Source organism: Delftia sp. S65 (genome assembly GCF_016516495.1).
Taxonomy (GTDB): domain Bacteria; phylum Pseudomonadota; class Gammaproteobacteria; order Burkholderiales; family Burkholderiaceae_C; genus Comamonas; species Comamonas acidovorans.
In genome coordinates this window covers 1-113,176 of the sequence record NZ_JACVUR010000008.1, presented here as the reverse complement: position 1 = coordinate 113,176, position 113,176 = coordinate 1, and the positions used below count along the sequence as shown (strand labels likewise).

101 protein-coding genes and 1 tRNA gene (1 of these 102 cut by a window edge) are annotated in these 113,176 nt (G+C 67.8%); 57 read left to right on the top strand and 45 right to left on the bottom strand.

Features of this window, described 5'->3' with window-relative positions; all coding sequences use genetic code 11:
- The 7 genes from murC to IAE24_RS09940 form a co-directional block, all read left to right on the top strand.
- Nucleotides 1-791 carry the 3' portion of a UDP-N-acetylmuramate--L-alanine ligase gene (gene murC, locus IAE24_RS09970; RefSeq protein ID WP_034390494.1) on the top strand. Its footprint begins 643 nt before the window's first position, so only the last 791 of its 1,434 coding nucleotides appear in the window; its start codon lies beyond the left edge, outside the window; it ends in the stop codon at nt 789-791.
- On the top strand, nt 788-1,768 hold the full coding sequence (locus tag IAE24_RS09965; protein WP_043822039.1) for a D-alanine--D-alanine ligase: 981 nt from the start codon (nt 788-790) through the stop codon (nt 1,766-1,768). Before murC ends, IAE24_RS09965 begins: the two co-directional genes overlap by 4 nt.
- Nucleotides 1,765-2,565 carry a cell division protein FtsQ/DivIB gene (locus IAE24_RS09960; protein WP_013804104.1) on the top strand — a complete coding sequence of 267 codons (801 nt, stop codon included), beginning with the start codon at nt 1,765-1,767 and terminating at the stop codon, nt 2,563-2,565. The genes IAE24_RS09965 and IAE24_RS09960 overlap by 4 nt, the downstream gene beginning before the upstream one ends.
- An 84-nt stretch (nt 2,566-2,649) precedes the next feature.
- The gene (gene ftsA / locus IAE24_RS09955) at nt 2,650-3,879 is read left to right on the top strand and encodes a cell division protein FtsA (RefSeq protein WP_012203404.1); all 1,230 of its coding nucleotides are present in this window, start codon (nt 2,650-2,652) and stop codon (nt 3,877-3,879) included.
- A 119-nt stretch (nt 3,880-3,998) separates the two neighbouring features.
- Nucleotides 3,999-5,237 (top strand): cell division protein FtsZ, encoded by a 1,239-nt coding sequence (gene ftsZ / locus IAE24_RS09950; RefSeq protein ID WP_012203405.1) that lies wholly within the window; start codon nt 3,999-4,001, stop codon nt 5,235-5,237.
- 93 nt (nt 5,238-5,330) lie between these two features.
- On the top strand, nt 5,331-6,254 hold the full coding sequence (lpxC, locus tag IAE24_RS09945) for a UDP-3-O-acyl-N-acetylglucosamine deacetylase (protein WP_012203406.1): 924 nt from the start codon (nt 5,331-5,333) through the stop codon (nt 6,252-6,254).
- A gap of 13 nt (nt 6,255-6,267) precedes the next feature.
- Nucleotides 6,268-6,444 carry a hypothetical protein gene (locus IAE24_RS09940; RefSeq protein WP_012203407.1) on the top strand — a complete coding sequence of 59 codons (177 nt, stop codon included), beginning with the start codon at nt 6,268-6,270 and terminating at the stop codon, nt 6,442-6,444.
- A gap of 164 nt (nt 6,445-6,608) precedes the next feature.
- Here the strand turns inward: IAE24_RS09940 and ruvC are convergent, their stop codons facing one another.
- Genes ruvC through IAE24_RS09910 form a run of 6 tightly spaced genes read right to left on the bottom strand, consistent with a single transcriptional unit; the run spans nt 6,609 to nt 12,413 of the window.
- Nucleotides 6,609-7,157: a crossover junction endodeoxyribonuclease RuvC gene (ruvC, locus tag IAE24_RS09935; RefSeq protein ID WP_012203410.1), complete on the bottom strand. Its 549-nt coding sequence runs from the start codon at nt 7,155-7,157 to the stop codon at nt 6,609-6,611.
- 17 nt (nt 7,158-7,174) lie between these two features.
- A complete protein-coding gene (gene mtgA / locus IAE24_RS09930) occupies nt 7,175-7,891 on the bottom strand; it encodes a monofunctional biosynthetic peptidoglycan transglycosylase (protein ID WP_012203411.1) in 717 nt (238 codons plus the stop codon).
- A 7-nt stretch (nt 7,892-7,898) separates the two neighbouring features.
- On the bottom strand, nt 7,899-8,756 hold the full coding sequence (aroE, locus tag IAE24_RS09925) for a shikimate dehydrogenase (protein WP_063327217.1): 858 nt from the start codon (nt 8,754-8,756) through the stop codon (nt 7,899-7,901).
- Nucleotides 8,757-8,794: 38 nt separating this feature from the next.
- The gene (locus IAE24_RS09920; protein ID WP_012203413.1) at nt 8,795-9,658 is read right to left on the bottom strand and encodes an energy transducer TonB; all 864 of its coding nucleotides are present in this window, start codon (nt 9,656-9,658) and stop codon (nt 8,795-8,797) included.
- A 36-nt stretch (nt 9,659-9,694) separates the two neighbouring features.
- The gene (locus tag IAE24_RS09915; protein WP_199960713.1) at nt 9,695-11,773 is read right to left on the bottom strand and encodes a ribonuclease catalytic domain-containing protein; all 2,079 of its coding nucleotides are present in this window, start codon (nt 11,771-11,773) and stop codon (nt 9,695-9,697) included.
- Nucleotides 11,774-11,828: 55 nt separating this feature from the next.
- Nucleotides 11,829-12,413, bottom strand: coding sequence for a YqiA/YcfP family alpha/beta fold hydrolase (locus tag IAE24_RS09910; RefSeq protein WP_012203415.1), 585 nt, complete (start codon nt 12,411-12,413; stop codon nt 11,829-11,831).
- Nucleotides 12,414-12,625: 212 nt separating this feature from the next.
- Between IAE24_RS09910 and rodA the strand changes: the two genes are divergently transcribed.
- From rodA to IAE24_RS09890, 4 genes are all read left to right on the top strand, one after another.
- Entirely contained in the window at nt 12,626-13,795 is a 1,170-nt protein-coding gene (gene rodA, locus IAE24_RS09905; RefSeq protein WP_013804102.1) for a rod shape-determining protein RodA, read from the top strand.
- 352 nt (nt 13,796-14,147) lie between these two features.
- Complete coding sequence (gene tldD, locus IAE24_RS09900; protein WP_012203417.1) at nt 14,148-15,608, top strand: metalloprotease TldD; 1,461 nt, start codon at nt 14,148-14,150, stop codon at nt 15,606-15,608.
- A 93-nt stretch (nt 15,609-15,701) separates the two neighbouring features.
- On the top strand, nt 15,702-16,322 hold the full coding sequence (locus IAE24_RS09895) for a hypothetical protein (RefSeq protein ID WP_013804100.1): 621 nt from the start codon (nt 15,702-15,704) through the stop codon (nt 16,320-16,322).
- A gap of 440 nt (nt 16,323-16,762) precedes the next feature.
- A complete protein-coding gene (locus IAE24_RS09890) occupies nt 16,763-17,920 on the top strand; it encodes a 3-deoxy-7-phosphoheptulonate synthase (RefSeq protein ID WP_012203418.1) in 1,158 nt (385 codons plus the stop codon).
- A gap of 58 nt (nt 17,921-17,978) precedes the next feature.
- Here the strand turns inward: IAE24_RS09890 and IAE24_RS09885 are convergent, their stop codons facing one another.
- Entirely contained in the window at nt 17,979-18,347 is a 369-nt protein-coding gene (locus IAE24_RS09885) for a YqcC family protein (RefSeq protein WP_013804098.1), read from the bottom strand.
- 259 nt (nt 18,348-18,606) lie between these two features.
- On the opposite strand from IAE24_RS09885, the gene IAE24_RS09880 reads away from it, so the two are divergent.
- A complete protein-coding gene (locus tag IAE24_RS09880) occupies nt 18,607-18,924 on the top strand; it encodes a hypothetical protein (RefSeq protein ID WP_012203420.1) in 318 nt (105 codons plus the stop codon).
- A gap of 74 nt (nt 18,925-18,998) precedes the next feature.
- Here IAE24_RS09880 and mpl read toward each other — a convergent pair whose 3' ends face one another.
- Entirely contained in the window at nt 18,999-20,438 is a 1,440-nt protein-coding gene (gene mpl / locus IAE24_RS09875) for a UDP-N-acetylmuramate:L-alanyl-gamma-D-glutamyl-meso-diaminopimelate ligase (protein WP_199960712.1), read from the bottom strand.
- Nucleotides 20,439-20,682: 244 nt separating this feature from the next.
- Between mpl and IAE24_RS09870 the strand changes: the two genes are divergently transcribed.
- The 7 genes from IAE24_RS09870 to IAE24_RS09840 all read left to right on the top strand — a co-directional run bounded on the left by IAE24_RS09870 (nt 20,683) and on the right by IAE24_RS09840 (nt 27,328).
- Nucleotides 20,683-21,291, top strand: coding sequence for a hypothetical protein (locus IAE24_RS09870; protein ID WP_013804096.1), 609 nt, complete (start codon nt 20,683-20,685; stop codon nt 21,289-21,291).
- A 46-nt stretch (nt 21,292-21,337) separates the two neighbouring features.
- Nucleotides 21,338-21,838 (top strand): TlpA family protein disulfide reductase, encoded by a 501-nt coding sequence (locus tag IAE24_RS09865; protein ID WP_034390512.1) that lies wholly within the window; start codon nt 21,338-21,340, stop codon nt 21,836-21,838.
- 145 nt (nt 21,839-21,983) lie between these two features.
- On the top strand, nt 21,984-22,448 hold the full coding sequence (gene accB / locus IAE24_RS09860) for an acetyl-CoA carboxylase biotin carboxyl carrier protein (RefSeq protein ID WP_012203424.1): 465 nt from the start codon (nt 21,984-21,986) through the stop codon (nt 22,446-22,448).
- 132 nt (nt 22,449-22,580) lie between these two features.
- A complete protein-coding gene (accC, locus tag IAE24_RS09855) occupies nt 22,581-23,945 on the top strand; it encodes an acetyl-CoA carboxylase biotin carboxylase subunit (RefSeq protein ID WP_012203425.1) in 1,365 nt (454 codons plus the stop codon).
- Nucleotides 23,946-24,029: 84 nt separating this feature from the next.
- On the top strand, nt 24,030-24,920 hold the full coding sequence (gene prmA / locus IAE24_RS09850; RefSeq protein WP_012203426.1) for a 50S ribosomal protein L11 methyltransferase: 891 nt from the start codon (nt 24,030-24,032) through the stop codon (nt 24,918-24,920).
- A 75-nt stretch (nt 24,921-24,995) separates the two neighbouring features.
- Nucleotides 24,996-26,390: a zinc-ribbon and DUF3426 domain-containing protein gene (locus IAE24_RS09845; RefSeq protein WP_199960710.1), complete on the top strand. Its 1,395-nt coding sequence runs from the start codon at nt 24,996-24,998 to the stop codon at nt 26,388-26,390.
- Nucleotides 26,391-26,425: 35 nt separating this feature from the next.
- On the top strand, nt 26,426-27,328 hold the full coding sequence (locus IAE24_RS09840) for a carbohydrate kinase family protein (protein ID WP_012203428.1): 903 nt from the start codon (nt 26,426-26,428) through the stop codon (nt 27,326-27,328).
- A gap of 182 nt (nt 27,329-27,510) precedes the next feature.
- Here the strand turns inward: IAE24_RS09840 and IAE24_RS09835 are convergent, their stop codons facing one another.
- The 10 genes from IAE24_RS09835 to IAE24_RS09790 form a co-directional block, all read right to left on the bottom strand.
- Nucleotides 27,511-28,356 (bottom strand): hypothetical protein, encoded by an 846-nt coding sequence (locus IAE24_RS09835; protein WP_199960708.1) that lies wholly within the window; start codon nt 28,354-28,356, stop codon nt 27,511-27,513.
- A gap of 177 nt (nt 28,357-28,533) precedes the next feature.
- Nucleotides 28,534-29,625, bottom strand: a complete 1,092-nt coding sequence (locus IAE24_RS09830) for a ribonucleotide-diphosphate reductase subunit beta (protein WP_012203430.1) — start codon at nt 29,623-29,625, stop codon at nt 28,534-28,536.
- Nucleotides 29,626-29,831: 206 nt separating this feature from the next.
- Complete coding sequence (locus IAE24_RS09825; protein WP_013804092.1) at nt 29,832-32,753, bottom strand: ribonucleoside-diphosphate reductase subunit alpha; 2,922 nt, start codon at nt 32,751-32,753, stop codon at nt 29,832-29,834.
- Nucleotides 32,754-33,282: 529 nt separating this feature from the next.
- Nucleotides 33,283-33,918 carry a 1,6-anhydro-N-acetylmuramyl-L-alanine amidase AmpD gene (gene ampD / locus IAE24_RS09820; RefSeq protein ID WP_199960706.1) on the bottom strand — a complete coding sequence of 212 codons (636 nt, stop codon included), beginning with the start codon at nt 33,916-33,918 and terminating at the stop codon, nt 33,283-33,285.
- Complete coding sequence (locus IAE24_RS09815) at nt 33,905-35,452, bottom strand: sigma-54-dependent transcriptional regulator (RefSeq protein WP_199960705.1); 1,548 nt, start codon at nt 35,450-35,452, stop codon at nt 33,905-33,907. Before IAE24_RS09815 ends, ampD begins: the two co-directional genes overlap by 14 nt.
- Nucleotides 35,452-37,215 (bottom strand): sensor histidine kinase, encoded by a 1,764-nt coding sequence (locus tag IAE24_RS09810; protein WP_063327208.1) that lies wholly within the window; start codon nt 37,213-37,215, stop codon nt 35,452-35,454. Before IAE24_RS09810 ends, IAE24_RS09815 begins: the two co-directional genes overlap by 1 nt.
- A 2-nt stretch (nt 37,216-37,217) precedes the next feature.
- The gene (locus IAE24_RS09805) at nt 37,218-37,469 is read right to left on the bottom strand and encodes a PP0621 family protein (protein ID WP_199960703.1); all 252 of its coding nucleotides are present in this window, start codon (nt 37,467-37,469) and stop codon (nt 37,218-37,220) included.
- A complete protein-coding gene (locus IAE24_RS09800; RefSeq protein WP_012203436.1) occupies nt 37,466-38,281 on the bottom strand; it encodes a cytochrome C assembly family protein in 816 nt (271 codons plus the stop codon). Before IAE24_RS09800 ends, IAE24_RS09805 begins: the two co-directional genes overlap by 4 nt.
- 83 nt (nt 38,282-38,364) lie before the next feature.
- Nucleotides 38,365-39,291 carry a GGDEF domain-containing response regulator gene (locus tag IAE24_RS09795; RefSeq protein ID WP_013804086.1) on the bottom strand — a complete coding sequence of 309 codons (927 nt, stop codon included), beginning with the start codon at nt 39,289-39,291 and terminating at the stop codon, nt 38,365-38,367.
- The gene (locus IAE24_RS09790; protein ID WP_199960701.1) at nt 39,284-43,180 is read right to left on the bottom strand and encodes a response regulator; all 3,897 of its coding nucleotides are present in this window, start codon (nt 43,178-43,180) and stop codon (nt 39,284-39,286) included. The genes IAE24_RS09795 and IAE24_RS09790 overlap by 8 nt, the downstream gene beginning before the upstream one ends.
- Before the next feature lie 257 nt (nt 43,181-43,437).
- Between IAE24_RS09790 and ffh the strand changes: the two genes are divergently transcribed.
- From ffh to IAE24_RS09775, 3 genes are all read left to right on the top strand, one after another.
- Nucleotides 43,438-44,832, top strand: a complete 1,395-nt coding sequence (ffh, locus tag IAE24_RS09785) for a signal recognition particle protein (RefSeq protein ID WP_012203439.1) — start codon at nt 43,438-43,440, stop codon at nt 44,830-44,832.
- A 106-nt stretch (nt 44,833-44,938) separates the two neighbouring features.
- A complete protein-coding gene (locus tag IAE24_RS09780) occupies nt 44,939-45,493 on the top strand; it encodes a C40 family peptidase (protein ID WP_013804083.1) in 555 nt (184 codons plus the stop codon).
- 80 nt (nt 45,494-45,573) lie between these two features.
- Nucleotides 45,574-45,978 (top strand): helix-turn-helix domain-containing protein, encoded by a 405-nt coding sequence (locus IAE24_RS09775; RefSeq protein ID WP_199960699.1) that lies wholly within the window; start codon nt 45,574-45,576, stop codon nt 45,976-45,978.
- 48 nt (nt 45,979-46,026) lie between these two features.
- Here the strand turns inward: IAE24_RS09775 and IAE24_RS09770 are convergent, their stop codons facing one another.
- The 9 genes from IAE24_RS09770 to modA all read right to left on the bottom strand — a co-directional run bounded on the left by IAE24_RS09770 (nt 46,027) and on the right by modA (nt 56,097).
- Nucleotides 46,027-46,701, bottom strand: a complete 675-nt coding sequence (locus IAE24_RS09770) for a DUF1266 domain-containing protein (protein WP_199960697.1) — start codon at nt 46,699-46,701, stop codon at nt 46,027-46,029.
- On the bottom strand, nt 46,698-47,918 hold the full coding sequence (locus IAE24_RS09765; RefSeq protein ID WP_199960754.1) for a hypothetical protein: 1,221 nt from the start codon (nt 47,916-47,918) through the stop codon (nt 46,698-46,700). Before IAE24_RS09765 ends, IAE24_RS09770 begins: the two co-directional genes overlap by 4 nt.
- Nucleotides 47,915-50,203 carry a tetratricopeptide repeat protein gene (locus tag IAE24_RS09760; protein WP_199960696.1) on the bottom strand — a complete coding sequence of 763 codons (2,289 nt, stop codon included), beginning with the start codon at nt 50,201-50,203 and terminating at the stop codon, nt 47,915-47,917. Before IAE24_RS09760 ends, IAE24_RS09765 begins: the two co-directional genes overlap by 4 nt.
- A gap of 220 nt (nt 50,204-50,423) precedes the next feature.
- Nucleotides 50,424-51,752, bottom strand: a complete 1,329-nt coding sequence (gene miaB / locus IAE24_RS09755; protein WP_012203445.1) for a tRNA (N6-isopentenyl adenosine(37)-C2)-methylthiotransferase MiaB — start codon at nt 51,750-51,752, stop codon at nt 50,424-50,426.
- Between the two features lie 167 nt (nt 51,753-51,919).
- Nucleotides 51,920-52,318 carry a hypothetical protein gene (locus IAE24_RS09750; RefSeq protein WP_043783237.1) on the bottom strand — a complete coding sequence of 133 codons (399 nt, stop codon included), beginning with the start codon at nt 52,316-52,318 and terminating at the stop codon, nt 51,920-51,922.
- A 73-nt stretch (nt 52,319-52,391) separates the two neighbouring features.
- Nucleotides 52,392-53,324, bottom strand: coding sequence for a formate dehydrogenase accessory sulfurtransferase FdhD (fdhD, locus tag IAE24_RS09745; protein WP_199960695.1), 933 nt, complete (start codon nt 53,322-53,324; stop codon nt 52,392-52,394).
- A gap of 52 nt (nt 53,325-53,376) precedes the next feature.
- Nucleotides 53,377-54,507 (bottom strand): molybdenum ABC transporter ATP-binding protein, encoded by a 1,131-nt coding sequence (modC, locus tag IAE24_RS09740; protein ID WP_199960694.1) that lies wholly within the window; start codon nt 54,505-54,507, stop codon nt 53,377-53,379.
- Entirely contained in the window at nt 54,504-55,184 is a 681-nt protein-coding gene (gene modB / locus IAE24_RS09735) for a molybdate ABC transporter permease subunit (RefSeq protein WP_013804076.1), read from the bottom strand. Before modB ends, modC begins: the two co-directional genes overlap by 4 nt.
- 151 nt (nt 55,185-55,335) lie before the next feature.
- The gene (gene modA, locus IAE24_RS09730) at nt 55,336-56,097 is read right to left on the bottom strand and encodes a molybdate ABC transporter substrate-binding protein (RefSeq protein WP_099734614.1); all 762 of its coding nucleotides are present in this window, start codon (nt 56,095-56,097) and stop codon (nt 55,336-55,338) included.
- A gap of 103 nt (nt 56,098-56,200) precedes the next feature.
- Between modA and IAE24_RS09725 the strand changes: the two genes are divergently transcribed.
- The 3 genes from IAE24_RS09725 to IAE24_RS09715 all read left to right on the top strand — a co-directional run bounded on the left by IAE24_RS09725 (nt 56,201) and on the right by IAE24_RS09715 (nt 58,010).
- Nucleotides 56,201-57,028 (top strand): TOBE domain-containing protein, encoded by an 828-nt coding sequence (locus IAE24_RS09725; RefSeq protein WP_199960693.1) that lies wholly within the window; start codon nt 56,201-56,203, stop codon nt 57,026-57,028.
- A 190-nt stretch (nt 57,029-57,218) separates the two neighbouring features.
- A complete protein-coding gene (locus IAE24_RS09720; protein WP_013804073.1) occupies nt 57,219-57,494 on the top strand; it encodes a hypothetical protein in 276 nt (91 codons plus the stop codon).
- 105 nt (nt 57,495-57,599) lie between these two features.
- Entirely contained in the window at nt 57,600-58,010 is a 411-nt protein-coding gene (locus IAE24_RS09715; RefSeq protein WP_199960692.1) for a hypothetical protein, read from the top strand.
- 94 nt (nt 58,011-58,104) lie between these two features.
- On the opposite strand, the gene IAE24_RS09710 is transcribed toward IAE24_RS09715, so the two are convergent.
- Nucleotides 58,105-59,262, bottom strand: coding sequence for an MFS transporter (locus IAE24_RS09710; protein WP_224986381.1), 1,158 nt, complete (start codon nt 59,260-59,262; stop codon nt 58,105-58,107).
- Nucleotides 59,263-59,990: 728 nt separating this feature from the next.
- Here IAE24_RS09710 and IAE24_RS09705 point away from each other — a divergent pair.
- The 4 genes from IAE24_RS09705 (at nt 59,991) to IAE24_RS09690 (ending at nt 65,083) form a co-directional block, all read left to right on the top strand.
- Entirely contained in the window at nt 59,991-61,187 is a 1,197-nt protein-coding gene (locus IAE24_RS09705; RefSeq protein WP_071954426.1) for an imelysin family protein, read from the top strand.
- Between the two features lie 104 nt (nt 61,188-61,291).
- Nucleotides 61,292-62,803, top strand: coding sequence for a di-heme oxidoreductase family protein (locus tag IAE24_RS09700; protein ID WP_199960691.1), 1,512 nt, complete (start codon nt 61,292-61,294; stop codon nt 62,801-62,803).
- The gene (locus IAE24_RS09695) at nt 62,803-63,897 is read left to right on the top strand and encodes an imelysin family protein (protein WP_199960690.1); all 1,095 of its coding nucleotides are present in this window, start codon (nt 62,803-62,805) and stop codon (nt 63,895-63,897) included. Before IAE24_RS09700 ends, IAE24_RS09695 begins: the two co-directional genes overlap by 1 nt.
- Entirely contained in the window at nt 63,881-65,083 is a 1,203-nt protein-coding gene (locus IAE24_RS09690; protein ID WP_123692979.1) for a DUF1513 domain-containing protein, read from the top strand. The genes IAE24_RS09695 and IAE24_RS09690 overlap by 17 nt, the downstream gene beginning before the upstream one ends.
- A 94-nt stretch (nt 65,084-65,177) precedes the next feature.
- On the opposite strand, the gene IAE24_RS09685 is transcribed toward IAE24_RS09690, so the two are convergent.
- From IAE24_RS09685 to IAE24_RS09665, 5 genes are all read right to left on the bottom strand, one after another.
- Nucleotides 65,178-65,254, bottom strand: a tRNA-Met gene (locus IAE24_RS09685).
- A 129-nt stretch (nt 65,255-65,383) separates the two neighbouring features.
- Nucleotides 65,384-66,163, bottom strand: a complete 780-nt coding sequence (locus IAE24_RS09680; RefSeq protein ID WP_012203459.1) for an enoyl-CoA hydratase — start codon at nt 66,161-66,163, stop codon at nt 65,384-65,386.
- Nucleotides 66,164-66,237: 74 nt separating this feature from the next.
- A complete protein-coding gene (locus IAE24_RS09675) occupies nt 66,238-68,163 on the bottom strand; it encodes a M61 family metallopeptidase (protein ID WP_199960689.1) in 1,926 nt (641 codons plus the stop codon).
- Nucleotides 68,164-68,313: 150 nt separating this feature from the next.
- Nucleotides 68,314-69,030, bottom strand: a complete 717-nt coding sequence (locus IAE24_RS09670) for a DsbC family protein (RefSeq protein ID WP_034390564.1) — start codon at nt 69,028-69,030, stop codon at nt 68,314-68,316.
- Nucleotides 69,031-69,176: 146 nt separating this feature from the next.
- On the bottom strand, nt 69,177-70,322 hold the full coding sequence (locus IAE24_RS09665; protein ID WP_199962481.1) for an FAD-dependent monooxygenase: 1,146 nt from the start codon (nt 70,320-70,322) through the stop codon (nt 69,177-69,179).
- A gap of 174 nt (nt 70,323-70,496) precedes the next feature.
- On the opposite strand from IAE24_RS09665, the gene IAE24_RS09660 reads away from it, so the two are divergent.
- The 4 genes from IAE24_RS09660 (at nt 70,497) to IAE24_RS09645 (ending at nt 74,110) form a co-directional block, all read left to right on the top strand.
- Nucleotides 70,497-71,363 (top strand): MOSC domain-containing protein, encoded by an 867-nt coding sequence (locus IAE24_RS09660; protein ID WP_199962480.1) that lies wholly within the window; start codon nt 70,497-70,499, stop codon nt 71,361-71,363.
- Nucleotides 71,364-71,432: 69 nt separating this feature from the next.
- Nucleotides 71,433-72,527, top strand: coding sequence for a redox-regulated ATPase YchF (ychF, locus tag IAE24_RS09655; protein WP_012203464.1), 1,095 nt, complete (start codon nt 71,433-71,435; stop codon nt 72,525-72,527).
- A gap of 159 nt (nt 72,528-72,686) precedes the next feature.
- Nucleotides 72,687-73,229, top strand: a complete 543-nt coding sequence (locus IAE24_RS09650) for a CbrC family protein (RefSeq protein ID WP_063327191.1) — start codon at nt 72,687-72,689, stop codon at nt 73,227-73,229.
- A 5-nt stretch (nt 73,230-73,234) separates the two neighbouring features.
- Nucleotides 73,235-74,110 carry an SMI1/KNR4 family protein gene (locus IAE24_RS09645; protein WP_233626427.1) on the top strand — a complete coding sequence of 292 codons (876 nt, stop codon included), beginning with the start codon at nt 73,235-73,237 and terminating at the stop codon, nt 74,108-74,110.
- 142 nt (nt 74,111-74,252) lie between these two features.
- Here the strand turns inward: IAE24_RS09645 and IAE24_RS09640 are convergent, their stop codons facing one another.
- The 3 genes from IAE24_RS09640 to IAE24_RS09630 form a co-directional block, all read right to left on the bottom strand.
- Entirely contained in the window at nt 74,253-75,023 is a 771-nt protein-coding gene (locus tag IAE24_RS09640; RefSeq protein ID WP_065347416.1) for an IclR family transcriptional regulator, read from the bottom strand.
- Between the two features lie 97 nt (nt 75,024-75,120).
- Complete coding sequence (locus IAE24_RS09635) at nt 75,121-76,653, bottom strand: FAD/NAD(P)-binding protein (protein ID WP_233626426.1); 1,533 nt, start codon at nt 76,651-76,653, stop codon at nt 75,121-75,123.
- Nucleotides 76,654-76,678: 25 nt separating this feature from the next.
- On the bottom strand, nt 76,679-77,644 hold the full coding sequence (locus IAE24_RS09630) for a Bug family tripartite tricarboxylate transporter substrate binding protein (RefSeq protein WP_199962478.1): 966 nt from the start codon (nt 77,642-77,644) through the stop codon (nt 76,679-76,681).
- A gap of 212 nt (nt 77,645-77,856) precedes the next feature.
- Between IAE24_RS09630 and IAE24_RS09625 the strand changes: the two genes are divergently transcribed.
- From IAE24_RS09625 to IAE24_RS09590, 8 genes are all read left to right on the top strand, one after another.
- Nucleotides 77,857-79,023, top strand: a complete 1,167-nt coding sequence (locus tag IAE24_RS09625; protein ID WP_199962477.1) for a CaiB/BaiF CoA transferase family protein — start codon at nt 77,857-77,859, stop codon at nt 79,021-79,023.
- Nucleotides 79,020-79,739, top strand: coding sequence for an enoyl-CoA hydratase/isomerase family protein (locus IAE24_RS09620; protein ID WP_063327185.1), 720 nt, complete (start codon nt 79,020-79,022; stop codon nt 79,737-79,739). The genes IAE24_RS09625 and IAE24_RS09620 overlap by 4 nt, the downstream gene beginning before the upstream one ends.
- A 27-nt stretch (nt 79,740-79,766) precedes the next feature.
- Nucleotides 79,767-80,606, top strand: a complete 840-nt coding sequence (locus IAE24_RS09615; RefSeq protein ID WP_065347412.1) for a CoA transferase subunit A — start codon at nt 79,767-79,769, stop codon at nt 80,604-80,606.
- Nucleotides 80,603-81,337, top strand: coding sequence for a CoA-transferase subunit beta (locus IAE24_RS09610; protein ID WP_063327183.1), 735 nt, complete (start codon nt 80,603-80,605; stop codon nt 81,335-81,337). Before IAE24_RS09615 ends, IAE24_RS09610 begins: the two co-directional genes overlap by 4 nt.
- 23 nt (nt 81,338-81,360) lie before the next feature.
- On the top strand, nt 81,361-82,854 hold the full coding sequence (locus IAE24_RS09605) for a class I adenylate-forming enzyme family protein (RefSeq protein ID WP_199962476.1): 1,494 nt from the start codon (nt 81,361-81,363) through the stop codon (nt 82,852-82,854).
- 87 nt (nt 82,855-82,941) lie between these two features.
- Nucleotides 82,942-83,892 carry an NUDIX hydrolase gene (locus IAE24_RS09600; RefSeq protein WP_013804059.1) on the top strand — a complete coding sequence of 317 codons (951 nt, stop codon included), beginning with the start codon at nt 82,942-82,944 and terminating at the stop codon, nt 83,890-83,892.
- Nucleotides 83,893-84,016: 124 nt separating this feature from the next.
- On the top strand, nt 84,017-84,898 hold the full coding sequence (gene nadC, locus IAE24_RS09595; RefSeq protein WP_034390574.1) for a carboxylating nicotinate-nucleotide diphosphorylase: 882 nt from the start codon (nt 84,017-84,019) through the stop codon (nt 84,896-84,898).
- A 10-nt stretch (nt 84,899-84,908) separates the two neighbouring features.
- Nucleotides 84,909-85,904 (top strand): tripartite tricarboxylate transporter substrate-binding protein, encoded by a 996-nt coding sequence (locus tag IAE24_RS09590; RefSeq protein WP_154835610.1) that lies wholly within the window; start codon nt 84,909-84,911, stop codon nt 85,902-85,904.
- Between the two features lie 38 nt (nt 85,905-85,942).
- Here the strand turns inward: IAE24_RS09590 and IAE24_RS09585 are convergent, their stop codons facing one another.
- Nucleotides 85,943-86,725 carry a 3-hydroxybutyrate dehydrogenase gene (locus tag IAE24_RS09585; protein ID WP_012203473.1) on the bottom strand — a complete coding sequence of 261 codons (783 nt, stop codon included), beginning with the start codon at nt 86,723-86,725 and terminating at the stop codon, nt 85,943-85,945.
- Between the two features lie 179 nt (nt 86,726-86,904).
- Nucleotides 86,905-87,834, bottom strand: coding sequence for a LysR family transcriptional regulator (locus tag IAE24_RS09580; protein WP_071954433.1), 930 nt, complete (start codon nt 87,832-87,834; stop codon nt 86,905-86,907).
- Between the two features lie 208 nt (nt 87,835-88,042).
- Here IAE24_RS09580 and mdlC point away from each other — a divergent pair, with 208 nt between their 5' ends.
- From mdlC to IAE24_RS09535, 9 genes are all read left to right on the top strand, one after another.
- Nucleotides 88,043-89,611: a benzoylformate decarboxylase gene (gene mdlC / locus IAE24_RS09575; protein WP_325100523.1), complete on the top strand. Its 1,569-nt coding sequence runs from the start codon at nt 88,043-88,045 to the stop codon at nt 89,609-89,611.
- 29 nt (nt 89,612-89,640) lie between these two features.
- Complete coding sequence (locus IAE24_RS09570; RefSeq protein WP_199962278.1) at nt 89,641-90,579, top strand: ketopantoate reductase family protein; 939 nt, start codon at nt 89,641-89,643, stop codon at nt 90,577-90,579.
- A 42-nt stretch (nt 90,580-90,621) separates the two neighbouring features.
- Complete coding sequence (locus tag IAE24_RS09565; protein WP_199962279.1) at nt 90,622-91,596, top strand: Bug family tripartite tricarboxylate transporter substrate binding protein; 975 nt, start codon at nt 90,622-90,624, stop codon at nt 91,594-91,596.
- 78 nt (nt 91,597-91,674) lie between these two features.
- Entirely contained in the window at nt 91,675-92,673 is a 999-nt protein-coding gene (locus IAE24_RS09560) for a Bug family tripartite tricarboxylate transporter substrate binding protein (protein ID WP_013804051.1), read from the top strand.
- Between the two features lie 438 nt (nt 92,674-93,111).
- Nucleotides 93,112-94,347, top strand: coding sequence for an efflux RND transporter periplasmic adaptor subunit (locus IAE24_RS09555; protein ID WP_199962280.1), 1,236 nt, complete (start codon nt 93,112-93,114; stop codon nt 94,345-94,347).
- Nucleotides 94,344-97,517 (top strand): efflux RND transporter permease subunit, encoded by a 3,174-nt coding sequence (locus IAE24_RS09550; RefSeq protein WP_199962281.1) that lies wholly within the window; start codon nt 94,344-94,346, stop codon nt 97,515-97,517. The genes IAE24_RS09555 and IAE24_RS09550 overlap by 4 nt, the downstream gene beginning before the upstream one ends.
- An 11-nt stretch (nt 97,518-97,528) precedes the next feature.
- The gene (locus IAE24_RS09545) at nt 97,529-98,848 is read left to right on the top strand and encodes a TolC family protein (protein WP_199962282.1); all 1,320 of its coding nucleotides are present in this window, start codon (nt 97,529-97,531) and stop codon (nt 98,846-98,848) included.
- Nucleotides 98,849-98,910: 62 nt separating this feature from the next.
- Complete coding sequence (locus tag IAE24_RS09540; protein ID WP_199962283.1) at nt 98,911-100,011, top strand: sensor histidine kinase; 1,101 nt, start codon at nt 98,911-98,913, stop codon at nt 100,009-100,011.
- The gene (locus IAE24_RS09535) at nt 100,004-100,642 is read left to right on the top strand and encodes a response regulator transcription factor (RefSeq protein WP_013804046.1); all 639 of its coding nucleotides are present in this window, start codon (nt 100,004-100,006) and stop codon (nt 100,640-100,642) included. Before IAE24_RS09540 ends, IAE24_RS09535 begins: the two co-directional genes overlap by 8 nt.
- Nucleotides 100,643-100,692: 50 nt before the next feature.
- Here IAE24_RS09535 and IAE24_RS09530 read toward each other — a convergent pair whose 3' ends face one another.
- The 6 genes from IAE24_RS09530 to IAE24_RS09505 form a co-directional block, all read right to left on the bottom strand.
- Nucleotides 100,693-102,354, bottom strand: coding sequence for an MFS transporter (locus IAE24_RS09530; protein ID WP_199962284.1), 1,662 nt, complete (start codon nt 102,352-102,354; stop codon nt 100,693-100,695).
- Nucleotides 102,344-102,787: a DoxX family protein gene (locus tag IAE24_RS09525; RefSeq protein ID WP_174549386.1), complete on the bottom strand. Its 444-nt coding sequence runs from the start codon at nt 102,785-102,787 to the stop codon at nt 102,344-102,346. The genes IAE24_RS09530 and IAE24_RS09525 overlap by 11 nt, the downstream gene beginning before the upstream one ends.
- A gap of 23 nt (nt 102,788-102,810) precedes the next feature.
- On the bottom strand, nt 102,811-104,709 hold the full coding sequence (locus IAE24_RS09520) for an amidohydrolase (protein WP_199962285.1): 1,899 nt from the start codon (nt 104,707-104,709) through the stop codon (nt 102,811-102,813).
- A 124-nt stretch (nt 104,710-104,833) separates the two neighbouring features.
- Nucleotides 104,834-105,106, bottom strand: a complete 273-nt coding sequence (locus tag IAE24_RS09515; protein ID WP_012203487.1) for a XapX domain-containing protein — start codon at nt 105,104-105,106, stop codon at nt 104,834-104,836.
- Between the two features lie 40 nt (nt 105,107-105,146).
- Nucleotides 105,147-105,845 (bottom strand): hydrolase, encoded by a 699-nt coding sequence (locus IAE24_RS09510; RefSeq protein WP_043824894.1) that lies wholly within the window; start codon nt 105,843-105,845, stop codon nt 105,147-105,149.
- 69 nt (nt 105,846-105,914) lie between these two features.
- Complete coding sequence (locus tag IAE24_RS09505) at nt 105,915-106,619, bottom strand: pirin family protein (protein ID WP_012203489.1); 705 nt, start codon at nt 106,617-106,619, stop codon at nt 105,915-105,917.
- A gap of 102 nt (nt 106,620-106,721) precedes the next feature.
- On the opposite strand from IAE24_RS09505, the gene IAE24_RS09500 reads away from it, so the two are divergent.
- A complete protein-coding gene (locus tag IAE24_RS09500) occupies nt 106,722-107,645 on the top strand; it encodes a LysR family transcriptional regulator (protein ID WP_199962286.1) in 924 nt (307 codons plus the stop codon).
- Nucleotides 107,646-107,671: 26 nt separating this feature from the next.
- Here the strand turns inward: IAE24_RS09500 and IAE24_RS09495 are convergent, their stop codons facing one another.
- On the bottom strand, nt 107,672-108,196 hold the full coding sequence (locus IAE24_RS09495) for a YqaA family protein (protein WP_013804040.1): 525 nt from the start codon (nt 108,194-108,196) through the stop codon (nt 107,672-107,674).
- Between the two features lie 106 nt (nt 108,197-108,302).
- Between IAE24_RS09495 and IAE24_RS09490 the strand changes: the two genes are divergently transcribed.
- From IAE24_RS09490 to IAE24_RS09465, 6 genes are all read left to right on the top strand, one after another.
- Nucleotides 108,303-108,902: a hypothetical protein gene (locus IAE24_RS09490; protein ID WP_199962287.1), complete on the top strand. Its 600-nt coding sequence runs from the start codon at nt 108,303-108,305 to the stop codon at nt 108,900-108,902.
- Between the two features lie 143 nt (nt 108,903-109,045).
- Nucleotides 109,046-110,116: a tRNA dihydrouridine synthase DusB gene (gene dusB / locus IAE24_RS09485; protein ID WP_013804038.1), complete on the top strand. Its 1,071-nt coding sequence runs from the start codon at nt 109,046-109,048 to the stop codon at nt 110,114-110,116.
- Nucleotides 110,113-110,346 (top strand): Fis family transcriptional regulator, encoded by a 234-nt coding sequence (locus IAE24_RS09480; RefSeq protein ID WP_013804037.1) that lies wholly within the window; start codon nt 110,113-110,115, stop codon nt 110,344-110,346. Before dusB ends, IAE24_RS09480 begins: the two co-directional genes overlap by 4 nt.
- A gap of 44 nt (nt 110,347-110,390) precedes the next feature.
- The gene (gene purH / locus IAE24_RS09475; protein ID WP_043824897.1) at nt 110,391-111,989 is read left to right on the top strand and encodes a bifunctional phosphoribosylaminoimidazolecarboxamide formyltransferase/IMP cyclohydrolase; all 1,599 of its coding nucleotides are present in this window, start codon (nt 110,391-110,393) and stop codon (nt 111,987-111,989) included.
- Complete coding sequence (locus IAE24_RS09470; protein ID WP_199962288.1) at nt 111,989-112,498, top strand: c-type cytochrome; 510 nt, start codon at nt 111,989-111,991, stop codon at nt 112,496-112,498. Before purH ends, IAE24_RS09470 begins: the two co-directional genes overlap by 1 nt.
- 2 nt (nt 112,499-112,500) lie before the next feature.
- Nucleotides 112,501-113,106 carry a DNA-3-methyladenine glycosylase I gene (locus IAE24_RS09465; protein WP_199962289.1) on the top strand — a complete coding sequence of 202 codons (606 nt, stop codon included), beginning with the start codon at nt 112,501-112,503 and terminating at the stop codon, nt 113,104-113,106.
- The last annotated feature ends 70 nt before the right edge of the window (nt 113,107-113,176 follow it).

Sequence of the window (113,176 nt, the reverse complement as noted above, 5' to 3'; positions counted from 1 at the left end):
TCTGCGTGGACAGCCCGGCCGTGCGCGAGATCCTGCCCCAGGTGGCCCGCCCCGTGACCACCTACGGCTTTGCCGAGGACGCACAGGTGCGCGCCCTCAACGTGCGCGCCGAAGCTGGCAGCATGCATTTCACGGTGCGCCGCAGCAACGGCCAGAGCTATCCCGACCTGGACGTGGTGCTGAGCCTGCCGGGCGAGCACAACGTGCTCAACGCGCTGTCGGCCGTGGCCGTGGCCATGGAGCTGGAGATCTCCGATGACGCGCTGCTGCGTGCCTTCGAAAGCTTCAAGGGCGTGGGCCGGCGCTTCCAGCGCTATGGCGAACTGGCGACTGCCGACGGCGGCAGCTTCACCGTCATCGACGACTATGGCCACCACCCCGTCGAGATGGCGGCCACGCTGGCCGCCGCGCGCGGCGCCTTCCCGGGCCGTCGCCTGGTGCTGGCATTCCAGCCGCACCGCTACAGCCGCACGCGCGACTGCTTCGAGGATTTCGTCAAGGTCATCGGCCTGGCCGACGCCGTGCTGCTGACCGAGGTCTATGCGGCCGGCGAGGCGCCCGTGGTGGCGGCCGACGGCCGCTCGCTGACTCGCGCCCTGCGCGTGGCCGGCCGTGTCGAGCCGGTGTTTGTGGAAAACGTTGCCGAGCTGCCGGCGGCCATTGCCGTCAATGCCCGCGATGGCGACGTGTTGTTGTGCATGGGGGCAGGCTCGATTGGCGCCGTGCCCGGAAAGTTGGTTGAAATGCTTCAGAAACAAGAGCTGCAGGCGCAGCAGGGAGCTGCGCAATGAGCAGCTTCGGCACCCAGATCGATGTCAAGGCCCTGGGCAAGGTGGCTGTGCTGTTGGGCGGCCGCTCGGCCGAGCGCGAAGTCTCGCTGATGTCGGGCACGGGCGTGCTCAAGGCCCTGCTGTCGCATGGCGTGGACGCCCATGCCTTCGACCCCGCCGAGCGTGACCTGGGCGAGTTGAAGAAGGAAGGGTTCGACCGCTGCTTCATCGCGCTGCACGGCCGCTACGGCGAAGACGGCACGGTGCAGGGTGCGCTGGAGCTGCTGGGCATCCCGTACACGGGCCCCGGCGTGATGGCCTCGAGCATCGCCATGGACAAGATCATGACCAAGCGCATCTGGCGCTTCGAGGGCCTGCCCACGCCGGACTGGCGTCTGGTCGCCAGCGCAGGCGAGACGCGCGCCGCGCTGCAGGCGCTGGGCGCGCCCATGATCGTCAAGCCCTCGCGCGAGGGCTCGACCATCGGCCTGACCAAGGTCTGGACGGCCGAGGAATGCGAGCAGGCCTATGTGCTGGCCTCCCGCTATGACCCCGAAGTGCTCTGCGAAGAGTTCATCGAGGGCGACGAGACCACCTGCCCCGTGCTCGGCACGGGCGAGGGCGCCCATGCGCTGCCCGTGATCCGCATCGTCGCCCCCGAAGGCAACTACGACTACCAGAACAAGTACTTCACCGACGACACCAAGTACCACTGCCCCAGCGGACTGCCCGCCGAGGAAGAGGCCGAGATCCGGCGCATCGTCGTGCGCGCCTTCCGCACGCTGGGCTGCCGCGGCTGGTCGCGCGCCGACATCATGATCCGCGCCAGCGATCGCAAGCCCTTCCTGCTGGAGATCAACACCTCGCCAGGCATGACGGGCCACTCGCTGGTGCCCATGTCGGCCCGTGCCATCGGTGTCAGCTACGAGAACCTCTGCCTGGGCATCCTGGCCAGCGCCGCGCTGGACGCCGCGCAACCGGAGCAGGAGCACGCATGAGCTACTCCCTGCCGGCCCCCTTCGACGTCAAGCTCATGAACGTGACCGCCACGGTCCTGTTCGTGGGCGTGGCTGCGCTGGGGCTGGCAGCGGTGAGCTGGTGGGCGCTGCGCCACCCGGCCTTCAACATCGGCCGCATCGTGGTCGAGGGCGAGCTGGTGCACAACAACACGGTGACGCTGCGCGCCAACGTGGCGCCCGTGCTCACGGGCAACTTCTTCACCGTGGACCTCAAGGGGGCCAAGGCGGCATTCGAGCAGGTGCCCTGGGTGCGCGAGGCGCAGGTGCGCCGCGACTATCCCAACAGCCTGCGCGTCATCCTGCACGAGCATGTGGCCGAGGCCTTCTGGGGCCCCGATTCGGGCACCGGCCTGATCAACAGCTTTGGCGAGGTCTTCGAGGCCAACCTGGGCGAGCTCGACCGCGACGGCCTGCCGCGCCTGCAGGGCCCCGAGGACAGCGCCCCGCAGATGCTGCAGATGTACCGGCTGCTGGTGCCGGCGCTGGGGCCGCTGGATGTGGAGATCGACGGGCTCACGCTCAATGCGCGCGGAAGCTGGCAGCTCAGGCTGGCCAATGATGCACAGATCGAACTGGGTGGCGGCAGCGTGGAAGCCGTGCTGCAGCGCGTGCAGCGCTTCGTGCGCACGCTGCCCCAGATCACGACCCAATACAAGCGCAAGGCCGACGCCATCGAGTCGGCCGACCTGCGCTACGAAGACGGATATGCGCTGAGGCTGCGCGGTGTGACCACCGGCACGGCCAAGGCGCCGGCTGCAGTGCGTCCCCGACGCTGAAGACGAGGGAGGAAAGACCTATGTACACGCACACCATGCAGCGACACAGCGACAGGACAGAACCAACCGGGGGCGGATGCTGATATGGCAAGAGAATACAAAGATGTGATCGTCGGACTGGACATCGGCACGGCCAAGGTCATGGTCGTGGTCGCCGAGGTCCTGTACAACGGCGAACTCAAGCTCGCCGGCCTCGGCGTGGCCCCGAGCAACGGACTCAAGCGGGGCGTGGTGGTGAACATCGACGCCACCGTGCAGAGCATCCAGCAGGCCTTGAAAGAGGCCGAGCTGATGGCCGACTGCAAGATCCAGCGCGTGTGCACCGGCATCACCGGCAGCCACATCCGCGGCCTGAACTCCAGCGGCATGGTGGCCATCAAGGACAAGGAAGTCACGGCCACCGACGTGGCGCGGGTGATGGAGACGGCCAAGGCCATCAACATCTCCTCGGACCAGCGGCTGCTGCTGGTCGAGCCGCAGGAATTCGTGATCGACGGCCAGGAAGTGCGCGAGCCCATCGGCATGAGCGGCATCCGCCTGGAAGCCAAGATCCACATCGTCACGGGCGCGCAGAGCGCGGCCGAGAACATCATCAAGTGCGTGCGCCGCTGCGGCCTGGAGGTCGAGCAACTGCTGCTCAACCCGCTGGCATCGAGCCAGGCCGTGCTCACCGACGACGAGCGCGAGCTGGGCGTGGCCGTGGTCGATATCGGCGCGGGCGCCACCGACGTGGCCATCTTCACGGGCGGCGCCATCCGGCACACGGCCGTCATCCCGATCGCGGGCGACCTGATCACCAGCGACATCGCCATGGCGCTGCGCACGCCGACCAAGGACGCCGAGGACATCAAGGTCGAAAGCGGCTATGCCAAGCAACTGCTGGCCGACCCCGATGCCCAGGTCGAAGTGCCGGGCCTGGGCGACCGCAGCCCGCGCATGATCAGCAAGCAGGCGCTGGCCGGCGTGATCGAGCCGCGCGTGGAAGAGATCTTTTCTTTGGTGCAGCAGGTGGTGCGCGATTCCGGCTACGAGGAAGTTCTGTCCTCGGGCATCGTGCTGACCGGCGGCAGCGCCGTCATGCCGGGCATGGTGGAACTGGGCGAGGACATCTTCCTCAAGCCCGTGCGCCGCGGCATCCCCAAGTATTCGAGCGCTCTGGCAGACATGGTGGCCCAACCCCGCGCCGCCACCGTGATGGGATTGCTCGAAGAGGCCCGCCTGGCTCGCCTGCGCGGTTTCAAGGTGGCACAAAAGAGTGGGTCGATGAAGACCGCTTTTGGCCGTTTCAAAGACTTCATCGTGGGGAACTTTTGATATGTGCTTTCATCGACTGCGCATTACCGGCCCGCCCACCGGCTTCCGAATACCGGACAGAAGACAGAATTTTCCCCAGACGGTGGTGACCACTTACAGAGAGCTACAGGAGAACCAACATGCCCATCGACATGATTGAAGTTGAAGAATTCAACCAGGGTACGCAGATCAAGGTGATCGGCGTTGGCGGCGGCGGCGGCAACGCCGTCGAGCACATGATTGCGCGCAACGTGCAGGGTGTGGAATTCGTCTGCGCCAACACCGACGCGCAGGCGCTGCTGCGCAGCAGCGCCCACCGCACCATCCAGCTCGGCGGCAGCGGCCTGGGCGCGGGCAGCAAGCCCGACAAGGGCCGCGAGGCTGCCGAAATGGCCGAGGACGACATCCGCACCGCCATCGAAGGCGCGCACATGCTGTTCATCACGGCCGGCATGGGCGGCGGCACGGGCACGGGCGCTGCGCCCGTGATCGCGCGCGTGGCCAAGGAAATGGGCATTCTCACCGTGGGCGTGGTCACCAAGCCCTTCGAGTGGGAAGGCGGCCGACGCATGGCCAACGCCGACAGCGGCCTCAACGAGCTCGAAGCCAATGTCGATTCGCTGATCGTCGTGCTCAACGAGAAGCTGCTGGACGTGCTGGGTGACGACATCTCGCAGGACGAGGCCTTCGCCCATGCCAACGACGTTCTCAAGAACGCCGTGGGCGGCATTGCCGAGATCATCAACGAGTACGGCCATGTGAACGTCGACTTCGAAGACGTGCGCACCGTCATGGGCGAGCCCGGCAAGGCCATGATGGGCACGGCCAAGGCCGCCGGCCCCGACCGCGCGCGCATCGCCGCCGAGCAGGCCGTGGCCTGCCCGCTGCTGGAAGGCATCGACCTGTCGGGCGCCAAGGGCGTGCTGGTGCTGGTCACGGCCGCCAAGGGCAGCCTCAAGCTGTCCGAGTCGCGCCTGGCCATGAGCACCATCAATGCCTATGCCTCGCCCGATGCGCACGTGATCTACGGCGCCGCCTACGACGACACCCTGGGCGACGAGATCCGCGTCACCGTGGTCGCCACCGGCCTGTCGCGCCCCAGCGCACGCCGCCAGAACATGCAGGTGGTGCAGGGCGGTCTGCGCACCGGTACCGACAACATGAGCTACCAGCTGCCCTCGGCCTCCATGGGTGCCGCCACGGCAGCCGGCGGCCTGGTGGGCGGTGCCGCTGGCGGTGCCGACTATGCCAACAACATGTCGGTCCCCAGCGTCTGGCGTACCAACCGCACGCAGGCCGCTGCCCGCGTCGATGCCCTGGCCTCCGGCGGCATGGACGATCTGGAAATCCCGGCCTTCCTGCGCAAGCAGGCTGACTGAGCAGCGGCCCATACGGTCGCTGCATAGCCGTGATAGCGAAAGCCGTGCCAGGGCCATGCCCTGCGCACGGCTGCCGCGTTCTAAAATAGCCGGATGCTCCAACAACGCACCATCAAGACGATCACCCGTGCCGTTGGCGTGGGCCTGCACAGCGGCCAGCGCGTCGAGTTGACGCTGCGACCCGCGCAGCCCGACACCGGCATCGTGTTCCGTCGCGTGGACCTGCCGGAGCCTGTGGACATCCCGATCTCGGCCGAAGCCGTCACCGACACGCGCATGGCCTCCACCATCGGCACCGGCGGCGCCAAGGTGCATACCGTGGAGCACCTGATGTCGGCCATTGCCGGCCTCGGGCTCGACAACATCTATATAGACATCACCGCCGAGGAAGTGCCCATCCTCGACGGCTCCTCCGCCTCCTTCGTGTTCCTGCTGCAAAGCGCGGGCATCGAGCTGCAAAAGGCTCCCAAGCGCTTCATCCGCGTCATCCGCCCCGTCGAGGTGCGCGAGGGCGAGGGCCAGAACCTCAAGTGGGCGCGCTTCGACCCCTACCACGGCTTCAAGCTGCGCTTCGAGATCGACTTCGCCCATCCGGCCGTGGACTCCACGGGCCAGTGCGTGGAGTTCGACATGGGCGAGGACAACTACACGCGCGACATCGCACGCGCGCGCACCTTCGGCTTCACCAAGGACGTGGAAATGCTGCGCAGCCATGGCCTGGCGCTGGGCGGCGGCATGGACAACGCCATCGTCATGGACGACTACAAGGTGCTCAACAGCGACGGCCTGCGCTACGACGACGAGTTCGCCAAGCACAAGATCCTCGACGCCATCGGCGACCTGTACCTGATCGGCAGGCCGCTGCTGGCCGCCTACAGCGCCTTCCGCTCGGGCCACGGCATGAACAACCAGTTGCTGCGTGCCCTGCTGGCCCAGCCCGACGCCTGGGAACTGGTCAGCTTCGACAGCGAGCGCCAGGCACCCAAGGGCTTCGCCCAGCCCGCGCGGGCCTGGTGAGGCGAGCGCCGCCATGCTGATCTTCCGCTGGCTGGCCACCCTGCTGCTGCTGGCCTCGGCCGTCTCCTTCGCGTTCTACCTGGGCACTGGCCGGCCGCACTACAAGCGCTGGGGCTTCATCATCCTCAAGTGGACCGTGATTGCCGGCGTGACCTTCTTCGCCGTGCTGTTCTTTGGACGCATCGTCTGAGGGCGGCTCTGACTCGCATCCCATCCAACGCAGTTGCGGTAGCGAGATCGAGACCATGGCGCTTGCGGGGGGGCGCGCTCAGGCGAGAGACAGCAAGCAAGGGCCGCCCCGCAGCTAGGCTGTCGTCCCCCTCAGGGGGAAGGCGCGCAGCGCCTCAGGGGGAGTCAATACACCCTGCCGCCCTTGTAGACGGCATGCTGGCGGCGCTGCAGCTGCGTGACCTCGGCCATCTTCGACATGGCGGCGCCCGCATGGGCGTGGGTGATGGCCAGGCCCAGGGCGTCGGCTGCGTCGGTGCCGGGCAGGCCGGGCAGTTGCAGCAGGCGGCGCACCATTTCCTGGATCTGGCTCTTGGCCGCGCGGCCGTGGCCGGTCATGGCCTTTTTCATCTGCAGTGCCGTGTATTCGGCGACCGGCAGGCCCGCATTGACCAGGGCCGTGAGCGCGGCGCCGCGCGCCTGGCCCAGCAGCAGCGTGGACTGGGGGTTGACGTTGACGAAGACGATTTCCACGGCCGAGGTGTCGGGCTGATAGCGGCTGGCGACTTCCGAGATGCCGTCGAACAGCAGCTTGAGCCGGCCCGGCAGGTCGCCGAGCGCGATGCCCGTGGTGCGGATGGTGCCGCTGGCCACATAGGCCAAGCGGTGGCCGTCGACGTCGATCACGCCGAATCCCGTGGTCTGCAGACCGGGGTCGATTCCAAGAATGCGCATGGCGTGACTGTAGCCGTTCAGGGGATGACGGCGCTGGGCATTCTTTGCATGACCGTGCGCGTGCGCTGCAGCAGATAGCCGGAGTTGGGCAGCTTCTCGAAGCGCTTGGGCTGGGGCAGCATCACGGCCAGGCGTGCGGCCTCGGCCGCGCTGAGCTGTGAGGCGCTCTTGCGAAAGTAGTGGCGGGCTGCAGCCTCCGCGCCAAACACGCCCTGGCCCCATTCCACGCTGTTGAGGTAGATCTCCAGGATGCGCTGCTTGCTCAGCATCAGTTCCAGCAGCTGGGTCAGCACCAGTTCCTGGCCCTTGCGCAGCAGGCTGCGTTCGCCCGACAGCAGCAGGTTCTTGGCCAGCTGCTGGGTGATGGTGGAGCCGCCGTAGATCTTGGGCGCCTTGCCGTTGTCTGCCTTCTGGGCACGGGCTTCGGCGCGCTGGTTGCGCTGCCAGGCCTTCTCGATGGCCTCCCATTGCACCCCGTGGTGTTCGGTGAAGCTGTCATCTTCGGAGGCGATGACGGCGCGCTTGAGCGTGGGCGCGATGCGGTCGTAGGGCAGCCATTGCTGGCTCCAGTGCAGGCCTTCGGAGCTGCGCAGCATCTGCCAGGCCTCGGAGCGCTGAAAGGCCGTGGATTCAGGATCGACCACCACCATCAGCGCAATGCGCAGCACAAAGAACAGCTGCAGCAGCAAGCCGGCGCACAGCACCAGCAGCAGGGCGCGTGCCAGGGATTTCATAGAGCGCTCAGCCGCCTTGAGCAATATGGGCGCGCAGCTCGTTCAGCACCTGGGCCGACGGGGGGCGCACGCCGCGCCACAGCGCGAACGATTCGGCCGCCTGCTCCACCAGCATGCCCAGCCCGTCGCGGGCCTGGGCGCCATGCTGCTCGGCCCATTGCAGGAAGCCCTGGGCTGCGGCGCCGTACATCATGTCGTAGGCCAGGCTGCCAGGCCGCAGCACGCGGGCCGGCACGGGCACCTCGGCACCGGCCAGGCTGCTGGCGGTGGCGTTGATGACCACGTCGAAATCCTCATCCACGGCCTGCTGCTCCAGCGCCACCAGTTCCACGCCATGGTGCGCGGCGATGGCGGCATGGCGCTGCACCAGGGCCTGGGCGCGCTCGAAGGTGCGGTTGACCACGGCGATGCGGCGCGGGCGCTCGGCAAGCAGCGAGCCCAGTGCGCCGGCTGCGGCGCCACCTGCGCCCAGCAGCAGCAGGTCGCGCCCGGCCAGCGGCACGCCCGCATTGCGCACGATGTCGGCCACCAGGCCCAGGCCGTCGGTGTTGTCGGCATGGATGCCGTCCGCCGCCAGCACCAGGGTGTTGGCGGCGCCGGCCAGTTGCACGCGCTCGCTGGAGGTGGTGGCCAGCTGTGCGGCTTCCAGCTTGAAGGGCACGGTGACATTGCAGCCGCGCCCGCCTGCCGCGACAAAGCCGCGCACGGCCTCGGCAAAGCCTTGCAGCTCCACATGCTGGCGCTCGTAGTGCAGGTCCTGCCCGCACAGTTCGGCAAAGCGGGCATGGATCCAGGGCGAACGGCTGTGCGCGACGGGGTTGCCCATGACGCAGTAGCGGTCGGAGGAGGTGGCGGCGGAAGTCATGTCGGAAAAGGAGGGTGCGCGAAGACAAGAGGAGGGCGCTACTGCACCGTCGTCTGCAGCGTCTGCTCGCGGGTGAACTTGAAGCGCGAGACCACGGCGATCTGGTCGGCCTTGGCGCGCATGGCGGGGCCGAAATGGCCGAAGGGGCCGGCCGCACGCGCAATGGCCTCGGCCCGGGTGTCCAGCAGGCGGTTGCCCGAGCCCTGCACGATCTCGGTGGACAGCACCCGCCCGTCGTGGTTGACGGTGAGGATCATGACCAGCTCGCCGTAGAGCTTCTTGCCGGCCTGCTCGGGGAAGTTTTCCGTGCCCTTGTCCTCGACCTTGCGGCGCAGGCCGTCGTAGTAGATGGCGTAGACGGCCTCGCGCGTGGACGGGCTGATATAGCGCTTCTTGGGGCGGGCGTTTTCCTCGTTGATGCGCTTTTCGATCTCGGCCAGCAGCTTGACCAGTTGCTGGCGCTTTTCCTGCTGGGCCTGCTGCTCCTTGGTCTGCTTGGCCGCCTCGCGCGGGTCCAGCGGCGGCAGGGCCGCGACCTGCTTGCGCAACTGCGTCAGCAAGACGGTCTGCTGCTCCTGCATGGAGTCGATCTGGCGCTGGCGCTCCTCGAAGTCGTCGCCCACGGCCGTGAGTGCCGAGTAGGGCATGGGGCTGGAGGCCCGGCCCTTGTCGGCCTCGCCGCCTCCGGCCAGCGAGGTCTGCGCGATGGCCTGCGCCTTGTCGGGCTGCTCGTTGGCGCGGGCATTGACCAGGATGACTTCCAGCGGCGTGTCCTGGAACACGCGGTCGAAGCGCTCCGGGTCGATGAACCGGAACGAGAACAACCCGGCATGCAGGGCGATGGAAACGCCCAGTGCCAACTGCAGCGTGCTCAGGGAACGGAGGGCGGTAGGCAGTTTCACGTCAGATCTGGGGCAGTTGCTCGGATGTGAGGCAGGTCAGGGCTGGGCGGGGTCGGCCGCCGGTGTGCCATCGGTCTCGTTCATGTCCACGGCGATGGCGATGGGGCCGGCCACGGCTTCCTCGTCATCCTCGGCGCTGTCTTCGGCGCCATCGGCAGCGGCCGCCGCATCGCCATCCAGGCGCTCGATCAGCGTGCCCGAGACATCGAGCGCGATCTCGTCGATCTCGCCCAGGCGCACGCGCACATGGGCGCCGCGCGGCAGGCCGGTGACTCCCAGCACGGGGAAGACCAGGGGCAGGTCATCGGCGCGCACCAGCAGGCCGCCGCCAATGCCTTCCTTGATGACGGTGGCCGTCAGCTCGGTGATGGCGTGCTGCTGCAGGTACTTGAGCGTCCAGAACCGCTCCATGCCGGCCTGGTAGCCGTTGTAGGCGCTGTAGGCACCGTCGAAGCTGCTGATGATGCCGAACAGCTCGGCATCCTTGGGCTTGAACGGTGCGGCCAGGGCGGCGGTCTTGCCGTGGCGCGCGCAGGCAATGATCTGCCACTGGTTGACCAGGTCCACGTAGCGGCGCAGCGGCGAGGTGGCCCAGGCATAGCTCTTGACGCCGATGCCTGCATGGGGCTGCGCCTTGGTGGACATGCGCACCTTGATGCCGGGCGCCAGGCTGGCCTGGCTGCGGTAGATGCCGGGCACGCCGAGCTCGGCCATCCAGCCGCCCCAGGTGCTGTTGGCCACGATGGCGGCCTCGGCCACGATCAGGTCCAGTGGCGCGCCGCGCTTGCGCACGCTGATCTCCACCTGCTCGTTGCCGCGGGGCTCGGCGCCGCCGTTGCCCACGAGGCGGAAGTTGTAGTCGGGGCGGTTGAAGTTCTCGGGCTTGCCGCGCACCAGTTCACGACCTGCCTTCAGGTGCTTGGCCCAGCGCTGCAGGAACGTTAGTTCGGCGCGCTTGCCTTGCAGCACTTCGGGCGTGCCCTCGACCTCGAAGGAGGGGTCGGCCAGCCACTGCTCGGTGACGATGTGGTCCAGCTTGTCATGGCGGAAGTTGACCTGCACGGGCACGCGCTCCAGGCGCGTCTCGCTGGCCGTGGTCTCCAGCGTGGCCTCGTCCACGGTGACGTACAGCGACACGGCGGGGTTGGCGCGGCCTTCGTCCAGCGTGTAGATCTGCACCACCTCGTCGGGCAGCATGGTGATCTTGTAGCCGGGCATGTAGACGGTGGACAGGCGCGAGCGGCCGAGCTGGTCCAGCGGCGTGCCCGGCACGATGGCCAGACCGGGCGCGGCAATGTGGATACCCACGGTGACCGTGCCCGTGCCCAGGCCGCGCACCGACAGCGCATCGTCGATTTCGGTGGTGGCCGAGTCATCGATGGAAAACGCCTGGACCTCGGCCAGCGGCAGGTCGGCCGGTGGCTGGGGTGCCTGCAGGGCCGGGAACTGCGTGCCCTTGGGGAAGTGGTCGAACAGGAAGCGCTTCCAGTGGAACTCGTAGGCCGATTCAATGGCGCCGGCCCTGTGCAGCAGGTCCAGCGGGGCCAGGCGCGTGGCGCGGCTGGCCTCGACCACGGCCTTGTACTCGGCGGCGTTCTTGTCGGGGCGGAACAGGATCTTGTAGAGCTGCTCGCGGATGGGGCCGGGGCATTCGCCGGCGCCCAGTTGCTCGGCCCAGGCCGTGATCTGGGCCTGGATCTGCTTTTTCTTCTCTATGCCGGCCAGCGCCTGCTGCAGGATCTCGGCCGGCGCCTTCTTGAAGCGGCCCTTGCCGGAGCGGCGGAAGTAGTGCGGTGCGTCGTAGAGGCGGAACAGCGCGCCGGCCTGCTCGGCCAGCGTGGCCTTGTCCGAGAAATAGTCGCGTGCAAGGTCGGCGAAGCCGAATTCCTCCTCGGGGGCGAATTCCCAGGCCAGGTCCAGATCGATCTGGGCGGCCTGCGCCTGCGCCTGGGCGATCAGTTCGGCAGGCGCCGGCTTGTCGAACTTGAGCAGGATGTTGGCCGACTTGACCTTGACCCGTTTGCCCGAGTCCAGCTCCACCTGGGCGGAGGTGTCGGCTTCGGAGAGGATGCGGCCGGCCAGGAACTTGCCGGATTCTTCAAACAATGCGTGCATAGCCCGACATTCTCCCATGCTGCGGCTGGCAGCTGCCGCGCAGTCTTGCGCGGCATCAGGCCAGATTCAGGAACTCGTCCAGCTGAGGCAAGTACTCCTCGAAGTTGCTCAGCGCGTGATCGCCGCCCTCCTGGATGATCTGCAGTGCATGCGGATAGCGTGCGCTCATCTCGCGCCAGTCCAGCACCTCGTCGCCCTCGGCCGCCAGCAGCATTTCGGGGGCGGCCGGTGTCATGTGGCGCGTGTCCAGCGCGCGAAGCTCCTCGATGTATTCGCGGCGGAAGAAGAAACGCTCCTCCGGGTTGTGCCAGGAAGTCTGCTCGCCGATGTACTTTTCAAGATCGCGCGCCGGGTTGACGGCCGGGTTGATCATCACGCTGCGGCAGCGCGCCAGCTGGGCCACCCAGCTGGCGTAGTAGCCGCCCAGCGAGGAGCCGATCACGGCCATGGTCTCGCGCGGCCAGCTGCCGATGCCATCGGCAATCAGGGCAGCCGCTTCGCGCGGGGAAGGGGGCAGTTGCGGGCTCCACCAGCGCACATGGGGATGGCGCGTGGCCACATGCTCGGCCAGGCGACGGGCCTTGTTGGATTGGGGAGAGGAGCGAAAGCCGTGCAGGTACAGCAAATGGGTGGTGGTCATGGTGGGCGCTCTCCTTTGCGTTGCTGGGGCCGGGCGCGGGATGCGGCCCGGACGGCTCATGGCCCATTGTGGCCGCTGCGGCAGGCGGCGCCCAGCAGGGAAGGCCCGGGCCGACAGCTGGATGACAACCGCCTCCGTGGGCAACCCTGCGCAGGGCTGGGCCGCATGCGCCACGGGATAATGGCGGCCCGTGCCCGCGACCGACCATCCCCGTGACCGAATTCGACAAGCCCTCCCTCTGGCAACGTGTTGCCCCGCTGCTGCGGGGCTTTGACTTCTGGTTGCTGCTGTTCGTGGGCATGCTGGCGTCGGCGGGGCTGATCGCCATGTACTCCTCGGGCTTCGACCACGGCACGCGCTTCACCGACCATGGGCGCAACATGCTGATCGCGGCGGCCATCCTCTTTGTCGTGGCCCAGATTCCCCCGCAGCAGCTCATGAAGGTGGCCGTGCCGCTGTACATGCTGGGCGTGGCGCTGCTGGTGGCGGTGGCGCTGTTCGGCATCACCAAGAAGGGGGCGCAGCGCTGGGTCAACGTGGGTGTGGTGATCCAGCCCAGCGAACTGCTGAAGATCGCCACGCCGCTGATGCTGGCCTGGTGGTTCCAGCGCCGCGAGGGCCAGCTGCGCGGCACGGACTTCGTGATCGCCATGGTCCTGCTCCTGGTGCCCGTGGGGCTGATCATGAAGCAGCCCGACCTGGGCACCTCGCTGCTGGTGATGGCCGCAGGCCTGTCCGTGATCTTTTTCGCGGGCCTGCCCTGGAAACTCATCGTGCCGCCCGTGCTGGCCGGCGCCATCGGCATCACGCTCATCGTGCTGTACGAGCCCCAGCTATGCGCCGACGGCGTGCGCTGGCCCGTGCTGCATGAATACCAGCAAACCCGTGTCTGCACCCTGCTGGACCCCACGCGCGACCCGCTGGGCAAGGGATTCCACATCATCCAGGGGATGATCGCCATCGGTTCGGGCGGCGTCTGGGGCAAGGGCTTCATGGCGGGCACCCAGACCCACCTGGAGTTCATCCCCGAGCGCACGACCGACTTCATCTTCGCGGCCTATTCCGAGGAGTTCGGACTGGTCGGCAACCTGTTCATCATCGTCTCCTTCCTGCTGCTGGTCTGGCGCGGGCTGGCCATCGCCATCCAGGCCAACTCGCTGTTCGCGCGGCTCATGGCGGCAGCCGTGGCCATGATCTTCTTCACCTATGCCTTCGTGAACATGGGCATGGTCAGCGGCATCCTGCCCGTGGTCGGCGTGCCGCTGCCCTTCATCAGCTATGGCGGCACGGCCATGGTCACGCTGGGGCTGGCGCTGGGCGTGCTGATGTCGGTGGCGCGCTCGCAGCGGCAGCTGCCGGGCGAGGGCGGCGGGCCGCTCTGAATCGCACTTTGCGGCGCCAAAGGCGCCCGCAAATGTCAAAGAGTCTGGATGCCTGCGTTATCGGGCGTCGCATTCCTTCCTGCGATTTGGCTTGTAAGCTGAGACTCCAAAAGCGCTGGTTGCTCCTTTTTTGATAGTTTCTGCGGGAGTCTGCTCACTTGCCACCGCCGCCAGGGCAGGCTACAAAGCAAGTGCGGACATGGGCCAGCATGTTCGCCATCCACGCGGATGCATGCCTACGGAATGCCGCTCAGCCTGGTGGAGCGGCATTCCGTTCTTTTTTGTGGGTTGGCAAGCCGCTGGCCGCAGCCGTTGCACGGCGAGGGCATGGCCGGCTCTCTACAATGCGTGAATGATCTCCCGCGAACCCACCATTGAACGCCTGGCCACAGCGCGCCAGTTGCTGCTTGAGCCCTTCGGGCTCGATGAAACCCATCTCGCGCGCGCACTGGCCGAGATCCGCAGCCACCAGGTCGATGACGCCGACCTCTACTTCCAGTACACCCGCGCCGAAGGCTGGAGCCTGGAAGAGGGCATCGTCAAGACCGGCAGCTTCAGCATCGACCAGGGCGTGGGCGTGCGTGCGGTCAGTGGCGAGAAGACGGCATTTGCCTATTCCGACGATATTTCCGAAGCCTCGCTGCTGGATGCCGCGCGCACCGTGCGCTCCATCTCGGGCGCGGCCCAGAGCAAGCGCGTGCGCGCCAATGCTCCCAAGATTGCGCAAAGCCGCTCGCTGTATCCCGGTCTGGACCCCATCGCCACGCTGGACAGCACGGCCAAGGTCGAGCTGCTGGGCAAGGTCGAGAAACTGGCCCGCGCCAAGGACCCGCGCGTGGTCCAGGTCATGGCCGGCCTGGCCAGCGAGTACGACGTGGTGCTGGTGGCCCGTGCCGATGGCACGCTGGCGGCCGACGTGCGGCCGCTGGTGCGCCTGTCGGTTACCGTGATCGCCGAGCAAAAGGGCCGGCGTGAGGTGGGCTCTGCCGGCGGCGGTGGCCGTTTCGGCCTGGCCTATTTCAGCGACGAGCAGATCACCCAGTACGTGGACGAGGCCGTGAGCGCGGCTCTCACCAACCTGGAATCCCGTCCCGCGCCGGCCGGCGAGATGACCGTGGTGCTTGGCCCCGGCTGGCCCGGCGTGCTGCTGCACGAAGCCGTGGGCCACGGTCTGGAAGGCGACTTCAACCGCAAGGGCGCCAGCGCCTTCAGTGGCCGCATCGGCCAGCGCGTGGCTGCCAAGGGCGTCACCGTGCTGGATGACGGCACGCTGGCCGATCGCCGTGGCTCGCTCAACGTCGATGACGAAGGCTGCACCAGCCAGAGCAATGTGCTGATCGAGGACGGCATCCTCAAGGGCTACATCCAGGACGCGATGAATGCCCGCCTGATGGGCGTCAAGCCCACGGGCAACGGCCGCCGCGAAAGCTATGCCCACATTCCCATGCCGCGCATGACCAACACCTACATGCTCGGTGGCGACCGGGAGCCGCAGGAAATCGTGGCCTCGATCAAGAAGGGCCTGTACGCCACCAACTTCGGCGGCGGCCAGGTCGATATCACCAGCGGCAAGTTCGTGTTCTCCGCCAGCGAGGCCTATTGGGTCGAGAACGGCAAGATCCAGTACCCCGTCAAGGGCGCGACCATCGTGGGCAGCGGCCCGGAGTCGCTCAAGCACATCACCATGATCGGCAACGACATGCGCCTGGACAGCGGCGTGGGCACCTGCGGCAAGGAAGGCCAGAGCGTGCCCGTGGGCGTGGGCCAGCCCACGCTGCGCATCGACGGCCTGACGGTGGGCGGCACGGCCTGACGGTCCCATGCCCGCGCCCTGCACGGCAGGCCGGGCCCTGTCCTGCCTGGCGCGGCCCGCCGCGTTCGGTGGGCGCCGCCCGGCGCCGATTCCATGACCCAGCTTTCCTTTTCCTCCCGGCCAGGCCCGCGGACCTCCGTCCATCCCCTGCGCAGCCTGCCGAAGCAATGGCGTGCCTGGGCCGGCGAGTCGCGGCTGAGCCGCTTCTGGCAGCATGAGCTGATCGTGGGCGACCTGCAGCCCATGCACCAGCAACTGGCCTTGCTGGCTGTCGCGCTGGACGAGTCCGTGCGCGTGCGCTATGCGGGCAGCCCGCGCCCCGCGGTGGAAGACGCCATACAGCAGCTTGACTTGGCGGTGCTGGACCACCAGCACTTTCTCACCACGCTGGCCACGGGCTGGCATGCCCTCTACGAATTTCCTGCCTACCAGCGTCTGCTCAAAGGCTTCAGGGAGGCCGTCCACGCCTGGCAGCAGTCCGTGCTGGTGGGCGATGCCCAGGAGCCCGAGCACTTCCGCCGCTGCGAGCGCCTGGGCTGGCGTCTGCTGGGCGATGCCTGCCTGCTGACAGACATGTTTGCCGAATCCGCTGCCGTGGCCGGCGAAGCCGATGTGACTTCCATCCTGTCTGGTTACAAGGCGCGCCGATGGCAACCCTTGAGCGCCGTGCGCCGGGCCCTGCGCAGGCTGCGTGACGCGTTGCTGCGGCGTTGATCGGGCCCTCGCGTGACGCGCAGATGCATCATTTCCCGGGGTTTGCACATTTTCATGGTTGATGGCAATAAAACTGCATGACATCGTGATTTTCTACATATGCCTGAAGAATTTTTGCGTGAAATTGAGAAAAAAGCAGTTTTATTGCGTCAATGATTTTTTGCTTTCTCTCTGCGGCACGGTGAAGGGCAGCTTCCCCGCCTGCATGTCCATGTTGCACTGCGAAAAATGACTGTGCTACATTCGATCCCCATGCAAGCCCGTACCTCCTTCTACTTTTACTTTTGGTTCTCCTCCCCGGCGGAAGAGAGGTAAGCGCGCGCACCCGAACAAACCTCCCTCAAAACCGCCGAAGCTGTAAAGCCCGGCGGTTTTTTGTTTTTCCCTCCCGATTCTTCGCTCCGTTTTCCACGATCCATCTTTCCTCACGAAAGCAAGCAATGACTGCTCATCAAGCTTCCCTCGCCGATTCCTGGTATCGCGGCGGTTCCCAAAAGACTGGCCAAACCGACGACGCACGTATCAAGGACATCACCGTGTTGCCCCCTCCCGAGCACCTCATTCGCTTCTTCCCCATCCGCGGTACGGCCGTCGAAACCCTGATCGGCGACACCCGCCGCACCATCCACAACATCATGGCTGGCGAGGATGACCGCCTGCTGGTCATCGTCGGCCCCTGCTCCATCCACGATCCGGCGGCCGCCATCGAGTACGCACGCCGCCTGGCGCCCATACGCGAGCAGTACAAGGACACGCTGGAGATCGTGATGCGCGTGTACTTCGAAAAGCCGCGCACCACCGTGGGCTGGAAGGGTTTGATCAACGATCCCTACCTGGACCAGAGCTACCGCATCGACGAAGGCCTGCGCATTGCGCGGCAACTGCTGATCGACATCAACCGCCTGGGCGTGCCGGCCGCCAGCGAGTTCCTGGACGTGATCTCGCCCCAGTACATCGCCGATCTGATCAGCTGGGGCGCCATCGGTGCGCGCACCACGGAAAGCCAGGTCCACCGTGAACTGGCCTCGGGCATCTCGGCGCCCATCGGCTTCAAGAACGGCACGGATGGCAACATCCGCATCGCCACCGACGCCATCCAGTCTGCCAGCCGCGGCCACCACTTCCTGTCCGTGCACAAGAATGGCCAGGTTGCCATCGTGAACACGGCGGGCAACCAGGATTGCCACGTCATCCTGCGCGGCGGCAAGACCCCCAACTACGACGCGGCCAACGTGGCCGCTGCCTGCGAGGATCTGGAAAAGGCCGGCCTGCCTCCCACGCTGATGGTGGACTGCAGCCACGCCAACAGCTCCAAGCAGCATGAGCGCCAAAAGGATGTGGCACGCGACATCGCCGGACAGATCAGCGGCGGCTCGCGCAGCGTCTTCGGCGTGATGATCGAGGGCCATCTCGTGGGCGGCGCCCAGAAGTTCACGCCCGGCAAGGACGAAGTGGCTGCCCTGACCTACGGCCAGAGCATCACCGATGCCTGCCTGGGCTGGGATGATTCCCTGGCAACGCTGGCCGAGCTGTCCGACGCCGTGCAGCAGCGCCGCGTCAAGCATCCCGAGCCGGCTGCGGCCCTGGTTGCCGCCTGAGCCGGAAAAGAAAACGGGGCATGCATGCCCCGTTTTTTCCATGTCCCGGTTTTCTTGTTCAGTGTGGCGGCGTGGCGTCCGGCGGGGTCAGTCCGCCCTGGTTCAGCGTGTCGTCAATGCCCAGCAGCAGGACCAGCAACTGGCGCTTGTCGAATGCCACGGGCTGGCTCCATTCATGCTCGGCCAGTGGATGCACGTGGCTTTGGCAGGGCAGCTGGCCGCGGGCATCGACCACGGCACGCAGCCGGGGCAGGAAAACCCACTGCAGCCATTCGTGCAGCTTGAGCGTGTCGTACATGAACGGCATGGTCGATGCCATGGCCTCAGGGCTGGGCGCCACGGCCGACCAGAGGCTCTGGCTGCGCAACTCGTCTTCGAGTTGCTGCAACTGGTCGAGCAGTTTCTGGTGCGTGGTGTCGGTTGTCATGCGGTGAGGTCCATGAAAAAACGGGGCCAAATCTGTCGGCCATTGTACGTTTGCACCTTTGGGCAGGCGCTGGCAGGCCTTGAAACACCTGCTGGCGGCAGTGCCGACTCCAGCGCCCGTGCCAGTCTCAGGCACTTGAGGCATGTCAGCTTGCCCGGGGTGTGGAAAAGGCGCTTGCGGTTAAGCTCAGGGCATGAGTGACAGCCCTGTCTGCATGAGCAGGCACAGGGCCGTATCCCGTAATGAAGAGAGGAGTTCCATGCGCAGCGAAGTGATTGTGGTGTTGGATGCCGGACAAGAGTACCGCACGGACACCAGCGGGCTCACCCCCATGAGTTCCGATGAAGGACGGCATTGGCTGGATCAGCAGTTCATCTCCATGGACTGCGAACCCCTGCGCGCCAGCGGCAAGGTTCTGCTGGCCGACAAGCTGGTGGTCGTGGCGCGTGCGGCGCGTTCGCGCTCCGGGCTGTTCGACGACGAGCAATGGCGCAACAGCTATGCCGTCGCCGCCCAGGCCGTGCTGTCCAAGCCGCTGATCCGTGTCGATGTGCCGGCCATGTCCATCAGTTACTGACGACGGACAGATAGCGATACAGCAAAGAAGCCTGGGCATGACCCGGGCTTCTTTCATTGGGGGCCGTGCCCGGGTCAGCCTGCGGCCTGCAGCGCCGCCAGCAGCTTGGGGTGAATGCCGCCGAAGCCGCCATTGCTCATGCACACCACGTGGTCACCGGGGCGGGCGGCTGCGCGGATCTGCCCGATCAGCGTATCGATGTCTGAAGCCACCTGCGCCTTGTGGCCGGCTCCCACGCCCAGGGGGCGCAGCGCCTCGGCAGCATCCCAGTCCAGGCCGGCCGTGTGGCAGAACACCAGATCGGCGCTTTCCAGGGCCCAGGGCAGTTGCGACTTCATGGTGCCCAGCTTCATGGTGTTGCTGCGCGGCTCGAACACCGCCAGGATGCGTGCCTGGCTGCCGAGCTTGCGGCGCAGGCCGTCCAGCGTGGTGCGGATGGCCGTGGGATGGTGGGCGAAGTCGTCGTACACGGACACGCCACCCGCCATGCCGCGCAGCTCCATGCGTCGCTTGACGTTCTGAAAGCGCGCAAGCGCTTCGCAGGCCTGTGCCGGCGTCACGCCCACATGCTCGGCCGCTGCAATGGCGGCCAGCGCATTGAGCTGGTTGTGCTCCCCGGTGAGTGCCCATTCCAGGCGCGCGACCTTGCGACCACGGTGCAGCACGTCGAAGGCGCCGGGATCGCCCTGGGCACTGAAATCGCTGACCACCGCACCGAAGCTGGAGACCTCGCTCCAGCAGCCCTGGTGCAGCACGCGGGTGATGCTTTCCTCTATGCCGTTGACCACCAGCCGCCCGGAGGCGGGAACGGTGCGCACGAGATGGTGGAACTGGCGTTCGATGGCGCCGAGGTCCTCGAAGATGTCGGCGTGGTCGAACTCCAGGTTGTTGAGCACGGCCGTGCGCGGGCGGTAGTGCACGAACTTGCTGCGTTTGTCGAAGAAGGCCGTGTCGTATTCATCGGCCTCGATGACGAAGACGGGCTCCGCGCCGGCCGGCCCCTGGCCTGGCGTCGGGCGGCTGGATGCGCCCAGGCGGGCCGAGACGCCGAAGTCCAGCGGCACGCCGCCGACCAGAAAGCCCGGAGCCAGGCCTGCGCATTCGAGAATCCAGGCCAGCATCGACGTCGTGGTCGTCTTGCCGTGGGTGCCGGCCACGGCCAGCACATGGCGCGGGCAGGACGGATGGTGCAGCACCTGTTCGCAAAGCCATTGCGGACCGCTGGTGTAGGGGGCGCCGCTTTCAAGAATCGCCTCCATCAGCGGGAACTTGGGGCTGCCGTCGGGCAGCCGCGCGCGGCTGACCACGTTGCCCACGACATACATGTCGGGTTGCAGGGCCATCTGGTCGGCGCCGTAGCCCTCGATCAGGTCGATGCCCAGTGCACGCAACTGATCGCTCATCGGCGGATAGACGCCGGCGTCGCAGCCTGTGACGCGGTGCCCAGCCTCGCGCGCCAGTGCGGCCAGTCCGCCCATGAAGGTGCCGCAGATGCCCAGAATATGTATGTGCATGGCCGGGCATTCTACGGTTGCCGTCATGTCCGGGAGGGCTGTCCTGCAAAAACAGGAGCTTGCGGCCCAGCAGGCACCGGGTCCCGGAAACACAAGGTTGCGAAATCGCCGGTGCAAGGCGCTGGCGGGAACGTGCAAAGCCCGTCTGCGGCCGGCGGTGCCGCGGCTTGGGTCACAATGGCCCGGGGCCATCCGCAGGGAAGGCCTCTTATATATATGTAGGGATACAGCGGATCGGAAAGCCATGGACCAAGCCACTGCCGAAATTGCCCAGACCGCGGCCCGCCTCGTGGTCGAGGAAGGGCTGGAATGGGGGGCTGCCAAGCACCGCGCACTTCGCCAGCTGGGGCTGCCCGCGCGCACCGCGCTGCCGGGCAACGACCTGGTGGAAGAGGCCGTGCGCGAATACATTGCCCTGTTCTGCGCCGACACCCAGCCCCAGGAACTGCAGGCCCTGCGCGAACTGGCCCTGCAATGGATGGACCGCCTGGCCGAGTTCCGGCCCCATCTGGCCGGCGCCGTCTGGCGCGGCACAGCCACCCGCCTGTCCGATATTTACCTGCAGCTGTTCTGCGACGATCCCAAGTCGGCCGAGATCGCGCTGATCAACCAGCATGTGGAGTACGAGCCCAGCACCGTCACCGGCTTTACGGGGCAGGCCGTGGAGGCCTTGAGCATCCACGCCTTCTGCCGCCCTTTGAACGAGTCCGTGGGCGTGCATCTGCTGGTGTACGACCATGATGATCTGCGTGGCGCACTCAAGCCCGACGGCCAGGGGCGCAGCCCGCGCGGCAGCGCCGAGGCGCTGCGCAGGCTGTTGGATCAGGATGAAGAGGAGGCCGACCGTGGCTGATTCAGTGGATGCAGGGCAAAACACATCTTCCCGCCGCCGTTGGCTGATGGGCGGCGTTGCCGCCGCCGCAGGCCTGGGTGGAGCAGGGTTTGCGTGGTGGCGTTTTCAGCCGCACGCCATGGATGCCAGTGCCGAAGAGCAGCTGTGGCAACAGCGCTTCATCACGCCCGATGGCTCGGCCATGACGCTGTCGCGCTGGCGCGGCAAGCCGGTGCTGGTCAATTTCTGGGCCACCTGGTGCCCGCCCTGCGTGCGCGAGCTGCCCATGCTCGATGCCTTCTCGGCGCGCCAAAACCAGCATGGTATTCAGGTCATTGGCCTGGCCGTGGACAAGCCGGAGGCCGTGCAGCGCTTCCTGGGGCGCACACCCCTGCGTTTCCCTGTGGCGCTGGCGGTGGAAGGCGGTCTGGGCCTGACCCGCTCGCTGGGCAATCTGCAGGGCGGACTGCCCTTCACCGTGCTGCTCGGCGAAGATGGCATGGTGCAGCAACGTAAAATAGGTGAGCTTACTACCGAAGATCTGGCTTCCTGGAGCGCAAAAGGCTGATTTTTCGCATCATCGAAGCTGTGAAAGCTCAGGAAATGCCCTGAATTCCATGGCGACGTTGATGAAAAATATGCCTCAAAGCACGCAGAAGGGCGAAATTGGAGTAAATTCGCGCCCTATTTAGTTGTTAGCCGCTGGAGCTCCCATGGATTTGCGAAAACTCAAGACCCTCATTGATCTGGTGTCCGAATCGAACGTGTCGGAACTGGAGATCACCGAAGCAGAGGGCAAGGTCCGGATCGTCAAGAGCGAAGGCGCCGTGGTGCAGCACTATGTGGCAGCGCCCATGCAGGCTCCCATGGCCGCGCCGATGGCGGCACCCGTCGCCGCTGCCCCCGCAGCGCCCGTGGCGGCACCGGCCGAGGCAGCCGTCTCCGGCCACGTGGTGAAGTCGCCCATGGTCGGCACTTTCTACCGCGCCTCCAGCCCTGGCGGCAAGCCCTTCGTGGAAGTGGGCAACCAGGTCAAGGAAGGCGAGACCATCTGCATCATCGAGGCGATGAAGATTCTCAACGAGATCGAAGCCGACAAGAGCGGCACGATCACGCGCATCCTGGGCGAAAACGGCCAGGCGGTAGAGTACGGCCAGCCCCTGTTCGTGATCGAGTAACCTGCAGGCGAGCGATGCCGCAAGCGGCACGACGCCCTGGCGCGAACGCATGCCGCGGCGCGACAGAGCAATTGGCTCAACTGACGGCTTCGGCCTGCGTACCGGCGCAGGCACCAAGTCGCGAGGACCTTCATGTTTAAGAAAATTTTGGTTGCCAACCGGGGCGAGATTGCCCTGCGCATCCAGCGCGCCTGCCGTGAACTGGGCATCAAGGCGGTGATGGTGTATTCCGAGGCCGACCGTGACGCAAAGTACGTCAAGCTGGCCGATGAGGCCGTGTGCATCGGCCCCGCGCCTTCGCCGCTGAGCTACCTCAACATGCCGGCCATCATCTCGGCCGCCGAGGTGACCGACGCCGAGGCCATCCACCCCGGCTACGGCTTTCTCAGCGAGAACGCCGACTTTGCCGAGCGCGTGGAAAAGAGCGGTTTCACCTTCATCGGCCCCACGCCCGAGAACATCCGCACCATGGGTGACAAGGTCTCGGCCAAGCAGGCCATGATCAAGGCGGGCGTCCCCTGCGTGCCCGGCTCGGATGGCGAGCTGCCTGACGATCCCGTGCAGATCCGCCGCATCGCCAAGGCCGTGGGCTATCCGGTGATCATCAAGGCCGCAGGCGGCGGCGGTGGCCGTGGCATGCGCGTGGTGCATACCGAGGCGGCGCTGATCAATGCCGTGCAGATGACCAAGGCCGAGGCCGGTGCGGCCTTCGGCAATCCGGCCGTCTACATGGAAAAGTTCCTGCAGAACCCGCGCCATGTGGAAATCCAGATCCTGGCGGACAACCACCGCAACGCGGTCTACCTGGGCGAGCGCGACTGCTCCATGCAGCGCCGCCACCAGAAGGTCATCGAGGAAGCGCCGGCTCCGGGCATTCCGCGCCGCCTGGTCGAGAAGATCGGCGAGCGCTGCGCCGCTGCCTGCAAGAAGCTGGGCTACCGTGGCGCCGGCACCTTCGAGTTCCTCTTTGAGAACGGCGAGTTCTACTTCATCGAGATGAACACCCGCGTTCAGGTGGAGCATCCGGTGACCGAACTGATCACGGGCGTGGACATCGTGCGCACCCAGATCATGGTGGCCGCAGGCGAGAAGCTGCCCTTCACCCAGCGCCAGATCAATGCCCAGCTCAAGGGCCATGCGATCGAGTGCCGCGTGAATGCCGAGGATCCCTACAACTTCATGCCGTCGCCGGGCCGCATCACCATGTGGCATGCCCCCGGTGGCCCCGGCGTGCGCGTGGACTCGCACGTCTACAACAACTACTTCGTGCCGCCGAACTACGACTCCATGATCGGCAAGATCATCGTCCACGGCGACACGCGCGAGCAGGCGCTGGCGCGCATGCGCACGGCGCTGCTGGAGACCGTGGTCGAAGGCATCAAGACCAATATCCCGCTGCATCAGGATCTGATGGTGGACGCCAAGTTCATGGAAGGCGGCACCAACATCCATTACCTGGAAGAGTGGCTGGCGCACCGCAACGCCAACAAGCGTTGAGCAGGTCGCCCGATTGACCCTGCATGCTGGCCCCCGGCGACGGCGGCCAGCATTTTCATTTATTGCATAGAAAAGGATGGGCCCATGTTCGAGTTGAGCCTGCTGTGCCCGGAAGACCGGGTTGAGACCGTCAGCGATGCGCTGGATGCGCTGGACGCCCTGAGCGTATCGGTGGAGGATGCCGACGCGCAGACCGAGGCCGAGCAAGCCCTGTTCGGCGAGCCCGGCATGCCGCCGCCCAAGGACGGCTGGCAGCGCAGCCGCCTGGTGGCGCTGTTCCCCTCGCAGCAAGCGGCCGAAGAGGCGCGTGATCTGCTGCTGCCCCAGGACTTCTTCGAGGGCTGCAGCATCATCGCCGTCAAGCAGGTGCCGGAGCAGGACTGGGTGCGCCTGACGCAGTCGCAGTTCGCCCCGGTGGACATCACGCCCGAATTCTGGATTGTTCCCACCTGGCACGAGCTGCCGCCCGAGGCGCGCGTGAGCATCCGCCTGGACCCGGGCCTGGCCTTTGGCACGGGCACGCACCCGACCACGCGCATGTGCCTGCGCTGGATCGCCCGCCAGCCCCAAGGCAGTCTTGGCCGCACGCTGGACTACGGCTGCGGCTCGGGCATCCTGGCCATTGGCGCAGCCAAGTTCGGTGCCACCGACATCGACGCGGTGGACATCGACCCGGCTGCCGTGGAGTCCACGCGCTACAACGCCGACGCCAACGCCGTGCAACTGAAGGCGGGCCTGCCCGATGCCGGCAATGGCGAATACCGCACCGTGCTGGCCAACATCCTGGCCACGCCGCTCAAGGTGCTGGCGCCGCTGCTGTGCGGCCGCGTGGCAGCAGGTGGAAGCCTGGTGCTGGCCGGTATCCTGGAGCGCCAGGCCGACGAGCTCAAGGAGGCCTATGCGCCGTACCTGGCGCTGGAAGTGGCCGACAGCGAAGATGGCTGGATCCTGATGACCGCGCGCCGCGCGGCCTGATTTCCGGCCCGAGTCCCCGCGCGGCCGCCGCCTTCGTGGCGCGGGCCGCGAGCAGCTGCCTACAATCGATCGCTGATGAGCCAAGTCACCCGCTGTCCTGCCTGTGGAACCCGCTTCAAAGTGGTGGCCGACCAGCTGCGAATTTCGCAGGGGTGGGTGCGCTGCGGCGTCTGCCATGAAGTGTTCGATGCCTCCGAGGATCTGCAGCCCCTGCCCACGGCACCTGTGAACGCGGCCGGCACCTCGGTGGCCGGCACTCCGGTGGCTGGCGGGGCATCGCACAACCCGGCCGAATTCGAGGACGATGACATCCGCGAATTCAGGGAATCCATGTGGCTGCCGACGGCGCCGAGCGGATTGCCGGGACGGGGCGCATCGGGGCCTTCTGCACCTGTTGCACCCTCTGTGCCTGCCGCACCTGCCGCACCTGCGGTATCCACCGCAACCACGGCTGCGGCTGCCAGGGCCGAGCCTTCGCCGTCCATGCCGCCGGCCGAGGTGCCGGCTCCAGAGGCCCCGCCTTCGCACCCTGTGACCGCGAAGGACCCCTCCGCCAGCGCCGCCGAAGAGTCGGGCAGCGCGCTGCCTGGAGCGTCACTGGTGGACGAGATCCTGGCTGCGTCCCGGGCAGCGCCGAAGTCCCCGCTCGCCGCCCAGGCCGAGCAAGCCGTTGACGGCCTGCTCGGCCCCGAGCCTGACAAGGCGGCTCCTGTGCCCGCACCGGCAAAGGATGAGGAAAGCGCGCCGTTCACACGGCCCCATAAGCCATCTGACAAGTCATCTGACAAGCCATCCGACAAGTCGTCCGATGCGCCTGCGCCGTCCGTGCCAACCGGCCTGCTGCGGGAATCGGAGCCGCAGGCGCAGGCCTCCGTGCCTTCGCCGGAGTTCTCCCGCTGGCCCGACAGCGATGGCGAAGGCAGCGGTGAGGCTGCGGCCGCGCTGCCCGAGGCCGAGCCCGGCTTTGTGCGCCAGGCGCGGCGCAAGGCATTCTGGCGCCGGCCTGCCGTGCGCGTGGCGCTTGTGCTTGGCAGCCTGCTGGGCGTGGGCGCCTTGGCAGGCCAGGTCATGTGGGGCCAGCGCGATGCGCTGGCCGTGCAGCATCCTTCGCTGGCGCCTGCGCTGCAGGCCCTGTGCGCCATGGCGGGCTGCGAGCTGCAGCCGCGCCGCCAGATCGGCGACGTGGTGATCGGCAGTTCGGGCTTTCGGCAGTTGCCGCGCAGCGGCCAGTACCAGTGGAGCCTGAGCCTGGAGAACCGTTCCGACTTCCCCGTGGCCATGCCCGCTGTCGAACTCACGCTCACCGATGCCCAGGACAAGCTGCTGCTGCGGCGCGTGATCCGGCTTGACCAGTTCGGCGCGCCCGCGCAGATCGAGGGCCATGGCGAGTGGAGCGTGACGGCCCCGGTCGAAGTGCAAGGCCTGGAGGCGGCCGTGGCCGGCTATCGCGCCCTGGTTTTTTATCCCTGAATCCCCCTGACTTTTCAAGAAAGCCGAGACACACCATGGCCGCTCTCATCTGCGGATCGCTTGCGTTCGACAACATCATGACCTTCGAGGGAAGGTTTGCCGACCAGATCCTGCCTGACCAGTTGCACATCCTCAATGTGTCCTTCCTGGTGCCCACACTGCGCCGCGATTTCGGCGGCTGCGCGGGCAACATCGCCTACGCCCTGCGCTTGCTGGGCGGCGATGCCTGGCCCATGGCCATGGTGGGCAGCGACGGCGCCGACTATGTGCAGCGCCTCGACGAACTGGGCGTGCAGACCGCGCACATCGGCCAGCTGCAGGACACGCACACGGCCCAGTGCATGATCATGACGGACCGTGACAACAACCAGATCACGGCCTTCCACCCGGGCGCCATGATGCAGGCCCACGGCAACCGCATCACGCCAGAGCTCAAGGAGCAGGTGCGCGTGGGCATCATTGCGCCCGATGGCCGCCAGGCCATGCTCGAGCATGCCCAGCAGTTCAAGGCGGCCGGCATTCCCTTTGTGTTCGATCCAGGCCAGGGCCTGCCCATGTTCGATGGACAGGAACTGCGCAGCTTCATCGAGCAGGCTGACTGGGTGGCCGTGAACGACTACGAGGCCCGCATGCTCAGCGAGCGCACGGGCTGGAGCCTGGAGCAGATTTCCGGGCAGGTGCAAGGCCTGGTGGTGACGCTGGGGGCAGAGGGCTGCGAGGTCTGGGTGCAAGGCGCCAAGACCCTGGTGGCGCCGGTGCAGCCCGCCGCCGTGGTCGATCCCACGGGATGTGGCGACGCATGGCGTGGCGCCATGCTGTTCGGCCTGGAGCGTGGCTGGGACCTGGTGCGTTGCGCCGAACTGGGCAACCGCCTGGGCGCGCTCAAGATTGCCAGCCGTGGCCCGCAGAACTACGTGCTGGACTTCGCCCAGCCCTGAAGCCGGGATCACCGGGCGGCGGCGCAGCCGCCGTCTTCACAATGAAAGATGGCCCCCACGCTTGCCTCGCTGCGCAAGGACCGCTGCCCCCCGAGGGGGCATTTTTCATCTTGGGGCGGCCCGGCGATGAAAAAAGCCCGACTCCAAAGAGCCGGGCTTTTTGCTTTGAGACCGGAAAAGTCTCAGGGCTTGTTGCCTGTGGGGAAGGGCCATGCGGCTTGGGGAGCCAGGCGGGTTTGCGCGATGGGCGCGGGTGCGGCAGCGGGAGCTGCAGGCGCGGCAGCGGCGGGAGCTGCTGCGGCCTTCTTGGGGGCAGCGGCCTTCTTCGGGGCTGCAGCCTTCTTGGCGGGAGCGGCAGGAGCTGCTGCGGCCTTGGCGGGCGCTGCGGCAGGCTTGGCAGCTGCAGCGGGCTTCTTGGCAGCAGCAGGAGCGGCAGCCTTCTTGGCGGGAGCAGCGGCCTTCTTCGCGGCAGGTGCAGCAGCCTTTGTGGCAGCGGGAGCAGCGGCCTTCTTGGCAGCAGGAGCAGCAGCCTTCTTGGCAGGAGCAGCGGCCTTCTTTGCAGCAGGAGCAGCAGCCTTCTTGGCAGGAGCAGCGGCCTTCTTTGCGGCAGGTGCAGCAGCCTTCTTGGCGGGAGCGGCAGCCTTCTTTGCAGCAGGAGCAGCAGCCTTCTTGGCAGGAGCGGCGGCCTTCTTTGCAGCAGGAGCAGCAGCCTTCTTGGCGGGAGCGGCAGCCTTCTTCGCAGCAGGAGCAGCAGCCTTCTTGGCAGGAGCGGCAGCCTTCTTCGCAGCAGGTGCAGCAGCCTTCTTGGCAGGAGCGGCAGCCTTCTTTGCAGCAGGTGCAGCGGCCTTCTTGGCAGCAGGAGCTGCAGCCTTCTTCACAGCAGGTGCAGCAGCCTTCTTGACGGGTGCTGCCTTGGCAGTGGCCGTGGTTTTCTTCACGGTTTCAGCCTTGGGAGCAGCCGCCTTTTTGGCAGTGGTCTTCTTGTCGGTGGGGGCCTTGGTGGAGGCCGTCTTCTTCGCAGTTGCCATCATCTTCTCCTTCGTTGATTTGCACAAAACACTTCGGGGTACGGGGCTCCGAAGCGATCCAAAGCGATGTGGAGTGACGCATCGCAATGAACACGGAGACGCCCCACGCCGCAACACCATCGGTATTGCAAAAGCGTGAAGCGCGTCATGGTTCGCATTGTGCCTGCAGAGAAGCGATTAATCCCAGGAAAGTGCGCCGCCGGTTTGATACTCGATGACGCGTGTCTCAAAGAAGTTACGTTCCTTCTTCAAATCGATCATCTCGCTCATCCAGGGGAACGGGTTTTCCTCGTTGGGGAACAGGGCCTCAAGGCCGATCTGCGTGGCGCGGCGGTTGGCGATGTAGCGCAGGTAGCCCTTGAACATCGATGCGTTCATTCCGAGCACGCCGCGCGGCATGGTGTCCTCTGCGTAGCGGTATTCCAGCTCGACGGCCTTGACGAAAAGCGCCGTGATTTCTTCCTTGAATTCGGGTGTCCACAGCTGTGGATTTTCGAGCTTGAGCTGGTTGATCAGGTCGATGCCGAAGTTGCAGTGCATGGACTCGTCGCGCAGGATGTATTGGTACTGCTCGGCGGCGCCGGTCATCTTGTTCTGGCGGCCCAGCGCAAGGATCTGCGTGAAGCCCACGTAGAAGAACAGGCCCTCCATCAGGCAGGCGAAAACGATCAGCGACTTGAGCAGGGTCTGGTCGGTTTCGAAGGTGCCGGTCTTGAAGGCGGGGTCCATGATCGCTTCGATGAAGGGGATCAGGAATTCGTCCTTGTCGCGGATGGAGGGGACTTCGAGATAGGCGTTGAAGATCTCGCCCTCATCCAGGCCCAGCGACTCCACGATGTACTGGTAGGCGTGGGTGTGGATGGCTTCCTCGAAGGCCTGGCGCAGCAGGAACTGGCGGCATTCGGGCGCCGTGATGTGGCGGTAGGTGCCCAGCACGATGTTGTTGGCGGCCAGCGAATCGGCCGTCACGAAGAAACCCAGGTTGCGCTTGATGATGCGGCGCTCGTCCTCGGTCAGGCCGTTGGGGTCCTTCCACAGGGCGATGTCGCGGTTCATGTTCACTTCCTGCGGCATCCAGTGGTTGGCGCAGGTGGCCAGATACTTTTCCCAGGCCCACTTGTACTTGAACGGCACCAGCTGATTGACGTCGGTCTTGGCATTGATGATGCGCTTGTCGGCGGCATTCACGCGCTTGTGTGTGGTGCTCGGCGCAGCCTCCGCGCCGCTGGGCGTGTTCGAGAGGGTGGCGTCGTCGTCAAAGGTCAGCATTGCAATTTTCTCCGGCATGCCCTGGGGCATATGTTCAGTTCATTCGGTGCGAAAGAGTCCTCTCTTTCTGCTCCGGTCAATGTAGGACCATGGGTGGCCTGGCGTGTTGAGCAGGCCCAAGGTCCATGGCGAAGATCCTGCGCATGGCGCTGGCTGGCGGGCAGGGCGCGGGGCCTGCGCCGTGGCGAGGCCCCGCGCTGCGCGGCTTACTGGCAGGCTTCGCAGCCGGGATCGTCGATGGCGCAGAACTTGATGTCCGTCGCCGGTGCCTGGGCGCGCGCGGCGGCTGCCGCGGCTTCCAGGGCGCTGGAGGTGTTCACGGCGGCAGGCTGTGCGGCGGCGGCCGAGGGCACGGCGTTGAGCACGCGGCTTTGCACCGTGGACTTCTCGATGTTGGTGGCGCTGGTGGTGCGCAGGTAGTAGGTGGTCTTCAGACCGCGCAGCCAGGCCAGCTTGTAGGTGTCGTCCAGCTTCTTGCCCGATGCACCGGCCATGTAGATGTTCAGGCTCTGGGCCTGGTCGATCCACTTCTGGCGGCGCGCAGCGGCCTCGACCAGCCAGGTGGGCTCGACCTCGAAGGCGGTGGCGTACAGGCTCTTGACGTCCTGGGGCACGCGGTCGATGGGGCGCAGCGAGCCGTCGAAGTGCTTGAGGTCCATGACCATCACGTCGTCCCACAGGCCCAGGCGCTTCAGGTCACGCACCAGGTACTGGTTGATGACGGTGAACTCGCCGGACAGGTTGGACTTGACCGACAGGTTGCCGAACGAGGGCTCGATGGAGGCATCGACGCCGACGATGTTGGAGATGGTCGCCGTGGGCGCGATGGCCACGCAGTTGGAGTTGCGCATGCCGTGCTGGCCGATCTTGGCGCGCAGGGCATCCCAGTCCAGGCGCGAGGAGCGGTCCACTTCCACATAGCCGCCGCGTGCCTTCTCCAGCAGGTTCAGCGTGTCCAGCGGCAGGATGCCCTGGTCCCACAGCGAGCCCTTGTAGCTGGAGTACTGGCCGCGTTCCTTGGCCAGCTCGGTGGAGGCCCAGTAGGCGTAGTAGCAGATGGCTTCCATCGACTGGTCGGCGAACTCCACGGCCGCGTCGCTGGCGTAGGCGATGCGCATTTCATAGAGCGCATCCTGGAAGCCCATCAGGCCCAGGCCCACCGGGCGGTGGCGCAGGTTGGAGTCCTTGGCCTTCTGCACGGCGTAGTAGTTGATGTCGATCACGTTGTCCAGCATGCGCATGGCCGTGGTGATGGTCTTGCGCAGCTTGCCGTGGTCGATGGCGCCATCGACGATGTGGCGCGCCAGGTTGACCGAGCCCAGGTTGCAGACGGCGGTCTCGGTGTCGCTGGTGTTCAGCGTGATCTCGGTGCACAGGTTGGACGAGTGCACCACGCCGGCGTGCTGCTGGGGCGAGCGCACGTTGCAGGGGTCCTTGAAGGTGACCCAGGGGTGGCCGGTCTCGAACAGCATGGACAGCATCTTGCGCCACAGGTCCATGGCCGGGATGCGCTTGAACAGCTTGAGTTCGCCGTTGTCGGCCTTGGTTTCGTAGGCCTTGTAGGCGTGCTCGAAGGCGGCGCCGAAGAGGTCGTGCAGGTCGCCGACATCGGAGGGCGAGAACAGGGTCCAGTGGCCCTTTTCCATGACGCGCTTCATGAACAGGTCGGGAATCCAGTTCGCCGTGTTCATGTCGTGCGTGCGGCGGCGGTCGTCGCCGGTGTTCTTGCGCAGTTCGAGGAATTCCTCGATGTCCAGGTGCCAGGTCTCCAGGTAGGTGCAGACGGCGCCCTTGCGCTTGCCGCCCTGGTTCACGGCCACGGCCGTGTCGTTGACCACCTTGAGGAAGGGCACCACGCCCTGCGACTCGCCGTTCGTGCCCTTGATGCGCGAACCCAGGGCGCGCACGCGCGTCCAGTCGTTGCCCAGTCCGCCGGCGAACTTGGACAGCAGGGCGTTTTCCTTGATGGACTCATAGATGCCGTCCAGATCGTCGGGCACCGTGGTCAGGTAGCAGGAAGACAGCTGCGAGCGCAGCGTGCCGCTGTTGAACAGCGTGGGCGTGCTGCTCATGAAGTCGAAGGACGACAGCAGCTCGTAGAACTCGATGGCGCGTGCATTGCGGTCCTCTTCCTGCAGCGCCAGGCCCATGGCCACGCGCATGAAGAAGGACTGGGGCAGCTCGATGCGCGTCTTGCGCACGTGCAGGAAGTAGCGGTCGTACAGGGTCTGCAGGCCCAGGTAGTCGAACTGCTCGTCGCGCTCGGCCTTGATGGCGGCAGCCAGGCGGGGCAGGTCGTAGTTCAGCAGCTCGGGGTTGAGCAGCTCGTTGTCCACGCCCTTGCGGATGAAGCCGGGGAAGTACTCTGCGTAGGCCGCCTGGATGTCGGCCGGGTGCACGTCACGGCCCATGACCTCGCGCACGATCGTGTGCAGCAGCAGGCGGGCGGTGACGTAGGTGTAGTCGGGGTCTTTCTCGATCAGCGTGCGAGCGGCCAGGATGGAGGCCTTGAAGACTTCTTCGATCGGCACGCCGTCGTACAGGTTGCGCAGCGTCTCGGCGACGATGGGGGCGGCCTGGATATCGGCGTTGAGGTTGCGGCAGGACGCCTCGATCAGCGCCAGCAGGCGGGCCTGGTCCAGCGGCACGCGCTGGCCGTTGTCGGTCACATGCAGCACGGGCGCCGGTGCTGCGGCGGCAACCGCTGCGGCCTCGGCGGCCTTCTTTTGCTCGGCACGTTCCTGGTTGCGGCGGTCGCGGTACAGCACGTAGGCGCGTGCCACGTCGTGGTGGCCGCCGCGCATCAGGCCCAGTTCGACCTGGTCCTGCACATCTTCAATATGGAAGGTGCCGCCGCCCGGACGCGAGCGCAGCAGTGCGCGAACCACGGCCTGGGTCAGCTCATCCACGGTCTCGCGCACGCTGGCGGAGGCCGCGCCCTGGGCGCCGCGCACGGCCAGGAAGGCCTTGGTCAGCGCGACGGCGATCTTTTGCGGCGTGAAGGGCACCACATCGCCGCTGCGGCGGATGATCTGGTAGCCGTCCTGCACGGACAGGTGATGGGCGGAGGAAGGATTGGCAGCATCACCGTGCGCAGCGGGAGCCAAAGAATTCAGTGCTTCTTGCATGAGTTTCCTCAACGGGTGTTTGTGGATAGAACGGACGCGGACCTGCACTTGGGGCAGGCTTGCTGGGAGATGGAATCGGGGTCGGATGTACACACCGTTTTCACAGGGTGTGCACAGCTTGTGAACACTAGATATGGTGTCCAGCGTGCTTCTGGGCACTACCTGTAGTGTATCGCCGTCTCATGTACACGGGGTACTCACAGCCGGAAAACCGCTGTTTGCGCTGCGCCAAACGGGTGCGCAACCTACAAGCCAATAGCAGCAAAGGCCCGCTGCGCCGTGGCTTGCGGGCGATGGTCCGCCGCAAGCCGCGGCAGCCTTGGCCCTGCGCCGGTCGGACCGCTGAAAGCCCCATGGACAGTGGGGCTGCGACACATGCGTGAATTTGTAAAAAATGATCAGGCAGCCGGTGCATGCGCCTGGCGCGCCACATCGGTTGCTTTCTGGATTGACACAGCCTTTGTCCTCTGCCTGTGGACAAGCGGGATTTTGCGCAAGACCTGGCGGTGCCTGCGATGAGGGTGTGCGCTTACGTGGAGGGCTGGCCCGCGCCCGGCGGCAGCTGCCAGTTCGCCGTGGCTGGGTGATGGGCCAGCAGCCCGCGCAGCCGGTGCCAGTCGAAGCCTGCGCCCGGATCGCATTTGCGGCCCGGCGCGATGTGCTCATGGCCTGCGAGATGGGCCACGGGGTAGCGCGCCGCGATGGCGTTGCACAGGGCATCGAGCGCCGCGTACTGGGCCGGCTCGAACCGCAGGCCCTCCAGGCCTTCGAGTTCTATGCCGATGGAGTCGTCGTTGCAGCGGTCGCGGCCCCGCCAGCAGGAAGCGCCTGCATGCCAGGCGCGCGCGTCGCAGTCCACAAACTGCCAGACCTCGCCCTGGCGCGTGATGAAGAAATGCGCCGACACCTCCAGGCCGCGTATCCCCTGGTAGTAAGGATGAGCGTCCCAGTCGAGCTGGTTGGTGAACAGTTGCTGGACCGCACCCGTGCCGTACTCGCCGGGGGGCAGGCTGATGGAGTGCACGACGACCAGATCGACCAGCGCCTGGGCCGGGCGCTCGCCAAAGTTGGGCGAGGGCAGGTGGCGGGCCTGCTGCAGCCAGCCGCCTTGCCAGGTCCAGGCCGGGGCCTGGGTGGCTTGCGGCTGCGGATCAGGACTCGCCATGGCCGCCTCCGTCCGTCTCCGCGCTGGCATCGCCGGGCAGGGCGATGTTCAGCCGGTCGATGCGGTAGCGGATCTGGCGCAGGCTCAGGCCCAGGCGCGCGGCGGTGGCCGTGCGGTTGAAGCCGTTTTCCTGCAGCGCCTGCACCAGGATGCCGCGCTCGCGCTCGTCCAGCCAGGCCTGCAGGTCACGGGGCAGGTCGGCATCGGCTGGCTCTGGCGATAGCGGGCCGCTTGGCGGCAGGGGGCGCGAAGGCGAGAGCGAAGAAGAGGGCGAGGCGGATGCGGGTGGTGCGGGCGGTGCGGGCGGCGTGCCGCAGGGCAGCTGCATCTCGGGATCTATGCGCAGCGGCCCGTCCTCGCCCAGCGTGATGGCGCGGTGCAGCAGGTTCTCCAGTTCACGAACATTGCCGGGCAGGGGCAGGCGGGCGATCTGCTGCACTGAACGCTCGTCGATCTCGGGCATGGGCAGACCGGATTCCTGCGACAGCCGTGCCAGCAGGGCGCGGCACAGGGCAGGCAGGTCTTCGCGGCGCTCACGCAGCGGGGGCAGCAGCACCTCGATGACATTGAGGCGGTAGTACAGGTCCTGCCGGAAGCGCCCCTGCTGCACATCGGCAGCCAGGTCACGGTGGGTGGCGCTGACGATGCGTACATCGGCCGCTTCCTCCTGTGCGGAGCCCAGGGGGCGCACGCGGCGCTCCTGGATGGCGCGCAGCAGCTTGGCCTGCATGGCCAGGGGCAGGTCGCCGATCTCGTCCAGGAACAAGGTGCCGCCGCGCGCCGCCTGGAAGTAGCCGTCGCGGTCCTGGGTGGCGCCGGTATAGGAGCCCTTGCGCGCGCCGAAGAACTCGGCCTCCAGCAGGTTTTCGGGAATGGCGCCGCAGTTCACGGCCACCATGGGGCCATGGGCGCGCTGGCTGCAGGCATGCAGCGCGCGGGCCACCAGCTCCTTGCCCGTGCCCGACTCGCCATGCACCAGCACCGGCGCCATGCCGCGCGCCACCTTGGCAATGCGCTGCTTGACGGCCTGCATGGCGGGCGACTCGCCCACCATGGCGTCCAGTGCGCCGCTGCCGTTGAGCACCGGGCTGGCGGCGGGAGCGGCCGAAGGGCTGCGCGCCGGCATCACGCCCGGGGCCGGCACACCGCCCACGCCCTGGGCGGCCGAGGCCACGACCAGGCGGAACTGCTTGAGGTCCACGGGCTTCGTCAGGTAGTCGAAGGCGCCTGAGCGCAGGGCCTCGACGGCGTTCTCGGCGGAGCCGTAGGCCGTCATGACCACGCAGCGCTCGCGCCGCTGCTGGCTGCGCAGGTCCTGCAGCAGCTCCATGCCCATGCCGTCGGGCAGGCGCATGTCGGTGATGACCACGTCGAAGCGCTGGGTCTGCAGTTGCTCGCGCGCCTCGCCCACGCTGGCGGCAGTCTCCACGCGGTAGCCTTCACGCAGAAGGGTCAGTTCATAGAGGGTGCGCAGATCCGGCTCGTCGTCCACGACAAGGATCGATGCGGCAGCGGGCAGGGAGTTCAAAGGCATCACACCACAATCTGATCAAACAGGGAGGCCGGCAGGGCCGAGGCCGGGCCGGCACGGAACACGATGCTGAAGGCATTGCCCTCGACAGGGCCGTGCGGCGTGGGCCGCGACAGCCGCTGGTAGCTGATGCTGGCATCGTAGCGCTGGCACAGCTCGCGGCAGATATACAGGCCCAGGCCGCTGGAGCGGCTTTCCGAAGAGAAGAAGGGCTCGAACAGATGGCGTTGCACCGTGGGCTCCAGCGCCGCGCCGTCGCTCCAGACCTGTAGCCAGATCTGGCCGCCGGCCGGCGCGCCGGTCAGCACCTGCAGCGTGTGTGGCTCGTGGGCGTTGCTGCGGTAGCGCCGGGCGTTGTCCAGCAGGTTCACCAGGATGCGGCGCAGATGCTCGCCATCGAACACCACGGTCTTGTCCCTGGCGTCGAGCAGGAGCTGGATGCTGTGCGCGGGCTGGCCCTGGGCCTGCCATTCCTGGCAAACCTGGGCCACGTGCTGGTCCAGGGCCAGCAGGCCGGCATGCGCCTCGCCAATGTGCTGCTGGGCCCGGGCGATGTTGAGTACGTCCTCGACGATGCGTGCCAGGCGCTCGGCATTCTGGCCCACGATGCGGCACAGCTGCTGCTGGGCCGGGTCCTGCGCCAGATCCTCGGCCAGCAGGGCATTGGCCTGGGTGATGGCGGCCAGCGGATTGCGGATCTCGTGGGCCACGGCGGCCGACATGCGGCCCATGGATGCCAGCTTTTCCGTGCGCAGCCGCGCCTCCATCTCGCGCAGATCATGCAAAAAGACCACGCACAGCTGCTGCAGCAGCGCGGGCTCGGCCGCGTCGGCGGCGTCGGATGGGGTGGCGACTTCGGTCAGCCAGGTGCGCAGGTGCAGGCCCGTCATGCCTTCCTGGCCGATGGACTGCAGATGGATGGCGGCCGAGATGGGCAGGTTCTGGGCAAAGCTCTGGGCCACGGCGTCCTGCAGCCGCTGCCAGCCGGAATGCTCCTTGAGGGCGAAGGGCAGGGCATGCGCGTCGGCCAGCCCCAGCAGGTGCAGCGCGGCCGGGTTGGCCTGCTGCACGCGGAACTGGGGATCGACCACCAGCACGCCTTCGCCCAGGTGGCGGATCACCAGGGCATTGACCTGTTCCTGCGTCTGGGCCTTGCGGCTGCTGTGCTGGGCCAGGTGGCGCTCGCGCCGCACGCGGCGTGCCAGCTCGTGCGTCAGATAGGCCACCGCGAAATAGCCTGCGCAGGCAAAGCTGGCCTGGTAGTAGGCCTGGGTGCTTTCTATGCGGCCAGCCACGTCCTGCCATGCCACCCAGCCAAGGGTCAGCAGCGTGACGCTGGCCGTGGTGGCCAGGGCCAGCGTCAGATTGCCCAGCACGGCCGAGATCAGGATGGGAATGGCCAGCAGGGCCGAGTAGTTCAGCGGCCCGGTCTGCAGCATCTGCAGCAGGCAGATGACCGCGATGTCCACGCCGATCACGGGCAGCCAGTGCACGCCGGCGCGGGGCGAGGGCGGCTGGGCGCGTGCCGTCAGCCGCAGCAGCAGCGTCAGCCCCAGGTAGCCCAGGCAAACCAGCCAGACCAGGGAATTGCCGCCGGGCTGCACGCTGAGCAGCGCCAGCTGCAGCAGCAAAAGCGCAGTGGCGATGAGCACGCGGCCGGTCAGGAAGCCCTGCCATAGCCGGACAAAGGGGGCGTTGGCGTCGTGCGGCGACTGCGCCGCGGCCTCGTCGATGGTGGGTGGCTGGGGGGGGACCGCGTCCTGCATGCTCAGCGCCGTTGCGCCAGGGTGCGGTGCTCTGCGCTGCAGTAGCTGCGGCCGGCCGCCTCGATGGCCTCGCTGCGCGGCAGGTGCAGGCCGCAGTGCGCGCACTCGACCATGTCCTGTGGAGCCGCCAGCGGCGCATTGGTCGGGTTGCGCGGCGCAGCGGCGTGGCGCCGCTCGCGGGCCTCGGCACGGCGCTGGCTGCGCCAGATGCCGACAGCCACGATGATGACGATCAGGACCAGCAGGTACTTCATGTGGTGCGCTCCAGCAGCACTTCCATGACGAAGCGCGATCCCGCATAGGCCAGCAGCAGCAGCAGGGCGCCTGCATAGAGCATGCGCACGGCGCTGCGGCCACGCCAGCCAAAGCGCGCACGGCCGATCAGCAGCACGGCAAAGGTCAGCCACGACAGCAGCGAGAACACAGACTTGTGGTTCCAGACCCAGGCCTTGCCATAGAGCTGTTCGCCGAACAGCCAGCCTGCGGCCAGCGTGGCCGTGAGCAGCACAAAGCCTGCGGACACGAAGCGGAAGGTCAGGCGCTCCAGCGTGAGAAGCGGCAGGCCGCTGTCATGGCCACCGCCGCCCAGCCGCATGTGCTGCTCGGCGCGTGTCATCAGCGAGGCGTGGACCACGGCGGCCGCGAACAGTCCGTAGGAGGCAATGCCCAGTGCCAGGTGCAGCGGCAGCCAGGGCGAGGCGTTGACATGCAGGGGCGTTCCCGGAAACAGCGCGGCCATGAGCACGGCGGCCGTGCCCAGCGCGGACAGCGCCAGCTGCGCGCGCATCTTGGGGAACAGCTGCTGCTCGACGCCATAGACGGTGAGCACCAGCCAGGCCGTCATGGACAGGGCCGGTGCAAAGCCGAAGTGAGGCTGCTCCCCGAGCAGGCCCCAGGCCAGGGCCAGGGCGTGGAGCACCCAGGCCAGGCGCAGGGCAATGCGGGCGCCGGCCTGGCTGATGCGTCGGGCGCCGGCGGCTGGCACGGCATAGGCCACGGCTGCGGCAAGCGCCAGCATCCAGCCCAGGGGCGATACGTTGGCGGAAATCAGGGGGACGGAGAGCATCTTTCAATGATAGCTGTGGCTTTCCCGCCGCCGGTTGTGCAGGCTCAGAATCCGGGTGCCATGCCGTGGTTCGGCGCGCATTTTCAGGGCTCCACGGCTGCCTCGATGCGATTGCGCCCCTGGGCCTTGGCCTGGTAGAGCAGGCCGTCCGCCTTCTGCAGCCAGGTTTCCAAAGGCGCGGCAGACGGCTGCCGCACGGTGAGTACGCCGCAGCTGACGGTGAGCTGCGGCGCCGTGGGAGAGGCGGCGTGGGCGATGGACAGGCGCAGCACTTCCTGGCGGAAATGCTCGGCCATGGCCGGGGCATCGCTTTCGCCGGGGAGGATGAGCGCGAATTCCTCGCCGCCAAAGCGCGCGGCCAGGTCGTAGGGCCGGCGCGCATGCCGCTGCAGCGTGGCGGCCACTGCCTTGAGCGCCTCGTCCCCCTGCACATGGCCATAGCAGTCGTTGTATTGCTTGAAGTGGTCTATATCAATGAGAGCCAGGCCCACGGGCTCGCCCGTGCGCAGGCTGCGGCGGTAGGCGCGCTCCAGCACGTCGTCGAAGTGGCGCCGGTTGGCCAGGCCGGTCAGCCCGTCCACCATGGCCAGGCGCTCCAGGGCCTGGCGCTGCAGGGCCAGCCGTATCTGGTTGCGCACGCGCACCTCGACCACGGCGGGGCGTATGGGCTTGGAGACATAGTCGGCCGCGCCCAGGCGCAGGCCGTATTCCTCGGCCTCGGCATTGCTCTGTCCGGTGATGAAAATGACGGCGATATGGGCGGTGCGCTCCTGCGCGCGCAGCGCACCCAGCACCTCGTAGCCGTTCATGCCGGGCATGGCCAGGTCCAGAAGGATCAGCTGCAGGCGGTGGGCTTCGCGGTGGGCGACCACCAGGGCGCCAGGGCCGTCCTTGGCCAGCAGCACTCGGTAGTGGGGGCTCAGCAGCTCGGCCAGCATGCTGCGGTTCAGCCGCTCGTCGTCCACGATGAGGACCGTGGGCAGCTCCGACCCGGTCAGGGCGTCAAGCATCTGCAGCTCCCTGTAGGGCCATCCGGTTCGCAGCCATGCTCCGCGCCAGCTGATCGAGCGCCTGCAGCGCCGCCTCGGTTTCCAGGGACTCGGTGCAGCGCTGGATGCGCTGCAGCACGGACGCATGGCGCCCGCTGACCAGGGGCCGCAGCCGTTCCAGTTCGGCCACGGCGGCATAGTCGCTGTCGGCAATCTGCAGCCGCAGCCGAGCCAGCGTGGATGAGACTTCCTCTGCGGTCATCGGCTGCCGCTGCGGCTGCTGCGGGGGCGCAGCGCTGGACACCGTGGCCGGGGGTGGCAAGGCCGCCTGCCCGGACCGCACGGCGATTTCCGCCAGCAGGCCCTGCAGCCCATCGGCCAGCGCCTGCACCAGGGATGGCAGATCACCGCTGGGCCGGGCATTCCCGCCATTGCCGTCGCCTGACATGCAGGCATGCGCGCCGGTCTCGGCCATGGCCGACCATTGCTCCAGCAGATTCGCGCCCAGGTAGCCCAGGCTGCCCTTGAAGGTATGCGCCAGCGACGCCACGGTTGCCCAGTTGCCGCTGCGCGCGGCGCGGCGCAGCTGTTGCGGCGCATCGGCAAAGTCCTGGGCAAAGCCTTCGATCGCATGCTGCATGCGCGGCGATTGGCTGGCAAGGCGTTGCCGCAGCTGCACAGGATCCCAGGCCGGGGCAGGGGTTGGCGGCGTGGGCCGGGAGGGCGCGGCCGGCCCAGGCGCTGCCGTTGGCGGGGGGGCTGCGCGCAGGCAGCGCTGCAGCGTCTCGTACAGCAGCACATCGTCAACGGGTTTGGTCAGATGGGCATTCATGCCTGCGGCCTCGATCCGGGCGCGCTCCTCGACATAGGCCTGTGCAGTCAGCGCGATCACCGGAAGATGCCGCAGCGCGCTGCGCGTGCGCAGGGCACGCGTGGCACTGAGGCCGTCCATGCCGGGCATGTGCACGTCCATGAGCACGGCATCGAAAGGCTGGCTGTCGAGCAGCTGCAGCGCCTGCAGACCGTCTTGCGCAGTCTGTACCGATATGCCGGCCTGCTCCAGCAGCTCGGTGGCCACCTCGCGGTTGAGCACGTTGTCATCCACCACCAGCACCCTGCGCCCAGGCAGGCCCGGGTAGCGCTGCTGTGGCGACGGGCCGGCCGCCGGGTCTTCAGGCTGGGTCGATTCGGGGTCCCGCAGCGCCTCCCGGATGGAGGACCTCAGTGCCGATGCGGTCAGGGGCTTGATCAGCAGGCCCCGCAGGCCAAACTGCGCAGCATGCAGCTGCACTTCGTCGCGCCCGAAGGCCGTGACCATGAGCGCAGCCGGGGTCTTGACCAGGTCCTGTCGCTCGCGCATGCGGCGTGCCAGCTCCAGTCCGTCCATGCCGGGCATGCGCCAGTCCAGCAGGGCCAGGCCATAGGGGGATTCCTGGCGTGCGGCCTCTTGAAGCATGCGCAGCGCCTGCATGCCCTCCGCCGCCGTATCGCAGCGCATGCCCAGTCTGCGCACCATGGCGGCCAGCGCCTCGCGCGCGCTGGCGTTGTCATCGACGATGAGAACGCCGGTGCTGCCCAGGTTGTCGTGGCCGTCCGGCAGCGCATCCGTGGCAAGCCGGACCTTGGCCGTGAAGCGGAAGTCGCTGCCCTGGCCGGGCTGGCTGCACACGCCGATCTTGCCGCCCATGAGCTGCACCAGCCTGTGGCAGATGGCCAGGCCCAGGCCGGTGCCGCCGTGGCGGCGCGTGGTCTGGATGTCGGCCTGGGTGAAGGGCTGGAACAGCCGCTCGGCCCGCGATGCATCCAGGCCTATGCCGGTGTCGCGCACGCTCACGCACAGGTGGTGCAGGGGTGCTGCCGTGGTGTCCGCATCGGCATCCGCAGGCGCGTCCACCGGCGGCGGCTCCAGATGCAGGGAGATCACCACCTCGCCATGCTCGGTGAACTTGATGGCGTTGCCGACCAGGTTGGTCAGCACCTGGCCCAGGCGCATTGGGTCGCCGCGCAAACGGGGCGGCAGCTGCGGGTCCAGCGCATAGACCACTTCCAAGCCCTTTTCCTCTGCGCGCAGCGCCGTGGAGGCCGTCACGGTCTCCAGCACATCGTCAAGGGCGAAGTCCACTTCCTCCAGCGCCAGCATGCCCGCCTCTATCTTGGAGAAATCGAGGATGTCGTTGATCACGGCCAGCAGGGCGCTGGCCGAGCGCTCCACCTTCTCCAGGTAGCCGCGCTGGCGCGATGTCAGCGCGGTCTGCTGCACCAGGCGCGTCATGCCGATGACGGTATTCATGGGTGTGCGGATTTCGTGGCTCATGATGGCCAGGAAATCCGATTTGGCGCGTTCGGCCGCTTCGGCGGCTTCCTTGGCCTGATGCAGCGCCTGCTCGGCCTCGCGCTCGCGGGTGATGTCCAGCATGATGCCGTCCCAGACCATGCCCTCCTGACAGCGCCGGGGGGCCGAGCGGCAGCGCAGCCAGCGGATCTCTCCGTCGGGCCTGATCACGCGAAAGCGGCAATCGAAGACCCGCAGCGTATCGATCGAGCGTTGCATCATCCCCTGGTAGAGCGGCAGGTCCTCGGGATGGATGGCATTCAGGTAGACCTGCCGATCGGCCATGATGGCGTGGGCCGGCACGCCGATCAGGTTCTCTATGCCGGCGCTGATGTAGCTGAGCCGCAGTTGCGTCAAGCCGCCTTCCAGGCGGTAGATGGCGCCGCTGGGCAGGTTGTCGGCCAGGGCTTCGAGGCGCATGCGTGCGTCCTCGCGTTCGGACAGGTCCTGCAGCGTGCCGCTGAGCGCGACGATGCGGCCTTGCTCGTCGCGCAGGGCCCGGCCCATGAGGCGGGCGGCGAACTGCCGGCCGTCCGGGCAGCGCTGGACCACATCGATGCTGTAGGACTGGCCGGTGCTGATGCACAGATCCACGGCAGCGGTGAGCCGGGCAAGATCCTGCGGCCCGAGCATGGCGCGCAGGGCATGGCGCTTCAGTGGCGGACCCTGGGGGTCCAGGCCGTTCATCACATACATCATCTCCGAAGCCTGAAAGTGCCCGGTGTCCAGTTCCCATGTCCAGCTGCCCAGGCGCGCCAGCTGTTCGGCCTGGCGCAGCACGTCGTAGCTTTTTTGCAGCTGGGACTCGGTCTGGCGCATGAGGGTGATGTCCCGCGCAATGCCCAGCACGCCCACCGTCCGGCCCTCGGCATCGCGATAGGGAATCTTGGTGGACTGGAAGATGCGGCGCTGCCCGTCGACCAGCAGATGATCGTCCATCACCACGGGCGCATCGCTGTCCAGCACCCGGCGGTCGCTGTCGGTGAAGCTGCTGTCGGAGAAAAGCTCCTGGTCGGTCTTGCCCACGATGTCTTCGGGCGCGCGTCCGGCAAAGCGGGCTGTGGCGGGGTTGGCGAAGGTGTAGCGGCCCTGCCGGTCCTTGGCGAAGACCAGGTCGGGCGTCTCGCGCATCACGGTCTCCAGCAGGCGCGTCGAGTCCTGCCACGGCCAGGTGCGGTTTTGCAGGTGCGGCTCAAGCTGCGCATTGGGCTGGCCGATCGGCTCGTCCTGGCCGGTGCGCTCGCCGAGGTCGTGCCAGGTAGTGAAGAAAAGCCGCCTGCCCGACAGTGACAGGCAATGGACATGGATCTCGGCGGGCAAGCTGCTGCCATCGCGGCGGATCAGCCGGCCTCGCAGAAGGGCCTGGCTGTCCACGACCATGTCCCGCCAGAAATCACGCGGCCGTCCATCCAGGTCCAGCCATACGTCCATGATGCCCAGTCCCAGCATGGCGGCCTTGTGATGGCCCAGGCTGGCGCAGGCCTGGGCATTGGCATCGAGCAGGCCGCCCTGCTCGTCAAACAGAAGAAACCCGTCGGGCACACGGTCCAGAAACTGGCGATACGGCGTATCAGGCATGAAGACTCCCAGGCGGTAGCAAGCCAGCATTGCGGAATGTGATAGCCATAAACTATGGAAACATTGCGCATGTTACTGCTGGCCGATGCCTGCCGTGGGGCACGGAAGGCCGGTACTTACCCCGGCAGGGGCAGCGGGTAGAATCATCGGGATCTGCAGGGTCCGTGCCGCGACCCGGCCCCACTTGGCCACCTGGCCCCGGCTGGCTCGCTGCAGCACACCTTTTCCTTTCCGACGACTCCAGTTCCTCCCCGCTTATGGCCTCCGCTCTGACCGACAAACTTTCGCGACTCGTCAAGGAGATGCGCGGCCAGGCCCGCATCACCGAATCCAACGTGCAGGACATGCTGCGCGAAGTGCGCATGGCCCTGCTCGAGGCCGACGTGGCTCTGCCCGTGGTGCGCGACTTCGTTGCGCGCGTCAAGGAAAAGGCGCTGGGCCAGGAGGTGCTGGGCTCGCTGCAGCCGGGCCAGCTGCTGGTGTCCATCGTCAACAAGGAACTCGCCGCCACCATGGGCGAGGGCGTGGCCGACATCAACCTCAACGCCCAGCCGCCGGCCGTCATCCTGATGGCCGGCCTGCAGGGCGCCGGCAAGACCACGACCACGGCCAAGCTGGCCAAGCACCTGATCGAGCGGCGCAAGAAGAAGGTGCTCACCGTGTCGGGCGACGTGTACCGCCCCGCCGCCATCGAGCAGCTCAAGACCGTGACCGCCCAGGCCGGTGCCGAGTGGTTCCCCTCCACGCCTGACCAGAAACCCCACGACATCGCCGTGGCCGCGCTGGATTACGCCAAGCGCCACTTCTTTGACGTGCTGCTGGTCGATACGGCCGGCCGCCTGGCCATCGACGAGCTGCTGATGGCCGAGATCAAGGATCTGCACGCCACGCTCAAGCCGGTCGAGACCCTGTTCGTCGTCGATGCCATGCAGGGCCAGGATGCGATCAACACGGCCAAGGCCTTCAAGGAAGCGCTGCCCCTGACCGGCATCGTGCTGACCAAGCTCGACGGCGACTCGCGCGGTGGCGCGGCGCTGTCGGTGCGGCAGATCACGGGCGCCCCCATCAAGTTCGCCGGCGTGTCCGAAAAGATCGACGGCCTGGAGGTGTTCGACGCCGACCGCCACGCGCAGCGCGTGCTGGGCATGGGCGACATCGTGGCCCTGGTCGAGCAGGTCACCAAGGGCGTGGACATGGAGGCCGCGCAGAAGCTGGCCGAGAAGGTCAAGAGCGGTGACGGCTTCGACCTCAACGACTTCCTGGCCCAGATCCAGCAGATGAAGCAGATGGGCGGCCTGTCCAACCTCATGGACAAGCTGCCGGCCCAGCTCACGGCCAAGGCCGGCCAGGTGGACATGGACAAGGCCGAGCGCGAGATCCGCCGCAAGGAAGGCATCATCTGCTCCATGACCGCCAAGGAGCGCAAGAAGCCCGAGATCATCAAGGCCACGCGCAAGAAGCGCATTGCCGACGGCGCGGGCGTGCAGGTTCAGGAAGTCAACCGCCTGCTCAAGGAGTTCGAGCAGATGCAGGAGATGATGAAGAAGATGAAGGGCGGCGGCCTCATGAAGATGATGAAGCGCATGGGCGGCATGAAGGCCATGAAGGGAATGATGGGCGGTGGCGGCGGCATGCCCAAGCTCCCGTTCTGATGGGCACCGCCTGAGCCGCCGGGCCGCGCGCTCTTTCCCGCCAAGCCGCAGCGCAGCCTGCGGCTTTTCTTTTGGCCGCGAGGGCTTTGTGAGAACATGCAGCGCCATGAAGGCTGGTGTTTCGACTTCCCTTGCGGTGTCTCCGGTGACCGGCGCGCGGCTCTCGCGCCGTGACTGGGGTCTGCTGGCGGCCGCCGTGCTGCTGGCTGGCTGCTCTTCCGCTCCGCGCAAGGGCGCGGGCCCGGCGCCGGTGCCTTCGCCGCAGGCGCTCAATCTGGACGGCGAATTGCGCGAGGCGCTGCTGGCGCGCACCATGCTTGTGGTCAACACGCCCTATACCTATGGCGGCAATTCGCCCGAAGGCGGTTTCGACTGCAGCGGCCTGATTCAGTGGGCCGTGGGCGGCATCACCGAAAACCGCCTGCCGCGCACCACGGCGCAGTGGGCGCAGTTCAGCAATCCCGTGGGCAGCCGCAGCCTGCAGCGCGGCGACTTCGTGTTCTTCAATACCCTGGGCGCGCGCTATTCGCACATGGGCATCTTCGTGGGCAACGGCCAGTTCGTGCATGCACCGTCCAGCGGCGGCACGGTGCAGCGCGTGCGCATGGACAACATCTATTTCGCCAAGCGCTTCACCGAGGCGCGCAGCATCTTCGCCTGAACGCTGGCCGGGCGACGGGTTTGAGCCGGGTCTTCAATCGATGAGTCAATCAAGATTCCAGGGAAATCCAGGGTGTCGGAATGCGTAACAAGCTCGAATTCGCACTGCGCCTGCGCCAGGCCATCGAGGCTGCGGGACTGGAGCCCCGGCCCAGCGTGCTTCTGAAGCTGTTCAATTCCAGTTACTGGGGGCGGCCGATCTCGTTCCAGGCGGTCTCGCGCTGGCTGAACGGCGAGGCCGTTCCCGAGCAGGACAAGCTGGTGCTGCTGGCGGGTTTGCTCGAGGTCGAGCCCGATGTGTTGCGCTATGGCGAGTCGGCCCACCGGTCCCCGTCGTCCCTGCCGTCGCCGCTCGAATGCCAGGAGCCGGGCGTGGGCTATCTCGAACGAGAAACCTTCGATGCCTTTCTGAAGCTGCCCGCGCCTCAGCGCCAGGTGGTGCGGGAGGTGATCCTCACCTTCGCCAAGGTGCATGGCGAAGGCTGAGCACCGGGCAGGGCAGGCAGGGCAGGCGGCGCTCCCGCCTGGCGGCAGTCACCGGACGGCCTGCTGCTGCCAGGGCATGGCATGCCAGGGGTGGCGCGGATCGGCCACCCACTGCTGCACTTGCTCGGGCGTCACGCTGCGCCCCAGCACGTCGGCGCGGCCACGGGCCAGCCACTGGCTGCGGCCGCGTGCGTAGGCCAGGCCGAAGGCCTGCCAGCTGTCAAAGCAGTCCCGCGCACGGCATGCGTTCAGGTGCAGGATCTGCTGGTGCAGGGCCTCGTCCACCCAGCCGAGCAGCCAGGCACAGCGCACATGGAAGGCCACGCGCGCGCAGGCAAAGGCCATGGCGGCATGGGGATCGTCACCGGCCTGCAGGCGCTGCAGGTCCAGCGTGAACCAGCGCTGGCGCAGGCCGTCGGGCAACTGGCGTGCGATCTGGGTATCGTCCAGGTCGGTGCGCAGGCCCAGGTGGTGCAGCACCATGGGGCGCAGCTGGGTGGTCAGTGCGGAGTCGGCGCCGTTGAGCTGCCGGTCCGCAAAGCCGCCCTGGATGGCGTGAAAGGCCATGGGATGGGCCAGGGCCAGGGCCCAGTCCAGTGCCGCGTCACCGCTGCGGTAGCTGCTGAAGTCACCGCGTTGGCGCGACGCACGCATGCGCCGCAGGCCGGCGCGCACTGCCCACCAGAGCAGTGCAGACAGCACAACAAGGGTGAAGGCGTTCATCTCGGATTTCCTGTCCTGCCCGGCGATCCCGCTCGGCGGCGCGCCAGCTCCAGCGACTGCTGCAGGGCCGCGCTGCGCGGCATGCGCTCGAAGGCGGGCACGGGCACGGTGTCGCGGCGTGCCGCGACCAGCCATTGCATCAGGGGCGACCGGATATCCAACTGCTCCAGCAGCGCCGGGTGGGACTGCAGCAGCCACAGCTGCTCGGCCTCGGTGTGCAGCTCGCTGGCCGCGCACCAGGCAGCCGCGCTGCCCGTGGCCAGCAGCTGTGCCGGTCGGCGCACGATGCCCATGGCCAGGGCGTCCGCCGGCGCCTCGCCATCGGTATCGAGGTGATTGAGCAGGGCCAGCACATCGGCCAGGTAGCGCGCAATCGGCGGGCGGTTCTGCTTGCCCTTGATCTGGTCGATGCGCAGCCGCCCGTCGTCCCGCACCTGGGCGCTGACGGTGATGCGCGGCTGGGCCGTGCCCGTGCGGTAGCTGAACAGCCGCAGCCGGCCCTGCTCGCAGGCTTCGGCGTAGTGCTCGCCATAGCCGCCGCGCAGTGCGCCGCGCTCGCTGAACTGGCCCAGGCAGTGGCGCATCATCTGGCTTTCATAGGCCATTTCGGCGCGCAGGTCCGGGCTTTGGGCATCGAATTCGACGAAGACACCCAGCTGGCCACGCAGCAGCGGGCGCACGGCGCCGGGCCGGTGCTCGGCCCAGCCGCTGTCGCTTTTCCGGGCGAAGGCCAGGTGCTCCAGCGTCCAGCGCGCCAGCGCCTGCGGGCAGTTGATGCGCTGCAGCTTGCCCTCCAGCGCGGTGCCGCGCCGGGTGGACAGGAACTCCAGCAGCCGGCTCTCCAGCGCCAGCAGGGGTGCGCTGTCGGGCTCCACCCACCACAGCGGCGCGCTGCCGTCGGCCGCCGGCCTGTCCGGTGACAGCGGCTGGCGGGACGCATGTTCGCGCAGGCGCTCCAGCGCCCAGGCGGCAGGCTCGGCGCGCCGGTGCAGGCGCATCAGCTCGGCCTGCGTGGACACGGGCTGCACGGCAGGCGGATCGGCGTCGAGGTTGCCGATCACATGGCGGTAGAAGTGGTTGGCCAGCCAGGCGGCGATCTCCTCGCTGTCGCCGCGTGCAGCGCTGCGCTCGCGGATGCGCTGCTTGATGGCCGGCGCATTGACCACGTCGCGCGGCCGATAGGCACTGGCGGCGTTGGCACCGGCGCCCGGGTTCACCACAGCTTCCACCAGGGCTTGCTGTCCGAGCGCAGCTTGAGGCAGCGCTTGAGGCCGTCCTTTGCCATCCTGTGCTCGGCCTCGCCGTCGTCGGGCGTGAGCTTGTCGATGGCCTCGCGGTGCAGGGCCACGGCCTGGTCGATGGGGCCGCAGCTTTCCATGGCGCAGGCCAGGCGGCGCAGCGTGTAGCACTCGCCCAGGGCGCGCACTTCGGGCAGCAGGGCGTCCAGGCGCGGGCGCACCAGTTCGCCATGGTTTTCGGAGAAGAAGTCGAGCAGGGACATCAGCGAGGCCAGGTAGTCGCGCCGCTGTTCGCGCTGGTCGTCCTCGTCCAATTCCTCGAACCACTGGTCCAGGCGCTCCAGCCAGATGCCGATTTCGCCTGCGCGGCCCAGCTGGTAGAGCGCCAGCGCCGCGCTGGGGAAGTAGTCCGTGGGGCAGTGGCGGCTGTAGCCGTAGTCCTGGGTGAAGTGCCACAGCTGCTCGGCCGCCGTGACGATGCCGGGTCGGTCGTCACGGCGGATGGCGCACCACAGCAGGCCGTCGTGGTGTTCGGCAAAGGGGCTGCTGGACAGGCCCTTGTGGTGCAGGGCCGCCGCCTCGTCATAGCGCTGCTGCGAGCGGTACTTGATGGCCAGGTTGTTGCAGAGCATGGAGTAGACGTGCAGGTGCGCGTCCTTGTACCGGCCCTGGCCGGTGGCCCAGAAGGCCTCGAAGCGGGCCAGGCCCTCTTCGTAGTAACGCTGCACCAGCGGCTCGCGCACCTCGTCGCCCGGCACCTGCCGGCCCTCGCCCATGATGGCGGCCAGGTCGTCCTCGTCGTCCAGGGTCACGCCCGCTGCATAGCACCAGTGGGCGCCATGGCCCTGCGCAAAGGGGCGCTGCAGCGCCTGCGCGGCGGGCAGCACGGCGAAGCGCGCGGCCCAGAGCATGGGCAGCAGCTCGGAGTTGGCGTGCCGGGGCTGCTCGGTCACGCCGCGCTCCAGCAGAGGCAGGGCCTGCTCCCATTGGCGGTCCTTGGCCAGGCGCCAGCCGTCGATCAGGTCCAGCAGAGGGTGGCCGGGCGCCTGGGTGCGCGCCAGGGCCAAGTAGTCGTCGGCGCTGCGCGGAGCAGCCGGGCTGTCTTCCAGGATCTCCTGCATGTCGGAATCCAGTCCCGCCCAGGCCAGGATCAGCGCCCAGGCCGGTGCATGGGCGGTGTCGCTGTCCACTCTGCGCAAGGCCAGTTCATAGCCCTGACGGGCCGATCCGGGGCGGCTGTGCAGCACGCTTTCCAGCGCCAGGTCCGCCGCATCGGCCAGGCGGCCCGCCTCTTCCAGCCACTGCAGCACCAGGCCGCTGAAGGCATCGTCGGAGTCATCCACCAGGCCGAAGCGGCCCAGCGCAGCCAGCTGCAGCGCGGCCTCGGGCTGGCCCATGGCATGGCAGGCCATGGCCTGCAGCCGGGCCGCATGGACCTTGCGGTGCGTGCGCACCGCCTGCGATGCGGCGGGGCTTTCGGTGCGGGCCAGGTGCTGCTCCGCCGCCATGAGCACGGCCGGAACGCTTTGCGGGGCCAGCGGCAGGACCTCGCGCGCAAGGTGCAGCCAGTCGTCGAAGTCCACGTTCTGCTCTGCATCGGCCTGGGTCAGCAGCGCCGTGGCGGCCTGCACCTGGCGCACGGTGGCGGGCACATCGCCGCGCAGACGGGCCAGCTCGGCCTTGCGCAGGCAGGCACGCGCGTCGCGGCGCGCGGGGGAGGCCTCGCCATCCGGGTCGCTGCGTTCGTGGCTGCGCTGCAGGTCCACGCCTTGCTCGGCCAGCTCCCAGGCCTGGGCTTCGCGGGCCAGGTAGTGCCAGCCGTTCCAGTAGCGGTAGGGCTCGCTGGTATGCGGCAGCCGGCCCATGAGATCGGCGGCGGGCGCGAGCAGGGCCACGCCGCCTTCACGGTCAAAGCGCAGCCGGCTCTGGATGTCGCTGAGCGCCAGGCTGGCCGTGGCCAGCAGGTGGTTGTCGCCCTGCAAGGGCTGCAGCGTGGCAGCGCGGTGTTCGCGCAGCAGTGCGTTGGCGGTTTCGGGCCGTTCCAGGTCCAGCCAGAGATCGTGCAGGCGCTCCAGCTCGCCCACCGTGGCCGGGGCGAAACGCTGCTGGGAGAGCAGCTCCATGACGGCCGCCTGGCGTTCGGCCGGGGCGATGGGGCTGGCATCAGCCTCCTGCTGCAGCAGGTCGTGCGCCTGGTCCATGAAGGCATGCAGGGCTTCGCCCTCAAGGACGGCCTGGGCGGTGGCGGGCTGGGAGGTGTTCATGGAATCGATAGCAAGCAAGCGAAGCTGGAAAAGCCATGCAGGCCGACGGACCTCAGGGCGGCGACCCCGCGATGCTAGCGGGCCAGCCGGCACCATGCCAGAGTGGCCGGGCTGTTTTCACGTCCTGTTACATGCAAAAAAGCCCGGCATTGCCGGGCTTTGGTTACGCAGGAGACGCTGGGCCGCCGGGGCCGCCGGGGCCGCCGGGATCGGGTTGGGATCAGTGGCGCACCACGACTTCGCCGCGCAGCGTGAAGGTGCGGGCCTCGGTGATCTTCACATCGATCATCTGGCCGATCAGGCGTTCGTTGCCCGGGAAGTTCACCACGCGGTTGCACTCGGTGCGGCCCATGAGTTCGCTGCCATCGCGCTTGGACAGTCCTTCCACCAGCAGGCGCTGCACCGTGCCCACGCGCTCGTCGCTGATGTCCTTGATGTTGTTGTTGATCACGGCCTGCAGCTCCTGCAGGCGGCGCAGCTTGACTTCGTGCGGCGTGTCGTCGTGCAGGTTGGCGGCCGGCGTGCCGGGGCGGGGGCTGAAGATGAAGCTGAAGCTGTTGTCGAAGCGCACGTCGTGGATGAGCTTCATCATCTTCTGGAAGTCTTCCTCCGTCTCGCCGGGGAAGCCCACGATGAAGTCGCTGCTCATGGCCATTTCGGGCCGGATGGCGCGCAGCTTGCGGATGGTGCTCTTGTACTCCATGGCCGTGTAGCCGCGCTTCATGGCCATGAGTATCTTGTCGCTGCCGTGCTGCACGGGCAGGTGCAGGTGGCTGACCAGCTTGGGCAGCCGAGCGTAGGCCTCGATCAGGCGCGGCGTGAACTCGTTGGGGTGGCTGGTGGTGTAGCGGATGCGCTCGATGCCGGGGATCTCGGACACGTACTCCAGCAGCAGGGCAAAGTCGGCGATCTCGGCCGTGTCACCCATCTTGCCCAGGTAGGCGTTGACGTTCTGGCCCAGCAGCGTGACTTCCTTCACGCCCTGGTCGGCCAGGCCGGCGACCTCGATCAGCACGTCCTCGAACGGGCGGCTGACTTCCTCGCCGCGCGTATAGGGCACGACGCAGTAGCTGCAGTACTTGGAGCAGCCTTCCATGATGGAGACGAAGGCCGAGGAGCCTTCCACGCGCGCGGGCGGCAGGTGGTCGAATTTCTCGATCTCGGGAAAGCTGATATCGACCTGGGGCTTGTGCTTGGCGGCGCGTGCATTGAGCAGCTCGGGCAGGCGGTGCAGGGTCTGCGGGCCGAAGACCACGTCCACATAGGGCGCGCGCTTGATGATTTCCTCGCCCTCCTGGCTGGCCACGCAGCCGCCCACGCCGATGAGCACGCCGCGTTCCTTCAGGTGCTTGTAGCGGCCCAGGTCGCTGAACACCTTCTCCTGCGCCTTCTCGCGCACCGAGCAGGTGTTGAACAGGATCAGGTCGGCCTGCTCGGGATCGTCGGTGGATTCGTAGCCCTGGGCTGCGCCCAGCACATCGGCCATCTTGTCCGAGTCGTACTCGTTCATCTGGCAGCCGAAGGTTTTGATAAAGACTTTCTTGGACATGGTGGGGTTCCGTCAGGCAGCCGCCGCACTGCAAGCGGCGGTCTGCAAAAAATGAAGGTGGCTCGGCCAGGGGGCGGCGTGCCCCATGGCCGGGCCGCTGCGCCCCGCAAGTCGCGGGCCGCGTCAGCCGTGTACGTGCTGTGCGCTTGCTGTGGTGCGCGCGGTGCTCAGTTGAAGATGCGCTGCAGCATCGACTTGGGCTTGTAGTGCTTGTCGGCCTCGGCCTTGGTCAGGATCCAGGCCTGGTGCAGCCACTGCGTCTGCGGCTCGATCACATAGCCCACCACGAGCTTGCTGCCCTGGTAATTGATGGCCTGCACCAGCGTGCGTTCAGGGCTGAACAGGCGAAAGCCCGGACTGGTGCGAATGGTCTTGCCGTCGATCTCCACCTCGGGGAACTGGGTCACGACCAGCTCGCCGAACTGGGCCTGCGGGGGGAAATTGCGCGTCTCGTTGGACGGCAGCCCTTGCGCGGCCACGCCCAGGCTGGCGCAGGCCAGGCCGGCGAGCAGGGCGCCGGCACACAGGCGGCGGACGGGAGAGAAATGGGGCTTGCAGCGGTTCATGGTGTACATCCAGGGGCTGAACCCGCGATTCTACGAACTTGCCGCCGCGCAGGCGCAGCACTCGGGCATTGGTTCAGGTGCGGCCCGGCGCATACAGCACCGCCTTGGGCGGGCGGCACAGGCCCCAGAAGCGCAGGCCGATCAGTTCGGCCATCTGCACGCCCATGGCCGTGGGTGCGGAGATGGTGGCCAGGGCGGCGATGCCGACCTTGGCGCATTTGCGCACCAGCTCATGGCTGCCGCGGCTGGAGAGCACGACAAAGCCGGCCTCGCCCAGGCGGCCTGTGCGGGAGAGGCGGCCGACCAGCTTGTCCAGCGCGTTGTGGCGGCCCACGTCTTCGAGCACATCCGTCAGTTGCCCGTCCAGCCCTGCCCAGCCTGCGGCATGCACGGCGCCGGCTTCGGCGTTGAGCAACTGCAGCGGCGGCAGTGCCGCGATGGCTGCACAGACGGTATCGGCATCGACACGGGCGATCCAGTCGTGCGCGGGCAGGGGGTCGAAGGACAGGTCCAGCGCCGCGAAGCTGTCCACGCCGCAGACACCGCAGCCCGTGCGCCCGCTCATGCTGCGGCGCCGGTCCTTGAGGCGGGCGAAGCAGCGCGAGGCCACGTCCAGCTGCACCTCGATGCCGTCCATGCCGGACGGAAGGCCTGCGGCCTGTGCAGCCACGGTGCGCACCTCGATGCCGTAGCAGTCGGCAGCGCTGTCCAGAATGCCTTCGGTGAGCGCAAAGCCCAGCGCAAAGTCTTCCAGGTCCGAGGGCGTGCCCATCATCACGGCATGGGAGATGCCATTGAACACCAGGGCGATGGGGACTTCGCTGGCCAGCACCTGCGGCTCGGCCTGGATGCTGACGGAGCCGCCTTCACCGAGCCGGTGGCGCGCCACCGCATGCGTGCGCAGCGCGGCAATGGCAGGCGGGGCGGCGCATGCAGCATCTGCTGCGCCGGGGCCTGCGTCTGGGGCGGGGACGGGTGCGGGGGCGTGTTCGGTGGTGGCGTTCATGGCGTGGGCCGTGCAGGCGGCTTCCGCATGATATCGGCGCCGCCGCGCGTGCTCAGTCCAGCAATGCCATGCCCTTGATCTGGGCGAAGACATGCATGCCCGGCGCAATGCCCAGCTGCCGGGCGGAATGCAGGGTGATGCGTGCCAGCAGGCGGGACGGGCCCAGCTGCAGCGAGACCATGACCTGGCCCGGGCCGTCCTCACGCAGCTCCTGCACGGTGGCAGGCAGGATATTGAGGATGCTGCTGTCTTGCGGGTGCTGCAGGCTCAGGCTCACATCGCGTGCCTGCACGCGCAACTGCACGGTTTCGCCGATGGGGCGCGGGGAGGCCATGACAAGGCGCAGGCGCCCGCCATCGAAGGACAGCGTACTCAGGTGTGCATCGGGATCGTGCTGCTGGACCTGTGCGCTGACCATGGCCGCTGCCGTGTCGCCCATGCTCAGCGGCAGGTCCAGCCGTGCCAGCAGCTCGCTGGTGGCGCCGGCGGCGACCAGGCCGCCGGCCTTGAGCAGCACCAGGTGCTGGGCCAGGCGAGCGACCTCGTCGATGGAGTGGCTGACATAGAGGACGGGAATGTCGAGTTCGCGGCGCAGCTGGTCCAGGTAGGGCAGGACCTCGGCCTTGCGCTGGGCGTCCAGCGCGGCCAGCGGCTCGTCCATCAGCAGCACCCGCGGGCTGGTGGCCAGCGCCCGCGCAATGGCCACGCGCTGGCGCTCGCCGCCCGACAGGGTGGAGGGCATGCGGTCCATCAGGTGGCTTATGCCCAGCAGTGACACGGCCTGGTCCTGGGATACCTTGCGCCGTGCGGCCGGCGTGCGCCGCATGCCGTAGTCGATGTTGCGCCGCACGGTCAGGTGCGGGAACAGGCTGGCTTCCTGGAACACATAGCCCAGCGCACGGCGGTGCGTGGGCAGCCATTGGCTGGCCGCATCGTCCTGCCAGACCTCGCCGTTGACGGCGACGCGGCCGCGCGCGCGCTCCAGTCCCGCCAGGGCGCGCAGGCAGGTGGTCTTGCCGCAGCCCGAGGGGCCGAACAGGGCGGTGACGCCGCGCCCGGGCAGCTGCAGCTGCACATCAAGGCGGAAGTCGGCACGTTCCAGTGCCAGGTTTGCGATGATTTCCGAGGAGGGATGGGAGTGCGCGTCGCCGGACATCAGGGAGGGAGAGAAGGCGGTCATCATGCGCGGCGCTCCTCACGCGGCTGCAACAGGTGCAGGGCCAGAAGAACCAGGAAGGAGAACACCACCATGCCGCCCGCCAGCCAGTGGGCGTGGGCGTACTCCATGGCCTCCACATGGTCGTAGATCTGTACCGAGACCACGCGCGTCACGCCGGGAATATTGCCGCCCAGCATCAGCACCACGCCGAACTCGCCCACGGTGTGCGCAAAGGTCAGCACGGCCGCCGTGATGAAACCCGGCCGCGCCAGCGGCAGCGCCACGGTGAAGAAGCGGTCCAGCGGCCCCGCACCCAGGCTGGCCGCAGCCTCCATGGGCCGCGTGCCCAGGGATTCGAAGGCACGCTGCAGCGGCTGCACCGTGAACGGCATGGAATAGACCAGCGAACCGATGACCAGGCCCGGAAAAGTGAAGGGCAGGGTGCTCAGCCCCAGCGCCTGCGTCAGCTGCCCCACGGGGCCGTTGGGACCCATGGTCACCAGCAGGTAAAAACCGATCACCGTGGGCGGAAGCACCAGGGGCAGCGCCACCACGGCGCCAATCGGGCCGCGCCAGCGCGAGCGCGTATGCGCCAGCCACCAGGCCAGCGGCGTGCACAGCGTCAGCAGCAGCACCGTGGTCACGCTGGCAAGTTTCAGCGTCAGCCGTATGGCGGCGTAGTCGTCGGCGGTAAGAATCATGCGGGAAGAATTCAGTGGTTCGCAGCGCTGTTGGATCTCACTCAACGCACGAAACCGGCGCGGCCCGGCTCAGCGACGCTGAGCACGGGCCCGTGCCGGCCGACCCCTCCCCAGGAGAGAGGGAAGGCGCGCAAGCGCGCCTCAACAGGTGTCAGAAGCTATAGCCGTAGGAGCGGATGATGGCACGGGCCTTGTCGGCGCGCAGGTACTTCATCAGCTCGGTGGCGGCTTCGTTGTCCTTGCCGTTGTTGAGCACGATGGCGTCCTGGCGGATGGGCTCGTGCATGGAGCCGGGCACCTGCCAGGCCGAGCCTTCGCGCAGCTTGCCGTTTTCCATCACCTGCGACAGGGCCACAAAGCCCAGCTGGGCATTGCCCGTGGCCGCGAACTGGTAGGTCTGGGCGATGTTCTCGCCCATGACGATGCGCGGCTGCACCTGGGCCGTGATGCCCAGCTTGTTCAGCACTTCCATGGCTGCCGTGCCGTAGGGCGCCAGCTTGGGATTGGCCACGGCGATGTGCTTGTAGTCGCCGGTCTTGAGGACCTCGCCCTTGTCGTCCACATAACCGGCCTTGGGGCTCCACAGCACCAGCTGGCCGATGGCGTAGGTGAAGCGCGAATCGGGCAGGCCGCGGCCTTCCTTGGCGATCTTCTCGGGCGTGGTGTCGTCGGCGGCCAGCAGGATCTGGAAGGGCGCGCCGTTGACGATCTGCGCATAGAACTTGCCCGTGGCGCCGAAGGACAGCAGGGCCTTGTGGCCGGTGTCCTTCTCGAACTCGGCGGCGATCTTCTGCATGGGCGCCGTGAAGTTGGCGGCGACGGCCACCGACACTTCGGCGGCCTGCGCAGCGGCCCAGCCGAACAGGGCAAGGGCGGCGAAGGCGGTGGCACGCAGGGGCTGGTTCACGTTCATGGGTCTCTCGCTATTCCGTTGGTGAATAGCGCAGTGTAACGACCTGAAAATGCGCATGCAGGGTGCAGGCGTTTTGCTTGGCGGGAAATAACGCTTGGCGGGCATGATGCTGCGCATGACTGCCGCAACCCCCGCTTCTCCCTCAGACCTGGTGCCCGCGCTGGGCCATGACCTGGCCGACCGGCGCATCGCCATCCTGCGGCATATCGCGGCAGGGCATTCGATTTCCCAGGCCGCGCGCGAGGCGGGTGTCAGCTACAAGGCGGCCTGGCAGGCGCTGGATGTGCTGACCAATCTGGCGGGCCGTGCCCTGGTGGAGCGCTCGGTGGGCGGCGCCGGCGGTGGTGGCGCGCGCATCACCGAGGCCGGGCAGTCCCTGCTGGCCATGGCCGATGCGCTGGAGCAGGCGCGCGCGCAGGTGCTGCAGCGCTTTGGCGGGCCCGCCGGCGTTTCTTCGGCGGCTCCCGGGCTGGGGCTGGGCCTGCGCACCAGCATGCGCAATCTGTGGCCTTGCCGGGTTGGTGCCCTGCAGGCGCAGGGCGCCCAGGTCCGCGTCTGGCTGCTGCCCGACGGCGGCGGGGATGCATCAGGCATTGCCGCACGCATCACCGAAGAAAGCGCCCAGTTGCTGGGCCTGGCGCCGGGCCTGCCCGTGATGGCGCTGTGCAAGGCCACGGCCGTGCAGGTGCTGCCTTCGGCGCCACGCTCCGATGTGCATGCCCAGGCCAATGCCTGGCCCGCCCAGGTGCAGCGCGTGGCCCGGGCCGACAGGGCGGGGCCGCGTGAAGTGGTGGCACAACTGCCCTGGGGCGGTAGCGGCGTGGGTTACGCGGCCGAGCCGGCCGAGGGCGAGTCCTGGACCTTGCGCGCAGGGCGCAAGGTCTGGCTGACGGTGCCGGAGTCCGCCGTGGTGCTGGCCGTGGCCGATTGAGCAGATGGAGCGGATGGAGTGTTGAAGGAGCAGCAGCGCGTTGCGCATGCGCAGCAGTGGCTGCAGATTCGGACGGGTCTGATGGCGCATTCAGGGCGGTATACGAAGAATTGCGCCGCTGTGAAACCTGCGCGCTCTGGCGGCGCGGGCTTTTCTGGCGACCGAATCATCGAAACCTCCCTGGCCCTCCATGAGCATCCTGAAATTGCGCAGGCAAGAGAAAGTGGCGGTCTACACCGCCTTGCTGTGTTCCTTCATCGCGGCGTTCATCTTCTTCGCGTCCGAAGGTGTTGCTGACAGTTTTCAGCAGCGGCTGGATGCGCTGGCCATCTGCGCCGTCATCGGTGCGCTGGTGACCTGGTTCAATCACTGGTGGTTCCGGGTCTGGGGCTGGCATCTGGTGCCTGTGACCCTGCTGCTGTTTTATGCCGGCACGCTGGCCGCAGGGTGGCTGTTTGGCGGATGACGACGGTGAAGGCGGTGAAGGTGGTGGGGGAACCTGCCGCCACGCTTTGCATCGAAGATCCTTTTCGACTGCCTCACCAGGCCATCCACGGCCTTGCCCCCTGCCATGAAGACCACCCTGTCCGCCGCCCTGATCTGCCTGTTCCTGTCCACCCCGGCGATGTCCCGTCCGCTGGACCCGGCGCCTCTGGATGCCTCGCAGTTCAACCTGGGGCTGGTCGGGTTCGCGGGCGAGATCTCGCCTGCGGAGCGGCACCTGGAGGCCATGCTCAGGCGGCCCGAGGCCAATGCCGTCCTGCTGTCGGTGATCGACGATCCGCGCCGATCTCCCGTGGCCAAGCTCTATGCGCTGTGCGGGCTCAAGCGCATGGGCAGCGGCGGCTACGAGGCTGCGCTGGTCAAGCTGCGCGGCTTTGAGGGCCAGGTCTCCGTGATGCTGGGAGACCAGATGTTCCAGGAAGGCATTCGCGAGGCGGCAGACCGCATCGAAAACCTGGAGTGCAGCGAAGGCGGCTGAGCCTGGGCACGCCGGTTGCCGGACAAAAAAAGAGCTGCCATCGGCAGCTCTTTGCATTGTGGGGCATCGTTCTGAGCCGGAGAATCTGAGCCGCTCAGGACAGCTCGCGTCCCTTGAGTTCGGGGATCAGGAAGGCCGTGGCCAGCATGTCCAGCACATAGATGGCCGCCAGCAGGGCGATGGCTACCTGGAACGAATAGCTCATGGCCAGCGCACCGATCACCACCGGGCCCAGTCCGCCCACGGCGCGGCCGATGTTGAACAGCACGTTCTGCGCGGTGGCGCGCGCCTCGGTGGGGTAGGCCTCGCTCATCACGGCGCCGTAGCCGCCCATCATGCCGTTGACGAACAGGCCCATGAGGGCCCCTGCCCAGAGCATGGCCGTGGGGTCGGACAGCTGCGAATAGAGCACGACCATGATGACCGAGCCCAGCTGGAAGATCAGGAAGCTGGGCTTGCGGCCGATGCGGTCGGCCAGCTGGCCGAAGACCCAGATGCCGACCATCATTCCCACCACGGTCACGGCAGTCCATATCGAGGACTTGGTCAGGCTGAAGCCCAGTTGCTTGGACAGGAAGCTGGGCATCCAGATCATGATGCCGTAGTAGCCGAAGTTCTGGACCGAGGTCAGCACGATCACGCCCAGGCTGACCTTGGTCGTGGCGCGGTCCTTCACCAGCAGCTTCAGGCTTTGCAGCACCGGCACGCGGGCCGAGGGCGTGGCGGACTGCTGGCGCTTCACGAAGACTTCGGGCTCGTGCAGCTTGTTGCGGATCACCCAGGCCACCACGGCCGGTATCACGCCCACCAGGAACATGCCGCGCCAGCCGATGAGGGGCAGCAGCAGCGGCGTCAGCAGCGCCGCGCCCAGCACGCCCATTTGCCAGCCCAGGGCCACGTAGGACGAGACGCGGGCGCGGTGGCGGGCAGGCCAGGCCTCGGCGGCCAGTGCCATGCCGATGCCGAACTCGCCGCCCAGGCCGATGCCCGCAATCGTGCGGTAGGCCAGCAGGTCCCAGTAGCCCTGCGCGAAGGCGCACAGGCCCGTGAAGACTGCGAACAGCATGATGGTCCAGGTCAGCACGCGGATGCGCCCGTAGCGGTCGCTGAGCAGGCCGAAGAAGATGCCGCCGAACACGGCACCGATCAGCGTCCAGGTCACCAGCGAGCCGGCCTGGCCCGGCGTGAGGTGCAGGTCGGCCGAAATGGCCGACAGCATGAAGCCCAGGATCAGCAGGTCGAAGCCGTCCATGGCATAGCCCACGGCCGAGCCGGCCAGGGCCTTCCAGCTGTAGCCGTTGACCTGGGTGGCATGTGTGCCGACATGCGTGTCTGTGCTGGCGCCGGCAGCATTGGCTGCGAGCGCCCCGGAGGAAGTGGTGGTCACGTGAAAATCCTTGAAAGCCAGGACGGCGCGCGCTCTCGCTGGGGTGCGGCACCACGCAAAACGCCTGCGCCGCCGGCTGGGCCGGCGTGCGGGCACGCTGCGCGTGTGCGGCATCCTGGAGTGGCGATGGGCACGGGAAATCCTGGTGGGAAAACAAGCTGGGCGGCCGGCATGCCGGAGCATGGCAGGGGCTGCGCGCAAAAGACAGAGCGCAAGGTGCAGCGCCAAAAGACCGCTTCTGCAAAAAGCGAAAGCCCTGAAATCGGCCGGGCGATCAGGGCTTGGAGGCGGTGGGCTGGCCCTGCGAGGAGAGGGCGGCCCATGCGAGCGGGCGCAATGGTAAGGCAAGTCGCCAGCCAAGGCAAGCTGCGGGGCTTATGCCAGGGCGCTGGGTCTTTGGCCGGGGCGCCAAGGGGGCTCGTGCTAGGCTGGCGCCCGCTGCGGCCATTGCGCCGCTGGCACGCCCCATTACTGCCCGGGTCCGTCTATGACCTTGCGGTGCAGTGCGGCGATATCTCGCAGGTTTTGCCAATAAAAACAATTCTCATTACAGTTTGGCATTCCGAGTTCTCCAACCTCCGATCCTTTCTGCCATGCATCCCATCCTGATTGCAGCCGCCCTGGCCCTGGGCGCGGCCGCCCCGATGAGCCAGGCCGCAGCCGCCGGCACCGTTCAACAGCCCGTGAAGAAGAGCCTCTCCGTTGCGGAGGTGGTCAAGCATTACGGCACCCTGGTGCACGCCAATTACTCGGACTCCATCAGCTCCGCCAAGACCATGCAGAAAGCCATTGCGGCCTTTCTGGCGGCGCCCAGCGAGCAGGGCCTGAACCAGGCACGCAAGGCCTGGCTGGATGCCCGGGAGTACTACGGCCAGACCGAAGCCTTCCGCTTCTACGCCGGTCCCATCGACAACGATGAAGGCCCCGAAGGCCAGATCAACGCCTGGCCCATGGACGAGTCCTATGTGGACTATGTGGAAGGCAATCCCAACGCCGGCATCATCAACAACCGCAAGGAAGCCATCACCAAGAAGCGCCTGGCCGAGCTCAACGAGCATGACGGCGAGGAGAACGTTTCCACCGGCTGGCACGCCATCGAGTTCATGCTCTGGGGCCAGGACCTGAACGACAAGGGGCCCGGCGCGCGTCCGTACACCGACTTTGTCGATGGCAAGAAGTCCAATGCCGACCGCCGCCGCGAGTACCTGAAGGTGGTGACCGCGCTGCTGATCGAGGACCTGCAGTCCGTGGCCGACCAGTGGAAGCCCGGCTCGCCCAAGAACTTCCGCGCCCAGTTCGAGAAAAAGCCCGACGATGCGCTGCGCCGCATCTTCGTGGGCCTGGGTTCGCTGTCGCGCGGCGAGCTGGCCGGCGAGCGCCTGGAGGTGGCCCTGGCCAGCCGCGACCAGGAAGACGAGCACTCCTGCTTCTCGGACAACACGCACCGCGATGCGGTGACCAATGCCCAGGGCATCCTCAACGTCTGGCAGGGCAGCTACAAACGCCTGGATGGCAGCGAGCTGCAAGGCCCGGGCATCAAGGACTGGGTGGCCTCCAAGGACAGCGCGCTGGCCGACAGGACCACGCGCCAGATCATGCAGTCGGTGCAGGCGGCCCAGGCCATTCCCGCGCCGTTCGACCAGGCCATCCAGGGCGCACGCGACTCGGCCTCGCGCGCCAAGATCCAGGCCACCATCGACAGCCTGGTCCAGCAGAGCAAGGATCTGGTGGAGGCGGCCAATGCCGTCGGCATCACCCAGCTCAACCTGGTGGACCCCAAGGCCAACTAAAAGAACATCCACGCCAGCGTCCATCCATTCCTGCGCCCATGTGCCAAGGCCGCCGCCCCCGAAAGGGTTCGGCGGCCCTGGCTTTTCCAGGGACGTCCCCACCCATGAATCTCTCCCCCCCGCTGCTGGTCGCTGCCTCCCTGGTCCTGATGGGCTGCTCGGCCCAACAGCAGGACACGGTGGCTGCCGCTCCAGCGCGCGCGCCAGCACCGCAGCCTGCTCCCGATCCAGCTCCCGATCCAGCCCTTTTGTTCGCGGCACCCGGCGAGCCCCTGCCCCCGGGCGGCCAGACCACGGTCCACGCCACGGGCCGCAACGCCTTCTCGCTGCCCGCCGCCAACCTGGAGGATGCAGAGCGCACGCGCTTCGTCATCGGCAACTCCTTCTTCAAGCGCAACTGGGTGCAGGCGCCGGCCTCCACCACGGCGCGCGATGGCCTGGGCCCGCACTTCCTGGCGCGCTCCTGCGGCGGCTGCCATGTGCAGGACGGCCGTGCCCAGCCGCCCGACTTCCACAACCCGCTCAAGCCCCAGCCTTTCGCGGGCCTGCTCATGCGGCTGTCCATTCCGGGCGAAGGCCCGCACGGCAGCCCGGTGCCGGACCCGGTCTATGGCGACCAGTTCAACACCGAGGGCGTGCTGGGCGTCAAGGGCGAGGGCCAGCTGCGCATCCGCTATGAACAGGTGCATGGCCGCTTTGCCGACGGCACGGCCTACACGCTGGAAAAGCCGGTCTACGAGCTGGCTGCGCTCAACTACGGCCCCCTGGCTTCCAACCTGATGACCAGCCCGCGCATTGCGCCCCAGGTCATCGGCCTGGGCCTGCTGGAGCACATCCCGGAGTCCGAGATCCTGGCCAACGCTGCCGCCCAGGCGGCCCTGGGCGGCCCCATCAAGGGCCAGCCCAACTATGTCTGGGATGCCTACGGCGAACGCATGATGCTGGGCCGCTTCGGCTGGAAGGCCAACGTGGCCTCCATTGCCCACCAGACGGCCTCGGCCTTCCTGGGCGATATCGGCATCACATCGAAGCGTTTCCCGCACCAGACCTGCACGCCCGCACAAAAGGACTGCCTGGCCGCGCCCAACGGCAACGGCGCCGAGGGCGTGGAGATCGAGGACCGCGTGCTGGACGACGTGATCTTCTACCAGGCCACGCTGGCGCCGCCTGCACGGCGCAACGCCAGCGACCCTGCCGTGCGCCGTGGCGAGGCACTGTTCCACCAGGCCCAGTGTGCGCAGTGCCACCGGCCCTCGTACAAGACCGGCGGGGAGCTGTTTCCCGCGCTGTCGCCGGCACTCAGCAGCAAGGGGTTGTCGGGCCAGACCATTGCGCCCTACACCGACCTGCTGCTGCACGACATGGGCGATGCGCTGGCCGATGGCCGGCCCGACTTCAAGGCCTCAGGCCGCCAGTGGCGCACGCCGCCGCTGTGGGGCATAGGCCTGCTGCCCGATGTCAACAACCACCAGCGCCTGCTGCACGACGGCCGTGCGCGCGGCGTGCTGGAAGCCATCCTCTGGCACGGCGGCGAGGCCGAAGCCGCGCGCGAACAGGTGCGCCAGTTCAGTGCCGAAGACCGTGAAGCCCTGGTCAAATTTGTGGAGTCCCTCTGATGCAAGACATGCGCATGACCCCTCGCCAAATCCTTTGCGCCGCCGCGCTGGCGCTGCTGGCCGCCGCCCCGGCCCATGCCCAGGAAGTGGATGCCAACATGGCCATTCCCTTCTACAACACGGCCCACGCCGTGCAGGGGCTGTACGGCCAATGGTTCTCACCCCAGGCCAAGGCCGCGCAGGCATCCGCCCAGGCGCTGAACCAGGCGCTGCGCGCGCACTGCACGGCACCTGCGGCACCTGCGGCACCTGCGGGATCGGCTGCCGCCACGCTGCAGACGGCGCGCCAGGCCTATGTGCAATCGTCGCGGCAGTGGAGCAGCCTCTCGGCCGTGGCTCTGGGGCCGCTGGTGGAGCGCCGCTCGGCACGTCTGGTGGACTTCCGCCCCATGCGCCCGGCCCTGCTCAAGAAGGCCATACAGTCGGCCCCCGCCGATCTGGCTGCCATGGAGCGCATCGGCGCACCCGCCAAGGGATACCCGGCGCTCGAGAACCTGCTGTGGACCCAGTCCGTGGAGCCGCAGACGCCGGCCTGCGCCTATGCCACCCTGGTGGCCGAAGAAATCGGCGCCGAGATGGGCATCCTCGGCAACGGCTTTGCCAAGCTCGCGGCCCAGGATTGGTCCGAGGACGGCGATGCCACCACCGAAGCCATGGCCGAGTTCATCAACCAGTGGGTGGGCGGACTGGAGCGCCTGCGCTGGGCGGACATGGAAAAGCCTTTGCGTAGTGCGGGCAGCAAACCGCCTGCCTGGGAGCATCTCGCCAGCGGCAGCACCCTGGAGATCTGGCGCGCGCACTGGCAGGGCCTGCGCACGCTGGCCGTGAGCGTGGACCGCAAGGTGCCCCAGCCCGGCGTGGACATCGTGCCCATCGAGTCCTACCTGCGCGGCCGTGGCCTCAACCCGCTGGCCGACCGCTGGCTCAAGGCCGTCAACGAGGCCGATGCCGGCATGCGCGCCCTGACCGAGCCGACCGCCAAGGCCGTCGATGCCGCGACCAAGCCGCTGTCGCGCCTCAAGCGCCTCATGGAAGGCGAGGTGGCGCCTGCGCTGGAAGTCAACATCGGGTTCTCGGATGCCGACGGGGATTGAGCAGGCGCTGAATCGCCGCCGCTGGCTGCAGGGCATGGGGCTGCTGGCTGCCATGCCGCTGACAACCTCCCATGCGGCCAGGCCGTCTGGACCGGCACGGTCGCTGGCTGCGGCCTGGATGCAGGGCGAGCAGATGCGTGTCGGCATCGTGCAGGCCAGTGCGCAGGTGGACAGGCCGCTGCAGGTGCTGCAGGCCCTGGATGTGCCCACGCGCGCCCATGGCATGGCCGCGCTGCGCGACGGCTCCGTGGTCTTTGCCAGCCGCCGCCCCGGTGACTGGCTGGTGCGCTTGAAGCCCGGACAGGCCGCCGAGGATGCGCAGTGGCAGTGGATCGAGCCCGACCGCTTCTTCAACGGCCATATCATCGAAAGCGCCGATGGCCGCCATCTCTACACCACCGAGACCGACTTGGAAGATGCCCAGGGACTGATCGGCGTGCGCGATGCCATCACCTTGGAGAAGATCGCCGAATGGCGCACGGGCGGCATGGACCCGCACCAGTTGCTGCTGGACGCCGACGGCACGCTGATGGTCGCCAATGGCGGCATTCCCACGCAGTCCGAAACCGGCCGGCGCAAGCTGCAGCTGGACCACATGGATTCGTCCATCGCACGGCTGCTGCCGGCCGAAGGCGGCGCCCGTGCCGGCCTGTGGAAGCTGGACGACAGCCGCCTGAGCCTGCGCCACCTGGCCTGGGGGCCGCAGGTCGCCCACGCGCCCGCGCGCCGCTGGCTGGGCATCGCGCTGCAGGCCGAGCACCGCGACACCGAAGCGCGCGCCGCCGCGCCCGTGCTGGCCCTGTTCGATGGCCACCGTTTGCATGCCGTGCCCCTGCCCGAAGGGCGCGAGCCCCTGGCCGGCTATGGCGGCGATATCGGTTGCGACGGTCAGCTCTTTGCCGTCAGCTGCCCGCGCGTGAACACCGTCACCTGGTGGCAGGTGCCCGACAGCGGTCAGGCCAGCGGACGCTGGCTGCGCGGCGATGCCATGCCGGGCGTGTACTGCGTGGCCAACGCAAGTGTCTCGCTGGATGCCAAGGGCCGGCCCCTGCCTGCCGAGCCCGCGCTGTGGATGGGCGGTGCACGCCAGGCCCAATTGCGCCAGCGCGGCCAGGTGCTGCGCACGGTGGCTGTTCCTGGCATGGCGCTGGACAACCACTGGATTGCGTTGGAGCGCGGCAGCTAGCAGCCGGAGGCGGCGCCGCAAGCGGCGCGCTCTGGCGGAGTGCAGCGCCAACGGAAAAAGGGTCTACGTTTGCACGTACACCCTTTTCTTTGTTTGGTGGCGCTTCACGGATTCGAACCGCGGACCTGTGGATTATGATTCCATCGCTCTAACCGACTGAGCTAAAGCGCCGTAAGACCTAAATTATATGCAGAATTTTCGGCCCGTCCGGCAAGTTGTGCAAATTTCTCGAAATTTCTTTGCGAGAGGCTTGCTGCGCCTTGCCGGAAGACGCGCATTGTAGCGCGACTTTCAGCCCGCTCAGAGATGCTTGAAGCTGGCGGGACGCTTGTTGACGAAGGCGTCCATGCCTTCCTTCTGGTCCTGGGTGGCGAACAGCGCGTGGAACAGGCGGCGCTCGAACATGACGCCGTCGGCCAGCGAGCCCTCGAAGGCGCGGTTCACCGATTCCTTGGCCGCCATGACGGCGATCTGCGAGAAGCCGCTGATGATGATGGCGGCGCCCAGGGCTTCGTCCATGAGCTTGTCGAAGGGCACGACGCGGCTGACCAGGCCGGCGCGCTCGGCCTCGGTGGCGTCCATCATGCGGGCCGTGAGGGCCATGTCCATGGCCTTGGACTTGCCCACGGCGCGCGGCAGGCGCTGCGTGCCGCCGGCGCCGGGGATCACGCCCAGCTTGATTTCCGGCTGGCCGAACTTCGCGTTGTCGGCGGCGATGATGAAGTCGCACATCATGGCCAGCTCGCAGCCGCCGCCGAGGGCAAAGCCGCTGACGGCGGCGATCACGGGCTTGCGGATGGAGCGGATGGCTTCCCAGTTGCGGGTGATGTAGTCGCCCTTGTAGGCATCGGCAAAGCTGTACTTGGCCATGGCGCCGATGTCGGCGCCGGCCGCGAAGGCTTTCTCGCTGCCGGTGATGATCATGCAGCCGATGGCCTCATCGGCATCGAAGGCCTGCAGGGCCTGGCCCAGCTCGTCCATGAGCTGGTCATTGAGCGCGTTGAGCTGCTTGGGGCGGTTGAGCGTGATGATGCCGACCTTGTCGGCTTCGACGCGAACTTCAATCATTTCGTAGGCCAAGGGAGTCTCCTGCTGGGGTTGTCGTCGTGATCCTCAAGAATAACCGGCCGGCGGCGCGGGGCGGCATGCGCCGTTCAGGGTGTGGCAGGCGCCTGCGCGCTGCCCGTGTGCCCGGCCAGCCAGCGTCCAGCGGTCTCCTCGTCCGTGATTTCCAGTCCGAGATTGCTGGGGGCGGGCGCCGCCAGGGTGCCGGATGTGGCAGCTTTTGCATCGCCGTTGTCCGTTTTCTCCACCATGGCGGCGGCCTCGGACAGCAGGCCCGAGCCCCAGGGCAGGGTCAAGGCCAGGATCTGCCGGTCGCGGGCCACCCAGGCGACGATGTCCAGGGCCGTGCCTGCATAGAGCGCCACGTCGTCCAGCCGGGTGATGCGCCAGCGCGCGGGCTGTGAATCCTCGGCGCCGGTGGGCAGCTCGATGGCCAGCCATTCGTCGCCCGCCATGAAGCCTGCGCGCTCGGCCAGGCTGCCGCGCAGCACGGTCTTGATGGTGATGCCCTGGCTTTCCTGCACGCGCAGGCCCAGGCGCTGGGCAGTCTGCGCCGGCTCGGCCTTGGCCTGCACGCCGTGCGCGGCCAGCAGCTCGGCCAGCGGCAGGTCGTCGGTGCCGTGCACCCATTGCGTGATCTCGGGCGCGAAGCTGCGCCCGCCCAGGTCCTGCAGCACGGCCAGCACATCGGCCTCGCCCATGGGGCCGCCCTGGCAGCGCTGCCACAGCGCGCGCATCACGTCGTCCAGCGTGCTGCGGCCTTCGCGGCGCAGTTGCAGGTCCAGGGCCAGTGCGACCAGGCAGCCCTTGGTGTAGTAGCTGACGGTCTGGTTGGGCGTGTTCTCGTCCTGGCGGTAGTACTTGACCCAGGCGTCATAGCTGGCCTGGGCCACGGACTGCAGGTGTCGGCCCGGCGTCTGCAGCACCTGGTTGATGGTGCGCGTGATGAGCTTGAGGTATTGGGCGTTGTCGATCAGGCCGGCGCGGCGCAGCAGCAGGTCGTCGTAGTAGCTGGTGAAGCCTTCGAAGAACCACAGCAGCTCGGTGTAGTTCTCCTGCCCGTAGTCGTAGCGCGCGAATTCGGCCGGGCGCAGGCGCTTGACGTTCCAGGTGTGGAAGTACTCGTGGCTGATCAGGCCCAGCAAGGTGGTGTAGCCCTCGGCGGCCTTGCGCTCGCCCACGCGCGGCAGGTCGCGCCGGCCGCAGATCAGGGCCGTGGAGTTGCGGTGCTCCAGGCCCCCATAGCCGTCATCGACCACGTTGAGCATGAACACGTAGCGCTGCATGGGCGCGGGCGTGGCCTGCTCGCCCGTACCGTGCCAGAAGGCCAGCACGGTCTCGCAGATCCTGCGTGCATCGGCAATCAGGCGCGCGCCGTCGAAGCTGGGCGCGGCGCCCGCGACGATGAAGCTGTGCGGCACGCCCGCGGCCACGAAGTCGCCACGCCAGAAGCTGCCCATCTCCACGGGGCAGTCCACCAATTCGTCGTAGTGGGCGGCGCGGTACAGGCCCCAGCCGCGCGCATCGGTGTCCACGGCGTCCAGGCCGGTGGCCACCTGCCACGATGCCGTGGCATCCGACGCAAGCAGTTGCAGCGTGTGCGGCGTATCTTCCTGGCCGTGCACGCGCAGGCAGAGGCTGGTGCCGTTGAAAAAGCCGCGGCGGCGGTCCAGCCAGGCCGTGCGCACCGAGCTGTCATAGGCGCAGAACTGGTAGCTGAGCACCAGGGGCGTGTTGGCGTCGCAATCGGCCTGCCAGAGGTTCTTTCCCTGCTGGGCCAGCGCGACGGGGCGGCCGTCCTGCTCGGCAGACAGGCCCTGGAGGTTCTTGGAGAATTCCCGCACCAGATAGCTGCCGGGAATCCAGACCGGCAGCGACAGGGTCTGGCCAGCGGCCGGGCGGGCGATGTGCAGCTGCACGCTGAACAGGTGCGCATCCACATCAAGGGCCTGCACGCGGTAGTGGATGTCCGCTGCGGCAGTGGCAGTGGCGGTGGCGGCGAGGGGAGAGGTCATTCGGGCTCCTGCAGGTGTGGCCTGGAGGCTGCCCGGGCCCGCTGCGGCGGGCTGGAGCCGGGAAGCTCCGGCCGAGGGGGATCAGGTGGGGGGGGGGGGGGGGGGCGGGGCGGCCCGCCCCCCCCCCCCCCCCCCCCCCCCCGGTGGCGGTCAGCGCGCGGCTGCGGCTGCGGCCAGGTTCTTCTCGACTTCCTGGGCGCTGATGGCGCCAGGCACGCGGGTGTTGTTGGTGAAGATGACGGTGGGCGTTCCCGTGATCTTGTACTTGCGGCCAAAGGCCAGGTTGCGCTGCACGGCCGAGGTGTCGCACTGGGCGGCGGCCGGTACCTTGTCGCGCAGCATGTGGTCGGCCCATGCACCGGCCTGGTCCTTGGCGCACCAGATGTTGCGCGACTTCTCGGCCGAGTCGGGGCTCAGGATGGGGTACAGGAACAGGTAGATGGTGACGTTGTCCACGGTCTGCAGGTCGCGCTCGAAACGCTTGCAGTAGCCGCAGTTGGGATCTTCGAACACGGCCATCTTGCGCTCGCCCTTGCCGTGGACGATGGTCACGGCGTCCTTGAGCGGCAGCTGCTTGAAGTCCACCGCCGTCAGCTGGTTCATGCGGTCTTCGGTGAGGTTGCGGCGCGCCTTGGTGTCGATCAGCTCGCCCTGGATCAGGTAGTTGCCCTTGGCGTCCGTATAGAACAGGTCCGTGCCGATGCGCACTTCGAACAGGCCGGACATGGGCGTGGGGCGGATTTCGTCGATCTTTTCCAGCTGGGGAATGCGCTCGGTCAGCGTCTTGCGCAGGTTGGCGTCCTGGGCATGGACACCGAGGCTCCAGGTCAGGCTGGCGGCCGTCAGCAGGCAGGCGAAGAGTTTCATGGCAATGCGGTGGGTGGGCGGGGCCGCGTTCAGGCCGGCCGCGCCGTGGTTGAGGGGGATTGCGCGGCGCGGGGCGCCACGGAGCAGGGGTACGAGTCGCAAAACGGCAAAGGGTTCAACGGCACGGGATCGGCTTGGCTCCAGGCTCAGGCGCCGTTGCGCGGGTCCAGGCCCATGGCCTGGCGCGCCATCCAGTCCTTGAGCGGGCCGAAGCGCTCGAAGCCCTTCATGCCCCAGTTGCGCAGCATCTGCACCGGAACCTCGGAGCGGCTGAACAGCTGCTGCAGCCCGTCCATGGCCAGGCCCATGGGCGCCAGCGCGGCCTTGCGCTCGCGTTCATAGCGGCGCAGCAGGCGCAGATCGCCGGTGCTGCGCCAGTAGCCGCGCTCCTGCAGCACGCGTGCCAGCGCCTGCACATCGCCCAGGCCCAGGTTCAGGCCCTGGCCTGCCAGCGGATGCACGTTGTGGGCGGCATCGCCCACCAGCACCCAGCTGCGGGCCGAGCGTGCATCGCCGTCGGGCATGGAGCCGCACCAGTGGTCGGCCACGGCCTGCTGCAGCGGCCAGGCCATGCGCGGTGCGCTCAGCTCCAGCCGCCCCAGCGCGCCCTGGCTGATGGCTTCCAGCCGCGCGGTGAAATCCTGTGTGTCGGCGGCCAGCCAGCCGTCGGCCAGCTCGCGGGCGATGGACCAGACCACGGCCACGCTGTGGCCTTGCGGGCCGTCCAGCGGCAGCAGGGCCAGGATGCCTTCGGGCGTGAACCACTGTCGCGCCACCTGTCCGTGCGGCAGCTCGCAGTGCAGCCGGGTGGCGATGGCGTGCTGTGCATAGGGCGTGACGGCGAAGTCCACGCCGAACTCGCTGCGCGTGCGGCTGGCGCGGCCCTCGCAGATGGCCGTCAGCGGCGCCGCCACGGGCTGCTCCACCACCTCGACCATGGGCTGGTAGCGCACGGCCTCGGCCAGGCGCTGCTCCAGCGCGGGCACATCGACGATCCAGGTCAGGGCCTCGACATCCTGGCTGGCGGCGTCGAACAGCACATGGCCGTCCAGGTCGCCAAAGACTTCCATTTGCGTCACGGGCGTGGCGTGCTGGTCATCGGGCCAGCAACGCAGGCTGTCCAGCAGGCCGCGTGCGCTGGCATTGAGCGCGTAGGCGCGCACATCGGGCGCGTTGCCGGTCGGCGCGGCCACCACCAGGGCCACGCGCAGCCGTTCCCGGGCCAGCAGGAGAGCCAGGGTCCGGCCTGCAATGCCGGCCCCGCGTATACATACATCAAAGGTTTGCGCCATGGCCGGCATTGTAGGAGTCCGGGCCATGCCGGGGATTCCAACTGGCGCAAACTCCGGCTTTGGCATGACCTGCCGCAGCCTGCGTCGCCATCTGGCATATTGCCGCCCATCGCATGGCGCCATTCGCACCATGGATGGCATACACACTCCAGATTTCCCAAAAAGAGCTATCCGATGTTTGACCAAGAAAGAGACGTGCAGGGCCGCATTGCCCAGTTGTGGGTATATCCCGTCAAATCCTGCGCGGGCATCGCGCTGCAAAGCAGCGGCGTCGGCGCCACCGGCCTGGCCTGGGACCGCCACTGGATGGTGGTCGATGCGCAGGGCGAATTCCTGACCCAGCGCGACCATCCGCGCATGGCCTGGATACGCCCTGAGCTGGAGGCCGGGCACCTGGTGCTGCACTTTCCCCAGCAGCCGCCGCTGCGCATCGCGCTGCAGGCCACGGGGCCGGAGCGCCGGGCGCGCGTCTGGTCGGACTGGGTGCAGGCCTGGGACATGGGCCCCGAGGCCGCCCGCTGGCTGACGCAGGCCCTGGGCACGGACTGCTCCCTGGTGCGCTTCGACCCGGCAGCGCCGCGCCGCACCAGCGAGCGCTGGACCGGGGGCGAGGCTGCACCTGTGCACTTCGCGGACGGCTATCCGCTGCTGGTACTGAGCCAGGCGGCCGTGGATGAACTCAACCAGCGCCTGCAGGCCGCCGGCCAGCCCGCCGTCGATGCCCGCCGCTTCCGACCCAACATCGTGATCGAGGGCCTCGAAGCCCATGACGAGGACCGGGTCGACGGGTTCGACGTGCTCGATGCCCAGGGCCTGCGGCTGCGCATGGCCAAGCCCTGCACACGCTGCCCCATTCCCGACATCGACCCCGTCACGGCCGTGCAGGGCACCGCCGTGGGTGACGCCATCCGTACCTACCGCCAGGACGACCGTGTCGATGGCGCCATCACCTTCGGCATGAATGCCGTGCTGGAAGGCCTGCATGACGGGGCCGAACTGGTCGTTGGCCAGTCCGTGGCCGGCGACTGGCAGTTCGCCTGAAACGACAGGAAATGCCCGGTTGACTAAAATACGGGGTTTGTCCCCAGAATCCCTGTAGAAAGCCCTGCCATGAGCCTCAAATGCGGCATCGTGGGCCTGCCCAATGTGGGCAAGTCCACTCTCTTCAACGCGCTGACGAAGGCCGGCATCGCCGCCGAGAACTATCCCTTCTGCACCATCGAGCCGAACACCGGCGTGGTGGAAGTGCCCGATCCGCGCCTGCAGAAGCTGGCCGACATCATCACGCCCGAGCGCATCGTGCCGGCCATCGTCGAATTCGTGGACATCGCCGGCCTGGTGGCCGGTGCCTCCAAGGGTGAAGGCCTGGGCAACCAGTTCCTGGCCCACATCCGCGAGACCGACGCCATCGTCAACGTGGTGCGCTGCTTCGAAGACCCGAACGTCATCCACGTGGCCAACAAGGTGGACCCCATCGCCGACATCGAGGTCATCCAGACCGAGCTGTGCCTGGCCGACCTGGCCACCGTCGAGAAGGCGCTGAACCGCTACAGCAAGGCCGCCAAGTCGGGCAACGACAAGGAAGCCGCCAAGGTGGTGGCGCTCCTGACCCCCATCCAGGCTGCCCTGGACCAGGGCAAGCCCGCACGCACGGTGCCCGTCTCCAAGGAAGATGCGCCCCTGCTCAAGCAGTTCTGCCTGATCACCGCCAAGCCCGCCATGTTCGTGGGCAACGTCAGCGAAGACGGCTTCGAGAACAACCCGCTGCTCGACAGCCTCAAGGCCTATGCCGAGGCACAAGGCGCTCCCGTCGTGGCCATCTGCGCCAAGATCGAGGCTGAAATGGCCGAGATGAGCGACGAAGACCGCGACATGTTCCTGCAGGAACTGGGCCTGGAAGAACCGGGCCTGAACCGCCTGATCCGCGCCGGCTTCGGCCTGCTGGGCCTGCAGACCTACTTCACGGCCGGCGTCAAGGAAGTGCGCGCCTGGACCATCAAGGTCGGCGACACCGCCCCCCAGGCCGCAGGCGTCATCCACGGCGACTTCGAGCGCGGCTTCATCCGTGCCCAGACCATCGCCTTTGACGACTTCATCGCCTTCAAGGGCGAGCAAGGCGCCAAGGACGCGGGCAAGATGCGCGCCGAAGGCAAGGAATATGTCGTCAAGGATGGCGACGTGATGAACTTCCTGTTCAACGTCTGAGGCAACGGATGCCGCGGCAGAACTGCTGAAAAGCAGTTCTCGCCCACCTCAGGAAACCGCGCTTGTGCGCGGTTTTTTCATGCCTGGATCGATTCGGTCCCGCGCACCGAACGTCCATGGACAATGGCGCCTTTCCATTGGGGAAAGAGAGACCTTGAAATGGACCGCCCGCATTTCAGATTCCATCCCGGTGCTTATGAAACCGTCTTCGAGCAGGAAGAGGGTGTGTGTTCCTGCTGCGGACAAAACCGCAGCCTCAAGTACGAAGGCCCGTTCTACAGCCAGCAAAGCCCCGACTACCTGTGTCCCTGGTGCATTGCCAGCGGGCAGGCTTGCGAGACATACGACGGCGAACTTGTGGGATATACCGATATCGAAGGCGTGTCGCCTGATCCGGCAGACCCCGAGCCCACCATCGCCAGGGAACTGCTGCTGGAAATAGCGCAGCGTACGCCTGGCTACAGGGCCTGGCAGCAGCCCGTGTGGCTCACGCACTGCAACGCACCCTGTGTCTTCCTGGGTCACGCCGACAGGCAGGCCGTCGAGCCTTTCCTTGCTGAAGTCCTGCCCGACATCGAAGGCAGCTACAGGAACGATGCGCAGTGGATGCTGGAGCGCATGTCCACGGACGGCATGATTTCCGGCTGCCTTTTCCGGTGCGTGCATTGCGGCCGGCATCGGCTGCATATGGACGTGGGATGAATCCAATGACCACCTACGCCGACCTCTCCACCCAAACAGGCATTGCGCTGCCGCCGCTGTTGAGCGACCTCCTGGCATCGGGGAAGACCGTCTACGGTCCGGATTGGGCTGCCACCTGGCGCCAGCGCTGCCTGCAGGACCCGCCCTTGTTCATGAGTTGGCAGGACTTCGAATGGATAGACGCCGAAGCCAGCCGGGAAATCATCGAGGGCTGGCTTCATCCTGGCGCACAGAACGGCCGGAGCTTTCTGCCATTCGCCCAGTCGGGTGCTGGCGATGCCTGGTGCCTGACGCCGCTGGACACGCATGGCGTGGGCGTGGCGCTGGTGTTGCACGATGACGAGGCCAGCAGTGTTTCGCACGCCTGCTTCGATGACTTTGTCTGTGCGGGATTTCTGCAGGCCTTTGCGGACCTGAGCGATCAGCTGGATGACTTCTCGGAGCCGGAGGCCTTGCAACTGTTGCGGGCCGATGTCGCGCAGGCCGCGCGCTTCATGACGCAGGAGTTGGGTGGCTATCTGCAGGATTTCTGCCGGCGTCCCTTGGAGATCAGGCCTTGGCGCGACGGGCCCCGGGCGCGTGTTCGTCAGGTGGCTTCATTGATTTCACAAGATGAACTGGCGGCCGAACTGGACAGGCTGCCCGCCGTGGACCTTTCCTTTCCCGTCGTGGCGCGCTGGGAAGTGCGTTCGGTGGAGGAGGGAGACGCGCGGCACGGCCCTGCGCCAGAGCCCACAAAGATCGATTGGCGCACCCTCGCCGCCGATCCCCTGCAGAAGATGGCGGCCATCAGGGCCTGCCAGAGCGAGCATGGCTGCAGCCTGGGACAGGCCAAGGCCATGGTGGACCAGTACATCGGAAGCTTGGACCGCCATGCGTGAACGCGGGCGGACCGGCCCCTGCAACCCACCATAATCACCCATCCCGCCAGCCGACCGCCCCGACCTCGAGCGTGAACTGGGATGCAGGGATGATCAAACGGCCAAGCCTTCAGGCCACGGGTCAGTGGATCTATGAGTCCGTTCAGACCGATTCGCCGAAATACCCGCGCGTATACCCCAAGGCCTTCGAGAGTTGCGCGGCGGCGTCGATGACGCGCGGCGCCATCTCCTTCATGCGGGCCACGCTCAGGCGGTCCAGCGGTCCCGAAATGCCGATGGCGGCCACGGGACGCTCGAAGGCGTCGTACACGGCTGCGGCCAGGCCGCCAACGCCTTCGCGCCACTCCCCGCGATTGACCGCATATCCGACGCGAAGCGCCTTGGCGCATTCGGCCTTCAGAAGCTCCTTGCTCACGATCGTGTTTGGCGTGAACCTCGGCAAAGGGTCAGGTAGCCGGTCAAGGTACTGCGCGGGCTGCGCCGCCAGCAGGGCCTTGCCCGTGGCCACGGCATAGGCGGGAGCGCGGCCACCGATCATCGAGTAGGCGCGTATGGGCTGGACGCTGTCTATCTTGTCCACGTAGATGACATCCTGCCCTTCAAGCACCGACAGATGGACCGTCTCCGCGCTTTCCTCGGCCAGTACCGCCATGAAAGAGGGAGCGATCTTGCGCAGGTCGAGCTGCCCCAGCTGGCGCACGCCCAGTGCATACATCTTGGTCGTGCTGCGAAAGCCCCCGCCTGCCGGGTCGCGCTCCACGTATCCGGCGTGGATGAGGGTCTGCAGTGTCCTGTGCGCATTGCTTCGGGTGAGGCCCACGCGGGCCGCCACGTCGTCGATGACGCGTGCCTCGCCCTGCATCTCGGCAATGGCCTCCAGCACTGCCAGGCCCTTGAGTAGCGTTTTGTCCATGCAATGAATCCCAAATGTTGGGATGAGCTTAGCACGCATGGCGTCGCTCACGGCCCGGACAGCATCTTTGCGAGCCCGCTCGCGCCGTGCCCGGGGATCAGATGGGGCAGGTTCGCTCGGCCCGAGTTTCCGATGCGCACAACTCCTGGACCAGTCGGCCGGCCACTCCCCGTGCGAGCCGTGCGTTGACATCCATGGAGTTGGTCCAGAAGTAGGTTCCTGCCGCCATGGTGCCCAGCACGCTGATGTCCGCATTGATGCTGCCGTCGGACCGCATCAGATTTCCGGTCGCGAAATCCACGCACAAGCCGCCGAAGCGGTGAGGGCAGGCCTCGCCCCGGTCCAGCAGGTTGCGCAGCAATGGCAGGTCCGAGTGCCTGGCGTCGGCGGAAAAGCTCGTGGCATTGATGACCACGTCCGCTTGCAGCTCGGCCCTGTCCCGGGCCTGAATGCGGAACCGGTGGTGCTGGCCGGGGACCGGGGCTACAGACTGCAGGCCCGGCATCACCTGCAGGCGCCCCGCACGAAGCAATGCCTGCAGCCTGCGTGCATTCTCGATGGGGAAGGTCACGCGGCGAGCCATCCAGATGCTGCGCAGCGTGGCGTCGAAGCGCTCGCGCCCGGCGTCGTCGAGCTGCTGCCAGATGGCGTCCACGACGGCGTTGAGCGCATTGCCCAGCGACTGCCATTGCCGTGGACGCGATGAGGACAGCGTGATTTCCTCTTGCAGATAGTCCGTGGCAGGGGGCGGTGCAGCCTGCAGGTCCAGGAGTTCGTCGAACGCTATGCCCTGGTGCGCCAGTTCGTCTGCGAGCAGACCCATTGCCTCTCGCAGTGTCAGGCGGCGGCCTTGGGCGACCCCTTCGGCAAGGGTGGCCACAAGGCGCGGACTCAGTGTGACGGGCTGGTTCTTCAGGCCCCTGACCGACGGAAGCCTGCCGTTGCGGGACATGCAGTACATCGGCCCCGTGTGGCCGGCTTCGGCAAGCGCCACCACGGCGTCGATGGCGCTCAGGCTCGTGCCCAGCACGCATACCGTCGCATCGCGGGGGATGCCACAGGCCAGTGCCCGGACCGGGTACGGGCTGTCGAAGTAGCCGGCGTGGCCGCGCAGGTCCCCGAACGCGGCCGAGCTCAGGTTGCCGATGGCGAGGATCACCCGTTGCGCGATGTGCTCTGCCTGCTGTGTCACGAGCCGGTAGCCGGCCGGTGGGTCTGCCCTGACATCGTGCACGGCCTCCCGGACGTGGCGGATGTCCACGCCCAACGTGGCCCCCGTGGCACAGGTTTCGCGGTAGACATCTTCCAGATAGCGGCCGAAAAGCGGGCGCGGCAGAAACGAGTCGTGCGTGATCTGCTCGCCCTGGAAATGGGTGATTGCCTGGCGGTGGAGCCAGCGCAGAAAGTGTTGCCGGTCATCTTCGGCGACGGACATGCTGCCGGCCGTGACGTTCAGAAGATTGGTGGGTGCGTCGTCGGCATAGGCCGCTCCACGGCCGACGGCAGGGGCTGGCTCGAAGACCAGCACCTGCAGCCGAGGGAGGGCGCTTTGTGCCTGCACTCGCGCACGCACCAGATGGAACAGGAAGGATGTGGCCACGGAGCCGCCTCCCACGACGGCAATTCGCATGCTTTGCATGAGGGTGCCGTTGCGTTCACTGCACCTGGGCAGTCTTTTGAACCTGGCCCCACTTGGCCAGCTCGGCCTCGATGAGCCGGGTGGTGTGTTCGGGACTGCTTGCGTAGGCATCGGCGCCCTGCTTTTGCAGCGTCTGGCGTACTTCGCGCATCTTTGCGATCTCCTGCATGGCCTTCGAGAGCTGGCCCACGATGGCCGGTGGTGTGGCCTTGGGCGCGAGCAGCCCGTAGTAGGTCGTGACTTCGAAATCCGGGAAACCCGATTCCTTGAGCGTGGGCACGTCGGGCAGCATGTCGCTGCGCCTGGCGCTGGTCACGGCCAGTATGCGCAGCTTGCCACTGCCGATCTGCGAGGCCAGTGCCGGCAGCGTCTCGAAGACCAGGTCGATCTGGCCACCCAGCAGATCGGCGACAGCGGGCGCGCTTCCCTTGTAGGGGATGTGCATCAGTTTCATGCCGGCCGCCTGCTGGAAGTACTCCCCCGTCATGTGCTGGGTGGATCCATTGCCTGCGGAGCCATAGCTCAGGCCTTTGCCGCCGGCCTTGCCGAGCTTGACCAGCTCGGCCACGGAATGGGCGGGCAGGTCGCTGCGCACCGCGATGGCCAGAGGCACCGAGCTGCCCATGGAGACGCCGGTCAATGCCGTCATCAGGTCGTAGGGAGGCTTTTGCGTGGGGATGACCGCGTGGATGGCCAGGCTGCCAATCGCTCCGAACAACAGGCTGTAGCCGTCGCCGGCGCTGTTGGCCACGGCCGTGGCGCCGATTTCGCCTCCGGCGCCTGCCCGGTTTTCGATGACGAAGGGCTGGCCCAGCCATTGACCCAGGTACTGCGCATAGACGCGTGCCGTGATGTCGGTCGCGCCGCCGGGCGGGTAGGGCGTGACGACGCGCACGGGCTTTGCCGGCCATTGCTGTGCGAGCAACGGCCCCGAGCAGGCCATGCCTGCGATGCCTGCCAGGATTTGGCGTCTGTGAATCATCTTTTATCTCCTTTTGCCCTTGGGGTCGGTGGGTTTCTGATCGCTGTCGGCTTGAATTCAGTTCTTTGTTTATTCCCAAAAATTAGGATTGATGTCTCATAATTTGTTGACATCATGGGCGCCGCTGGTAGGATTTGTCAACGCGGCAACACCTTGGCGATAACCCCAGCCAACCGCACACGCCGACCACGCCCCTCGTTTTTGGAGACAACATGAGCCATCAACTGCCGCTGGACGGCATCAAAGTGATCGAGATCTGCAACGTGGCGGCTGGGCCTTTTTGTGGAATGCTCCTGGCGGACCTGGGGGCCGAGCTGATCAAGGTGGAGAACCCGCAAGGCGGTGACACCCTGCGCAGCTGGCCACCCATCAGTGACGGTTACAGCGAGAACTTCGCCTCGCTCAATCGCAATAAGAAGTCGGTCACCCTCAACCTCAAGGAGGCCGGCGATGTGCAACTGCTGCGCGAGCTGGTCCGGGGTGCCGATGTGCTCATCGAGAACAATCGCCCCGGTGTCATGGACCGCCTGGGGCTGGGCTACAAGGACCTGCAGGCCCTGAACCGGCGCCTGGTCTACTGCTCCATCTCGGCCTACGGACAGTCGGGGCCGCGGTCCGGGGAAGGCGGGTTCGATCTCACCGTCCAGGCCATGAGCGGCATCATGAGCATCACCGGGGAGGAGGGCGGCGCTCCCGTGAAGTGCGGCGTGCCGCTGGCCGATTTCTCCGCGGGCCTGTATGCCGCTTTCTCCATTGCGGCGGCATTGCGTGCGGCGCAGGCCAGCGGACAGGGTGTACATCTGGATGTGCCAATGCTGGGCGCCACGCTGGGTATCGCGGCGCTACAGACATCGGAGTACTTCGGCAGCGGGCGTGACCCGCGCGCGCTGGGCTCGGCCCATCCCCGCAACGCGCCGTACCGCGTCTTTCGCTCGTCCGATGGCTACTTCGGCATGGCCGCCGGCAACAACGCGCTGTGGCGTTCGGTCTGCGAAGTGGTCGGCAAGATGGCGCTGCTGGATGATGCCCGTTTCCTGACGCCGACGCTGCGTGCCCAGCACCAGGATGCTCTGCTGGAGATCCTCGAAGAGGAGTTCGTGCGCGCCGACACGGCGACCTGGCTGCAGCGCTTTCGCGACGCGGGGGTGCCCTGCGCGCCCATCAATCGGTACTCGGAGGTGCTCGTCGACCCGCAGGTCGAGCACATGCAGTGGGTGCAACCGCTGGAGCTGCCCAACGGCGTGAAGACCAGGACCTTTGTCTCGCCCGTCCGCTTCGATGACCGCACGCTGGCGGTCCGGCTGCGGCCGCCTTCGCTGGGCGAGCACAACGAGCAGGTGCTGGGTCCGCTGCGCGATGGCGCAAAGGAGACGGTATGAGCGGCGTCCTGGATATCCAGGTCAGCGGCCACCGCTGGACTTTCACCCTCAACCGCCCCGACAAGCTCAATGCCCTCAACGCGGAGCTGGTCGACGCACTGCTGGAGGGGGTGCGGCATGCCCATGCCCAGGGGGCTCGCCTGCTGGTCCTGCGCGGCGCTGGAAAGAGCCTGTGCGCCGGCTTCGATCTGTCCGACCTGGAGGCACAGAGCGAAGGCGATCTCGTCCTGCGCTTCATCCGCATCGAACAGCTGCTTCAGGCGCTTGCAACGTCGCCGGCATACACCGTCGCCCTGGCGCATGGCAAGGTGTACGGGGCTGGCGTCGACCTGTTCGCCGCATGCCGCCGGCGTATTGCCAGCGCACAGGGCATGTTCCGCATGCCCGGCCTGAAGTTCGGCCTGGTGCTCGGAACCCGGCGCTTCGCCGACCTGGTGGGAACGCAGAAGGCCTTGGACATCCTCGGCGCAAGCCGGCCGTTTTCCACGGACGAGGCCGTGCAGATGGGATTCGTCCAGCAGGTCCTGGCCCAGGAGGATTGGCCGGGCGTGGTGCAGGAATGCGAAGCGCTGGTCGTTGAACTCGAGGACGAGGCCCGGGCCTCGCTGTATCGCGCGCTCGATACGGTACAGGCGGATGCCGACCTGGCGCATCTGGTGCGTTCCGCCGCGCGGCCAGGGTTGAAAGACCGGCTGCGCAAGTATCTGGGCCAGTAGTGGAGCAATTTTCACAAGGACCAACCCATGCCTTCTGGATTCGTCGGAAAAAACAAATGTGTTCCCCTGCAGGAACTCGTCTCGCGCGTACCGGACGGGGCCTCCCTGGCCATCGGCGGGAGCTTTCTTCACCGTGGCCCGTTCGCCTTCGTGCGCGAACTGATCCGCCAGGGCAGGACCGGCCTTGAAATCATCAAGCAGTCTCCCGGCTACGACATCGACATTCTTTGCCGGGCCGGGGCCGTCAGAAAGGTGCGGGCCGGCATCGTCGCGATGGAGGGCAACTTCGGCCTGGCGCCCTGGTACCGCCGGGCCGTCGAGCGCCAGGAAGTCGTTCTCGAAGAGCATGCCTGCGCGAGCCTGACCGCCGGGCTGCGCGCGGCGGCGTACGGCATCCCCTTTCAGCCGTGCGCTGGCTTGCACGGAAGCGACCTGCCCGCCTTGAACGGCTGGGTGAGCCTGCCGGACCCGTACTCGGATCGCGCACCGGTGTACGCCATCCCGGCCATCGAGCCGGACTATGCGGTGCTGCTTGCCTCGGAGATCGACCGGCAGGGGAACGTGCGCATTGCGGGCACGCCGCATTGGGACCGCATCATGAGCCGTGCCTCACGCAGTGTGCTGGTGGTGGCGGAAAAGCTGGTGGACACGCAGGTATTCCAGGACAACCCGGAGTCCACCGTCGTGCCGTATTTCATGGTCGAAGCCTTCTCCGTCGTCCCCGGCGGCGCCTGGCCAGGCTCATGCTGGCCCAGCTATCCGATCGATTACCCCGCGGTCGAAAGCTATCTGGCCGAGGGCGACGAAGCCCTGGCCGCGCACCTGGCGAAAGCGCCCGAGGCAGCAACACAGGAGAAGGCACGATGAGCGCGAACTGGTCCGGTTTTTCATACATCGCCATCAACCTGGCCCGGTTCATCCGGCCCGGCGAGATCACGTTCAGCGGCGTCAATTCCACCTTGCCCATGCTGGCCTGCCTGCTGGCCAAAAAGACGCTGGATGAGGACTTCATCTACATCAACGTCGCGGGCGGCGTGGACCCCGAGCCGTCCAGCGTCCCGCTGTCGAGCTCGGACCCCGTGCTCGCGCAGCGCAGCGCGTCCATCTTCGCCAACGAGGACTTCTACGACCTGTGCTGCCGCGGGCGCATGGATTTGACGTTTCTTGGCGCGGCGCAGATCGACGGCGAGGGGTGCGCCAACAACTCGGCGATCGGCGACTGGCACAGGCCCAAGGTGCGCCTTCCCGGTGGAGGCGGCGGCGCCGTCATGCTTCCCACCGCCTTGCGCGCGTGCACCTGGCGTACCGAGCATTCGACGCGCACCCTGGTGAACAAGCTCGACTTTCGCACCTCGTGGGGAGGCTTTCATGGAGTGGTCACTCCGATCGCGACCTTCATCAAGCGCGACGGACGCCTGGCGCTGGATTCATGGCACCCGCAGGCATCCCTCGAAGAAGTGCGCGAGCGCACGGGTTTCGAGTTTGACGCCAGCACGGCGCATCCCACCGACCCGCCAACGCAGCGCGAGCTCCAGGCCCTGGCCTCGCTGGACCCTGACGGGCAGTTCGAGCGCGATGCACGCGTGAGCCTGCGCTGAGCCGCACCGGACAGGAGCTGCCAATGACCGACGAATTCGAATCCCTGGTCGCGGCCTTTCATCGCCGCTGGCAGTCGCCAGGGTGGGCTGCAAGGCCCGCCCTGGTGGCGCAGGGCGGTGTCCTGAGCTACGGAGCCCTCGCGCAGCGGGTGGGCGTGCTGGCCGGTGGCCTGCGGGTTGCCGGGATACGCGAGGGCGACCGCGTGGCCATTGCCGTGCCGCGGTCGCTGGACCTGGCCTGCGCACTGCTTGCGACCCTGGTGGCCGGCGCCTGTCCCTGCGTGCTGGAGCCCGGGCTTGGCGCCGAGGAGACCGCAAGGCGTTTTGCGGCGACGGCCATGACCTGGCTGGTGCATGACCGGAGCCACCATGACGATCCCTGTCTGGCGGCCGTTGCGCAGGTACGGCGCATTGCATTGGAAAGCCTTGCTCCCGATGTGCAGCCGTACTGGGCTTGCACATCTGGCCCCCGGGACTGTGCCTACCTGCTGTTCACTTCCGGCAGCAGCGGCAAGCCCAAGGGCGTGCTGCAAAGCCACCTGGGGTTGCGGGTCAACGCGGACGGCATCGTCCGGCACACGGGGCTCGGCCCGCAGGACCGGCTGCTGCACACCATGCCGCTGCACCACACCAATGGCGTCAACAACCAATTGCTGGCCCCACTGCTGGCGGGCTCGACCGTCGTGCTGGCGGAGCGCTTCAAGGCGCAGGACATGCCGGCGCTGATGGAGCGGCATCGGCCCACCGTGATCACGGGAGTGCCGACCATGTACTCGCGCATGCTCGCGTTCGAGTTTCCGCCAGCCTCGCTGGCCGCCTTGCGCATGGCGCGCTGCGGCTCGGCCCCCATCACCGAGGAGCTGCACAGGCGGGTCGAGGAAAAGTTGGGCGTGCCCCTGGTCGTGTCGTACGGGCTCTCGGAAGCGACCTGCACTTCTGCGATGAATCCGCCGCTCGCGCGCAGGGTGGGCTCCGTGGGCACGGTGCTGCCGGGGCAGCGGGTCTTTCTTGCCAGGCCGGGCGGTGCCGAGATCGAAGATCCCCTGCAAGAAGGAGAAATCTGCATCAGCGGACCCACCCTCATGCTGGGCTATCTCGAAGAGGGGACCGCAGGCGCGCCCGCCGGCCCCGGGCCGGCACTGCGCACCGGAGACCTGGGGCGCTTCGATGCCCAGGGGTATCTGTACATCACCGGCCGCATCAAGGACGTGATCATCCGCGGCGGCGAGAACCTCTCTCCCAACCTCATCGAAGGCGTGCTTGCGAAGGTGCCGGGCGTACGCGCCTGCTGTGTCGTGGGCCGGCCCGATGCCGACCTGGGCGAGGTGCCGTGCGCCTTCGTCGTGAGAACCGGCGACGAAACGGGACGTGCACTCACGGAGCAGCACCTGGCCGCTGCGGTGCTGGGCGAGCTCTCGCGGATGCATGCACCCGTCGCCTACCACTACGTTGATGCCCTTCCGGAAAATTCCGTAGGGAAGGTGGACAGGAAGATCCTCAAGGCCGCGCTGGCCTGAGTGGCCGGGTGGGCAGGGCGGCAGCCGGCCGCAGCGGCGGCAACCCACCATAATCACCCATCCCGCCAACCGACCTCCCTCACCTTCGTGCCCCACCCCACCAGTCCCGCAGCCTCTCCCATCCATGCCGAACTCGTTGCCGTGCTGGCGGCCGTGACCCAGGGCACACCGCGCGTGCTGACCACGGCGGACGGGCAGTTGCTGCCGGCGGGGCCGTTCGAGGTGGGGCACCGTTCGCTGCAGGCCGGCCTGCGTGCCTGGGTGGAGGAGCAGACCCATCACCCGCTGGGCTACATGGAGCAGCTCTACACCTTTGCCGATGGCGATCGCACCGATGCCAGCGGGGCGCGCGTGATCTCGGTCAGCTACCTGGGGCTGACGCGCGAGTCTGCCGACCGCAGCGCGGGGCAGGCCGTCTGGCAGGACTGGTACCGCTACTTTCCCTGGGAAGACTGGCGCGGCGGCGAGCCGGCCCTGCTGCGCTCCCACATCGCTCCGCGCCTGCATGCCTGGATGGCCGAGGCGCGCGGCGCCCAGCGTGCGCTGCGGCGCCAGCGCGCGGACATCGCCTTCGGCCTGGACGGCGGGCCCTGGAACGAGGACATGGTGCTGCAGCGCTACGAACTGCTGTACGAGGCCGGACTGGTGCAGGAGGCGGCTCACCGCGTCCATGGCGCGGCCGCCATGCTGCCCGGCGAGGCCATGCACCACGACCATCGCCGCATCCTGGCCACGGGCATGGCGCGGCTGCGCGCCAAGATCAAGTACCGGCCCGTGGTGTTCGAGCTGATGCCACCCGAGTTCACGCTGCTGCAGCTGCAGCAGACGGTGGAGGCCCTGGCCGGGCGCGGGCTGCACAAGCAGAACTTCCGCCGCCTGATCGAGCAGCAGGATCTGGTCGAGGAGACCGGCCAGCTCACGGTGGGCTCGGCGGGCCGGCCCGCCAAGCTGTTCCGCTTTCGCAGCGATGTGCTGCTGGAGCGGGCCATCTCGGGCAGCAAGCTGCCCCTGGCCAAGGGAATCGACGGTTCCCCCTGAGCCGCACGGCACTTGCCCGATTGTGACAATGGCTTGACAGCACTTATGCTCGTATCTAGCATAAGTTCCTCGCTCAAGCCCGCAAGGCCGCGCGCCACATTTTTTTGACCTACATATACTCAAAATGAGCATTAATATTGCCAATGCCCTCAGTGCCCGCCTGCCGGTACCGCCGCTGCCCGACCTGATGCTGGAGCCGCTGGTGCGCTCGGCCCTGCTGGAAGACCTGGGCCGCGCGGGCGACCTGACCACGGATGCCATCGTCCCTGCCGACGCACAGGCCGAACTGCGCCTTGTGGCGCGCCAGGAGGGCGTGCTGGCCGGGCTGGACATGGCGCGGCTGGCGTTCCGTGCGCTGGATGCGCAGTCGCGTTTCGAGCCGGTGCTGCGCGATGGCAGCGAACTGGCGCCCGGCCAGGAGATCGCGCGCATCCAAGGCAGCGCGCGCGCCATCCTCACCGCCGAGCGCGTGGCGCTCAACTACCTGTGCCACCTGAGCGGCGTGGCCACGGCCACGGCATCGATCGCGAGGGCCATCGCCGACACGGGCGCACGCGTGACCTGCACGCGCAAGACCATGCCCGGCCTGCGTGCGCTGCAGAAGTACGCGGTGCGCGTGGGCGGCGGCAGCAACCACCGCTTCGGCCTGGACGATGCCGTGCTGATCAAGGACAACCACATCGCGCTGGCCGGCGGCGTGGCCGAGGCCCTGGCCCGGGCGCGCGCGGGCGTGGGCCACATGGTGCAGATCCAGCTGGAGGTGGACACGCTGGAGCAGCTGGAGGTGGCGCTGTCCCTGGGCGTGGAAGTGGTGCTGCTGGACAACATGGACCTGGACACGCTGCGCACGGCCGTCTCCATGGCGCGCGGGCGCGCGGTGACCGAGGCCTCGGGCCGCATCACGCCCGAGACGGCGCGCGCCGTGGCCGAGACCGGCGTGGACCAGATCGCCGTGGGCTGGATCACGCACAGCGCCCGGGTTCTCGACATCGGCCTCGACACCTGAGGACTCGGCCATGGCATTTTCTTTGCGCGGGCGGGGACTCTGGACGCTAGCGGCCTGCGCGCTGCTGGCGGGCGCATCGGGGCTGTGGCTGGCGGCGCCCGGCAAGGCCGGCACGCGCCTGGAGCGGCCCATCACCATCGTCGTGACGTTTCCGCCGGGTGGCGGCACGGACCTGCTGGCGCGGCGCCTGGGCGAGCAGCTGCAGCAGCGCCTGGGCCAGCCCGTGGTGGTGGAGAACCGGCCCGGCGCCAGCGGCAACATCGGCGCCCATGCCGTGGCCCAGGCCGTGGCGGACGGCAGCACCTTGCTGATGGCCAACAGCTCGTTCGCCATCAACCCCGGTGTGTACGAGCGCCTGGACTTCGATCCGCGCAAGGACTTCACGGCGGTGTTCAACGCAGGCTCCATCGCCTCGGTGCTGGTCGTGCCTGCGGACAGCGCGCTGCAGACGCTGGAGGACGCGCTGGCCCAGGCGCACCAGGAACGGCCGCTGCTGTTCGCCTCCTGCGGCAACGGCACGCCCCAGCACCTGGCCGGCGAGATGCTGGCCCGGGAGGCGAAGCGCTTTGTGCAGCATGTGCCCTACAAGGGCTGCGGCCCGGCCATCACGGCCGTGGCGGCAGGCCAGGTGGCGGCGGGCATGGTCACGGCCAGCAGTGCTGCGGCCATGATCGCTGCAGGCCGCGTGCGCGCCCTGGCCGTCACGGCGCCGCAGCGACTGCCGCAGCTGGCCGGCGTTCCCACGGTGGCCGAGCGCGGCCTGCCGGGCTTTGCGGTGGAGCAGTGGCATGGCCTTCTGGCACCTGCCGCCACGCCCCGGGCCACGGTGCAGGCATTGCATGACACGCTGGAGCAGGCGCTGGCCGATCCCGCCGTCAGCGCTGGCTTGCGCGACCAGGGCTACACCCTGGCGCGGCAGACACCGGGCCAATTCCAGGCGCTGATCGCGGCCGACATCGACCGCTATGCCGCCGTGACCCGGGCGCTGGGCCTGAAGGCCGATTGAAGGCCGATTGAGGGCCAATTGGGTGGCCGACTGGCGACTTACTGCATGAACCAGCCGTGGCTGACCACCAGCGACTGGCCGGTCAGCGCATTGCTGGGGAAGCCCGCGAACAGCAGGGCCACGCGGGCCACGTCCTCTGTGGTGGTGAACTCGCCGTCTACGGTTTCCTTGAGCATCACGTTCTTGATGACCTCGTCCTCGCTGATGCCCAGCGTGCGGGCCTGCTCGGGAATCTGCTTGTCCACCAGCGGCGTGCGTACGAAGCCCGGGCAGATCACATTGGCGCGCACGCCGTGCTTGGCGCCTTCCTTGGCCACGGTCTTGGCCAGTCCGATCAGGCCGTGCTTGGCCGTGACATAGGGCGCCTTGAGCAGCGAGGCCTCCTTGGAGTGCACCGATCCCATGTAGATCACGCTGCCGCCCCGGCCCTGCGCATACATGTGCTTGAGGCAGGCGCGCGTGGTGAGGAAGGCGCCGTCCAGGTGGATGGCCAGCATCTTCTTCCAGTCGGCAAAGCTGAATTCCTCCACCGGATGCACGATCTGTATCCCGGCATTGCTGACCAGGATGTCGATGCCGCCGAAGGCCCGGGCGGCCTCCTCGACCGAGGCGTTGACCTGGGCCTCGTCGGTTACGTCCACGGCCACGCCCATGGCCTGCGCTCCCGTGGCGCGCAGCTCGGCCGCCGTGGCGTCGGCTGCCTCCTTGTTGAGGTCGGCAATGACGATGCGCGCGCCCTCGCTGGCGAACAGCGTGGCGATCTCCTTGCCGATGCCGCTGGCCGAGCCGGTGATGAAGGCGACCTTGTCCTTGAGTTGCATGGTGAGTCTTTCCTGGAGAGTGGATGAAACAGGCCGGTGTCCATCTTCGGCGGGGCCGGCCGCGTGCCCTTGTCGGCGCAGGGACCAGTCTGGCGCCGGTTTCTTAGACGAAACTGAGTCGGCAGGCCCGGCTCCCCAGTGTTGGCAGCCCGCAAGTCATGGCCGTGACGGCCGGCCCTTCAGGGCGCGGCGGCCTCGCGGTGCCGGGGCTGCTGGAACAGCTCGCAGACCAGTTCGCGCAGCCAGCGCTTGGCCGGTTCCTGCTCGAAGCGCCAGCTCCAGTGCAGCGACACGTCGAAGCGGTGATCGGGCAGGTCGGCATCGCGCACCGCATAGCCGCCGCGCTCGACAAAGCCGGCCGCGATCTCGGCCGGCATGATCACCGCCAGGTCGGTCTTGCCCACGATGGAGGGCACGGCCATGAAATGCGCGGCCGACAGGCGGATGCGCTCATCGAGCCGCAGCGCCTGCAGGATGCGCAGCGTCTCCGAATGCGAGCGCACTGCCGCGAAATCCAGCTGGCGCAGCGTTGCCAGAGCCAGTGGCGCGTCTTCGGGCACGTGCGCCAGCGCGGGGTGGCCGCTGCGCAGCAGCACGCCGTAATGGTCGGACAGCAGCACGGTCTGCCGGGTCCGCGTGCCACCCGGCAGAAAGCCGATGGCGATGTCCAGCGTGCCCCGGTCCAGCGCATCGGCAATGCCGTCCAGCGGCATGGGCAGGGTCTCCAGCTGCACATGCGGGGCGCGCTGGTGCAGCGCCTGCATCAGCGGCGGCAGAAAGCGCGCCTCGCCGATGTCGCTCAGGTGGATGCGAAAGCGCTGTCGCGCCTGCAGTGGCTCGAAGCTCTGGGCCTCGGACATGGCGACTTCCAGCACCTCCAGCGCCTGGCGCACAGCCAGCGCCAGGCGCTCGGCACGCGGCGTGGGGCGCACGCCCGCATGCGCGCGCTCGAACAGCGGATTGCCCAGCAGCAGGCGCAGCCGCGTCACGGCCTGGCTGGCGGCGGGCTGGGACATGCCCAGCTCCTCGGCCGCGCGGCTGACGCTGCAGTGGCGGTACACGGCGTCAAAGACGCGCAGCAGGTTGAGGTCCAGGTTCTTGATATCCATTTGATGAATATCTCTTAGATAGTTTATTCAATTGCTGGAAATCATAAGCGCCTGCACCATGGGCACCGACTTCCATGGCCACCGCGCGGCACGCACCGGGCGGCCGGCCCATTCCCCAGGAGACCCCATCTTGCAAGCACCCACCACACCGCGCAGCCAGCCCGCCGAGGCGTCCCCCTCCACCGCGACCTCCACCGCGACCTACACCGTGCGCCATGCCGTGATCGCCATGCTGCGCGAGCTGGGCATGACGCGCATCTTCGGCAACCCGGGCTCGACCGAGCTGCCGCTGTTCCGTGACTACCCCGAAGACTTCTCCTATGTGCTGGGCCTGCAGGAAACCGTCGTCGTGGGCATGGCCGACGGCCACGCCCAGGCCACGCGCAATGCCAGCTTCGTGAACCTGCACTCGGCTGCGGGCGTGGGCCACGCCATGGCCAACATCTTCACGGCCTTCAAGAACCGCACGCCCCTGGTGATCACGGCGGGCCAGCAGGCGCGCTCGCTGCTGCAGTTCGACCCCTTCCTGCACTCCAGCCAGGCCGCCGAGCTGCCCAAGCCATATGTGAAGTGGAGCTGCGAGCCCGCGCGCGCCGAAGACGTGCCCCAGGCGCTGGCGCGCGCCTACTACATCGCCATGCAGGAGCCGCGCGGCCCCGTGCTGGTCTCCATTCCCGCCGATGACTGGGACAAGCCGGCCGAGCCCGTCACGCTGCGCCACGTGGGCTTCGAGACGCGGCCCGATCCGCGCACGCTGGACCTCATCGGCGATGCGCTGGACGCCGCGCGTGCCCCGGCCCTGGTCGTGGGCGCGGCCGTGGACCGGGCCCAGGGCTGGGATGCCGTGGTTGCGCTGGCCGAGCGCCACCAGGCCCGCGTCTTCGTGGCCCCCATGAGCGGGCGCTGCAGCTTCCCCGAGGACCATCCCCTGTTCGCCGGCTTCCTGCCCGCCATGCGCGAGCGCATCGTGCAACTGCTGTCCGGCCATGACGTGGTCTTCGCCGTGGGCGCGGCCGCCTTCACCTACCACGTGGAAGGCGAGGGCCCGCACATCCCCGAAGACACGGCGCTCTACCAACTGATCGAGGACCCGGCCATTGCCGCCTGGGCCCCCGTGGGCACGGCCGCCGTGGGCAATGTGCGCATGGGCGTGGAGGAGCTGCTGCAGCGCCCCGCGCCCGCACCGCGCCAGGCGCCCGCACCCCGGCCCGCAGCGCCCGTACCGGCCGCGCCCGCCGCAGGCGAGCGCATGTCGGTGGCCTTTGCCATGCACACGCTGGCCCAGGTGCGCGACCGGCTCAGCATCGTGGTGGAAGAGGCGCCCAGCTCGCGCTCCACCATCCAGACCTACCTGCCCATCTTCCACTCGGGCACCTTCTACACCATGTGCAGCGGCGGCCTGGGCCACAGCATGCCGGCCGCCGTGGGCGTGGCGCTGGCACAGCCCGAGTCCAAGGTGGTCGCCGTCATCGGCGACGGCTCGGCCATGTACGCCATCCAGGCCCTCTGGAGCGCAGCCCAGCTGCGCCTGCCCATCAGCTTCGTGATCCTCAAGAACCGCCGCTATGCGGCGCTGCAGGACTTCGCCCATGTCTTCGGCTACCGCGAGGGCGAGAAGGTCGAGGGCACGGAACTGCCCGACATCGACTTCGTGGCGCTGGCCCGTGGCCAGGGCTGCGACGGCGTGCATGTGGAGAACGCGGCCGAGCTGGCCGATGTGCTGGCGCGTGCGCTGGCCCACCCCAAGCCCATCGTGGTCGAGGTCGAAGTCGCCTGAGCGCAGGCCCCGGGGCAGGAGACAAAGCCATGGAAAACACAAGAAGCATAGGCATCCTCGGCGCAGGCGCCATGGGCACCCTGTTCGGCGCGCGGCTGGCCCGCATCGGCCTGGACGTGACCCTGGTCGACGTGAACGACGAGCTGCTGCAGGCCCTGAACCGCGATGGCGCGCGCTGCCACACCGATGAGGGGCTGCTGCAGGCCCGCGTGCATGCGGCGCGGGCCGAGCAGCTCACGGCCGGGCCCGCGCTGTGGCTGGTCTTCACCAAGTCGGCCCATACGCGGGCCGCGCTGCAGGGCATTGCCCATCTCATCGGGCCGGACACGCATTTCCTGAGCCTGCAAAACGGCATAGGCCATGCCGACGTGCTGCGCGAGCGGGTGCCGGTCGAACGCATCGCCGTGGGCGTGACCACCTGGCCTGCGCGCGTGATGTCGCCGGGCGAGGTGAGCTCCATGGGGCAGGGCGGTATCCGCTTCATGCCTTGCGATGGCCAGCGCAGCGCGGTCTTCGACCTGCTGGCGGAAGACCTCAACCGCGCAGGCATGCATTGCAGCATCGACCCGCAGGTGCAGGAAGCCATCTGGGAGAAGCTGGCCTTCAATGCCGCCTTCAACGGCGTGTGCGCCGTGACGCGCCATACCGTGGACGGACTGGCCAATCCGCAGGGCGAGGCCCTGCTGCAGCGCGTGCTGGACGAGGTGCTGTCCGTCGCCCATGCCCATGGCGTCGCCGCCAGTGCCGAGCGCGTGGGCGCGGCCGTGCGCGATGCGCTGGACCACCACCGGGGCCACCAGCCCTCGATGCTGCAGGACCTGCTGGCCGGCCGTGCCACCGAGACGGGCGCCATCCATGGCGCCGTGCTGCAGGTGGCCGACCGCCTGGGCATTGCCGTGCCGGTGACGCGCACGCTGCACGCACTGGTCAGCCTGTCCGAGAACGCGGGCGCTGTCGCACCGCGCTGAACGCGCTCAAGGCAAAACGAGCCACTACAAGAAGGAGACAAGATGCTGCGCAGACAAGCACTCAAGGCCGCACTGGCCATAGGCGCCCCGCCCCTGCTGGGCATGGGCACGGCACACGCACAGACCGGCAAGCCCGTCGAATGGGTGGTGGGCTTTGCCGCAGGCGGCGGCTCGGACGCCGTGGCGCGCACCGTGGGCGAGTCCTTTGGCAAGGCCCTGGGCCGCACCGTGGTCGTCATGAACAAGCCCGGGGCCGGCACCAACATCGCCGCCGAATACGCGGCGCGCACGCGCGAACTGGGCAGCCTGGTCTTCACGGCCGACTTCGCCACGCTGGCGGCCAACCCCCACCTGTTTCGCAAGCTGGCCTACAACGCCGAGAAGGACTTCGTGCCCATTGGCCTGCTGGCGCGTTTCCCGCTGTTCCTCGTGGTCGGCAACCAATTGCCGGTGCACAACCTGCAGGAGTTCACGCAGTGGGTGAAGGCCCAGCCAGGCCTCGTCAGCTACAGCAGCCCGGGCCTGGGCACGCCGCACCACCTGGCCACCGAACTGCTGTCGCAGCGCCTGGGCCTGAAGATGTCCCATGTGCCCTATCGCGGCGCGGGGCCGGCCCTGATCGACGTGATCGGCGGCCAGATCCCCTTCATGCTGGCCGACAGCGCGGCGGCGGCCCAGCACATTGCGGCCGGCAAGCTGCGCGTCATCGGCGTGGCCAGCGCCGAGCGGCTCAAGAGCCATCCGTCCGTGCCCACGCTGGCCGAGCAGGGCGTGAAGGATTTCGAGGCCCATGCCTGGCAGGGCCTGGTCGCACCCGCAGGCACGGACGACGCCACCGTACAGGCCTGGTCCGTGGCGCTGCAGCAGGCGCTGCGCTCGCCTGCCGTGCTGGCGCGTTTCGAGGCGCTGTCGCTGGAGCCGCTGCCCGGCACGCCTGCGCAGATGCGTGACTACTGGCGCAGCGAAAGCCGGCGCTGGGGCCAGGTCATCGAGTCGGCGGGCATACGGCTGGATTGACCGTAGCGCCGCTGCGCCGCTGCTGCTTCAGGCGCCCTCACCGTTTTCAAGAACTCATAACCCAAGGAGACATAGCTCATGCACAAGACAACCCCCTTCAGCCGCTGGCGCCGCCTGGGCCTGCTGGCCCTGCTGGGCGCGACGGCCTCGGTCCCTGCGCTGGCGCAGAAGGCCGGCGACAAATGGCCCGAGCGCCCCGTGCGCCTGGTCGTGAACTTCGCGCCCGGCGGCGCGGCCGACGTGCTGGCGCGCGCCATCACGCCCACCATGTCCCAGGTGCTGGGTCAGTCGGTGGTGGTGGACAACAAGCCCGGTGCGGGCGGCAACATCGGCATCAGCGAAACCGTGCGCGCGCCCAAGGATGGCTACACGCTGCTGCTCAGCTCGGGCGGGGCCATCACCATCAACCCGATGATCTACAGCAAGCTGGCCTTCAATCCCGAAAAGGACTTGACGCCCGTGGCTGCCGTGGCGCGCGTGCATGTGTTCCTGGAGACCAATCCCGCCGTGCCCGCCACCAACGTGGCCGAGTTCATCAAGCATCTGAAGGCCAATCCCGGCAAGCTGTCCTACGGCTCGCCGGGCCAGGGCAGCTCGCCGCACCTGGCCGGCGAGATGTTCAAGCGCATGGCCGGTGTCGATGCCGTGCACGCCCCCTACAAGGGCGCGGGCCCGGCGCTCAGCGACGTGCTCAGCGGGCAGCTGCAGTTCTGGTTCGACCCGGGTCCGGGCCTCAAGCAGGTGGAGGCCGGCAAGCTGCGCCTGCTGGCCATCGGCAGCCCGCACCGCTCGCCGCAGTACCCCAACGTGCCCACGCTGGCCGAAAGCGGCCTGCCCGGCTTTGATGCCGACACGCTGTTCGGCATCTACGCGCCCACGGGCACGCCCGAATCGGTGATCGAGGCCGTTCGCACTGCCGTGGCCAAGGCGCTGGAGCAAAAGAACGTCAACGACGTCATCCTCACCCTGGGCGCCACGCCCGCGCCCCTGAGCCGCAAGGCCTTCATCGACCACCACGCCACCGAGCGCGAGCGCTTTGGCGAACTGGTGAAAGCCATCGGCCTGAAAGTGGACTGAGCTTTCCCGCAGGCCATCGCCCGCAAGCCGCCCGCTCCGCGCTGGCGGCTTTTTTCTTTCCGGTCCGGGCCGGGCCGAGGGGGCCTTGTGCCGGCCATCTTCTATACGAAGGTATATCCCGCATCCACCAATGAACAGGCCAGCCTTCCCAACAAAGGCTGGCCGCAGGCACTTTCGCCTTTGATAATTCCGGGCACATATTGCACTGCAGCAAACAGGGCTCCCGGCCTGCACGGGGACTGCGCCACCCACACGCAAAGGAGTACCCCATGGACCCCGATCCTGATTCCGATCCCGATCCTGCCAGGCGCTGCCGCGCCGCCCCTTTCCGTCTTTCCCTTCTTCCATTTCTTGATCTGCCCGGACCCGGGCGGAGGCCTGTGATCGCCTGAAGGGGCGAGAGGTCTGCGCGGGTCCGTGGCGCCCGGAGACCTCAGGATGACCCGCTTTCTCGCTTCTGAACGACCAGGCCGACCCCATGGCCAACCACATGGCCGACCCCATGACCGACTCCATGGCCTGCACCCGCGCCATCCCTTGCTGGCGGCCGCCTGGCCTGTGGGCGGGCTGCTGATCAGCGTGGCCATGGCCGCCTGCAACGGCCCGGCCGAAACCCAGGCTGCAGTGGCAACCCCCGCCACCGCCGCCCCGCAGCCGGCTCCCGTGCGACGCGAAGGCAACCTCATCGTGGTGCCCGAAGGCTCGCCGCTGCGCGAGCGCCTGCAGGTGGCCGAGATCGCCCTGCAGCCGCTGCAGACCCGCCTGTCGGCCCCCGCCACCATCGAGGCCGAGCCTGAAAAGCTGGTCCGCATCACGCCGCCCGTGGCGGGCCGCCTGGTGCGCCTGCACCACCAGCTGGGCGATGCGGTGAAGGCCGGCGATGCGCTGATCACCATGGACTCCTCCGAGATCTCCAGCGTGCGTGCCGAGCACGCCAAGGCCCAGGCCGCGCTGCTGCACGCGCGCCAGGAATTCGACCGCCAGAAGCTGCTGTTCGATGCCGAGATCGCCGCGCGCAAGGACTACGAGGCCGCGCAGCAGTCGCTGGCCGCCGCGGGTGCCGATGCGCGCGCCGCCTCCGACCACCTGTCCCAGCTGGGCGCAGCCGTGCAGGAAGGCTCGCGCGGCAGCTACGTGGTCAAGTCGCCCATCAGCGGCCGCGTGGTGGAGATGGCGGGCTCGCAGGGCGGCTACTGGAACGATGTGAATGCCTCCGTCATGACCGTGGCCGACCTGCGCAAGGTCTGGCTCAGCGCCAGCGTCAGCGAGCGCGACCTGGCCCATGTGGACGTGGGCCAGCAGGCCCACATCGCGCTGGCCGCCTATCCCGACCTGCAGCTGCAGGGCCGCGTGCAGTACGTGGGCGAGCTGGTGGATACCGCCACGCGCAGCGTCAAGGTGCGCGTGGCCGTGGACAACCCCGAAGGGCGGCTGCGCCCCGGCATGTTTGCGCGCGTGGGCTTCGACGCCCCGGCGCGCCAGGCCGTGATGGTGCCGGCCGCGGCCCTGCTGCAGGGCCAGGTCAGCACGCGCGTCTTCGTGGACAAGGGCGGCTGGCGCTTCGAGCCGCGCGACGTGCAGGTCGGCGCGCAGCAGGACGGCCAGGCCGAGATCCTCTCGGGCCTGGCTGCCGGCGAGCGCGTGGTGGTCAACGGGGGAGTGCTGCTGCAATGATCGAGCGCATCGTCAACATCGGCTTTTCGCGCCGCGGCGTGGTCTGGCTGGTCTTTTGCTTCGCGGCCCTGTATGGCGTGTTCAGCTGGAAGCAGCTGCCGCTGGAGGCCTATCCCGACATTGCCGACGTGACCTCGCAGATCGTCACCCAGGTGCCAGGCCTGGCGGCCGAGGAGATAGAGCAGCAGATCACCATTCCGCTGGAGCGCGCCCTGCTGGCCACGCCCGGCATGCACGTGCTGCGCTCGCGCAGCCTGTTCGCGCTGTCGCTGATCACCGTGGTCTTCGAGGACGGCGTGGACGGCTACTGGGCGCGCCAGCGCCTGAAGGAGCGCATCGACGAGGTCACGCTGCCCTATGGCGCCCGCGCCGGGCTGGACCCCTACAGCTCGCCCACGGGCGAGGTCTACCGCTACACGCTGGAAAGCCCGGTGCGCAGCCTGCGCGAGCTGTCCGAGCTGCAGCAATGGGTGGTGATCCCGCGCCTGAAGAAGGCCCAGTCCGTGGTGGACGTGACCAACTTCGGCGGCCTGACCACGCAGTTCATGCTGGAGCTGGACCCGGCGCGGCTGCTGCAGTACGGGCTGGCGCTGTCCCAGGTGATCGAGGCCATCAATGCCAACAACGCCAGCGGCGGCGGCAGCGTCATCGACCGGGGCGATGTCTCCTATGTGGTGCGCGGCGTGGGCCTGCTGGGCTCGCTGGACGACATGGGCAACGTGGTCGTCAAGACCACGGACAGCGGCACGCCCGTGCTGGTCAAGGACCTGGGGCGGCTGACCTACGGCAACGTGGAGCGGCGCGGCATCCTGGGCAAGGACGGCAACTCCGACACCCTGCAGGGCATCGTGCTGCTGCTCAAGGGCTCCAACCCCTCGCAGGCGCTGGAGGGCATCCACGCCGCCGTGGAGGAGCTCAACGGCAAGCTGCTGCCGCCCGACGTGAAGGTCGTGCCCTACCTGGACCGCACCACGCTGATCGAGCGCACCACCCACACCGTGGGCAAGACCCTGGCCGAAGGCCTGATCGTCGTCACCCTGGTGCTGCTGGTCTTCCTGGGCAGCCCGCGCGCGGCGCTGATCGTGGCGCTGACCATTCCCATGGCGTTGCTGCTGGCCTTCATCTTCATGCACCACGCGAAGATTCCGGCCAACCTGCTGTCGCTGGGCGCCATCGACTTCGGCATCCTGGTGGACGGCGCCGTGGTCGTGGTCGAGAACATCCTGCGGCGCCGCGAGGCCGACCAGAACCGGCCGCTCACGCCCAGGGACGCCATCACGGCCACGCTGCAGGTGGCGCGGCCCATCTTCTTCGGCATGTGCGTGATCGCGGCCGCCTACCTGCCGCTGTTCGCCTTCGAGCGCATCGAGTACAAGCTGTTCTCGCCCATGGCCAGCGCCGTGGGCGCGGCCCTGGTCGGGGCGCTGGCCGTGGCCCTGCTGCTCACGCCGGCCCTGGCCTGGCTGGCCTTCCGCAGGCCGCGCAAGATATTCCACAACCCCGTGCTGCACCGGCTGGGCGTGGGCTATGACCGCTTCCTGGGCGTGGCCGTGGGCCGCGTGCGCTGGCTGGCGGGGGCCGTGGCGGCCTCGCTGCTGGCGCTGGGCGTGCTGGCGGGCACCATGGGCCGCGACTTCCTGCCGTACCTGGACGAAGGCTCCATCTGGCTGCAGGTGCAGATGCCGCCCGGCATCACGCTGGACAAGGCGCGCGACATGGCCGACGCGCTGCGCAGCGCCGCGCTGGAGTTCCCCGAGGTCTCCTACATCGTCACCCAGACCGGGCGCAACGATGACGGCACCGACTACTGGACGCCCTCGCACATCGAGGCCAGCGTGGGCCTGCATCCCTATGGCGAATGGAAGTCGGGCCTGACCAAGCAGCAGCTGATCGCGAAGATGGCCGCGCGCTTCGACCAGCTGCCCGGCTATTCCGTGGGCTTCATGCAGCCCATGATCGACGGCGTGCAGGACAAGCTGTCCGGCGCGCACAGCGACCTCACGGTGAAGGTCTTCGGCCAGGACCTGGCCGAGGACCGGCGCGTGGCCGATGCCCTGGTGGCCGTGCTGGAGAAAGTGCCCGGCGCGGCCGACGTGGCCGTGGACGTGGAGCCGCCGCTGCCCAACCTGCGCATTGCGCTGGACCGCGCGGCTGCCGCGCGCTACGGCATCAATGCCTCCGACGTGGCGCAGCTCATCTCCACCGGCGTGGGCGGGGCCTCCATCGGCCAGCTCTACGTGGGCGAGCGCAGCTACGACATGGCCGTGCGCTTCACGCCCGACACGCGCAGCAGCCCCGAGGCCATCGGCGCGCTGCGCCTGTCGGCGGCCAACGGCGCCCAGGTGCCGCTGGCCGACGTGGCGCGCATCACCACCACCGTGGGCCAGAGCGTCATCGTGCGCGAGGGCGGCGAGCGCCACATCCTCGTCAAGCTCAATGTGCGCGGCCGCGACCTGGCGGGCTTCCTCAAGGATGCGCACACCGCCATCGATCAGCACCTGGACTACGACCGCCAGAAGCTGCACATCGAGTGGGGCGGCCAGTTCGAGAACCTGCAGCGTGCCGAGGCGCGGCTGCTCATGATCCTGCCGCTGACGCTGGGCATCATGCTGGTGCTGCTGTTCGGCGAGTTCGGCAACCTGCGCCAGCCGCTGCTGGTGCTGGGCGTGGTGCCGCTGGCCATGATCGGCGGCTTTGCGGGCCTGCACCTGCGCGGCATGACGCTCAACGTCTCCAGCGCCGTGGGCTTCATCGCGCTGTTCGGCGTGGCCGTGCTCTCGGGCGTGCTCATGGTCTCGCAGATCAACCGGCTGCGCCGCGAGGATGGCCTGGGCCTGCGCGAAGCCGTGCTCGAAGGCGCCTCCAGCCGCATGCGCCCCGTGCTGATGACGGCCACCGTCGCCGCCTTCGGCCTCACGCCGGCCATGCTGGCCACGGGCCTGGGCAGCGACGTGCAGCGGCCCCTGGCCACGGTCGTGGTCTGCGGCCTTTTCAGCGCCACCTTGCTGACCCTGCTGCTGCTGCCCAACCTCTACTACGTGATCGAGGCCCGTGCCGCCAGCGCTGCCGAACGCCGCCAGCGCCGCGCCGCTGAACGCGGTGAGAGCGGCGATCCGGATGCCGCCGAGGACGAGGGCGGGCATCGCACCGCAACGAGCCAACCCCATTGATGCGAGTCGCCATGCAAACGACCCTTTTCTTCCCCAGGCAGGCCCTGGCCCTGCTGCTGTGCCTTGGCGCCGCAGCCCAGGCGCAGACGGCGCCGTCCGCCGGCCTGCGCTTTTCCGACTACCTCAACGCCGTGGAGCAGCACAGCCCCCTGCTGCGCTCGGAGGAACAGGGCGTGGAATCCGCGCGTGCCGGCATCGGCATCGCCGGCATACGCCCCGACCCCAGCCTCACGCTGGGCGCCTCGCGCGAGCAGGTGCGCACCGGCCAGCCCCGGCCCACCACGCGCAACTACGAGATCAGCATGGAGCTGGAGACGGGCGGCAAGCGCGCCGCGCGCATTCAGTCCGCACGCAGCCAGGTGCGCCTGTCCGAGGCCGGCCTTGAAGGCGTGCGCAGCCAGCTGTTCTCCGATGCCGCCCAGGACTACACCCAGGCCTGCCGCGACTCGCTGGCGCTGGAGCGCAAGCAGCAGACGCTGAAGGCGCTGGGCGACGTGGTGCAGGCCAACGAGCTGCGGCGCAAGGCCGGCGACATCGGCGGCGTGGAATGGCTGCAGTCGCGCGTGGAGCGCGACCGCTTCCAGGCCGAGGTGGTGCAGGCGCGCGCCGAGGCGCAGACCGCGCGGCTGGCGCTGTCCGTCCCGCTGGGGCGCCGCCTGTCCGAAGTCTTTGCCAGCGACACGCTGCAATGCGGCTTCATGGAATTGGCCGAAGACTCGGGGCTGGAGGATGCCGACGCCCTGGTCGCCCAGGCGCTGCAGTCGCGCGCCGAGGTGCGCATCGCCCAGGCGGCGCTGGAGCATGCACGCGACAACGCGGGCCTGGCCCGGGCCAACCGCTGGGTCAATCCCACGCTGGCCGTGGGCATGGCCGCCGTGCCCTCCACGGCTGCCGGCACCGATGCCCAGGGCAATCCCTTCGATGGCGGCGGGCGCTCGCGCACGCTGTCGGTCTCGGTCAGCGTGCCGCTGCCGCTGTCGCGCCTGGACCGGGGCGATCTGGTGCAGGCCGAGGCGGCCGTGACCCAGGCCATGCTGGCCCTGCAGCAGGCCCAGAACCGGGCCGAGGCCGATGTGCGCGGCGCGCGCTTTCGCCTGACCGCCGCGCGCGAGAACGTGCAGCGCTACCGCGACGGCGTGCTGCGCGATGCGCAGCGCGTGCTCGAAGGCATACGCCTGTCCTACCGGCATGGCGAGGCTTCGCTGCTGGAGCTGCTGTCCGCCCAGCGCTCGGCCGACGAGGCCTACCTGGGATCGCTGGAGGCAGAGACCGAGCTGGCCAAGGCCACCGTGGAGCTCCAACTGAGCGTGGGCCGGCGACCCGCCCTCTGATCGCGGGAGGGCAGGGCATCTTGCGACACAATCGACACGCCCTCATCGCAGCCCTGCACGCCATGACCACCGCTCTGCGCCGCTTTCCCCATTGGCCCCGGGCCCTGATCCTGGCGGCCATGGGCGTCGCCATGGCCGCGATCTTCGCGCTGGACACGCTGACCGACTACGCCGTGGCGGCCGCCGTGTTCCATACCGCCATCATCCTGGTGGCGGTGCGCTGGTTCAGCCCGCGCGTGGTCATCGGCCTCACGGCGCTGTGCATCGTGCTGACCCTGGTCAGCTTTGCGCTCACGCCGGCCGGTGCCTATCGCACCGGCCTGATCAACATGGTGATCAGCATCCTGGCCATTGCCGTCACGGCCTATCTGGGCCTGAAGATGGTGGCGGCCCAGAACGCGGCCCATGAGGCGCGCAGCCAGCTGATGCGCATCACCCAGACCACCAGCCTGGGGCAGTTGACGGCCTCCATCGCCCATGAGGTCAACCAGCCGCTGGCGGCCATCGTCACCAGCGGCAATGCCTGCCAGCGCTGGCTGGCCCAGGAGCCGCCCAACCTCGCCAAGGCCGGCCAGGCGCTGGAGCGCATCCTGGGCGATGCGCAGCGCGCCAGCGATGTCATTGCCCGCATCCGCAGCATGGCGCGCGGCGAGGCGCCCAGCCGCCAGTCCTTCGACCTCAACGACGCCGTGCGCGAGATGGCGCGCCTGTCGGACGCCGAGCTGGACCGGCGCGGCGTGGCCCTGGACCTGCAACTGGCGCCCGCGCTGCAGCCGGCCTGGGCCGACCGCGTGCACATCCAGCAGGTGCTGGCCAACCTGCTGATCAATGCCATGGATGCCATGCAGGGCACGCCCGCCGCGCAGCGGCGCATCACCGTCACCACCCAGGCCCTGGGCCAGCAACTGGTGCTGACCGTGGCCGATGCGGGCGAAGGCCTGTCGCCGCTGGCCCGCACCCACCTGTTCGATGCCTTCTGGACCACCAAGCCCGACGGCATGGGCCTGGGCCTGAACATCTGCCGCCACATGGCCGAGGCCAACGGCGGCCGCATCTGGGCCACGGACCGCGAGGACATGCGCGGCGGCACGGTCTTTCACATCACCATTGCCTGCGCCCCGGCCACGGGCGACAGGTCTTCCACGGGATTGCGCCATGGCTGAACCCTCCACGGCCGAAGCCGAGGCACTTGTCTACATCGTCGATGACGACGCCTCGGTGCGCGCCGCCATCGAGGACCTGCTGGCCTCGGTGGGCCTGTGCGTGCGCGCCTTCGGCGCCACGCGCGAGTTTCTGGACCACTGGCAGCGGCAGCCGCCCGCGGGGCCTGCATGCCTGGTGCTGGACATCCGCATGCCGGGCCAAAGCGGCATGGATTTCCGGCGCCAGATGCTGGAGATGGGCCTGAAGCTGCCCACCATCTTCATCACCGGCCATGGCGACATTCCCATGAGCGTGGAGGCCATGAAGACCGGCGCCATCGAGTTCCTGACCAAGCCCTTCCGCGACCAGGACCTGCTGGACGCCATCCAGCAGGGCATTGCCCTGGACCGCCAGCGCCGCGCGCTGGAGGCCGGCGAACAGGCGCTGCGCGCCTGCTGGCAATCGCTGTCGCCGGGCGAGCAGGAAGTGGTCGTGGGCGTGGTGCGCGGCCTGCTGAACAAGCAGATCGCGGCAGACCTGGGCGTGAGCGAGATCACGGTGAAGGTGCGGCGCGGCCAGGCCATGCGCAAGATGCAGGTGCGCACGCTGGCCGACCTGGTGCGTGCGCTGGAGCGGCTGGATATCCGCTGAGGTGTCCTGGCAGGCCGGGCGCAGGCCAGGGGCCGGCCTGCCGCAACGCTTCAGTGGGCGTGGCCGTGCGCCGGTGCCTGCGCAGGCCCGCTCGCGGCCTTGGTGGCACTGGCGGCATCCAGCGCCAGGAAGTGGTGGACCACGGGCCGCCCGGGGCCGATATGAAAGCGCAGCGCCTGGGCCTGCAGATCGGCATCGGCCTTGGACACGCGCTGGTGCTGGCGCAGATGCTCGGCCCAGGACTCCACCAGGAACCACTCGATCACCCGGCCCGGTTCGCCCGTGTGCTCGGCGATGCCCCAGGCATAGGCGCCGTCGCGCCGGCGTTCGCGTGCGACATGCTGCATGGCCTCGATGAAGGCTGGCAGGTCGTCGCGGCGCACCTGGTACTCCACCTGGATCATCACCGGGCCACGGTCATGGGCCACGGGCTCGGCCAGCAGCGGCTCGGGCCAGTGGTTGGAGGCTTGCAGGTCCGCCTCGCCCGTGGGCAGCTTGATGCGGTGGAACACCAGCGAGATGGCCACCAGGCCCGCCGCGCCGATCAGCAGCGCCGTGGGAATGCCCACACCCTGCGCGAACAACCCCCAGGTCAGGCTGCCGCCCGCCATGGCGCCGTTGAACACCATCAGGTAGATGGCCAGCCCGCGGCCGCGCACCCAGTTGGGCAGCACCGCCTGGGCCACGCCGTTGAGCGTGGTCAGCGCAATGATCCAGCCCAGGCCCAGCACCAGCATCAGCAGCACGGCGGCCCATTGCGGCGGCGCGGTGGACAGCGCGGCCATCACGGCGGCGCTGAGCACGGAGGACAGCAGCACCAGGCCATCGGCATCGAGCTTCTGGCGCAGGCGCGGCAGCAGCAGGGCGCCCAGGATGGCGCCTGCGCCCACGGCGCCCAGCATCACGCCGTAAAAGCCTGCCGAGCCGCCCAGCATGCGCCGCGCCACCAGCGGCAGCAGGGCCCACACCGAGCTGGCGAACAGGAAGAACACGGCGGCGCGCAGCAGCACCACATGCAGCTCGCGGCTGGAGCGGGCATAGCGCAGGCCTGCGCGGAAGGCGCCGAAGAACTGCTCGTTCAGGGCCGAGGCCTCTGCCTTGGGGCGCTTCCACCAGACCAGCGCGGCGATCACGAACACGTAGCTGGCCACGTCCGCGCCATAGGCCGCCGCCGCGCCGAAGCTGGCCAGCAGCAGGCCGCCGGCCGCAGGGCCCAGGGCGCGTGCGATGTTGATGCCCAGCGAGTTCAGCGCCACCGCGTTCTTGAGGTCGCTGCGCGGCACCAGCTCGGGCACGATGGACTGCCAGGTCGGCCCCATCAGCGCCGCGCCTATGCCGCCCACGAAGGTCAGCGCCACCAGGTACTCCACGGTCAGCGTGTTGGTGCGGGCCAGCAGCAGCAGGCTGGCGCTGACGGCGGCCAGCAGGATCTGGATGCCGATCAGGAAGCGCCGCCGGTCCAGGATGTCGGACAGCACACCGGCCGGAATCGCCAGCAGGAAGATGGGCAGCGTGGCTGCCGTCTGGATCAGGGCCACGGCGGCCGGGCTGGCCGACAGCTCGGTCACCATCCAGGAGCTGGCCACATCGCGCATGAAGCTGCCGATGTTGCCCAGCACCGTTGCCGCCCACAGCACCGCGAACACGGGCTGGCGCAGCGGCGCGAAGCTGCCGGAGGCAGTGGCTGCGGGCCGGGTCGAATCAGCGGTCATGGCGCTCTCCCAGGTCATGCCAGGCGACGAACAGAAAGCCGCCGACCAGGCCCAGATGCTCGAAGAAGGAATTGGCCGCCATGAAGCGCTCCTGCCCTGCAGGAAGCTCCCAGAAGCGCAGCGCGACGAAGGTGGCCAGCAGCGTGAACGCGGCCAGCGCCAGGGCGCCCAGCCAGCGCAGCCGGCCGGTGATGATCATGGCCGAGGCGCCCAGCTCCAGCGCGATCACCAGGACCGCGAACAGCGGTGCCGGCGACAGGCCGAAGTGGGCCATCTCGCCCAGCGCACCGGGAAAGTCGGTGAGCTTGACCAGGCCACCCTGCAGATAGGCGGCGCACAGGCCCAGGTAGGCCACCAGGCGCACGGCCTGGCTGCCGAACACCGGGCGTGCGGTGGCCGCAAGGCGGCCGGAGAACGTACTGGCTTGGGTCATGGCGGGTGTCATGCGTGTGGTCCTCAGGCCATCCAGCAGGAGCAGCCCAGCGCGCCGAAGAAGCTTCGGGGGTCCGAGGTCGGCACGTTCGATGCCCAGGCGTCGGCATGGCTGTGGCCGTGCATGCCGCAGCTGGTGCCGCAGCCGCAGGCCGCCGCCAGGCTGCGGTAGCGCGCGGGGTTGAGCGAGTTTCTGCCAGCGCCCTCGGGCTCGCCCCAGGCGCCGTAGCCGCCAAAGCGCCGCACGGGCGACCAGTCGGGCATGGCCGGCGGCAGCGGGTTGTCGTCATGCTGCTGGAAGGGTCCTGCGCCATAGACCACGCGGCCGCCCACCACGGTGAGGTCGGAGGTGAGGAAGGAGATCTCGTCCTCGGGCACGGCGAAGTAGTCCTTGCTGGGCACGATCATGTCGGCCAGCTGGCCCACCTGGATGCGGCCGCGCAGGCCTTCCTCGTTGGAGAACCAGGCCACGTTTTCGGTCCACATGCGCAGCGCGGTCTCGCGGTCCAGCAGGTTGCGCTGGGGGTACATCTGCAGGCCGCCCACGGTCTTGCCCGTCACCATCCACGACAGCGACACCCAGGGGTTGTAGGAGGCCACGCGCGTGGCGTCCGTGCCGGCCGAGGTCTTCACGCCGCGCTCCAGGATCTTCTTGACGGGCGGTGTGGCCTCGGTGGCGCGTGCGCCGTAGCGTTCGGTGAAATATTCGCCCTGGTAGGCCATGCGGTGCTGCACGGCCACGCCGCCGCCCAGCGCCGCAATGCGGTCGATGGACTTGTCCGAAATGGTCTCGGCATGGTCGAAGAACCAGTTCAGGCCGTCGATGGGCGTGTCGCGGTGCACCTTCTCGAACACATCGAGCGCGCGTGAGATGGTCTCGTCATAGGTGGCATGCAGGCGCCACGGCCATTGGTTCTGCACCAGCACGCGCACCACTTCCTCCAGGTCGCCCTCCATGCTGGGGGGCATGTCGGGGCGCGGCTGGCGGAAGTCCTCGAAGTCGGCGGCCGAGTACACCAGCATCTCGCCCGCGCCGTTGTGGCGGAAATAGTCGTTGCCCTGCTTGTACTTCACGCTTTGCGTCCAGTTGAGGAAGTCGGCCTTCTCCTCCTTGGGCTTTTGCGTGAACAGGTTGTAGGCCAGGCGCACGGTGATCTGGTTGGCGTCGCTGAGCTTCTGGATCACGTCGTAGTCGTCGGGGTAGTTCTGGAAGCCCCCGCCCGCATCGATCACGCCGGTCACGCCCAGGCGGTTGAGTTCGCGCATGAAGTGGCGCGTGGAGTTGACCTGGTAGTCCAGCGGCAGCTTGGGGCCCTTGGCCAGCGTGGCATAGAGGATGGTGGCGTTGGGCTTGGCCAGCAGCAGGCCCGTGGGGTTGCCGTTGGCATCGCGCGTGATCTCGCCGCCTGCAGGCTGGGGCGTGTCGCGGGTGTAGCCCACGGCGCGCAGGGCGGCGGCGTTGAGCAGGGCGCGGTCATACAGGTGCAGCAGGAACACCGGCGTATCGGGCGCGATGGCGTTGATCTCGTCGATGGTGGGCAGGCGCTTTTCCACGAACTGGTGCTCGGTGAAACCGCCGACCACGCGCACCCACTGCGGCGCAGGCGTGATGGCCACCTGGCGCTTGAGCATGTCCAGCGCGTCGGCCAGCGAGCGCACGCCGTCCCAGCGCAGCTCCAGGTTGAAGTTCAGGCCGCCACGGATCACGTGCGTGTGGTTGTCGAACAGGCCGGGCAGCACGCTGCGGCGCTGCAGATCGATGCGGCGCGTGCCGCTGCCGGCCAGGGCCAGCACCTCGGCGTCCGAGCCCACGGCGATGAACCGGCCGTCCTTCACGGCCACGGCGGTGGCGGTGGGCTGGGCCTTGTTCAGCGTGGTGAAGCGGCCGTTGTGGAAGATGACTTCGGGCGTGGAATCGGACATGGAGGCTCCTTGGCGAGCGTTGGTGGTGCAACCCAGCAGTCCACCCATGGCAAGGGTGGCGGCGGAGCCCAGGACTTTTCTGCGCGTGGTCATGGTGCAGTTTTCTTGGAGAGAGGGGGAGGTGTCAGCCGTGGTGCCGATCGGCATCGGCATCGGCGTTCTTGCGGCCGGGCAGCTGGCCCAGCACATGCTCGGTGGCCTGCGTCTTGCTGCAGGCGCTGCGCAGGTCCATGCCCTGCAGCAGATGCCGGCCCACGGGCACGATCTGCTCGCCGGCCAGGATGCCCAGCAGGCCGACCAGGGCCACCAGCGGCGGTGCGGGCGAGCGCACCTGCAGCAGGCTGTAGACCACACCGACCAGCAGGCCGGCCCCAAGGGAAAGTGCGTAGAGCTTCATGGTGTCACTCCGTGGACGGGGCCGGCGGCGGCGCTGACGCTCAGACCTTGGCGGGGTTCGGGCCCACGGTCTCGCCGTGCTGCACGCGCTCGGCGGCCTTGTGCACCATGGTGTAGGCATAGTCCACGCCCATGCCGTAGGCGCCGGAATGCTCGCGCACGATGTCCATCACTGCGTCGTAGGTCTCGCGGCGGGCCCAGTCGCGCTGCCATTCCAGCAGCACCTGCTGCCAGGTCACGGGCACCACGCCGGCCTGCACCATGCGGTCCATGGCGTAGTTGTGCGCGTCCAGCGACGTGCCGCCCGAGGCGTCGGCCACCATGTAGATCTCGTAGTCCGTGTCATGCAGGGCCGACAGGGCGAAGGTGGTGTTGCACACCTCGGTCCACAGGCCGGAGACCACGATCTTCTTGCGGCCCTGGGCGGCGTTCCTGGCCAGTGCGTCCCGCACGTTCTGGTCGTCCCAGGAATTCATGGAGCTGCGCTCCAGCAGTGGGTGCTCGGGGAACACGGCCAGCAGTTCGGGATAGGTGTGGCCGGAGAAGCTGCCCGTCTCCACCGTGGTGATGGTGGCGGGAATGCCGAAGGCCTTGGCCGCCTTGGCCAGGCCCACCACGTTGTTCTTGAGCACCTGGCGGTCGATGGACTGCACGCCGAAGGCCATCTGGGGCTGCTGGTCGATGAAGATGATCTGGCTGTTGGCGGGCGTCAGGACTTCGAGGTACTTGCGGTCGGTCATGGTGATCTCCTGTGAGGGGTTGGACGGGGTACGGGAAATGTTTTCTTGGGAAGAGGCGGGCAGGGCGCTTCAGCGCGCCGTGTCGACGAGCACCAGCTCGGTGTCGGCCAGGGCCGTCACACGGAAGCTGTCCACATCGCTGATGGCGGCGCCGTCGCGCTCCTGCAGCGTCACGCCGTCGATCTGCACCGAGCCGCTGGCCGGCACCAGGTAGCCCAGGCGATCACGGCCGATGCGGTACTCCGTGCTCTCGCCGGCCTTCAGCGTGGCGCCCAGCACCCGGGCGGCGGTGCGGATGGGCAGGGCGTCCTCGTCGCCGGGCAGGCCGCTGGCCAGGGCCACGAAGCTGCCCGAGCGCTCGCCCTTGGGGAAGGGCTTGGCACCCCAGGACGGGGGCTGCTGGCCGCGCTCGTCGGGCATGATCCAGATCTGGAAGATCCGCGTCGTGTCCTTTTCCTGGTTGTATTCCGAGTGGCGGATGCCGGTGCCCGCACTCATCACCTGCACATCACCCGCTTCGGTGCGGCCCTTGTTGCCCAGGCTGTCCTGGTGGGTGATGGCGCCTTCACGGACGTAGGTGATGATTTCCATGTTGGCGTGGGCATGGGGCGGGAAGCCCGTGCCGGCGGCGATGGTGTCGTCGTTCCACACCCGCAGCGCGCCCCAGCCCATGCGGGCCGGATCGTGGTAGCCGGCGAAGGAAAAGTGATGCTTGGCATCGAGCCAGCCGTGGTTGGCACCGCCAAGGGCTTGGAAGGGACGGCGTTCGATCATGGTGTTCTCCTGCTGCGTTGTGTGTTGCGATGGATGAACTTTATGTTTTGCCGATCAAGAAGAGAATAGAAAATATGCAAAGACATCTATTCCAAAACTTTCATGCCAAGACTTCCTGACCTCGAAGCCTGGGCCGTCTTCGCCAAGGTGGCCGAGACGGGCTCCTTCGCCAAGGCCGCCGCCGACCTGGGCGTCTCCCAGCCCACCATCTCCAAGGCCATCACGCGGCTGGAGACGCGGCTCAAGACCAGCCTGTTCCACCGCACCTCGCGGCGCATGTCGCTGACGGCCAGCGGCCAGGCCTCGCTGGAGCGTGCCGCGCGCATCCTGGCCGAGGGCGAGGCCGTGGAGGCCGAGATCAGCGAGCAGTCCAAAAGCCTGCGCGGCCCCATCCGCATTGCGGCGCCCATGTCGTTCGGCATCTCGCACCTGGCGCCGGCCGTGCCAGCCTTCATGGCCGAGCACCCGGAAGTCACGCTGGACCTGCACTTCAGCGACGAGCTGATCGACGTCGTGGCCCAGGGCTTCGACATCGCGCTGCGCATCTCCTCGCTGCCCGACTCCAGCCTGCTGGCGCGGCGCCTGTGCACGGTGCGCCTGCTGCTGGTGGGATCACCCGAATACTTCGAGCGCCACGGCCGCCCCACCCATCCGCGCGATCTGGCGCAGCACCGGGCGCTGCGCTATGTGCACAGCCGCCTGGGCGAGGCCTGGCGCTTCGTGCATGCGCGCCGCGGTGAGTTCGCCCAGGTCGTGCCCACGGCCATGCGCGTGAACAATGCCGAGGGCCTGGCGCCGGCCCTGCGCGCCGGGCTGGGCCTGGCCCTGCAGCCCGAGTTCCTGGCTTGGGAAGACCTGCAGTCCGGCGTGTTGCAGACCTGCATGGACGACTGGCAGGTGCCCTCCATCGCCCTGCACATCGTCACGCCACCCGGGCGTGCGCGGCCGGCGCGCGTGCAGGCGCTGATCGATTTCCTGGCTGCGCACTTCGCGCTGGCGCCCTGGGCGCGTGAGCCGCAGGCGTAGATCGCAAAAAGGGGAGGGCTTCGGCCTCAGCTGGCCCAGGAGGCCGGCAGCAGCTGCAGCAGCACCACCGTCATCACCACATAGCGCAGGAACTTGCCGATGGCCATGTAGAACACGCAGGGCCAGAACGGCAGGCGCAGCCAGCCGGCCACGGCGCACAGTGGATCACCCACCACGGGCAGCCAGCTCAGCAGGCAGGCCTTGGCGCCCAAGCGGCGCAGCCACACGCGGGCGCGGCGCTCGTGGCGGGACAGGGCGCGGGGCGGCTTGGCCCGCAGATCCTCGGGCAGTCCGGCGCGCCGCCGCTCGCGGGCCGCACGCCAGGCCTTGTGCGCACCCAGGCCCATCCACCAGCTGATGGCGCCGCCCAGCGTATTGCCGGCCGTGGCCACGAAGACCGTCTGCCAGAACAGATCGGGGTTGAGCTGCAGCAGGCCGACCACCGCAGGCTCGGAGCCCAGCGGCAGCAGCGTGGCCGAAATCAGGGCCACGATGAACACGGTGCTGAGGCCGAACTGCGGCAGCGCCAGCCAGCCCAGCAATTGATGCATCCAGAATTCCATAGGTGCTGCCAAGTGTAGGTCTGCGCTGGCTGACGCCTTGTCGGCCTGAAGCTATCGTGGAACCCGTTCCAGAACCACAAGCACAGGGGGCGTCATGCAGACAGGGCGGATTGCAGGATGGGCGGGATGGGCGGCATTGGGAATGGCAGCAGCCGGCTTGGCCGGCTGCGCTGCGTTGCAGCCATCGCCAGGCAAGGACACCACCGTGGTGGCTCAGGCCGCTGCCCAGGCGCCGCCCACCCAGGCTGCACCGCCCTCCGCCTGGAGCAAGGCGCTGCAGGCCAAGGGCTGCACCCTGCCGGACCCGGCCGTGGGCGACAGGCTGGAGCAGCTGCAGCGCGAGCTGGAGCCGCTGGGCCTGGAGCCGCGTCTGCAAGGCTGCGTGAGCCTGGCCGGGTCCGAGCCCGGCCCGGCCCTGGTGCTGGACGCCTGGGTGACCGACGGGCGCAAGGCCATGGCCGTGGTGCGCGGCCCGCTGGCCGACGGCGAGGCGCTGGACCTGGGACTGGAGGCTGGGCTGCAGGCAGCAGGGCAGCAGAAAGCCGGGCTGCAGAAGGTCGGCCTGCGACCCATGCCCGACGACCAGGTCTCTCCCGACGTGCAATTCAACCGCCGCTGGTGGCAGGGCCGGCTGGGTGCCTACGGGCTGCAGGCCGTTCCGGGCCAGGTGCGCACCTTCGTGCCCACACCATGAAAACTGCGCACTGTCTTGTTTTCGCTGCTTGGCCGTCTTGACGGCCCGGTTTTAGCCCTGCTGAAAATTTGGGCAGGTACAATCTTGGTCCTTTGTTGCCGCCCGTTTTGTGCTCGGCGCGCGTGTTTTCTCCGGCTTTTCCGATGTCCTCCCCACCCCTGTCCATAGGCCCCCATGCCCTGGCCAATCGCCTGTTCGTCGCCCCCATGGCCGGGGTGACGGATCGGCCGTTCCGCCAGCTGTGCAAGGCCCTGGGCGCGGGCTACGCGGTCAGCGAGATGGTGACATCGCGCAAGGACCTGTGGAACAGCCTCAAGACCTCGCGCCGCGCCAACCATGAAGGCGAGCCCGGCCCCATCGCGGTGCAGATCGCGGGCACGGACGCCGAGATGATGGCCGAGGCCGCGCGCTACAACCTGGACCGCGGCGCCCAGATCATCGACATCAACATGGGCTGCCCGGCCAAGAAGGTCTGCAACAAATGGGCCGGCTCGGCCCTGATGCAGAACGAGGCCCTGGCCGTGGAGATTGCCCAGGCTGTTGTAGAGGCCTGCGCCCCGCACGGAGTGCCCGTCACGCTGAAGATGCGCACCGGCTGGTGCGACGCGCACAGGAACGCCGTGGTGCTGGCCCGCCGCTTCGAGGAGGTGGGCATACAGATGCTCACCGTGCACGGCCGCACGCGCGAGCAGGGTTACAAGGGCTTTGCCGAGTACGACACCATCGCTGCCGTCAAGGCGGCGGTGCGCGTGCCCGTGGTGGCCAATGGCGACATCACCAGCCCCGAGAAGGCGCGCGACGTGCTCGCCTACACGGGCGCCGATGCCGTGATGATCGGCCGCGCGGCCCAGGGCCGGCCGTGGATCTTCCGCGAGATCGCGCACTTCATGGCCACGGGCGAGCACATGGCCCCGCCGCTGGTGGCCGAGCTGCGCCGGCTGCTGCTGGACCACCTGCAGGACCACTACAGCCTGTACGGCGAGGGCACCGGCGTGCGCAGCGCGCGCAAGCACATCGCCTGGTACCTGCGCAGCCTGCCGGGCGGTGAAGCATTCAGACAACACATCAACACCATCGAGGACTGCGCGGTGCAATGGCAGGCCGTGGCCGACTATCTGGACGCCCTGGGCGCACAGATGGACCGGATACCGGCCGCCATCGATGCCGGCGCCACAAGCGCCGAATTCGGAGAGCCCGCAGGAATGACAGTATGAGCAACCAGAACATCGAACAATGCGTGCGTGAAAGCCTGGAGGGGTATTTCCGCGATCTCGACGGCGAAAAGCCCAACGGCATGTACGACATGCTGATCCACCTGGTCGAAAAGCCGCTGCTGGAAGTGGTGATGACCCAGGCCGACAACAACCAGTCCCGCGCTGCCGACTGGCTGGGCCTGAACCGCAACACGCTGCGCAAGAAGCTGCTCGAGCACGACATGCTCTGAGCGGCACGAATCTCCATTTCTTCAAACTCCCTGCACTGACGCCCATGAACGCCCTGCTCTCCGTCTCTGACAAGACCGGTATCGTCGAATTCGCCCAAGGCCTGCACGCCCTGGGCATCAAGCTGCTGTCCACCGGCGGCACCGCCAAGCTGCTGGCCGAGGCCGGCCTGCCTGTGACCGAGGTGGCCGAAGTCACCCAGTTCCCCGAAATGCTGGACGGCCGCGTCAAGACCCTGCACCCCAAGGTCCACGGCGGCCTGCTGGCGCGCCGCGAGCTGCCCGCCCACATGGCGGCCCTCAAGGAGCACGGCATCGACACCATCGACCTGCTGGTGGTGAACCTCTACCCCTTCGAGGCCACCGTGGCCAAGGCCGGCTGCACGCTGGCCGACGCCATCGAGAACATCGACATCGGCGGCCCGGCCATGGTGCGCTCTGCCGCCAAGAACTGGGCCGACGTGGGCGTGATCACCGACGCCGGCCAGTACGAGGCCGTGCTGGGTGAACTCAAGGCCAGCGGAAAGCTGTCCGACAAGCTGCGCTTTGCGCTGTCCGTGGCCGCCTTCAACCGCATCGCCCAGTACGACGGCGCCATCAGCGACTACCTGTCCAGCGTGAAGTTCGAGGACGAGAAGCTCTCCGAAGCCTACGTGCCCGAGCGCAGCCCCTTCCCCGGCCAGAGCAACGGCCACTTCACCAAGGTGCAGGACCTGCGCTACGGCGAAAACAGCCACCAGCAGGCCGCCCTGTACCGCGACCTGTATCCGGCTCCCGGCTCCCTGGTCACGGGCGAGCAGCTGCAGGGCAAGGAGCTGTCGTACAACAACATCGCCGACGCCGACGCCGCCTGGGAATGCGTCAAGAGCTTCGAGCAGCCGGCCTGCGTGATCGTCAAGCACGCCAACCCCTGCGGCGTGGCCGTGGGCAAGGACGCGCACGAAGCCTATGCCAAGGCCTTCCAGACCGACCCCACCAGCGCCTTCGGCGGCATCATCGCCTTCAACCGCACGGTGGACAAGGCAGCGGCCGAGGCCGTGGTCAAGCAGTTCGTCGAGGTGCTGATGGCCCCCGACTTCACGGCCGAGGCGCTGGAAATCTTCAAGCCCAAGGTCAATGTGCGCCTCATGAAGATCGCCCTGCCTGCCGGCGGCGAGCGCGCCTGGGACCAGGGCCGCAACGCCATGGACGCCAAGCGCGTCGGCTCGGGCCTGCTGCTGCAGACCGCCGACAACCATGAGCTGGCCCTGGCCGACCTCAAGGTCGTCACCGTCAAGCAGCCTACCCCCGAAGAACTGCAGGACCTGCTGTTCGCCTGGAAGGTCGCCAAGTACGTCAAGAGCAATGCCATCGTGTTCTGCAAGAACGGCATGACCATGGGCGTGGGCGCAGGCCAGATGAGCCGCCTGGACTCGGCACGCATCGCCTCCATCAAGGCCGAGGCCGCCAAGCTGAGCCTGCAGGGCACGGTCGTGGCCAGCGATGCCTTCTTCCCCTTCCGCGACGGCCTGGACGTGGTCGTTGACGCAGGCGCCACCTGCGTGGCCCAGCCCGGTGGCTCCATGCGCGACCAGGAAGTCATTGACGCCGCCAACGAGCGCGGCGTCGCCATGGTCTTCACCGGCGTGCGCCACTTCCGCCACTGATGGCCGGCCAACTGCCTCCTGACGCAGACGACGAGGGCGACGACGCCCCCCACCGGCCCCGCTGGCTGGGCTGGGCGCTCGTGGTCTTCATGCTGCTGGTGGCGCTGGGTGTCTTCAACATCGGCTGGCGCATCATGCGCGGGCCGGCTGTTGCGCCCGTTGCACCTGCTGCTGGCCTGCCGGCGGCTGCCGTGACGGCAGCTGCAGATCCAAATGCAGATGCAGGCCCCCGGCTGCTTGCCGGCAAGGCCCTGGTCGAGGGCAATGACTGCCTGCGCTGCCACGGCATGGTGCGCCACTACGTGGGCCCGTCCTTCCAGCAGATCGCCGAGCGCTACCGGGCCCGCGAAGATGCCGCCGACTACCTGGCGCGCAAGATCCGCGAGGGCGGGGCCGGCGAATGGGGCCGCGCCATCATGCCGCGCCACCCGCACCTCGATACGGCGCAATCCCTGCAGATGGCGGCCTGGCTGCTGTCCCTCCCCTCTCCCGAGCCCGGGAAGTCCTGACCATGTCCCGCCTGTTCACCGCCCCTGACGGCCGGCCGCGCTGCCACTGGTGCGCCGCCACGGACAACTACCTGGCCTACCACGACCGTGAATGGGGCTTTCCCGTCACCGACGACCGGCGCCTGTTCGAGAAGCTCAGCCTTGAAGGCTTCCAGTCCGGCCTGAGCTGGCTGACCATCCTCAACAAGCGCGAGAACTTCCGCGCGGCCTTTGCGGGCTTCGACTTCCACCAGATCGCGCGCTTCACCGAAGACGACGTGCTGCGGCTGCTGGGCGATGCGGGCATCGTGCGGCATCGCGGCAAGATCGAGGCCGTGATCAACAACGCGCAGCGGGCGCTGGAGATGGTGGAGGCGCAAGGCTCGCTGTCGGCCTTCTTCTGGCGCCATGCGCCTGCACCCGTGACCGGTGGCGGCGCGCCCGTGTCCGAGACGGCCGAGTCTCGGGCGCTGTCCAAGGAGTTGAAGAAGCTCGGGTGGAAGTTCGTGGGGCCTACGACTGTCTACTCGTTCATGCAGGCCATGGGGTTGGTCAATGACCATGCTTTGGGGTGTGTGGTGAGGGGTGAGGTGGAGCGGGCGCGGGGTGCGTTTCTGCTTGGTGCTTGAGCTGAGGTCTGGTTTTTGACCCTGCCGGGTGGTTGTTTTTCGAGGCCGGGTTTCGGCCCGGCGGCCGACC

Coding starts and splice junctions, on each gene's coding strand:
- IAE24_RS09550 (WP_199962281.1), top strand. CDS start 94,344: ATGATCGAGCGCATCGTCAACATCGGCTTTTCGCGCCGCGGCGTGGTC.
- IAE24_RS09580 (WP_071954433.1), bottom strand. CDS start 87,834: ATGGATATCAAGAACCTGGACCTCAACCTGCTGCGCGTCTTTGACGCC.
- IAE24_RS09830 (WP_012203430.1), bottom strand. CDS start 29,625: ATGCTGACCTTTGACGACGACGCCACCCTCTCGAACACGCCCAGCGGC.
- IAE24_RS09545 (WP_199962282.1), top strand. CDS start 97,529: ATGCAAACGACCCTTTTCTTCCCCAGGCAGGCCCTGGCCCTGCTGCTG.
- IAE24_RS09895 (WP_013804100.1), top strand. CDS start 15,702: ATGACCCAGCTTTCCTTTTCCTCCCGGCCAGGCCCGCGGACCTCCGTC.
- IAE24_RS09610 (WP_063327183.1), top strand. CDS start 80,603: ATGAGCGCGAACTGGTCCGGTTTTTCATACATCGCCATCAACCTGGCC.
- lpxC (WP_012203406.1), top strand. CDS start 5,331: ATGCTCCAACAACGCACCATCAAGACGATCACCCGTGCCGTTGGCGTG.
- IAE24_RS09865 (WP_034390512.1), top strand. CDS start 21,338: ATGGGCGGCGTTGCCGCCGCCGCAGGCCTGGGTGGAGCAGGGTTTGCG.
- IAE24_RS09570 (WP_199962278.1), top strand. CDS start 89,641: ATGGAAAACACAAGAAGCATAGGCATCCTCGGCGCAGGCGCCATGGGC.
- ychF (WP_012203464.1), top strand. CDS start 71,433: ATGAGCCTCAAATGCGGCATCGTGGGCCTGCCCAATGTGGGCAAGTCC.
- IAE24_RS09725 (WP_199960693.1), top strand. CDS start 56,201: ATGATGCTGCGCATGACTGCCGCAACCCCCGCTTCTCCCTCAGACCTG.
- IAE24_RS09880 (WP_012203420.1), top strand. CDS start 18,607: ATGCGCAGCGAAGTGATTGTGGTGTTGGATGCCGGACAAGAGTACCGC.
- IAE24_RS09635 (WP_233626426.1), bottom strand. CDS start 76,653: ATGCGAATTGCCGTCGTGGGAGGCGGCTCCGTGGCCACATCCTTCCTG.
- IAE24_RS09885 (WP_013804098.1), bottom strand. CDS start 18,347: ATGACAACCGACACCACGCACCAGAAACTGCTCGACCAGTTGCAGCAA.
- IAE24_RS09775 (WP_199960699.1), top strand. CDS start 45,574: ATGCGTAACAAGCTCGAATTCGCACTGCGCCTGCGCCAGGCCATCGAG.
- IAE24_RS09790 (WP_199960701.1), bottom strand. CDS start 43,180: ATGCCTGATACGCCGTATCGCCAGTTTCTGGACCGTGTGCCCGACGGG.
- IAE24_RS09510 (WP_043824894.1), bottom strand. CDS start 105,845: ATGACCGACCGCAAGTACCTCGAAGTCCTGACGCCCGCCAACAGCCAG.
- IAE24_RS09630 (WP_199962478.1), bottom strand. CDS start 77,644: ATGATTCACAGACGCCAAATCCTGGCAGGCATCGCAGGCATGGCCTGC.
- IAE24_RS09870 (WP_013804096.1), top strand. CDS start 20,683: ATGGACCAAGCCACTGCCGAAATTGCCCAGACCGCGGCCCGCCTCGTG.
- prmA (WP_012203426.1), top strand. CDS start 24,030: ATGTTCGAGTTGAGCCTGCTGTGCCCGGAAGACCGGGTTGAGACCGTC.
- ruvC (WP_012203410.1), bottom strand. CDS start 7,157: ATGCGCATTCTTGGAATCGACCCCGGTCTGCAGACCACGGGATTCGGC.
- aroE (WP_063327217.1), bottom strand. CDS start 8,756: ATGACTTCCGCCGCCACCTCCTCCGACCGCTACTGCGTCATGGGCAAC.
- IAE24_RS09835 (WP_199960708.1), bottom strand. CDS start 28,356: ATGGCAACTGCGAAGAAGACGGCCTCCACCAAGGCCCCCACCGACAAG.
- modB (WP_013804076.1), bottom strand. CDS start 55,184: ATGATTCTTACCGCCGACGACTACGCCGCCATACGGCTGACGCTGAAA.
- IAE24_RS09660 (WP_199962480.1), top strand. CDS start 70,497: ATGTTTGACCAAGAAAGAGACGTGCAGGGCCGCATTGCCCAGTTGTGG.
- IAE24_RS09780 (WP_013804083.1), top strand. CDS start 44,939: ATGAAGGCTGGTGTTTCGACTTCCCTTGCGGTGTCTCCGGTGACCGGC.
- IAE24_RS09565 (WP_199962279.1), top strand. CDS start 90,622: ATGCTGCGCAGACAAGCACTCAAGGCCGCACTGGCCATAGGCGCCCCG.
- IAE24_RS09590 (WP_154835610.1), top strand. CDS start 84,909: ATGGCATTTTCTTTGCGCGGGCGGGGACTCTGGACGCTAGCGGCCTGC.
- IAE24_RS09500 (WP_199962286.1), top strand. CDS start 106,722: ATGCCAAGACTTCCTGACCTCGAAGCCTGGGCCGTCTTCGCCAAGGTG.
- IAE24_RS09845 (WP_199960710.1), top strand. CDS start 24,996: ATGAGCCAAGTCACCCGCTGTCCTGCCTGTGGAACCCGCTTCAAAGTG.
- accB (WP_012203424.1), top strand. CDS start 21,984: ATGGATTTGCGAAAACTCAAGACCCTCATTGATCTGGTGTCCGAATCG.
- purH (WP_043824897.1), top strand. CDS start 110,391: ATGAACGCCCTGCTCTCCGTCTCTGACAAGACCGGTATCGTCGAATTC.
- IAE24_RS09695 (WP_199960690.1), top strand. CDS start 62,803: ATGCAAGACATGCGCATGACCCCTCGCCAAATCCTTTGCGCCGCCGCG.
- IAE24_RS09605 (WP_199962476.1), top strand. CDS start 81,361: ATGACCGACGAATTCGAATCCCTGGTCGCGGCCTTTCATCGCCGCTGG.
- IAE24_RS09525 (WP_174549386.1), bottom strand. CDS start 102,787: ATGACCCAAGCCAGTACGTTCTCCGGCCGCCTTGCGGCCACCGCACGC.
- IAE24_RS09965 (WP_043822039.1), top strand. CDS start 788: ATGAGCAGCTTCGGCACCCAGATCGATGTCAAGGCCCTGGGCAAGGTG.
- IAE24_RS09620 (WP_063327185.1), top strand. CDS start 79,020: ATGAGCGGCGTCCTGGATATCCAGGTCAGCGGCCACCGCTGGACTTTC.
- IAE24_RS09770 (WP_199960697.1), bottom strand. CDS start 46,701: ATGAACGCCTTCACCCTTGTTGTGCTGTCTGCACTGCTCTGGTGGGCA.
- IAE24_RS09815 (WP_199960705.1), bottom strand. CDS start 35,452: ATGCCTTTGAACTCCCTGCCCGCTGCCGCATCGATCCTTGTCGTGGAC.
- IAE24_RS09640 (WP_065347416.1), bottom strand. CDS start 75,023: ATGGACAAAACGCTACTCAAGGGCCTGGCAGTGCTGGAGGCCATTGCC.
- IAE24_RS09520 (WP_199962285.1), bottom strand. CDS start 104,709: ATGTCCGATTCCACGCCCGAAGTCATCTTCCACAACGGCCGCTTCACC.
- IAE24_RS09700 (WP_199960691.1), top strand. CDS start 61,292: ATGAATCTCTCCCCCCCGCTGCTGGTCGCTGCCTCCCTGGTCCTGATG.
- IAE24_RS09800 (WP_012203436.1), bottom strand. CDS start 38,281: ATGCTCTCCGTCCCCCTGATTTCCGCCAACGTATCGCCCCTGGGCTGG.
- IAE24_RS09675 (WP_199960689.1), bottom strand. CDS start 68,163: ATGACCTCTCCCCTCGCCGCCACCGCCACTGCCACTGCCGCAGCGGAC.
- ftsZ (WP_012203405.1), top strand. CDS start 3,999: ATGCCCATCGACATGATTGAAGTTGAAGAATTCAACCAGGGTACGCAG.
- IAE24_RS09560 (WP_013804051.1), top strand. CDS start 91,675: ATGCACAAGACAACCCCCTTCAGCCGCTGGCGCCGCCTGGGCCTGCTG.
- ftsA (WP_012203404.1), top strand. CDS start 2,650: ATGGCAAGAGAATACAAAGATGTGATCGTCGGACTGGACATCGGCACG.
- IAE24_RS09750 (WP_043783237.1), bottom strand. CDS start 52,318: ATGAACCGCTGCAAGCCCCATTTCTCTCCCGTCCGCCGCCTGTGTGCC.
- IAE24_RS09465 (WP_199962289.1), top strand. CDS start 112,501: ATGTCCCGCCTGTTCACCGCCCCTGACGGCCGGCCGCGCTGCCACTGG.
- IAE24_RS09665 (WP_199962481.1), bottom strand. CDS start 70,322: ATGGCGCAAACCTTTGATGTATGTATACGCGGGGCCGGCATTGCAGGC.
- IAE24_RS09555 (WP_199962280.1), top strand. CDS start 93,112: ATGACCCGCTTTCTCGCTTCTGAACGACCAGGCCGACCCCATGGCCAA.
- IAE24_RS09840 (WP_012203428.1), top strand. CDS start 26,426: ATGGCCGCTCTCATCTGCGGATCGCTTGCGTTCGACAACATCATGACC.
- IAE24_RS09795 (WP_013804086.1), bottom strand. CDS start 39,291: ATGCTTGACGCCCTGACCGGGTCGGAGCTGCCCACGGTCCTCATCGTG.
- IAE24_RS09645 (WP_233626427.1), top strand. CDS start 73,235: ATGACCACCTACGCCGACCTCTCCACCCAAACAGGCATTGCGCTGCCG.
- IAE24_RS09960 (WP_013804104.1), top strand. CDS start 1,765: ATGAGCTACTCCCTGCCGGCCCCCTTCGACGTCAAGCTCATGAACGTG.
- dusB (WP_013804038.1), top strand. CDS start 109,046: ATGTCCTCCCCACCCCTGTCCATAGGCCCCCATGCCCTGGCCAATCGC.
- IAE24_RS09890 (WP_012203418.1), top strand. CDS start 16,763: ATGACTGCTCATCAAGCTTCCCTCGCCGATTCCTGGTATCGCGGCGGT.
- IAE24_RS09825 (WP_013804092.1), bottom strand. CDS start 32,753: ATGCAAGAAGCACTGAATTCTTTGGCTCCCGCTGCGCACGGTGATGCT.
- IAE24_RS09615 (WP_065347412.1), top strand. CDS start 79,767: ATGCCTTCTGGATTCGTCGGAAAAAACAAATGTGTTCCCCTGCAGGAA.
- IAE24_RS09540 (WP_199962283.1), top strand. CDS start 98,911: ATGACCACCGCTCTGCGCCGCTTTCCCCATTGGCCCCGGGCCCTGATC.
- IAE24_RS09810 (WP_063327208.1), bottom strand. CDS start 37,215: ATGCAGGACGCGGTCCCCCCCCAGCCACCCACCATCGACGAGGCCGCG.
- IAE24_RS09915 (WP_199960713.1), bottom strand. CDS start 11,773: ATGCACGCATTGTTTGAAGAATCCGGCAAGTTCCTGGCCGGCCGCATC.
- IAE24_RS09690 (WP_123692979.1), top strand. CDS start 63,881: ATGCCGACGGGGATTGAGCAGGCGCTGAATCGCCGCCGCTGGCTGCAG.
- mtgA (WP_012203411.1), bottom strand. CDS start 7,891: ATGAAATCCCTGGCACGCGCCCTGCTGCTGGTGCTGTGCGCCGGCTTG.
- IAE24_RS09535 (WP_013804046.1), top strand. CDS start 100,004: ATGGCTGAACCCTCCACGGCCGAAGCCGAGGCACTTGTCTACATCGTC.
- IAE24_RS09705 (WP_071954426.1), top strand. CDS start 59,991: ATGCATCCCATCCTGATTGCAGCCGCCCTGGCCCTGGGCGCGGCCGCC.
- nadC (WP_034390574.1), top strand. CDS start 84,017: ATGAGCATTAATATTGCCAATGCCCTCAGTGCCCGCCTGCCGGTACCG.
- ffh (WP_012203439.1), top strand. CDS start 43,438: ATGGCCTCCGCTCTGACCGACAAACTTTCGCGACTCGTCAAGGAGATG.
- IAE24_RS09625 (WP_199962477.1), top strand. CDS start 77,857: ATGAGCCATCAACTGCCGCTGGACGGCATCAAAGTGATCGAGATCTGC.
- modA (WP_099734614.1), bottom strand. CDS start 56,097: ATGAACGTGAACCAGCCCCTGCGTGCCACCGCCTTCGCCGCCCTTGCC.
- accC (WP_012203425.1), top strand. CDS start 22,581: ATGTTTAAGAAAATTTTGGTTGCCAACCGGGGCGAGATTGCCCTGCGC.
- IAE24_RS09805 (WP_199960703.1), bottom strand. CDS start 37,469: ATGAAGTACCTGCTGGTCCTGATCGTCATCATCGTGGCTGTCGGCATC.
- IAE24_RS09505 (WP_012203489.1), bottom strand. CDS start 106,619: ATGATCGAACGCCGTCCCTTCCAAGCCCTTGGCGGTGCCAACCACGGC.
- IAE24_RS09650 (WP_063327191.1), top strand. CDS start 72,687: ATGGACCGCCCGCATTTCAGATTCCATCCCGGTGCTTATGAAACCGTC.
- tldD (WP_012203417.1), top strand. CDS start 14,148: ATGATCTCCCGCGAACCCACCATTGAACGCCTGGCCACAGCGCGCCAG.
- modC (WP_199960694.1), bottom strand. CDS start 54,507: ATGATGACCGCCTTCTCTCCCTCCCTGATGTCCGGCGACGCGCACTCC.
- IAE24_RS09530 (WP_199962284.1), bottom strand. CDS start 102,354: ATGACCGCTGATTCGACCCGGCCCGCAGCCACTGCCTCCGGCAGCTTC.
- IAE24_RS09940 (WP_012203407.1), top strand. CDS start 6,268: ATGCTGATCTTCCGCTGGCTGGCCACCCTGCTGCTGCTGGCCTCGGCC.
- fdhD (WP_199960695.1), bottom strand. CDS start 53,324: ATGAACGCCACCACCGAACACGCCCCCGCACCCGTCCCCGCCCCAGAC.
- IAE24_RS09495 (WP_013804040.1), bottom strand. CDS start 108,196: ATGCATCAATTGCTGGGCTGGCTGGCGCTGCCGCAGTTCGGCCTCAGC.
- IAE24_RS09760 (WP_199960696.1), bottom strand. CDS start 50,203: ATGAACACCTCCCAGCCCGCCACCGCCCAGGCCGTCCTTGAGGGCGAA.
- IAE24_RS09720 (WP_013804073.1), top strand. CDS start 57,219: ATGAGCATCCTGAAATTGCGCAGGCAAGAGAAAGTGGCGGTCTACACC.
- IAE24_RS09480 (WP_013804037.1), top strand. CDS start 110,113: ATGAGCAACCAGAACATCGAACAATGCGTGCGTGAAAGCCTGGAGGGG.
- miaB (WP_012203445.1), bottom strand. CDS start 51,752: ATGTCCAAGAAAGTCTTTATCAAAACCTTCGGCTGCCAGATGAACGAG.
- IAE24_RS09470 (WP_199962288.1), top strand. CDS start 111,989: ATGGCCGGCCAACTGCCTCCTGACGCAGACGACGAGGGCGACGACGCC.
- IAE24_RS09670 (WP_034390564.1), bottom strand. CDS start 69,030: ATGAAACTCTTCGCCTGCCTGCTGACGGCCGCCAGCCTGACCTGGAGC.
- ampD (WP_199960706.1), bottom strand. CDS start 33,918: ATGGCGAGTCCTGATCCGCAGCCGCAAGCCACCCAGGCCCCGGCCTGG.
- mpl (WP_199960712.1), bottom strand. CDS start 20,438: ATGCACATACATATTCTGGGCATCTGCGGCACCTTCATGGGCGGACTG.
- IAE24_RS09715 (WP_199960692.1), top strand. CDS start 57,600: ATGAAGACCACCCTGTCCGCCGCCCTGATCTGCCTGTTCCTGTCCACC.
- IAE24_RS09710 (WP_224986381.1), bottom strand. CDS start 59,262: ATGGACGGCTTCGACCTGCTGATCCTGGGCTTCATGCTGTCGGCCATT.
- IAE24_RS09585 (WP_012203473.1), bottom strand. CDS start 86,725: ATGCAACTCAAGGACAAGGTCGCCTTCATCACCGGCTCGGCCAGCGGC.
- IAE24_RS09490 (WP_199962287.1), top strand. CDS start 108,303: ATGCAGACAGGGCGGATTGCAGGATGGGCGGGATGGGCGGCATTGGGA.
- IAE24_RS09910 (WP_012203415.1), bottom strand. CDS start 12,413: ATGACCACCACCCATTTGCTGTACCTGCACGGCTTTCGCTCCTCTCCC.
- IAE24_RS09515 (WP_012203487.1), bottom strand. CDS start 105,106: ATGAAGCTCTACGCACTTTCCCTTGGGGCCGGCCTGCTGGTCGGTGTG.